General features: G+C 41.4%; 113 protein-coding genes and 1 other annotated feature (2 of these 114 cut by a window edge). Of the genes, 36 read left to right on the forward strand and 77 right to left on the reverse strand.

The annotated features are described in order from the left end of the window. From mutM to MHI58_RS13855, 8 genes are all read right to left on the reverse strand, one after another. Window positions 1–653: the 5' portion of a DNA-formamidopyrimidine glycosylase gene (gene mutM, locus MHI58_RS13820; protein WP_017358266.1), read on the reverse strand. The gene continues 181 nt to the left of window position 1, outside the view; only the first 653 of its 834 coding nucleotides appear in the window; its start codon is at window positions 651–653; the stop codon falls past the left edge of the window. Between the two features lie 25 nt (window positions 654–678). Beyond that, complete coding sequence (polA, locus tag MHI58_RS13825) at window positions 679–3318, reverse strand: DNA polymerase I (RefSeq protein WP_045034149.1); 2640 nt, start codon at window positions 3316–3318, stop codon at window positions 679–681. Between the two features lie 254 nt (window positions 3319–3572). Next, complete coding sequence (gene pnpS / locus MHI58_RS13830) at window positions 3573–5315, reverse strand: two-component system histidine kinase PnpS (protein WP_041506737.1); 1743 nt, start codon at window positions 5313–5315, stop codon at window positions 3573–3575. Then, window positions 5308–6036, reverse strand: a complete 729-nt coding sequence (locus MHI58_RS13835; RefSeq protein WP_007501691.1) for a response regulator transcription factor — start codon at window positions 6034–6036, stop codon at window positions 5308–5310. Before MHI58_RS13835 ends, pnpS begins: the two co-directional genes overlap by 8 nt. A gap of 187 nt (window positions 6037–6223) precedes the next feature. Continuing rightward, window positions 6224–7162, reverse strand: coding sequence for a malate dehydrogenase (gene mdh / locus MHI58_RS13840; protein ID WP_007501693.1), 939 nt, complete (start codon window positions 7160–7162; stop codon window positions 6224–6226). Between the two features lie 34 nt (window positions 7163–7196). Continuing rightward, the gene (gene icd, locus MHI58_RS13845; RefSeq protein WP_024424789.1) at window positions 7197–8468 is read right to left on the reverse strand and encodes an NADP-dependent isocitrate dehydrogenase; all 1272 of its coding nucleotides are present in this window, start codon (window positions 8466–8468) and stop codon (window positions 7197–7199) included. 146 nt (window positions 8469–8614) lie between these two features. Continuing rightward, on the reverse strand, window positions 8615–9733 hold the full coding sequence (gene citZ / locus MHI58_RS13850) for a citrate synthase (RefSeq protein WP_008346063.1): 1119 nt from the start codon (window positions 9731–9733) through the stop codon (window positions 8615–8617). Window positions 9734–10108: 375 nt separating this feature from the next. After that, a complete protein-coding gene (locus tag MHI58_RS13855) occupies window positions 10109–10573 on the reverse strand; it encodes a DUF441 domain-containing protein (RefSeq protein ID WP_007501699.1) in 465 nt (154 codons plus the stop codon). 100 nt (window positions 10574–10673) lie between these two features. Here MHI58_RS13855 and ytvI point away from each other — a divergent pair, with 100 nt between their 5' ends. Continuing rightward, complete coding sequence (ytvI, locus tag MHI58_RS13860; RefSeq protein WP_045034150.1) at window positions 10674–11792, forward strand: sporulation integral membrane protein YtvI; 1119 nt, start codon at window positions 10674–10676, stop codon at window positions 11790–11792. 24 nt (window positions 11793–11816) lie between these two features. Here the strand turns inward: ytvI and MHI58_RS13865 are convergent, their stop codons facing one another. The 7 genes from MHI58_RS13865 to dnaE all read right to left on the reverse strand — a co-directional run bounded on the left by MHI58_RS13865 (window position 11817) and on the right by dnaE (window position 22245). Continuing rightward, window positions 11817–12206: an FxsA family protein gene (locus MHI58_RS13865; protein ID WP_041506734.1), complete on the reverse strand. Its 390-nt coding sequence runs from the start codon at window positions 12204–12206 to the stop codon at window positions 11817–11819. A 99-nt stretch (window positions 12207–12305) separates the two neighbouring features. Beyond that, window positions 12306–14066 (reverse strand): pyruvate kinase, encoded by a 1761-nt coding sequence (gene pyk, locus MHI58_RS13870; protein ID WP_024718661.1) that lies wholly within the window; start codon window positions 14064–14066, stop codon window positions 12306–12308. A 27-nt stretch (window positions 14067–14093) separates the two neighbouring features. Then, a complete protein-coding gene (pfkA, locus tag MHI58_RS13875; RefSeq protein ID WP_017358271.1) occupies window positions 14094–15053 on the reverse strand; it encodes a 6-phosphofructokinase in 960 nt (319 codons plus the stop codon). 339 nt (window positions 15054–15392) lie between these two features. Beyond that, a complete protein-coding gene (gene accA, locus MHI58_RS13880; protein ID WP_008346075.1) occupies window positions 15393–16370 on the reverse strand; it encodes an acetyl-CoA carboxylase carboxyl transferase subunit alpha in 978 nt (325 codons plus the stop codon). Continuing rightward, window positions 16355–17230 carry an acetyl-CoA carboxylase, carboxyltransferase subunit beta gene (gene accD, locus MHI58_RS13885; RefSeq protein ID WP_008346077.1) on the reverse strand — a complete coding sequence of 292 codons (876 nt, stop codon included), beginning with the start codon at window positions 17228–17230 and terminating at the stop codon, window positions 16355–16357. The genes accA and accD overlap by 16 nt, the downstream gene beginning before the upstream one ends. Window positions 17231–17535: 305 nt before the next feature. Next, window positions 17536–18768 carry an NADP-dependent malic enzyme gene (locus MHI58_RS13890; RefSeq protein ID WP_007501712.1) on the reverse strand — a complete coding sequence of 411 codons (1233 nt, stop codon included), beginning with the start codon at window positions 18766–18768 and terminating at the stop codon, window positions 17536–17538. Between the two features lie 141 nt (window positions 18769–18909). After that, window positions 18910–22245 (reverse strand): DNA polymerase III subunit alpha, encoded by a 3336-nt coding sequence (gene dnaE / locus MHI58_RS13895; RefSeq protein ID WP_368004328.1) that lies wholly within the window; start codon window positions 22243–22245, stop codon window positions 18910–18912. A gap of 137 nt (window positions 22246–22382) precedes the next feature. Between dnaE and MHI58_RS13900 the strand changes: the two genes are divergently transcribed. From MHI58_RS13900 to MHI58_RS13910, 3 genes are all read left to right on the forward strand, one after another. Then, entirely contained in the window at window positions 22383–22724 is a 342-nt protein-coding gene (locus MHI58_RS13900) for a YtrH family sporulation protein (protein WP_007501717.1), read from the forward strand. Then, window positions 22721–23224, forward strand: a complete 504-nt coding sequence (gene ytrI / locus MHI58_RS13905; protein ID WP_007501718.1) for a sporulation membrane protein YtrI — start codon at window positions 22721–22723, stop codon at window positions 23222–23224. Before MHI58_RS13900 ends, ytrI begins: the two co-directional genes overlap by 4 nt. A gap of 109 nt (window positions 23225–23333) precedes the next feature. Then, window positions 23334–23519 carry a hypothetical protein gene (locus MHI58_RS13910; protein WP_008346082.1) on the forward strand — a complete coding sequence of 62 codons (186 nt, stop codon included), beginning with the start codon at window positions 23334–23336 and terminating at the stop codon, window positions 23517–23519. A 49-nt stretch (window positions 23520–23568) separates the two neighbouring features. Here the strand turns inward: MHI58_RS13910 and MHI58_RS13915 are convergent, their stop codons facing one another. Next, window positions 23569–24510 carry a bifunctional oligoribonuclease/PAP phosphatase NrnA gene (locus MHI58_RS13915; RefSeq protein WP_025207776.1) on the reverse strand — a complete coding sequence of 314 codons (942 nt, stop codon included), beginning with the start codon at window positions 24508–24510 and terminating at the stop codon, window positions 23569–23571. Between the two features lie 147 nt (window positions 24511–24657). On the opposite strand from MHI58_RS13915, the gene MHI58_RS13920 reads away from it, so the two are divergent. Then, window positions 24658–24960, forward strand: coding sequence for a YtpI family protein (locus MHI58_RS13920; RefSeq protein WP_003216665.1), 303 nt, complete (start codon window positions 24658–24660; stop codon window positions 24958–24960). A 201-nt stretch (window positions 24961–25161) separates the two neighbouring features. Here the strand turns inward: MHI58_RS13920 and MHI58_RS13925 are convergent, their stop codons facing one another. The 14 genes from MHI58_RS13925 to sppA all read right to left on the reverse strand — a co-directional run bounded on the left by MHI58_RS13925 (window position 25162) and on the right by sppA (window position 38530). Next, window positions 25162–26484 (reverse strand): CBS domain-containing protein, encoded by a 1323-nt coding sequence (locus MHI58_RS13925; protein WP_017358275.1) that lies wholly within the window; start codon window positions 26482–26484, stop codon window positions 25162–25164. Window positions 26485–26628: 144 nt separating this feature from the next. Beyond that, window positions 26629–27312 (reverse strand): metal-dependent hydrolase, encoded by a 684-nt coding sequence (locus tag MHI58_RS13930; RefSeq protein WP_045034152.1) that lies wholly within the window; start codon window positions 27310–27312, stop codon window positions 26629–26631. 66 nt (window positions 27313–27378) lie between these two features. Then, window positions 27379–28134: an SDR family oxidoreductase gene (locus tag MHI58_RS13935; protein ID WP_008343153.1), complete on the reverse strand. Its 756-nt coding sequence runs from the start codon at window positions 28132–28134 to the stop codon at window positions 27379–27381. Window positions 28135–28229: 95 nt separating this feature from the next. Further along, the gene (locus MHI58_RS13940; protein ID WP_045034153.1) at window positions 28230–29135 is read right to left on the reverse strand and encodes a phosphotransferase; all 906 of its coding nucleotides are present in this window, start codon (window positions 29133–29135) and stop codon (window positions 28230–28232) included. A gap of 118 nt (window positions 29136–29253) precedes the next feature. Next, a complete protein-coding gene (gene argH, locus MHI58_RS13945) occupies window positions 29254–30627 on the reverse strand; it encodes an argininosuccinate lyase (RefSeq protein WP_008343150.1) in 1374 nt (457 codons plus the stop codon). Further along, the gene (locus tag MHI58_RS13950) at window positions 30624–31835 is read right to left on the reverse strand and encodes an argininosuccinate synthase (RefSeq protein ID WP_017358278.1); all 1212 of its coding nucleotides are present in this window, start codon (window positions 31833–31835) and stop codon (window positions 30624–30626) included. Before MHI58_RS13950 ends, argH begins: the two co-directional genes overlap by 4 nt. Window positions 31836–32008: 173 nt before the next feature. Continuing rightward, window positions 32009–32524: a molybdenum cofactor biosynthesis protein B gene (locus tag MHI58_RS13955; RefSeq protein WP_024718668.1), complete on the reverse strand. Its 516-nt coding sequence runs from the start codon at window positions 32522–32524 to the stop codon at window positions 32009–32011. Between the two features lie 99 nt (window positions 32525–32623). Continuing rightward, complete coding sequence (locus MHI58_RS13960) at window positions 32624–33808, reverse strand: acetate kinase (protein ID WP_024718669.1); 1185 nt, start codon at window positions 33806–33808, stop codon at window positions 32624–32626. Between the two features lie 229 nt (window positions 33809–34037). Beyond that, window positions 34038–35012, reverse strand: coding sequence for a class I SAM-dependent methyltransferase (locus MHI58_RS13965; RefSeq protein WP_045034154.1), 975 nt, complete (start codon window positions 35010–35012; stop codon window positions 34038–34040). An 88-nt stretch (window positions 35013–35100) separates the two neighbouring features. After that, complete coding sequence (gene tpx / locus MHI58_RS13970; protein WP_007501731.1) at window positions 35101–35601, reverse strand: thiol peroxidase; 501 nt, start codon at window positions 35599–35601, stop codon at window positions 35101–35103. Between the two features lie 112 nt (window positions 35602–35713). Then, a complete protein-coding gene (ytfJ, locus tag MHI58_RS13975; RefSeq protein WP_007501733.1) occupies window positions 35714–36166 on the reverse strand; it encodes a GerW family sporulation protein in 453 nt (150 codons plus the stop codon). A gap of 14 nt (window positions 36167–36180) precedes the next feature. Beyond that, window positions 36181–36888 (reverse strand): DUF2953 domain-containing protein, encoded by a 708-nt coding sequence (locus MHI58_RS13980; RefSeq protein WP_041506808.1) that lies wholly within the window; start codon window positions 36886–36888, stop codon window positions 36181–36183. A 101-nt stretch (window positions 36889–36989) separates the two neighbouring features. After that, a complete protein-coding gene (locus MHI58_RS13985; protein WP_008343136.1) occupies window positions 36990–37514 on the reverse strand; it encodes an RDD family protein in 525 nt (174 codons plus the stop codon). Window positions 37515–37528: 14 nt separating this feature from the next. After that, on the reverse strand, window positions 37529–38530 hold the full coding sequence (gene sppA / locus MHI58_RS13990) for a signal peptide peptidase SppA (RefSeq protein WP_024718673.1): 1002 nt from the start codon (window positions 38528–38530) through the stop codon (window positions 37529–37531). A 448-nt stretch (window positions 38531–38978) separates the two neighbouring features. On the opposite strand from sppA, the gene MHI58_RS13995 reads away from it, so the two are divergent. The 8 genes from MHI58_RS13995 (at window position 38979) to MHI58_RS14030 (ending at window position 47501) form a co-directional block, all read left to right on the forward strand. Next, the gene (locus MHI58_RS13995; RefSeq protein ID WP_008343132.1) at window positions 38979–39782 is read left to right on the forward strand and encodes an NAD kinase; all 804 of its coding nucleotides are present in this window, start codon (window positions 38979–38981) and stop codon (window positions 39780–39782) included. Between the two features lie 265 nt (window positions 39783–40047). After that, window positions 40048–41490 carry a DEAD/DEAH box helicase gene (locus MHI58_RS14000; RefSeq protein WP_045034155.1) on the forward strand — a complete coding sequence of 481 codons (1443 nt, stop codon included), beginning with the start codon at window positions 40048–40050 and terminating at the stop codon, window positions 41488–41490. A gap of 189 nt (window positions 41491–41679) precedes the next feature. Continuing rightward, window positions 41680–42735 (forward strand): fatty acid desaturase, encoded by a 1056-nt coding sequence (locus MHI58_RS14005; protein ID WP_007501745.1) that lies wholly within the window; start codon window positions 41680–41682, stop codon window positions 42733–42735. 116 nt (window positions 42736–42851) lie between these two features. Beyond that, complete coding sequence (locus MHI58_RS14010; RefSeq protein ID WP_041506724.1) at window positions 42852–43988, forward strand: sensor histidine kinase; 1137 nt, start codon at window positions 42852–42854, stop codon at window positions 43986–43988. After that, a complete protein-coding gene (locus MHI58_RS14015; RefSeq protein ID WP_007501749.1) occupies window positions 43985–44584 on the forward strand; it encodes a response regulator transcription factor in 600 nt (199 codons plus the stop codon). The genes MHI58_RS14010 and MHI58_RS14015 overlap by 4 nt, the downstream gene beginning before the upstream one ends. Before the next feature lie 190 nt (window positions 44585–44774). After that, complete coding sequence (locus MHI58_RS14020; protein WP_045034156.1) at window positions 44775–45698, forward strand: iron-hydroxamate ABC transporter substrate-binding protein; 924 nt, start codon at window positions 44775–44777, stop codon at window positions 45696–45698. Between the two features lie 109 nt (window positions 45699–45807). Next, on the forward strand, window positions 45808–46497 hold the full coding sequence (locus MHI58_RS14025; RefSeq protein WP_025207787.1) for a response regulator transcription factor: 690 nt from the start codon (window positions 45808–45810) through the stop codon (window positions 46495–46497). After that, window positions 46497–47501: a sensor histidine kinase gene (locus MHI58_RS14030; RefSeq protein WP_045034157.1), complete on the forward strand. Its 1005-nt coding sequence runs from the start codon at window positions 46497–46499 to the stop codon at window positions 47499–47501. Before MHI58_RS14025 ends, MHI58_RS14030 begins: the two co-directional genes overlap by 1 nt. Before the next feature lie 74 nt (window positions 47502–47575). On the opposite strand, the gene MHI58_RS14035 is transcribed toward MHI58_RS14030, so the two are convergent. Together MHI58_RS14035 and MHI58_RS14040 are read right to left on the reverse strand one after the other, a co-directional pair. Continuing rightward, complete coding sequence (locus MHI58_RS14035; RefSeq protein WP_045034158.1) at window positions 47576–48820, reverse strand: FtsW/RodA/SpoVE family cell cycle protein; 1245 nt, start codon at window positions 48818–48820, stop codon at window positions 47576–47578. Then, window positions 48811–49155: a PadR family transcriptional regulator gene (locus MHI58_RS14040; protein ID WP_045034159.1), complete on the reverse strand. Its 345-nt coding sequence runs from the start codon at window positions 49153–49155 to the stop codon at window positions 48811–48813. Before MHI58_RS14040 ends, MHI58_RS14035 begins: the two co-directional genes overlap by 10 nt. 298 nt (window positions 49156–49453) lie before the next feature. Between MHI58_RS14040 and MHI58_RS14045 the strand changes: the two genes are divergently transcribed. Continuing rightward, a complete protein-coding gene (locus MHI58_RS14045) occupies window positions 49454–50215 on the forward strand; it encodes an ABC transporter ATP-binding protein (protein ID WP_007501759.1) in 762 nt (253 codons plus the stop codon). After that, complete coding sequence (locus MHI58_RS14050) at window positions 50205–52142, forward strand: ABC transporter permease (protein ID WP_045034160.1); 1938 nt, start codon at window positions 50205–50207, stop codon at window positions 52140–52142. The genes MHI58_RS14045 and MHI58_RS14050 overlap by 11 nt, the downstream gene beginning before the upstream one ends. Before the next feature lie 40 nt (window positions 52143–52182). Here the strand turns inward: MHI58_RS14050 and MHI58_RS14055 are convergent, their stop codons facing one another. Further along, window positions 52183–53532, reverse strand: coding sequence for an amidohydrolase family protein (locus MHI58_RS14055; protein ID WP_045034161.1), 1350 nt, complete (start codon window positions 53530–53532; stop codon window positions 52183–52185). A 105-nt stretch (window positions 53533–53637) separates the two neighbouring features. Then, window positions 53638–54225, reverse strand: a complete 588-nt coding sequence (locus MHI58_RS14060) for an NAD(P)H-dependent oxidoreductase (protein WP_017358293.1) — start codon at window positions 54223–54225, stop codon at window positions 53638–53640. 119 nt (window positions 54226–54344) lie between these two features. On the opposite strand from MHI58_RS14060, the gene MHI58_RS14065 reads away from it, so the two are divergent. Further along, window positions 54345–54776 (forward strand): MarR family winged helix-turn-helix transcriptional regulator, encoded by a 432-nt coding sequence (locus tag MHI58_RS14065; RefSeq protein ID WP_045034203.1) that lies wholly within the window; start codon window positions 54345–54347, stop codon window positions 54774–54776. Window positions 54777–54828: 52 nt separating this feature from the next. Here MHI58_RS14065 and MHI58_RS14070 read toward each other — a convergent pair whose 3' ends face one another. From MHI58_RS14070 to MHI58_RS14100, 7 genes are all read right to left on the reverse strand, one after another. Further along, on the reverse strand, window positions 54829–55005 hold the full coding sequence (locus tag MHI58_RS14070; RefSeq protein WP_008356320.1) for a hypothetical protein: 177 nt from the start codon (window positions 55003–55005) through the stop codon (window positions 54829–54831). 15 nt (window positions 55006–55020) lie between these two features. Next, a complete protein-coding gene (locus MHI58_RS14075) occupies window positions 55021–55773 on the reverse strand; it encodes a hypothetical protein (protein WP_045034162.1) in 753 nt (250 codons plus the stop codon). 286 nt (window positions 55774–56059) lie between these two features. Then, window positions 56060–56674, reverse strand: a complete 615-nt coding sequence (locus MHI58_RS14080) for a LysE/ArgO family amino acid transporter (protein ID WP_025207793.1) — start codon at window positions 56672–56674, stop codon at window positions 56060–56062. Window positions 56675–56810: 136 nt separating this feature from the next. Beyond that, window positions 56811–58391: an acyl--CoA ligase gene (locus MHI58_RS14085; protein ID WP_025207794.1), complete on the reverse strand. Its 1581-nt coding sequence runs from the start codon at window positions 58389–58391 to the stop codon at window positions 56811–56813. A 221-nt stretch (window positions 58392–58612) separates the two neighbouring features. After that, window positions 58613–58825, reverse strand: a complete 213-nt coding sequence (locus MHI58_RS14090; RefSeq protein ID WP_003216385.1) for an alpha/beta-type small acid-soluble spore protein — start codon at window positions 58823–58825, stop codon at window positions 58613–58615. Between the two features lie 89 nt (window positions 58826–58914). After that, window positions 58915–60120, reverse strand: a complete 1206-nt coding sequence (gene thiI / locus MHI58_RS14095; protein ID WP_045034164.1) for a tRNA uracil 4-sulfurtransferase ThiI — start codon at window positions 60118–60120, stop codon at window positions 58915–58917. A 4-nt stretch (window positions 60121–60124) separates the two neighbouring features. Beyond that, window positions 60125–61267 (reverse strand): cysteine desulfurase family protein, encoded by a 1143-nt coding sequence (locus MHI58_RS14100; protein WP_045034165.1) that lies wholly within the window; start codon window positions 61265–61267, stop codon window positions 60125–60127. A gap of 202 nt (window positions 61268–61469) precedes the next feature. Between MHI58_RS14100 and brnQ (MHI58_RS14105) the strand changes: the two genes are divergently transcribed. After that, window positions 61470–62813, forward strand: coding sequence for a branched-chain amino acid transport system II carrier protein (gene brnQ / locus MHI58_RS14105; protein ID WP_045034166.1), 1344 nt, complete (start codon window positions 61470–61472; stop codon window positions 62811–62813). Between the two features lie 214 nt (window positions 62814–63027). Next, window positions 63028–64371: a branched-chain amino acid transport system II carrier protein gene (brnQ, locus tag MHI58_RS14110; protein WP_017367859.1), complete on the forward strand. Its 1344-nt coding sequence runs from the start codon at window positions 63028–63030 to the stop codon at window positions 64369–64371. Window positions 64372–64411: 40 nt separating this feature from the next. On the opposite strand, the gene ezrA is transcribed toward brnQ (MHI58_RS14110), so the two are convergent. Continuing rightward, a complete protein-coding gene (gene ezrA, locus MHI58_RS14115) occupies window positions 64412–66115 on the reverse strand; it encodes a septation ring formation regulator EzrA (RefSeq protein WP_045034167.1) in 1704 nt (567 codons plus the stop codon). A gap of 336 nt (window positions 66116–66451) precedes the next feature. Between ezrA and hisJ the strand changes: the two genes are divergently transcribed. Then, a complete protein-coding gene (hisJ, locus tag MHI58_RS14120) occupies window positions 66452–67267 on the forward strand; it encodes a histidinol-phosphatase HisJ (RefSeq protein ID WP_045034168.1) in 816 nt (271 codons plus the stop codon). Here the strand turns inward: hisJ and refZ are convergent. Then, window positions 67237–67902, reverse strand: coding sequence for a forespore capture DNA-binding protein RefZ (gene refZ, locus MHI58_RS14125; protein ID WP_008343081.1), 666 nt, complete (start codon window positions 67900–67902; stop codon window positions 67237–67239). The genes hisJ and refZ overlap by 31 nt on opposite strands. 126 nt (window positions 67903–68028) lie before the next feature. Between refZ and MHI58_RS14130 the strand changes: the two genes are divergently transcribed. The 3 genes from MHI58_RS14130 (at window position 68029) to MHI58_RS14140 (ending at window position 70246) form a co-directional block, all read left to right on the forward strand. Beyond that, a complete protein-coding gene (locus MHI58_RS14130; RefSeq protein WP_045034169.1) occupies window positions 68029–68529 on the forward strand; it encodes a GAF domain-containing protein in 501 nt (166 codons plus the stop codon). A 310-nt stretch (window positions 68530–68839) separates the two neighbouring features. Continuing rightward, on the forward strand, window positions 68840–69442 hold the full coding sequence (gene rpsD, locus MHI58_RS14135; protein WP_007501777.1) for a 30S ribosomal protein S4: 603 nt from the start codon (window positions 68840–68842) through the stop codon (window positions 69440–69442). Window positions 69443–69685: 243 nt separating this feature from the next. Then, window positions 69686–70246, forward strand: coding sequence for a hypothetical protein (locus tag MHI58_RS14140; protein WP_024718693.1), 561 nt, complete (start codon window positions 69686–69688; stop codon window positions 70244–70246). Window positions 70247–70255: 9 nt separating this feature from the next. Here the strand turns inward: MHI58_RS14140 and MHI58_RS14145 are convergent, their stop codons facing one another. From MHI58_RS14145 to MHI58_RS14155, 3 genes are all read right to left on the reverse strand, one after another. Continuing rightward, window positions 70256–70855 carry a cysteine hydrolase family protein gene (locus MHI58_RS14145; RefSeq protein ID WP_110487343.1) on the reverse strand — a complete coding sequence of 200 codons (600 nt, stop codon included), beginning with the start codon at window positions 70853–70855 and terminating at the stop codon, window positions 70256–70258. A 49-nt stretch (window positions 70856–70904) separates the two neighbouring features. Further along, window positions 70905–71117 (reverse strand): hypothetical protein, encoded by a 213-nt coding sequence (locus tag MHI58_RS14150; RefSeq protein WP_039170275.1) that lies wholly within the window; start codon window positions 71115–71117, stop codon window positions 70905–70907. A 95-nt stretch (window positions 71118–71212) separates the two neighbouring features. Further along, window positions 71213–71860 (reverse strand): triacylglycerol lipase, encoded by a 648-nt coding sequence (locus MHI58_RS14155; RefSeq protein ID WP_041506709.1) that lies wholly within the window; start codon window positions 71858–71860, stop codon window positions 71213–71215. A gap of 202 nt (window positions 71861–72062) precedes the next feature. Here MHI58_RS14155 and MHI58_RS14160 point away from each other — a divergent pair, with 202 nt between their 5' ends. Next, complete coding sequence (locus MHI58_RS14160) at window positions 72063–72404, forward strand: antibiotic biosynthesis monooxygenase (protein ID WP_039170277.1); 342 nt, start codon at window positions 72063–72065, stop codon at window positions 72402–72404. Window positions 72405–72532: 128 nt separating this feature from the next. Here the strand turns inward: MHI58_RS14160 and tyrS are convergent, their stop codons facing one another. Together tyrS and acsA are read right to left on the reverse strand one after the other, a co-directional pair. Further along, the gene (tyrS, locus tag MHI58_RS14165; RefSeq protein WP_008343066.1) at window positions 72533–73801 is read right to left on the reverse strand and encodes a tyrosine--tRNA ligase; all 1269 of its coding nucleotides are present in this window, start codon (window positions 73799–73801) and stop codon (window positions 72533–72535) included. A gap of 53 nt (window positions 73802–73854) precedes the next feature. Beyond that, window positions 73855–74092: a binding site (T-box leader), on the reverse strand. Window positions 74093–74151: 59 nt separating this feature from the next. Continuing rightward, the gene (gene acsA, locus MHI58_RS14170; RefSeq protein ID WP_024718703.1) at window positions 74152–75876 is read right to left on the reverse strand and encodes an acetate--CoA ligase; all 1725 of its coding nucleotides are present in this window, start codon (window positions 75874–75876) and stop codon (window positions 74152–74154) included. Between the two features lie 155 nt (window positions 75877–76031). Here acsA and MHI58_RS14175 point away from each other — a divergent pair, with 155 nt between their 5' ends. Genes MHI58_RS14175 through MHI58_RS14185 form a run of 3 tightly spaced genes read left to right on the forward strand, consistent with a single transcriptional unit; the run spans window position 76032 to window position 78501 of the window. Further along, complete coding sequence (locus tag MHI58_RS14175) at window positions 76032–76664, forward strand: GNAT family N-acetyltransferase (protein WP_008343062.1); 633 nt, start codon at window positions 76032–76034, stop codon at window positions 76662–76664. Between the two features lie 38 nt (window positions 76665–76702). Further along, on the forward strand, window positions 76703–77344 hold the full coding sequence (locus MHI58_RS14180) for a CBS and ACT domain-containing protein (RefSeq protein ID WP_041092583.1): 642 nt from the start codon (window positions 76703–76705) through the stop codon (window positions 77342–77344). Next, the gene (locus MHI58_RS14185) at window positions 77341–78501 is read left to right on the forward strand and encodes an acetoin utilization protein AcuC (protein WP_045034170.1); all 1161 of its coding nucleotides are present in this window, start codon (window positions 77341–77343) and stop codon (window positions 78499–78501) included. The genes MHI58_RS14180 and MHI58_RS14185 overlap by 4 nt, the downstream gene beginning before the upstream one ends. A 43-nt stretch (window positions 78502–78544) precedes the next feature. Here MHI58_RS14185 and ccpA read toward each other — a convergent pair whose 3' ends face one another. The 11 genes from ccpA to MHI58_RS14240 all read right to left on the reverse strand — a co-directional run bounded on the left by ccpA (window position 78545) and on the right by MHI58_RS14240 (window position 90121). Further along, window positions 78545–79546, reverse strand: coding sequence for a catabolite control protein A (gene ccpA, locus MHI58_RS14190; protein ID WP_039168428.1), 1002 nt, complete (start codon window positions 79544–79546; stop codon window positions 78545–78547). 450 nt (window positions 79547–79996) lie between these two features. Further along, window positions 79997–81073 carry a bifunctional 3-deoxy-7-phosphoheptulonate synthase/chorismate mutase gene (locus tag MHI58_RS14195; protein WP_017358315.1) on the reverse strand — a complete coding sequence of 359 codons (1077 nt, stop codon included), beginning with the start codon at window positions 81071–81073 and terminating at the stop codon, window positions 79997–79999. A gap of 214 nt (window positions 81074–81287) precedes the next feature. Continuing rightward, window positions 81288–81611 (reverse strand): bacillithiol system redox-active protein YtxJ, encoded by a 324-nt coding sequence (ytxJ, locus tag MHI58_RS14200; RefSeq protein ID WP_007501805.1) that lies wholly within the window; start codon window positions 81609–81611, stop codon window positions 81288–81290. A gap of 30 nt (window positions 81612–81641) precedes the next feature. Next, the gene (locus MHI58_RS14205) at window positions 81642–82112 is read right to left on the reverse strand and encodes a YtxH domain-containing protein (RefSeq protein WP_007501807.1); all 471 of its coding nucleotides are present in this window, start codon (window positions 82110–82112) and stop codon (window positions 81642–81644) included. A 29-nt stretch (window positions 82113–82141) separates the two neighbouring features. Further along, entirely contained in the window at window positions 82142–82558 is a 417-nt protein-coding gene (locus MHI58_RS14210) for a DUF948 domain-containing protein (protein ID WP_017367864.1), read from the reverse strand. Window positions 82559–82781: 223 nt separating this feature from the next. Further along, window positions 82782–84080: a UDP-N-acetylmuramate--L-alanine ligase gene (gene murC / locus MHI58_RS14215; RefSeq protein WP_008343047.1), complete on the reverse strand. Its 1299-nt coding sequence runs from the start codon at window positions 84078–84080 to the stop codon at window positions 82782–82784. A gap of 302 nt (window positions 84081–84382) precedes the next feature. After that, complete coding sequence (locus MHI58_RS14220; protein WP_052659622.1) at window positions 84383–87136, reverse strand: DNA translocase FtsK; 2754 nt, start codon at window positions 87134–87136, stop codon at window positions 84383–84385. A 196-nt stretch (window positions 87137–87332) separates the two neighbouring features. After that, window positions 87333–87938 carry a YtpR family tRNA-binding protein gene (gene ytpR, locus MHI58_RS14225; protein WP_007501813.1) on the reverse strand — a complete coding sequence of 202 codons (606 nt, stop codon included), beginning with the start codon at window positions 87936–87938 and terminating at the stop codon, window positions 87333–87335. Window positions 87939–87954: 16 nt separating this feature from the next. Continuing rightward, window positions 87955–88767 carry a DUF1444 domain-containing protein gene (locus MHI58_RS14230; protein WP_008343044.1) on the reverse strand — a complete coding sequence of 271 codons (813 nt, stop codon included), beginning with the start codon at window positions 88765–88767 and terminating at the stop codon, window positions 87955–87957. Between the two features lie 18 nt (window positions 88768–88785). Then, window positions 88786–89106 (reverse strand): thioredoxin family protein, encoded by a 321-nt coding sequence (locus MHI58_RS14235; RefSeq protein ID WP_003217665.1) that lies wholly within the window; start codon window positions 89104–89106, stop codon window positions 88786–88788. Next, window positions 89093–90121, reverse strand: coding sequence for a PTS transporter subunit IIC (locus MHI58_RS14240; protein WP_019743715.1), 1029 nt, complete (start codon window positions 90119–90121; stop codon window positions 89093–89095). Before MHI58_RS14240 ends, MHI58_RS14235 begins: the two co-directional genes overlap by 14 nt. A gap of 200 nt (window positions 90122–90321) precedes the next feature. On the opposite strand from MHI58_RS14240, the gene MHI58_RS14245 reads away from it, so the two are divergent. Then, window positions 90322–90768 (forward strand): YtoQ family protein, encoded by a 447-nt coding sequence (locus MHI58_RS14245; RefSeq protein ID WP_007501817.1) that lies wholly within the window; start codon window positions 90322–90324, stop codon window positions 90766–90768. A gap of 207 nt (window positions 90769–90975) precedes the next feature. Here the strand turns inward: MHI58_RS14245 and MHI58_RS14250 are convergent, their stop codons facing one another. Continuing rightward, on the reverse strand, window positions 90976–92049 hold the full coding sequence (locus MHI58_RS14250; RefSeq protein WP_017358321.1) for a M42 family metallopeptidase: 1074 nt from the start codon (window positions 92047–92049) through the stop codon (window positions 90976–90978). A 199-nt stretch (window positions 92050–92248) separates the two neighbouring features. Between MHI58_RS14250 and MHI58_RS14255 the strand changes: the two genes are divergently transcribed. After that, the gene (locus MHI58_RS14255; protein WP_003217759.1) at window positions 92249–92563 is read left to right on the forward strand and encodes a PepSY domain-containing protein; all 315 of its coding nucleotides are present in this window, start codon (window positions 92249–92251) and stop codon (window positions 92561–92563) included. Window positions 92564–92603: 40 nt separating this feature from the next. Here MHI58_RS14255 and MHI58_RS14260 read toward each other — a convergent pair whose 3' ends face one another. The 3 genes from MHI58_RS14260 to trmB all read right to left on the reverse strand — a co-directional run bounded on the left by MHI58_RS14260 (window position 92604) and on the right by trmB (window position 95980). Further along, the gene (locus MHI58_RS14260) at window positions 92604–94301 is read right to left on the reverse strand and encodes an NAD-dependent malic enzyme (protein WP_082055557.1); all 1698 of its coding nucleotides are present in this window, start codon (window positions 94299–94301) and stop codon (window positions 92604–92606) included. A 73-nt stretch (window positions 94302–94374) separates the two neighbouring features. Then, window positions 94375–95223, reverse strand: a complete 849-nt coding sequence (locus MHI58_RS14265; protein WP_045034171.1) for an MBL fold metallo-hydrolase — start codon at window positions 95221–95223, stop codon at window positions 94375–94377. Window positions 95224–95338: 115 nt separating this feature from the next. Further along, on the reverse strand, window positions 95339–95980 hold the full coding sequence (gene trmB, locus MHI58_RS14270; protein WP_029575447.1) for a tRNA (guanosine(46)-N7)-methyltransferase TrmB: 642 nt from the start codon (window positions 95978–95980) through the stop codon (window positions 95339–95341). A 189-nt stretch (window positions 95981–96169) separates the two neighbouring features. On the opposite strand from trmB, the gene MHI58_RS14275 reads away from it, so the two are divergent. Beyond that, window positions 96170–96445, forward strand: a complete 276-nt coding sequence (locus tag MHI58_RS14275; protein ID WP_024719286.1) for a YtzH-like family protein — start codon at window positions 96170–96172, stop codon at window positions 96443–96445. On the opposite strand, the gene MHI58_RS14280 is transcribed toward MHI58_RS14275, so the two are convergent. From MHI58_RS14280 to thpR, 4 genes are all read right to left on the reverse strand, one after another. Continuing rightward, the gene (locus MHI58_RS14280; RefSeq protein ID WP_025207816.1) at window positions 96442–97242 is read right to left on the reverse strand and encodes a phosphotransferase family protein; all 801 of its coding nucleotides are present in this window, start codon (window positions 97240–97242) and stop codon (window positions 96442–96444) included. The two genes, MHI58_RS14275 and MHI58_RS14280, sit on opposite strands and share 4 nt — an antisense overlap. A 284-nt stretch (window positions 97243–97526) precedes the next feature. Next, window positions 97527–98456, reverse strand: a complete 930-nt coding sequence (locus MHI58_RS14285) for a YegS/Rv2252/BmrU family lipid kinase (RefSeq protein ID WP_007501831.1) — start codon at window positions 98454–98456, stop codon at window positions 97527–97529. A gap of 47 nt (window positions 98457–98503) precedes the next feature. Then, a complete protein-coding gene (locus tag MHI58_RS14290; RefSeq protein WP_024719289.1) occupies window positions 98504–99439 on the reverse strand; it encodes a hypothetical protein in 936 nt (311 codons plus the stop codon). Window positions 99440–99464: 25 nt separating this feature from the next. After that, complete coding sequence (gene thpR, locus MHI58_RS14295; RefSeq protein ID WP_045034206.1) at window positions 99465–100016, reverse strand: RNA 2',3'-cyclic phosphodiesterase; 552 nt, start codon at window positions 100014–100016, stop codon at window positions 99465–99467. A gap of 90 nt (window positions 100017–100106) precedes the next feature. Between thpR and cysK the strand changes: the two genes are divergently transcribed. Continuing rightward, window positions 100107–101039, forward strand: a complete 933-nt coding sequence (cysK, locus tag MHI58_RS14300; RefSeq protein WP_178930467.1) for a cysteine synthase A — start codon at window positions 100107–100109, stop codon at window positions 101037–101039. A 219-nt stretch (window positions 101040–101258) separates the two neighbouring features. Here cysK and MHI58_RS14305 read toward each other — a convergent pair whose 3' ends face one another. After that, window positions 101259–101876 (reverse strand): Type 1 glutamine amidotransferase-like domain-containing protein, encoded by a 618-nt coding sequence (locus MHI58_RS14305; RefSeq protein ID WP_340937396.1) that lies wholly within the window; start codon window positions 101874–101876, stop codon window positions 101259–101261. Window positions 101877–101903: 27 nt separating this feature from the next. After that, complete coding sequence (gene pepV / locus MHI58_RS14310; RefSeq protein WP_217967901.1) at window positions 101904–103304, reverse strand: dipeptidase PepV; 1401 nt, start codon at window positions 103302–103304, stop codon at window positions 101904–101906. A 94-nt stretch (window positions 103305–103398) separates the two neighbouring features. Between pepV and MHI58_RS14315 the strand changes: the two genes are divergently transcribed. Together MHI58_RS14315 and MHI58_RS14320 are read left to right on the forward strand one after the other, a co-directional pair. Beyond that, a complete protein-coding gene (locus MHI58_RS14315; protein ID WP_178896944.1) occupies window positions 103399–104697 on the forward strand; it encodes an NCS2 family permease in 1299 nt (432 codons plus the stop codon). A gap of 369 nt (window positions 104698–105066) precedes the next feature. Then, the gene (locus tag MHI58_RS14320; RefSeq protein WP_008356419.1) at window positions 105067–105288 is read left to right on the forward strand and encodes a DeoR family transcriptional regulator; all 222 of its coding nucleotides are present in this window, start codon (window positions 105067–105069) and stop codon (window positions 105286–105288) included. 67 nt (window positions 105289–105355) lie between these two features. Here MHI58_RS14320 and MHI58_RS14325 read toward each other — a convergent pair whose 3' ends face one another. Together MHI58_RS14325 and MHI58_RS14330 are read right to left on the reverse strand one after the other, a co-directional pair. Continuing rightward, window positions 105356–106072, reverse strand: coding sequence for a pseudouridine synthase (locus MHI58_RS14325; protein ID WP_017367874.1), 717 nt, complete (start codon window positions 106070–106072; stop codon window positions 105356–105358). A gap of 16 nt (window positions 106073–106088) precedes the next feature. Continuing rightward, a complete protein-coding gene (locus MHI58_RS14330) occupies window positions 106089–107711 on the reverse strand; it encodes a polysaccharide biosynthesis protein (protein ID WP_017358331.1) in 1623 nt (540 codons plus the stop codon). Window positions 107712–107886: 175 nt separating this feature from the next. On the opposite strand from MHI58_RS14330, the gene MHI58_RS14335 reads away from it, so the two are divergent. From MHI58_RS14335 to MHI58_RS14350, 4 genes are all read left to right on the forward strand, one after another. After that, window positions 107887–109158: an NAD(P)/FAD-dependent oxidoreductase gene (locus tag MHI58_RS14335; protein ID WP_203143548.1), complete on the forward strand. Its 1272-nt coding sequence runs from the start codon at window positions 107887–107889 to the stop codon at window positions 109156–109158. Next, window positions 109155–109352, forward strand: coding sequence for a hypothetical protein (locus tag MHI58_RS14340; RefSeq protein ID WP_008343027.1), 198 nt, complete (start codon window positions 109155–109157; stop codon window positions 109350–109352). The genes MHI58_RS14335 and MHI58_RS14340 overlap by 4 nt, the downstream gene beginning before the upstream one ends. A 140-nt stretch (window positions 109353–109492) precedes the next feature. Beyond that, complete coding sequence (locus tag MHI58_RS14345; protein ID WP_368004329.1) at window positions 109493–111025, forward strand: BCCT family transporter; 1533 nt, start codon at window positions 109493–109495, stop codon at window positions 111023–111025. Between the two features lie 132 nt (window positions 111026–111157). Then, window positions 111158–111682 carry a CbrC family protein gene (locus MHI58_RS14350; RefSeq protein WP_138278895.1) on the forward strand — a complete coding sequence of 175 codons (525 nt, stop codon included), beginning with the start codon at window positions 111158–111160 and terminating at the stop codon, window positions 111680–111682. A gap of 186 nt (window positions 111683–111868) precedes the next feature. Here the strand turns inward: MHI58_RS14350 and MHI58_RS14355 are convergent, their stop codons facing one another. From MHI58_RS14355 to MHI58_RS14380, 6 genes are all read right to left on the reverse strand, one after another. After that, window positions 111869–112051: a sporulation protein Cse60 gene (locus MHI58_RS14355; RefSeq protein ID WP_003217582.1), complete on the reverse strand. Its 183-nt coding sequence runs from the start codon at window positions 112049–112051 to the stop codon at window positions 111869–111871. A 102-nt stretch (window positions 112052–112153) separates the two neighbouring features. Continuing rightward, window positions 112154–112465 (reverse strand): rhodanese-like domain-containing protein, encoded by a 312-nt coding sequence (locus MHI58_RS14360; protein ID WP_017358336.1) that lies wholly within the window; start codon window positions 112463–112465, stop codon window positions 112154–112156. Window positions 112466–112519: 54 nt separating this feature from the next. Next, complete coding sequence (locus MHI58_RS14365) at window positions 112520–113203, reverse strand: YesL family protein (RefSeq protein WP_035391076.1); 684 nt, start codon at window positions 113201–113203, stop codon at window positions 112520–112522. Between the two features lie 24 nt (window positions 113204–113227). Then, window positions 113228–114517 (reverse strand): Gfo/Idh/MocA family oxidoreductase, encoded by a 1290-nt coding sequence (locus MHI58_RS14370; protein ID WP_342499157.1) that lies wholly within the window; start codon window positions 114515–114517, stop codon window positions 113228–113230. A gap of 18 nt (window positions 114518–114535) precedes the next feature. After that, window positions 114536–115060 (reverse strand): lipoprotein YteS, encoded by a 525-nt coding sequence (locus MHI58_RS14375; RefSeq protein ID WP_249855645.1) that lies wholly within the window; start codon window positions 115058–115060, stop codon window positions 114536–114538. Then, window positions 115057–115343, reverse strand: partial view of a glycoside hydrolase family 88 protein gene (locus tag MHI58_RS14380; protein ID WP_039168377.1) — the end only. The gene runs 826 nt beyond the window's last position; the window shows 287 of its 1113 coding nt (coding positions 827–1113); its start codon lies off the right edge, out of view; its stop codon occupies window positions 115057–115059. Before MHI58_RS14380 ends, MHI58_RS14375 begins: the two co-directional genes overlap by 4 nt.

Genomic DNA, 115343 nt, shown 5'->3' on the forward strand with positions numbered 1-115343 from the left:
CCTGCATCAACAGCCACTTGAAGCGTGTCAATAATATGTTTGTGGAGCACCTTGCAAGATGCAAGACTTAGCTGATTCGCTTTTGTTTCTGGATGAATGCCTGATTTAAACAGCACTTCATCTACATAAATATTACCAAGGCCAACCACGATTTTTTGATCAAGTAAAGCCGTTTTGACCACGCGGGAGGTTTTCTTTAATTGCTCCCATAAATATTCTGGTGTAAATGAGTCTGAAAAAGGTTCATATCCCAGCTGTGATAGCGGAAGTTCTTTTTCTTCTTCGCCTGGCTGAAATAGATGCATCGTCCCAAATTTACGGACATCATGGTACCGAAGTTCGGTACCGTCTGTGAACGTAAAGACGACGTGTACATGTTTATCATAAGGCTCACCAGTTTCATGTACACGGTATTTCCCTTCCATTCTTAAATGGGAGACCATCACATAGTGGTCTAAATGAAAGAGTAGAAACTTCCCTCTTCTTTCAATGGTTTGAATGGTTTCTCCTACCATCCTTCTAGCGAACTCTTCCGGTTCCCCAGGACGTTTGATGATATTTGGCCATTTGATATCGACCGTTTCAATCGTTTTTCCTTTGACTAACCGCTGAAGAGTGCGCCGGACGGTCTCAACCTCTGGTAATTCCGGCATGCTCCTCGCTCCTTTTTCTCTCTCTTTATTTTGCGTCGTACCAAGATGGACCTGAAGCGAAATCGACTTTTAGTGGCACATCGAGCTGAAGTGCGTTTTCCATGACTTCAGGGACGATTTTTTCTAATATGGCGATTTCTTCTTTTGGCGCTTCAAAGATCAGTTCATCGTGCACTTGCAATAACAGATTTGCCTGCAGATTCTCTTCTTTTAACTTTCGTGCCATATCAATCATCGCTTTTTTGATGATATCGGCAGCACTGCCTTGGATCGGTGTGTTCATTGCCGTTCTTTCCGCAAAGCTTTTCACATTAAAATTACGGCTTGTGATATCTGGGATATATCGTCTGCGTTTAAGAAGCGTGGTCACATACCCTTTTTGTTTTGCTTCCTGCACGATGTCCTCCATATAGGTTTTCACGCCTTTAAAGCTTGTTAAATAACGTTCAATGAAGGCCGCTGCTTCTTTTCTTGTAATCCCAAGGTTTTGAGACAGTCCATAATCACTAATTCCATATACGATTCCGAAGTTGACAGCTTTGGCCTGTCTTCTCATAGAGGAAGTCACTTCTTCTTCTGAGACATGGAACACATCCATGGCTGTTTTCGTGTGAATATCCATATCTTGCGTAAAGGCTTCAATCAAGTTCTCATCTTGAGAAATGTGCGCGAGTACACGCAGCTCAATTTGAGAATAGTCAGCTGCAAACATGAGCCAGCCTTCTTTTGACGGAACGAACGCTTGACGAATTTTTCGGCCTTCTTCTAAACGAATCGGGATGTTTTGAAGGTTTGGGTCTGTTGAGCTTAATCTTCCTGTTTGTGTAAGTGCCTGATTAAATCTTGTGTGCACTTTATGCGTATCTTTGCGCGTCACTTTCATTAAGCCTTCCACATAAGTAGATTGCAGCTTTCCTATTTGACGGTAATGCAGAATGGACCGAATAATTTCGTGCTTGTCTTCAAGCTTTTCAAGGACATCCGCAGACGTAGAGTAGCCTGTTTTGGTCTTTTTGATAACCGGCAGTCCTAATTTTTCAAATAAAATCACACCAAGTTGCTTCGGTGAATTGATGTTAAATGTTTCTCCTGCTAACCGATGAATGGTTTCTTCATATTCCTTCAGCTTCTTCGTGAGTTCTTCACCCATTTTCTGAAGACGTTCAACATCCACTTTTACCCCAAGAGATTCCATTTCACCTAAGATGAGGGCAAGAGGCAGCTCTAAATCTTCATACAGCTCATGCTGATCATTTTTTTCTAACGCTTCAAGGGTCAAATCATGCAGCGCAGAGATCGCTGCTGCTTTTCTTCCAAGATGGTCTTTTAGCTCTTCTTCAGGTGGAATCGCCTGTTTCGCTCCTTTTCCGTAAACTTTTTCATCGGAAAGGGCTATGTTCAGGCCATATTCCTTCGCCACACTTGCAACGTCCTCATAGGATTTCTGCGGATTGACCACATAGGAAGCGAGCAGGACATCGTTATCGACACCTTTAAGATCAACATCATGCCATCTGAGCGCAACAACCGCTCTTTTGGAATCAAAGACCCATTTCTTCTTCGTTTCATCCTGTACCCATTGTTTAAACGCTTCAGATTGAAGAGCATCTTCTTTTGTCATAAAAAATGCACCGTTCTCATTATGGATCGCAAACCCTATCAAATCGGCTTCGTGATAATTGTCTCCTAGCTGTTCTACCACAAGTGCAGCGTGATCTGTCAGCATGTCCTCCGTGACATCTGTCATTTTCTTTACGTCTAGTTCGTCTATTTCTACTGGTTCATCTGATTCTGGCGCTTCTCCTAAACGCTCTAGCAGCGTTTGAAAGCCCAGTTCTTTATAAAGCGAGATGACCTGCTCCATGTGAGGACCTTCATAGGCGAGCTCTTTGCTTGACACATCTATTGGTGCTTCTACGAGAATCGTCGCCAGCTTTTTACTCATCACCGCTTGTTCTTTATATTCTTCAAGCTTTTCTTTTAGCTTTTTCCCGCTGACTTCGTCAATATGATCAAGCAGATTTTCAAGGCTTTCAAACTGCTTTAGTAATTTGATCGCTGTTTTTTCACCGACACCAGGCACGCCAGGGATATTGTCTGATGAGTCTCCCATCAGCCCTTTCATGTCGATGATTTGATCTGGTCTGAGGCCGTATTTCTCTTCAATATGGGCCGGTGTGTAATATTCTACTTCTGTGATGCCTTTTTTCGTAATGGCTACTGTTGTATGGTCTGTTGAAAGCTGCGTTAAGTCTTTATCTCCTGAGAAGATTTTGACCTCAAAGCCGTCCTTTTCTGCCTCTACAGCCAGTGTGCCGATAATGTCATCCGCCTCGTATTGCGGAAGCTCGTACCTTTTCACTTGATAAGCATCTAATAGCTCACGGATGAACGGCATTTGTTCTGATAGTTCTGGCGGAGTTTTTTGTCTTCCGCCTTTATATTCCTTAAAGGTCTCGTGACGGAAGGTGGTTTTACCCGCATCAAATGCTACGAGCATATGAGTCGGCTTCTCGTCTTCAAGCATCTTCATTAAGATCATCGCAAAGCCATAAATGGCATTTGTATGTACGCCTTTATCATTGGATAATAGCGGCAAAGCAAAAAAGGCTCGATAAGCGAGACTGTTTCCATCCACAAGTACTAATTTCTTTTGATCTGTCATCTTTTAATCCTCCATCGACTGAGCCGGCTCAGCCGTCTCTTTCGCACATTGTATGTTCATTTTATCAAAGTTTATTTTGAAAAGAAAATAGACGAGCCTGCATAAAAAAGGGACGAAAACAACAAGTGTTTTCGTCCTTCCAAAATTGGCTCCTTGGATGAAGGGGTTCCTATTCATCCTACCAATGATTGATTAACAAAACATGAATTCATTGTAAAGATCATGTAAATTTTAACGCCACTTTCCATTCTTCTCTATTTTGACTTTAAACTCACGGTAAACGTCGTCCCTTTGCCTTGTTTGCTATGAACAGAAATCGTTCCTTCATGTGCTTCGACAAGGTGTTTGACAATGGCAAGACCAAGCCCTGTACCGCCTGAGTTTCTACTTCTATCTTTATCAATTCGATAAAATCTCTCGAATATTCTTGGAATCTCACTCTTTTTCATACCGATCCCTGTATCTGCTACATCAAATTCATAGCTGTCTTTCCTCTGTCTTGCTGTGATCGTGACACTTCCTCCCTCTGGTGTATAGGTGAGGGCATTATTGATCAGGTTGAGGAAAATTTGTTTTAATCTCAGCGGATCTGCCATGACATAGACCGGCTCTTTCGGGACACGCACTTGTAGGTCAATGCCTTTTTCAGCAGCCTTTTGTTTTAGCAGCACTTCAATCTCTTGAATGATTTCTGTCGCATTGGCTTCTTGAATATTCAGCTTAAAATGCTGCTGTTCAATTTTCGAGAGATCAAGTAAGTCTTGGATGAGCGTTTCTAAACGAATACTCTCTTTTAGGATGATGGACAAAAATTGTGTCAGCGCTTCTTTATCGTCAATGGCACCATCCAGAAGTGTTTCAGAAAAGCCTTTAATTGACGTGATCGGTGTCTTTAATTCATGTGACACGTTAGCGACAAAGTCTTTTCGCATCTGTTCTAGCTGCTTTGTTTCTGTCACATCATGAAAGACAAGAACAATCCCTTTCCATTCATCGTCTGTACTTAAGATCGGGACACCATCGACTTGGAAATAACGGCGCTCGATGTCAACAGCGAGACGTAAAAACTTTCGGACCTTGGTTTCTGTCATGAAAATTTCGTCTATTAACTCAATAATCTCTTCATGGGTAAAGGCTTCATGATACAGCTTGTGCATATAAATGTGTTTTTGCACTTTGAATTGCTTGCGGAATGTTCGATTGACTAAGTGAATATAGCCCATTTTATCAATCAAAATAATCCCTGCTCCAATGTTTTCAATGACTGTTTGCAGACGATCTCGCTGCATTTCGCCAGCGCTTGTCATGTCTTGAAGACTTTCTGCCAGACGCTTCATTGATGTATTGAGTTCACTTGTTTCAATGATCAGCTCTTCATAGTTATTTGTATCATAGTTCCCTCGTTCAAGCTGTTTGGCCACCTTTGTGGCATAATCAATCGGCTTTACATACTTCATCGACATGCGATAGCCAAAAAAGACGATGATAATGATGGCCGAACCAAGACAAAAGGCTAATGCAAGCCAGAGCTGGCCGTCAATCTCATTCAAAGGCTGGAATGAAGCATGAAGAAATAAATATCCCGCCGGTTCGTTTTGTTTCATCATTGGAACTGCATAATGAAACAGCGCATCCTTCTCATCCTCAATGAACGTTCCTGTTTTTTGGAGCTGCTCACTTTTCAGTGTGTTTAAAATGACAGCCCTTTGTTCTGCTTGACCCGTTGTATGTATGATATTCCCCTTCACGTCCACAATCGACGCATTCATATCGAGATGCTGCTTTGCTTGATTGAGAATCTTCTTGTTTTGCTCCGCATTCAAATCTTCAACATTCATAGAAGAAAGAAGAAAACTCGATTCCTTTTCCATTCGTTCGGTTAATTTTGTTTCATAGAAAATATGAAACATATGATCCAAGAAAAGACCAAGCGCAACAAACACAATAAACAGGAGAAAAATGAGCCCAGAAAAAAGGCGGGTTCTCACTTTACTCATTTGGCTTTGGCTCCTCCAATTTGTAGCCTAAGCCTCGAATGGTTTTAATATATGTTGGTTTTTTCGTGTTCTTTTCAATTTTGTCCCGCAAGTGGCTGATATGCACATCCACAATACGAGTATCACCTGCAAAGTCATAATTCCAAACCGCACTTAACAATAGATCACGCGTAAGGACACGGCCTTTATGCTTAGCCAAATAAAGAAGCAGTTCAAATTCCTTTGGCGTGAGCTCTAGACGTTCTTCTTGGAAATAGACTTCGTAATGTTCAGGTAAAATGCGCAGGTCTCCAATTTTGATTTGGTCTGCAATGATCTCTTCCTTCTCTTCTTGCACGGGAGCCGGCTGAGATTGCTGTGCTCTTCTCAAAATGGCTTTTACCCGAGCACCCACTTCTCTAGGACTGAAAGGTTTTGTCATGTAATCATCGGCTCCAAGTTCAAGACCGAGCACCTTATCAAATTCATCGTCCTTTGCTGTCAGCATTAAAATAGGGAACATCATTTTTTGAATTCTCAGTTGTTTGCACACTTCAATGCCGTCCATTTTCGGAAGCATTAAATCAAGCACAATCAGATCAGGCTGTTCACTTGCTGCTTTTTCAAGCGCTTCTTCTCCGTCTCTTGCTGTGACGACATCGTAGCCCGCCCTTTCAAGGTTATAGCTTAGAAGTGTTACAATTGATTCTTCATCATCCACAACTAATATTTTTTTATTCATGTTGTGCCTCCAATTAGTGATTTCCCCTGCATCCGGTTTTTTGTATCTTATGTGAAAAGCGAGAAGTCATGCTTTCTCTTTCATTTTAACGAAAGCTTAACAAGAGAACAATTTAAAATTTCGACAAGATTGACTTTGTAAACAAAAAGAAGACTCCTCATACGAGAAGCCTTCTTTTTTATTCATATTAAGACAATACTTTCATGACGTTCTTTACAGATTCAACAGAACGGTCAAGCTGACTTCTTTCTTCTTCTGTCAGCTCAAGCTCGATGATCTGCTCAAGGCCGTTTCCACCTACGATTGTTGGAACTCCAAGGTAAATGCCTTCGTAGCCATATTCACCTTCAAGGTATGCAATCGTCGGCATGACGCGGCGTTGATCTTTTAAGATCGCCTCAACCATTTCTACGAGTGAAGCAGCAGGTGCATAATACGCACTACCGTTACCTAATAGGTTGACGATTTCACCGCCGCCTTTTCTTGTTCTTTCAACAATTGCATCAATTCGCTCTTTAGGAATTAATGTTTCCAGCGGGATACCGCCTGCATAAGAGTAACGTACAAGAGGCACCATGTCGTCCCCATGTCCGCCAAGAACAAAGCCCGTCACATCTTTCACAGATAGGTTTAATTCTTGAGCAACGAACGTACGGAAACGTGCTGTATCAAGAATTCCTGATTGTCCGATGACTTTTTCTTTTGGTAATCCTGATTCTTTATAAACTGCATATGTCATTGCATCAACAGGGTTTGTTAACACAACAATGATCGCTTCTGGAGAATATTTAACGATTTCACGTGTCACACTGCGCATGATTTTTTCATTTGTTGACACGAGGTCGTCACGGCTCATTCCCGGCTTTCTTGCAATTCCTGCCGTAATGACCACGACATCAGAACCGGCTGTATCTTCGTAGTTAGAAGTTCCTGTAATATTCGCATCGAAGCCTTGAACAGGGCTTGCTTCCAGCATGTCAAGTGCTTTCCCTTTTGTCGGGTTCTCAAGCTGAGGGATATCCACTAATACGACATCCGCTAATTCTTTTTGAGCTGTTAGAAATGCTGTAGTTGCTCCAGTAAAGCCTGCTCCGATGACAGATACTTTTTTACGCTTGTTTGCCATTTCCTTTTTCCCCTTTAACTTTAAAGTTTAAGAATCAAGACAAGTTTTTGATGAGCTCGTCAGCAAACTCAGAACATTTCACTTCTGTTGCACCATCCATTAATCTAGCAAAATCGTACGTGACGACTTTAGATGCAATTGTTTTTTCAACAGATTGAATCACTAGATCAGCAGCTTCTTGCCATCCAAGGTGCTCAAGTAAAAGCACGCCTGATAGAAGAACAGAAGATGGATTCACTTTATCAAGACCAGCATATTTCGGTGCTGTTCCGTGAGTCGCTTCAAAAATAGCGTGTCCTGTTTCGTAGTTGATATTTGCACCAGGTGCGATACCAATTCCACCAACTTGTGCTGCAAGTGCATCAGAGATGTAGTCTCCGTTTAAGTTCATTGTTGCGACAACATCGAACTCAGCTGGACGAGTTAAAATTTGTTGAAGGAAAATATCTGCAATGCTGTCTTTGACAATGATTTTGCCAGCAGCTTCTGCTTCACTTTGCGCTTTGTTTGCCGCATCTTTTCCATCTTGTTCTACAATACGATCATATTGTGCCCATGTAAAGACTTTGTCGCCAAACTCTTTTTCAGCCACTTCGTAGCCCCAGTTTTTGAAGGCTCCTTCTGTAAATTTCATGATGTTTCCTTTGTGAACAAGCGTCACAGATTTACGGCCTTGGTCAATCGCATATTGGATCGCTGCTCTGACAAGACGAGATGTTCCTTCTTCAGAAACTGGTTTGATTCCGATACCTGATGTTTCTGGGAAACGGATTTTATTCACACCTAATTCGTTTTTCAAGAAGTCGATTAACTTCTTCACTTCGTCTGATCCTTTTGCATACTCGATTCCTGCATAGATATCTTCAGTGTTTTCACGGAAGATGACCATGTCTGTGTCTTCTGGACGTTTCACAGGAGATGGTACACCTTTGAACCAGCGAACTGGACGTAAGCATGTGAATAAATCAAGCTCTTGTCTTAGTGCCACGTTCAATGAACGGATTCCTCCGCCAATTGGTGTTGTCAGTGGTCCTTTGATCGCGATTAAATATTCACGAATGTCTTCAAGTGTTTGCTCTGGAAGCCACTCGCCAGTTTTATTGTAAGCTTTTTCACCTGCATATACTTCTTTCCAAGTGATTTGCTTTTCACCTTTATATGCTTTTTCTACAGCTGCTTCAAGAACTCTTGATGCTGCTTTCCAAATGTCAGGACCGATTCCGTCCCCTTCGATAAACGGGATAATTGGATTATTTGGTACATTCAATACGCCGCCAGTAACTGTAATTTTTTCGCCTTGTGACAATGATATTACCTCCCAGGTTATGTAGTGAATATTTGAAACTTCCAAGCTTGATGTCTGCAAGCCAAGAAGTTTTTCACGTGATTCGTTTTTTGTTGATATGGAGGCTGATTGGTTTAGATGGATCAGCCTCCGCTATTCTATAAACATTAGTCTCTTTCACTGATCGGAACAAACGTTTGAAGATCAGGTCCAATATAGTCAGCTCTTGGACGGATCAGACGGTTGTTGTCATATTGCTCTAAAATGTGAGCAATCCATCCAGAGAATCGGCTGATCACGAAAATTGGTGTAAACAAGTCATGATCAATCCCAAGACTGTGATAGACAGAAGCAGAATAAAAATCAACATTTGGTGGAAGATTTTTCTCTGATGTCACGATTTCCTCTGCACGTACAGACATTTCATACCATTTTGGCTCGCCTGTGAGATTTGTTAAGCGCTGGCTCATTTCTTTTAAATGTTTTGCACGCGGGTCACCCTGGCGGTAAACGCGGTGGCCAAAGCCCATAATTTTCTCTTTCTTCTCTAGCTTACCATGAATATAGGAATCTACGTTTTCAACTTCGCCAATTTCTGACAACATCTTCATTACGCCTTCATTTGCGCCGCCATGAAGTGGTCCTTTCAATGCGCCGATAGCCGCTGTTACACCAGAGTAGATATCTGATAGTGTAGCAACACATACACGTGCTGTAAATGTCGATGCGTTTAATTCGTGATCCGCATGTAGAATGAGCGCTTTATCAATCGCTTCAATTTCTACTGGTGAAGGCTCTTCGCCGTTTAGCATATATAAGAAGTTTGCAGCATAGCTGTATTCTTCTTTTGGCTGTACAGGCTCAAGTCCCTTTCGAATACGTGAGAATGCAGCGACAAGTCCAGAAATTTTCGCTTGTAAGCGAATGGCTTTTCTGTAATTCGCTTCTTTGTCCATAATCTCTGATTCGTCATCAAGTAAACCTAATAAGGATACCGCTGTACGAATCGCAGACATTGGATGAACCCCATCCAGCGAATAAGATTTAAAGTGCTCAATGATCTCTTGCGGAATATGAGCATTTTCATTGAGCTGCTGCTTTAACTCGCTTAGCTCCTGCTCATTCGGCAGCTTTAAGTGCCATAACAGGTAGACAATTTCTTCGAAAGTCGCTTTTTCAGTTAAATCATCGATATTGTACCCTACATAAGTAAGAGTATCATCAATAATTGAGCTTACGGATGAAGTTGTTGCCACGATACCTTCAAGACCTCTTGTTGCTGTCATGTTCAATCTCCCCTTTTTAAAAAGATTCCCCTTCGTTGCAAAATTCTCGCTTTTTGAAAGCGCTATCCAACCAAAATAGGCTGGCAGGTTTAGAAAAGAAAATGCTTACATTTACCTATACGGTTAGAGCGCTTTTAGCCTCATATCTCGTGTTTGATCAATGAGTTCAAAATTAAGCCTATTCCCATTATAAACAATAATCAGACATTTGTTAAATGTTTAACTATAATTTTTTTTGATATTTTTTTTTCCAGCCTTCCGGTTCGGGCATGGAATAAAGGGATTTTGCTTCTTTTAATATATTTAATTATGTTTTTTTGCAAAAGCTCACGCCAGAAAAAAAATCAAAAGAAAGTGGCATGAGCCACTCTCTTTTTAACCGCTGAAAAATTTCACTGCTTGCATCGCTAAATAGGCAATTCCAGCACCAATCAGCGGGCCAACAGCCACACCTTTGAATAAGCTGACTGCCAAAATCGTACCGAATACAAGTGCCGCTGTGATATGCGGATCGTTTTCGAGTAGCACAATGCCGTTTTTTGCAATTAATGCTACTAATATACCCGCTCCAAGAGCTATCCAAGCATAGGAAGATTTCATCGCTTCTCCAAGTTGTTTAAATCCAATGTCCCCTGTTGCGATCGGTACAAGCACAGCGATCGTGATGACCGTAACACCCCAATTGATACCTTTTGATTGCAGAACCGGGAATATTTTTTGATCCAGGCCAATCAGCTTAATGGCAATCAGCACAGAGACCGCTAAAATTAACGAATTGTTTTTTGCAATAAGTGCAATAACGAGTAAAAGAACCAAAAACAAATTTGCTTGAGTAAACATACGCCGCTCCTTTCTTTCTTTTTATTGCGACCTTTTCATATTACTAATCTTTTTGAATAAAATGAAGTATCGGACATGCTTGTTTTTTGGAGGGGATTGTGTGAATCACACTTATGTGGCCATTTTTTTGCGAAGTTTGATGATTTTCAGCATCGCCGTTTGTGCGGTTGTTTTTTTATATCAGTCTTTTCCGTTTTTATATCCATTTTGGATTGCATTTGCCGTGTCGTGTTTGATTCATCCAGCCGTATGCAAAATTGAAAACATGACCGGGATGCCAAGAGGTTTTGTTGTCATCATTGTGTTATTACTCTTTTTAGTGGCAGCAGCTGGATTCATGACACTTTTGGTGGCGGAAATCATTTCAGGAAGTGCTTATTTAGCAAAGGTCCTGCCAGGTCATCTTGATCAACTGATTGGGATCGTGGAACGTTTTTTCACAGATCAGATTTTGCCTTTATATCATGATTTGACTGCTCAATTTAATACACTTCAAGCAGGTCAAAAGGAATCGATTTTAGGACAAATCCAAGCACTTGGTGACGAAGCAGCGGCAAAAATCGGGACTTTCCTTTCAAAAACTCTTGAATTCATTCCAGCTTTTTTAGGTCTTTTGCCTGATGCAGCAGCGACGCTTTTATTTTCCGCACTAGCGACTTTTTTTATCACAAAAGATTGGTTTACGTTAAAAAAATATGGTTCTCGTATCTTTCCCGCCAAATGGATGCTTCATACACGTGCCATTTTATCTGAAATCAAAAAAGCCATTTCTGGCTTTATGAAAGCCCAGCTTCTCCTTGTTGCCATGACCATTGGGATCGTGCTGATTGGACTTTTCATCTTAAAGGTCGAGCATGCGATTGTGATCGCTCTATGTATTGGTCTAGTTGATTTACTTCCTTACATCGGGAGTGGCACCGTTTTTCTTCCGTGGATCATTTACTCCGCGATGACAGGAAATCTTTCACTCGCCATTGGACTGGGCATTTTGTATATTGTGGTGCTCATTCAAAGACAAATATCAGAGCCAAAAGTCTTAAGTAAATCAATCGGTCTTAATCCTTTAGCAACACTTGTGGCGCTGTTTGTCGGGTTAAAATGCTTTGGTTTTCTTGGACTTGCACTCGGTCCCGCTTCTCTTGTCGTTTGGCAGGCGTTTCGTAATGCAGGGGTTTTCAGAGACCTTTATCAGTACATTCGGTATGGTGCGCAAAAGTAAAAGAGACCTGATGCGAAGGTCTCTTTAGCGTATAATCGTATAGCGTTTGCGATTGGACATATTTCTAAGCCAGCGCTCAAAGAGCGGTTTGATCCGTTTTCTTGTCATGGGAATGAGCAGCACAGTCCCAATCAGATCAGAAAGGAATCCAGGTATGAGCAGCAGCAACCCGCCAATCAGAATGCAGAAGCCATCGACAATGGTGGCCCCTGGCATTTTGCCATACTGTAAATCTCGCTGCACTTTCTGAAATGCTTCTATTCCTTGTTTCCTTGCAAAGTAAGCACCTAATGCGCTTGTTAGCACAATGAATAGCATCGTTGGTAAAATACCAATGATGTTACTTGAGATTAAAAATAAACTAATTTCCACTGCCGGGAACAGAATCAATAATAGTAGAAAATATTTTTTCAACCATATCACCTCATGGGGTCTCTTTCATCGAAAGCTGTTTACTTTTTTTAGTGTAACATAAAAAAAGAGAGGAGTCAGATAACTCCCCTCGTGTGTGATTTAAAGGACGCTTGCACGGCCTTTGTAGATCGCTCCGCGTGCTGGATCTACTGTAATCTCTTCGCCTTCTTTTAGAAGTGTTGTGGCACTGTCAAGACCGACAATGACTGGAATTCCAAGACTAAGCCCAACGACTGCTGCATGGCTTGTTAGACCGCCTTCTTCCGTGATAAGGGCAGACGCTTTTTCTAAAGCACCCATCATATCACGATCTGTGCAGTTTGCGACAAGAATCGCACCATCGTACATTTTTTCCTCTGCTTCTTTTCCGCTTTGTGCAATAACAACCGGTCCAAATGCAGATTTGCGGCCAATTCCTTGACCCTTCGCAATGATGTCACCGACAACATACACTTTCATTAAGTTCGTTGTACCAGCTTCTCCAACCGGCACACCAGCTGTAATGACAATCAAGTCGCCATGTCTTACATAGCCAGATTCAATAGATTTTTCTACTGCATTCTCTAGCATTTCATCAGTAGATGACGTATTTGATCCACTCTTCGCAAATACACCGAATACGAGAGATAGCTTTCTTGCTACTGATTCGTTTGCTGTGACTGCAACGATTGGTGCTTTAGGTCTATATTTTGAAATCATTCTTGCTGTATGACCACTCTCAGTAGGTGTCACAATCGCTGCCACATCAAGCTTCATAGCTGTGTGCGCAACAGATTGACCGATTGCATCTGTAATGCTGACCTCTACTTCTTCGCTTCTGCGAGAAAGGATTGCTTTATAGTTAAGTGCTTCCTCTGAACGTGAGGCAATGTTGTGCATCGTTTGCACAGCTTCAACTGGATATGTTCCTGCTGCTGTTTCACCAGATAGCATGATCGCATCTGTACCATCAAAAATAGCATTTGCCACGTCACTTGCTTCCGCACGAGTTGGACGCGGGTTTCGCTGCATGCTGTCCAGCATTTGAGTTGCTGTGATGACAGGCTTGCCTAAACGGTTGCATTTTTTGATTAGCATTTTTTGAACAAGTGGTACTTCTTCTGCCGGAATCTCTACACCAAGATCTCCACGAGCGACCATTAGTCCATCTGATACCTCAAGGATTTCATCGATGTTATCAACGCCCTCTTGGTTTTCAATCTTCGGAATGATTTGAATGTCAGCTGCGTTGTTCTTTTCAAGTAGCTCACGAATTTCAAGAACATCAGAAGCTCGTCTTACAAAAGAAGCTGCGATGAAATCGACACCTTGTTCAATTCCAAACAGAATATCATTGGCATCCTTTTCTGTAATACCCGGCAAGTTCACACTCACACCCGGTACGTTGACACCTTTTTTATTTTTCAGTGTGCCTGTATTCATTACTTTTGTGACGATTTCTTTTCGGTCCTTATTTAATTCTTTTACTTCTAGACCAATCAGACCATCATCTAATAAGATGGTTGAGCCCACTTCTACATCATGAATTAAATCTTCGTACGTCACACTGATTTTTTCAGTGTTTCCCACAATGTCTTCCATACTCACGATAAGATCAGCACCAGCAACTAACTCAATTGAGCCGTTTTCAACTGTGCGTGTACGGATCTCTGGACCTTTTGTATCAAGAAGGATCGCAATGTCCTTGCCTAAAGTTTTACCTGCTTTGCGAATGTTTTCAATACGTGCACCATGCTCTTCAAAATCTCCATGAGAGAAGTTTAGTCTGGCTACATTCATTCCTGCTTCAATCAATTCAGTCAGCTTTTCAATGCTTTCACTTGCTGGACCGATTGTACAAACGATTTTTGTCTTTCTCATTACTGTTCCTCCTAAGGTCTTCTCGTTTTATATAGAGAGCTCTTGTGAAAGTCGGTACATATTTTGATCGACTGTATGCTTTTTATCTAAGATGTCTAAAATATCGTGATGAACGAGTTCGTTGCTTTGAATGCCTACACAGCGTCCGCCTCTTCCTTCAAGAAGAAGTTCTACTGCATACGCTCCTAGGCGACTTGCGAGCACTCGGTCAAACGCACTTGGAGAACCTCCACGTTGAATATGTCCTAAGACAGATACACGCGTTTCAAGGCTTGTCTCCTCTTCAATTCTCTTACCAAATTCGACACCGCTACCTACGCCTTCTGCGACGATGATGATACTGTGCTTCTTGCCGCGCTCATGTCCTCTTCTCAATCTGGCAATAATTTCGTCCATGTCATAGTCTGCTTCAGGAATCAAAATCGATTCAGCTCCGCCTGCAAGACCTGACCAAAGGGCAATATCCCCAGCATGTCTTCCCATTACTTCCACTACGTATGTACGTTCATGAGATGTGGCTGTATCACGAATTTTATCAATGGCATCAATGACTGTATTTAGTGCTGTATCAAAGCCAATAGTGAAATCAGTACCAGGAATGTCATTGTCAATCGTGCCAGGGACACCTACACATGGAAAACCGAGCTCTGTTAATTTCTTCGCTCCCATGAATGAGCCATCTCCACCGATGACAACAAGTCCTTCAATACCGAATTTTTTTAAGTTCTCAATCCCTTTTTCACGACCTTCAACTGTCTTGAATTCAGGACATCTTGCCGTGTAAAGTTTTGTTCCTCCACGATGAATGATATCGCCTACTGAACCTATTTCGAGTTTCTCAATTTTACCGTTAATTAGACCTGAATATCCATTATAAATACCGTAAACTTCTACATTATGGTAAATTGCTTTCCTTACAACTGCGCGCACAGCTGCATTCATTCCTGGGGAATCCCCACCGCTCGTTAAAACTCCTATACGCTTCATCTTTTTCACCTCAGAGACCATATATGAATTAAACATACCATTTCCACTGCTTGAAAACAATCATGAGCAAAACCGGATGTTTTCAATACGAATTTCTAAAACCGTACTTATTATACAATTAAATAAAATGTTTTTAAACAAAAGTTAAGAAAGTCATGAAAGCACTTTGTTCAAAAAATAGTTGATTCAAGTGCTATAAACCTTGTCAAATCAACGTTTTCAGACGTTTCAAATTTTATGAAAACAAAAGAAAATTATTTTCAAATAGCGCTTACATCAGATCGTTTTGATGAAAAAAGACGAAAAAAATAAACGCCAGCCAAAAGGCTGTACGTTTATTTAGTTTACCCCAATATATTGATTTTCAATCGATACTTTGCCGATTGCTTTGTATTTTTGATATCTTTGTTCGACTAATTCTTCAGGCGATTGTTTGAGCAAAGATGTAAGTGACTGTTTTAATGTTTTTTCAATGTAGGCTGCTTGTTGTTTCACGTCTCGGTGTGCTCCACCTTGCACTTCTTTAATAACATCATCTATAATATCTAATTCTTTTAGGTCTGGAGCGGTAATTTTCATTGATTCTGCAGCTTTTTTCGCAAGTGATGAGTCCTTCCAGAGCAGTGCTGCTGCACCTTCAGGTGAAATCACTGAATATGTTGAGTTCTCTAGCATAAATAGGTGGTTTCCTACGCCTAAGCCTAGTGCTCCGCCACTTCCGCCTTCTCCAATGACAATACAGACAACCGGTACACGAAGTCCTGCCATTTCGAAAAGGTTTTTCGCAATTGCTTCACTTTGCCCGCGTTCTTCAGCTGCTTTACCAGGATAAGCTCCTTTTGTATCAATAAAGCAAATGATTGGACGATTAAATTTATCTGCTTGTTTCATCAAGCGCAATGCTTTACGGTAACCTTCTGGATGCGGCATCCCGAAATTACGGCGCAAGTTTTCTTTTGTGTCTTTTCCGCGCTGATGACCAATGACTGTGACAGGAAGTCCTTTAAACGTAGCAATTCCTCCAACGATGGCTTCATCGTCGCCATAAAAACGGTCACCGTGACATTCGAAAAAGTTATCAAACAGCTCTTGAATGTAATCGAGAGTTGTTGGGCGCATCGCATGACGAGCAATTTGTACTCTGTCCCAAGGCTTTAAATTTGTATAAATGTCTGTTTCAAGCTTACTCAGACGCGTTTCAAGGCGCTCAATTTCCGCACTTAAATCCATCTCTGAGTTTTGTGTGAACTTTTTCAATTCATCAATTTTCGCTCGAAGTTCAATGACAGGTTTTTCAAATTCTAGTTCTCCAGCCACTCTCGTTCACCTCCTGTGCTGTGTAATGCTAAGATTTGGCCTAATGTTTCTTTCATTTCTGCACGGTGAATCACAGCATCTAACTGACCATGCTTCATTAAAAATTCAGCCGTTTGGAAGTCCTCTGGTAGGTCTTCACGAATGGTTTGTTCAATGATTCTGCGACCAGCAAAACCAATTAATGCACCAGGCTCTGCAAAGTTGTAATCACCGAGAGACGCGAAACTAGCTGATACACCGCCAGTTGTCGGATTGGTCATCACAGAGATAATCAGACCTTGATCCTCGCTGAACAGCTTTAATGCTGAACTTGTTTTTGCCATCTGCATCAGACTAAGAATCCCCTCTTGCATTCTTGCTCCTCCAGATGCAGTGAAGATGATAAATGGCACCTTGTCCGCTTTTGCTTTCTCAATAGCTAATGTAATCTTTTCACCAACGACTGAGCCCATGCTGCCCATACGGAACGTGGCATCCATGACAGCAATGACAGCACTTTGACCTTTAATTTCACCTTTTCCTGTTACGATGGCTTCATTCAAAGATGTTTTTTCTCTGTCTTTCTGAAGCTTTTCTTCGTAGCCTGGGAAACCGAGCGGATTCTCAGAAATGAGGTGACCGTTAAATTCTTCAAATGTGCCTTCGTCTACAAGGCTTTCAATACGTTGTTTTGCATTCATTTGCAAATGTCTGCCGCAATTCATGCAAACACGTAAATTTTTATCTAGTTCTTTGGTGAGCATTATTTTTTTACATTGCGGACATTTGGTCATGATGCCTTCAGGCACATCTTGACTTGCCTGTTCAGAGGGTACAGATGCATATTTTTTCTTTTTACTGAAAATATTCTTGATTGACAAATGACTACCTCCCTTTTTGAAGGGTTTTTTCTTTACACGCACATCCACTATTATAGGACATGTCATAACTGTACCGAAACTATTGTACTTTTTTTGTCAAACGCTGTCATCCTTCATTCAATTTTTTCAGTGGGGAATTGATGAGAAATGAGTATAGGTTTGGGGCGCTGAGTAGTTGGTATATGTGAATTGTGAACGTCTACAAAAAAATCTCATTTAGGATGAAAAAAATTTCGTGTAAGAGAGGAAATGGTGCACGTTTTTCCTCCAAATTCAGAAAGAACGTGCACACTTTTCCAATTCGATTACTCGCCGATAATCGTTAATTTTCTTGTTTTTTCTGCAACAGCTTCTGGGTCTACTTTGATTCTTGAAACGCCCGTTTCCATTGCTGCTTTCGCCACTGCTTTGGCTACCGCTGGCGCTACTCGTGCATCAAATGGTGCAGGGATAACGTATTCCGCTGACAATTCTTCATCTGATACAAGGGAAGCAATCGCTTCAACAGCTGCAATTTTCATTTCTTCGTTAATGTGTGTCGCACGTACATCAAGCGCCCCGCGGAAAATACCAGGGAATGCAAGGACGTTGTTCACTTGGTTCGGGAAGTCAGAACGGCCAGTTCCTACAACACTTGCACCTGCTGCATGTGCATCTTCTGGCATGATCTCTGGGTTTGGATTCGCCATTGCGAAGATGACAGGATCTTTTGCCATTTTTCCAACCATTTCTTTAGTTAAAGCACCTGCTACTGAAACGCCGATAAAGACATCTGCGCCTTCAATCACTTCTTCTAAAGAACCTTCTTTACGATCTTGGTTCGTGAATTTAGCTACTTCATTTTTCACTGCATTCATACCATTCGGACGGCCTTCATAAATAGCGCCTTTTGTATCACACATGATGATATCACGTACACCGAAATGATAAAGAAGTTTGATAATCGCAATTCCTGCTGCTCCAGCGCCGTTTGCAACCACTTTAATTGAAGACATTGATTTTCCAGACAGCTTCAGTGCATTCACAAGTCCTGCTACTGTTACAATCGCTGTCCCGTGCTGATCATCGTGGAAAACAGGAATGTTTGTCTCTTTTTTCAAACGCTCTTCAATGATAAAGCAGTTTGGTGCTGCAATATCTTCAAGGTTCACGCCGCCAAACGTCGGCTCAAGAAGCTTCACTGTTTCAACGATTTTGTCTACATCGTTTGTTGCAAGCGCGATTGGGAATGCATCAACACCTGCAAAGCTTTTGAATAAGACAGCTTTTCCTTCCATTACTGGAAGAGATGCTTCTGCCCCAATGTTTCCAAGCCCTAATACAGCACTTCCGTCTGTGACAACAGCGACCATATTGCCTTTCATTGTATAATCATACACTTTGCTTGTGTCGTCATAAATATCTTTACATGGCTCTGCCACACCTGGTGAGTAAGCCAAGCTCAAGTCTTTCGCATTTTTCACTTGTACCTTTGATTTTGATTCGAGTTTGCCTTGATTCTCTTTGTGCATATGTAATGCTTCTTCTCTTAATGACATGTGATGAACACTCCTTCAAGTGGAAAATGATTTAATGAATTGCTAAGTTGATAAGCACATACTTGGCAGTTTAAATACACAGAATCTTTAAAATGATAACACAATAGGTGAAATTGTAAAACATATTCAGACGATTTGTCATCATTTAATCACAACGTTTTGTTCACCTAGAAGCTCTTTTAACTGGAAAATGACCGCATGATCTGCATGAACTTTGTATGCATCTGGAAGTCTCATCGTCTTTTTTTGCTTTTCATAATACAAATAGACATCTGCTTCTCCGCTGTGCATGGAGATCACTCGCTTCACTTGTTCTAGCAGCTCCTGCGTATGGTTCTCTTCTTTGACTCGAATGTAGACAGATTCTTTTCTTTTAGAGCCCATCTCTTCCAGTAGAACAGCTTCTTGCACGATGATTTGACTGCTCTCATTTCTGACATCTATTCTGCCTTCAACATAAAGCATTGCGCCCTCCTCAAGTAAGGGGGACAGCTTTCTAAATTGCTCTGGAAAGACGACACCTTCCATTTCTCCCGTTTCATCCCCGAATGTGACAAATGCCATCGATTGTCCATTTTTTGTCCGAATCGATTTCACCTTTGTCAAAAGACCACCCATTGAGATCTTTCGCTTTATATAGGAAGAAAGTCTGATGATTTCCACCGCACCATTCTCTCTTAAGCGATCTCGATACGCTTGTACAGGGTGATTTGATAAATATAACCCGAGTGCCTCTTTTTCAAATTGCAGGAGATCAACAAGCGGCAGTTCGTCTATCTCCGCATATTTTGGCTTAATGGAGAACGTTGTATCCCCAAGAAAGTCCAGTTGATCCTCAGGTGTTAAAAATGACACATGGTCTAACGCAATATCTATCGATGCTAATAACGAAGCACGATTTGGATGAAGCTCATCCATTGCCCCTGAGAAAATGAGGGCTTCAATCGTTTTTCGGTTGACACTCTTTGTTGATACCCTTGCGCAAAAATCAAATAAATCTTCAAATGGCCTTTCCTGTCTTGCTCTGTATATATCCTTTACAGCTGACACTCCGACATTTTTAATCGCTCTTAAGCTGTAGCGGATCTCCCCTTTTTCAACCGTGAATGGAAATTCGCTCTTATTAATAGAAGGCTTCAACACCGATATCCCTTTTTCCTTTGCCTCATAGAAATATTGAGCCACTTTGTCTTCATTTCCAATCACACTCGTTAAAAGACCGCACATAAAATATAACGGATAATGCGCTTTTAAATAAGCAAGCTGAAAGCCGATCATGCTATATGCAACAGCATGGCTTCTATTAAAACCATAGTTTGCAAATTTGACGATTAGGTCATAAACGTCATTTGCAATGTTAACAGGATACTCCTTTTTTAGGCATCCTTCAACAAAATGGCTTCGCTCTTCATCAAGCACCTTTTTATCCTTCTTTGAAACGGCTCTTCTTAGTAGATCGGCCTCGCCCAGCTTAAAGCCTGCCATCTTTGCTGCAATCAGCATGATTTGCTCCTGATAGACGATGACCCCATATGTATCCTTTAAGATGTCATACAAATCTGGATGCGGGTAGGAGACTTTCACTCTGCCATGCTTTCGGTCGATAAAGAGCGGGATATTCTCCATCGGCCCCGGGCGGTATAAGGCATTGACAGCCACGATATCTTCTAGACTAGAAGGTTTCAGTCGTCTCAGCACCTGACGCATACCTTGTGACTCCAGCTGGAAAATCCCCGTTGTATCTCCCGCTGATAACAAATCAAACGTTTTTTGATCTTCATATGAAATGTCACTAAAGTTAATGTGGACGTTTTCCTGTCTTTCAATCTGGTTTTTAATGGATTCAATTAATGTTAAGTTTCTCAAACCTAAAAAATCCATTTTTAAAAGACCGAGATCTTCTAAATAATTCATCGCATATTGCGTCAAATACACTCCATCATGCCCTTCTTGAATAGGCACGACTTGTGTGAGCGGCTCCTCACTTAGGACAACGCCGGCTGCATGTGTTGACGTATGTCTTGGTAATCCTTCTACCTTTAAAGCGGTTTGAAACACTCTTTGCAGCTCTTCAGATTGCTGGAGCAGTGTTTTTAATTCTGAGGAGACTGTCACCGCTTCTTTCAGTGTCGTCCCTGGCTTTGATGGGATGAGCTTTGCAAGGCGGTCTGCTGCTTTTGAATCAATTCCCATCACACGTCCGACATCTCTTAAAGCTGCCTTTGCGGCAAGTGTTCCAAACGTGACAATTTGCGCCACATGCATATCCCCATATTTGTCTTTTACATATGAAATGATTTCATCTCTTCTCGTGTCAAGAAAATCGATATCTATATCTGGCATGCTGATTCGTTCAGGATTTAAAAAACGCTCAAATAAAAGCCCGTGACGGATCGGATCGACATCTGTAATAAACAGAACATACGCAACTAAAGAGCCTGCTGCTGATCCCCGGCCAGGACCTGTGACAATGCCATGATCATGAGCATACTTCATAAAATCCCACACAATGAGGAAATAATCACTGAAATTCATTTTTTGAATGATGCTCAGCTCATACTCAAGCCTTTTGATATATGTGTCATTTGAAGCAATCTGTCTTCGTTTCATGCCTTCTTGGCACACTCTTCGTAAAAATTGATCAGCTGTTGATTGATCAGGCGTCGGATAGGTTGGCAGTTTCGTCTGGCCAAGATTTAAATCGACCTCGCAGCGGTTTGCAATCTCAACCGTTCTTGCCAGCAATTCTGGATCATCACCATACCACTTCATCATTTCTTCGATCGATCTGAAATGCTTGTTTGCTTGGTCTTCCTCAATTTCTGATAACTGCTGGCCTGCTTTAATGGCTTTTAAACATGTATATGCGGTTTTGTCCTCTTGATGGATATAGTGGACGTCACCTGTTGCCACAAGCGGGATGTTCGCCCTTTTTGAGAGTTCCCTGAGCTTATGAGACAGCTCTTCGTCCTGCTGAAACGGCTGAACGGCTAAATACACATGTTCCTCACCAAAAAGATCTTTTAAATGGCTGGCTGCATCCCTTGCTTCATCTAGCTGATCATGTTGCAGCAGCGTTTCAATATAGCCGGATACGCCTGGTGTGATGGCAATAAGGCCATGATGATAGGCTTTCAGCCATTTCTCTTTCAGGCCGGTTTTTGACTTTGATTTCAAGACACTGCTAATTTTGATCAAGTTTTGATAGCCTTCATTGTTTTTGGCAAGGAGGATCAAAGGATAAGCCTCTGTCTCTTGTTCATCTATGAAGACAGAAGCTGTTAAACCGATAATCGGTTTGATGCCATGTGTTTTACATTCCTTATAAAATTCAACCGTTCCATACATCACATGGTCATCGGTAAGAGCGAGCGCTTGATAGCCAAGTTCTTTCGCCTTTAATACGAGCTCCTTGACCTTCGCTGCACTGCTCAACAAGCTGTATCCACTGTGCACCTGAAGATGAACATAGGACATGCTTAATCCACTCCTTTCGTCTAAATTCATTCTTTCATTATAAATCGCGATGCGGTGAGAAACAAATGTTCTTTCTTTTCCGCTCGTTCATACTTGTCCAGCATTCGCCATATATTGAATAGAGTGAGGTGGGAAAAATGGATGTGAAGGAAGCCTTTATTCCAAACTTTATTAGCTGTTATTTTATCGCACTAGGGGTTATTTTGGGCGGTGCCATTATAGGCGGGGTAGGTGCATATTTATCTGGTCAGCCCCCGCTATCAATTATTTCAAGTCTTGCCAACCGCTTAAAAATTTGGGCACTTGTTGCGGCAATCGGTGGAACTTTTGATGCGGTCTATAGTTTTGAAAGAGGGATTTTCGAAGGGAACACACGTGATATTTTCAAGCAGATCTTGCTCATTATCTCTGCTATGGGCGGTGCGCAAACGGGGTATCTCCTGATTACGTGGCTCACTCAGGAGCATGTATCATCATGAGGGTGCCTGAGCTGTATAAACGTCCAGGCTGGCAGCGTTTTTTTGCTGGGATGATGTTCGGCGCAATTATCAGCTGGCTGATTTTTCTCTTTACGTATGGCACCTTTCAGGAGAAGCAGGTGACACTGCTCAGAAGCCAGCAGCACCATATGGACAGTCTGAAAGAACAAATCACACTCTATCGGGAAGATTTGCATAAATTAAATGAAGACAATAAGCAGCGTCTGCTTATTCAGAGCGTAGACGTTCACCTCGTCAACCGTGAGCAGTACAAAATCCCGGAACCAGATACCTTGAAATTCGAAGATCAGGTGAAAGAGGATATCTCAGAGGTGATCACAAAGGATATTGAAAGTGTGTATAAAACAAAAGAGCTCTTAAAACGGACCGTGGAAAATAAAGAATATACGATTAGAGAAAAGGCATACCGCGCCAAAGTCACCGAACTGACCATCTATACAAAGCTTTCGCTTGAAGTACGTATTTCCTTTGCTGAATAATAGATGATGTGGAATTTTTATGAATTTCTGCACTCAATGATCGCTTTTCACTTGTTATTTTTATACACTAAAAGAAGAACGAGATGATTATAAGAAAGAGGTGAGAACAATGGAGGTTTACAGCTATCGTCAAATGGCACGAGACAAAGCAAGCCGGATTAAAGACGGCATGTGTGCTTATGCTGAGACAGAAATGATGGCCCATTTAATTAAAAAAGAATTAAAGCATCAAAATCTCCAAGCCTATGAAGATTCAACTGACATCGGCTGCTGGTTTATCCCTGTATCCAAGTAACCCTTTTCTCAAAGCTCAAAAAAAGAGAGGGGGACTTGAAGCCCCTCTCTCACGATGATGATTTACATACTTCTTCTAAATCACGCAAAATCTCATCTGCAACTGCCCAATCATATATGGACGCACCGGCTGCAAGCGGGTGACCTCCGCCATGATATTTTTTAGCAATGGTGTTAATGACGACGCCTTTTGAGCGGAATCTCACACGAATCTGATCGTTCTCTTCCACAAAAAAGACCCATGCCTTAATCCCTGCAATATTTCCAAGTGTCCCAACAAGCTGTGAGGCTTGCTGCGCTGTTGTTTGGAACGACTCCAAAATGTCACGTTTAATAAAAACAGAAGCTACGCCATTCTCTGATAAAGAGATATGTTGAAAAATATAGCCATTTAATTTCACGACATTCAAATCTGTCTCATACAATTGATTGAAAAGGTCTGATGATGAAAACGGATATTCGATGAGTTCACCCGCATATTTGAGTGTCTTTTTCGTTGTGTTTGGGAAAAGGAAACGGCCTGTGTCTCCTACAATGCCGGCATAAATGAGTTCTGCCGCCTTTGTATTCAGCTGATATCCTTCTTCTTTCCCCTCTAAATACAGCTCATAAATCATTTCACTGACAGAGCTTGCTTCTGTATCAACCCAAAGCAAATCACCATACGGATCTTCATTCGGATGATGATCAATTTTCATCAGTTTATCGCCCATTGAATAGCGCTGATCATCAATTCTTGCTTGATTCGCAGTGTCACAGACAATGACAAGGGCACCTTTGTACACTTCATCCGGCACGTCATCTAATTCATATAAAAATGAAAGAGATGGCTCAGGGGTTCCTGTTGCATAAATATTTTTTTCTGGATAGGTGGCACGCAAGATTTCCGTAAGGCCGCACTGCGATCCATATGCGTCTGGATCGGGTCTTACATGTCTATGAATGATGATGGTGTCATATAATGATATGGTTCTAATCAGTTCTTTTTTCATAAATACTCCTTCTTATGCGATACTCTTTTTATTATTAAATCATAATCTACCCAGACAGAAAAGTGAGGAATAGACAATTTATTCTAGTAAGCAAGCCTATTTACGTTTAAAATAGGGTTGTAACCACTTACAATGGAGGCTTGGCACATGCTTGTTTTGATTGTGTTTATTATTTGTTCTGCCATGTTTTATTTATACTACAAAGCAAAGAATGTCCGTACGAACCGGCCGGTCGAAAAGAAATTCTGGTCTGCCAAATCAAGTATGGCACTTGGCTGCTTTGTCCTGCTCTTCGGTGTGAATCAATTATTTTTAAACCGCTCGTCACTCGCATTTGTCATTGGGTTTATTTTTGTTGCAGTTGGTATCGGCAGTACATGGGCCGGATATAAAGCCTATAAGCACTATCTTCCGCTCTTTTTAAAGGAAGGCGAAAAAGACCACGCATAATAGAGAAAGGGCTAAAATGAACTTGATTTTAGCCCTTTCTCTTCTTTTCAGCGTGTTAGAAAACCTTTGCAGTCTAGGAAGGACAGCTACTTTTACGGAGCGAATTTGTCATTCGTGAGCACCAGCACGCAGGACTGACAAAGAATTCGAGGGTTTGTTTACACGCTGAAAGGGCGCATTCATGCCGCCCTTTTCTGCCTTTTATCCTCTCTCCATCAGCTGCACCATCAACATCGCTTTGCCTACAATATTTGACTGATGGTAAACTTCCACTTCCAGCTTTCCAAACTTGCGCCCAACTTCTAAAATATTCGGTTTGATCTGTATCGTGGATTCCATTTGAACTGGTTTTAAGAAATAGACAGAAAGACTTTCTACAATTAGTTCACCTTTTTTATGAGACTTTAAGAAGCGGTTGGCTGATTCGATTAAAATTTGTGTAAACACACCATACGAAATATTACCGAGTTGATTTGTCATTTGTGGTGAGACTTCATATTGGTACACCGCATCTGTTTTTGGTTTTTCTGTCTCAGTCTCCTTAAACCCTCGTGACACGACATCATCCAACTTTTCACCGACCTGCGGCTGCTTTTGAATCATTTGCAGCGCCTTCAGCACGTCCTGACGACTAATCATCCCAATCAGCTTCGCATGATCATTTACAACTGGCAGTACCTCAATACCTTCCCACACCATCATTTGTGCAGCTGAAGCGACAGATGTTTTGCCAATAACGGTCAGTGGATTTTTTGTCATCACCTTTTCAATCGGTGTAGAACGGTCATGGCCTGCAATATCCTTTGAGGTCAAAATGCCGTGAATTTTCATTTGATCGTCTGCTACCGGGAACCGGCCGTGTCCAGTTTCATAATTCTTTTCATACCATTTCTCAAGTTTGTCTTCTGGCGATAAATAGACGGTCCGTTCTATCGGCGTTAAAATATCCTCCACAAGCACAATTTCTTTTTTAATCAACTGGTCATAAATGGCCCGGTTAATGAGAGCCGCTACGGTAAATGTATCGTAGCTTGTTGATAAAATGGGCAGCTCAAGCTCATCTGCGAGCTGAATAATTTCATCATCTGTTGAGAATCCGCCCGTGACCAGCACAGCCGCTCCCGCCTCTAATGCTTGCCGGTGAGCATTGATTCGGTTTCCGACGATTAACAGGTTGCCTGCTGCTGTGTATCGCATCATCGCATCCAGTTCCATTGCACCGATGACAAATTTATTTAACGTTTTATGTAAGCCGGCTCGTCCGCCAAGCACCTGACCATCAATGACATTGACGACTTCCGCATATGTCAGCTTTTCAATATTTTCTTTTTTCTTCTGTTCAATTCGAATGGTACCGACTCGTTCAATAGTGCTCACGAACCCTTTATTTTCAGCATCCTTAATAGCCCGGTAAGCCGTGCCTTCACTGACTTTCATTTCTTTCGCTATACGCCGGACAGAAATTTTCTCTCCGACATCCAATGAATCAATATACGATAAAATTTGCTCATGCTTTGTCGCCAATCCCGTTCACCCTTTTTGTTTTCAGCGTTTTCATCTATATTTCATTATAAAGGCAGGAGGCTTTTAATAGCAATTTGTCTTTTACACGAGCACGATACAGGCAAATAAAAAAGCCGGTAGAGTGCCGGCTTTTCTTTCTATTGATTATATCTCGATGGATTCTCCACTGTTTAATACGTGACCCACGCCGCCATGCAAGCTGTCTGCAAACGCATGAGGATCTTGCTCAATCGGCGGGAATGTACTGTAATGAATCGGTACGACTTGTTTCGCACGAAGCCATTCTGCTGCGATTCTCGCATCGTCTGGTCCCATTGTGAAGTTATCACCTATTGGCAGGAAGGCGAGCTCAATATGATTCAGCTCCCCAATGAGTTTCATATCCGAGAAGAGAGCCGTGTCTCCAGCATGATAAATTGTTTTGCCTTCAGCAGTAAATAAAATACCGGATGGCATCCCTGTATACGTAATCGTTTTGGATTCTTCATCAATGACCGCTGAGCCATGGAACGCTTGCGTCAGCTTGACTTTACCAAATTCAAATTCACGTCCGCCGCCAATAGAAAGCGGGTGTGTTTTCACCCCTTGCCAGCCTAAATAAGTGGCAAGTTCGAATGGCGCAATCACGAGTGCGTCATTGTTTTTAGCGATTTCAATCGTGTCTCCGACGTGATCTCCATGCCCGTGCGTGAGCAAAATCACATCTACTTTCACATCTTGCGGTTTGATATCGGTGTGCTTATTTCCATTTAAAAATGGATCAATCCAAATATGGTATCCGTTTGTTTCAATGTGTACGACTGAATGTCCATGATATGTAGCTTTCATGTAAATATATCCACCTTTCGAATTTGATCTCATTTTGTCTATTCCCTCTATAAAAAGCTGAAAAACTTAGTGCCTGTGAATTACATTAAGACCACCTGTTGCTTCAATGACGGTTCCTGTAATGAGGTCTGAACGGTCATCACATAGAAATGAAATGATACGACCGATATCCTCACCTGTCCCAGACCGACCAATCGGTGTTTCATCGTCTTTTATCTGACGTGCTTCCTCTATCGTTGATTCTTTCATGTCTCCAACGATTTTGCCTGGACACACCATATTAGCGGTGATGCCGTTTTCGGCTTCTTCAATCGCAATGGTTTTCGTCAATGACGCAAGGCCCACTTTTGCCGCTCCGAAAGCTGATCTGTGCATCCAGCCTGGCGCATGGTCTGCTCCTTGGAAGCCATATGTGATAATGCGGCCAAAGCCTTGTTTTCTCATCATAGGGATCACCATTCGGAACAAATGGAACACTGCGGATAGGTTGCCTTCCATCATTTGATACCATTCGTCTTCAGAGTAATCCGCGAGTTTTTTTCGTTCAAAAATATAAGGTCCAGCATTATTGATCAAGGCGTCAATCCGCCCAAATCGCTCTGCTGCCAGCTCGACCATGTTTTTTAAATCTTCTTTGTTTGTCACATCGCCTTGGACAAATTGAAGCTTTTCTTCGTATTCTTGCAGTTCTTCTTTCATCTGCCGGACAGCTTCATCATCACTTCGATAATTCACTGTCACAGAATACCCCATATTCAGTAAAGACTCGGTGACTTTCCTGCCAAGTCCTTTAGAACCCGCTGTTATTAATGCGTGTCGCACACAATCTCCTCCTAAAGCAAAGGTTGCAAGTTCATGTGTTTCTTTTGTTATCTTTACTTTACTATAAACCGGCTTCCTTCGCACTTTTGAACCCTTTAACAGTGAGGGGAAAAACGTATAGGGTGATTCATCCACTTTTTCATATCCCATGAACCATGGATATCGAGAAGCAGTGAAACAAACCGATAGCATTCTCTCACCTCATGAAGCTGACGAGGAAGCGGGCAAATCTCTTCATACCCTAATTGAACCGCTTGTGCAGCTTCTTTCGTCAAAAGGTATTCGAGTGCAATCAAATCAAACGCAGCTGGTCCAAATACGACATATTCCGTATCAACTAGACTCGTCACTTGATCATCGTCTTCAATATATTGCGATGGGTCTAAATCAATTAAAATGAGACTGGTTGCATCAGGAGGACTTAGCTTTTCAAGCTTTTGCTGCACCTTTTCTGCATAATTCTGATATTCAGGCTGATCAGCGTAATAGTGGCTGATGAGTTTGGAAACTGCCTTTTTTAACAGCGCATGGAATTCTCTCAAATGTCTCTTTTCTCCCCCATATACTGCACCGAAAAAGTTTGTTTGATATGAATGAAGATGCGCTAGTTTCCTCCCGTAATCCCTATAGAATTGTGCTGAACGGCCCTCAAAAGATGTTAAAGGGATTCCTTCTACTTTTTCCATGACATAAAAGTGTTTCCCCGCCTTCTTCACTTTACGAACAACTTTCGGAATATGAAAGGAATTCGTATGAGCCAGCTTTTCATTGATTTCATCAAGATGCTCCTGTACAGTACGGGCATCTACTCCATAAATCATGTTGATCCCATACACAAATTCACTTTCTTCTCTTGCAGTTTTAGGAGATTTCACTACATATTCCGTCTGATCTTGCAAGGAAATCAGCCACACATCATTAGCCCGGCCGTCATATGGTTCTCCTAACGTTTTCACTAATACGATAGGCTGGTCAAACAAAGCCTGAAGCGTTTTCTTCATGAACTGTTGTCACTCCTTATTCAGCTTGACACTGGTATGCTTTCATTTTCTCCAGTGAAGATCAATCTCCTTTTTCCCATGAAAAAAACCATCCGTATAAACGAATGGTTTTGGCGAATTATGCTAGGCAGGCTTTTGCTTTTTCTAAAGCGAGCTGAATTTGTTTAAATCCAGTTCCACCTGCACTTGTTCTTTTTTCAACAGCAACATACGGATCGAGAACAGTGTAAATATCTTGTTCAAAGAGGCCGCTTGCTTCTGTAAATGTTTCAAATGGAAGGTCACTTAAATAGATGCCTTTTTGAATGCATGTATACACAAGCTTCCCAACGATTTCGTGTGCTTCACGGAATGGCATACCTTTTTTCGCAAGGTAGTCTGCCACTTCGGTCGCATTTGAGAAATCTTCTTTTGTTGCTTTTTTCATGACATCTTCGTTCACTGTCATTGTTTGAATCATGCCTGTGAAGATTTGCAGGCTACCAGCGATCGTTTTCACCGTATCAAACATGCCTTCTTTATCTTCTTGCAAGTCTTTGTTATACGTAAGCGGCAAGCCTTTCATAATCGTGAGCAGCCCCATCAGGTTGCCATATACCCTGCCTGTTTTTCCGCGGATCAATTCAGCCATATCCGGGTTTTTCTTTTGCGGCATCATGCTGCTGCCTGTTGCGTACGTGTCATCAAGCTCAATGAATTTGAATTCTTGAGAGCACCATAAAATGATTTCTTCACAAAGACGTGACAGGTGCATCATCACAAGGCTGCTATTAGACAAGAACTCTAAAATGAAATCCCGATCACTCACGCCATCAAGGCTGTTCTCGTAAATATGGTCAAAGCCAAGAAGCTCTGCTGTATATTCACGATCAATTGGGAATGTCGTTCCTGCTAACGCCCCGCATCCAAGTGGTGACACATTAATCCGCTTCAATGAATCTTGAAAACGCGCTTTGTCCCGCTCAAGCATCCAAAAGTAGGCGAGCATATGATGAGCAAAGGAGATAGGCTGTGCACGCTGTAAGTGCGTATATCCTGGAAAAATCGTTTCAACGTGCTGTTCAGCTTTTTCTACAAGCACTGTTTGAAAAGAAGAGATCAGCTCAATGATATGCTCTACTTGGTTATTCAAATATAAATGCATATCGGTTGCGACCTGATCATTCCGGCTTCTCGCTGTGTGCAATTTGCCGCCAAGCGGACCAATCTCATCAATGAGCATTTTTTCAAGGTTTAAATGAATGTCCTCATAATCTACTGAGAAATCGAGTTCATCCGCCTCTGCCTTTTTCATGAGCGTATTCAGTCCGTCTTTGATTGCAGCGGCCTCCTCATCGCCGATGATACCGCATTTATTCAGCATACTTGCATGGGCAAGGGAGCCGGTCAGATCTTCTTTGACTAATTGTTTGTCGAAATGAATGGATGCACCAAACTCATCGACCCATTTTTCTGGTGTTTTTTGAAATCGGCCTCCCCAAAGCTTTTTCATGCTTTAACCTGCTCCTTTTTGTTCACGATGCTGTTTACTTTTGTTGGTAAACCCCAAAGGTTGATAAATCCTACAGCTGCATCATGATCGAATTCATCTGCTTTTGTATAAGTTGCTAGATTTTCATCATAAAGTGAATATGGTGATTTACGTCCTTCTACAATGGCATGGCCTTTAAATAGTTTCACACGTACAACACCTGTTACGTTCTTTTGCGTTTCTTGTAAGAATGCATCTAGTGCTCCTTTAAGTGGTGAGAACCATAAGCCGTTGTATATTAATTCAGCCATTTTTTGTTCCACGATTGGCTTAAAGTGTGCTACTTCTTTGACAAGCGTTAAGTCTTCAAGTTCTTTGTGTGCTTTTAACAATGTAACTGCACCTGGGCACTCATACACTTCACGAGATTTGATTCCAACAAGACGGTTTTCAACATGATCGATTCTGCCTACACCATGCTGGCCAGCAACTTCATTTAAATGAAGGATGAGATCAGATAATGAATACTGGATTCCGTCAATGGCTGTTGGTTTTCCTTTTTCAAACGTGATTTCAATGATTTCAGGTGTGTCAGGTGTTTTTTCAAGTGGATTTGTCAGATCATAAGCACCTTCTGGCGGCGCTGCCCAAGGATCTTCTAAAATACCACATTCGTTACTTCTGCCCCAAAGGTTTTGGTCAATTGAATATGGGCTGTCTAAGTTAATCGGAATTGGAATCCCGTGCTTTTGTGCATAGTCGATTTCTTCATCACGAGACCATTTCCATTCACGCACTGGTGCAAGAACTTCTAAGTCTGGATTCAATGCTTTGATTGATACTTCAAAACGAACTTGGTCGTTTCCTTTACCTGTACATCCGTGTGCAACGGCTACGGCATTTTCTTTCTCTGCGACTTCCACTAACTTTTTGGCAATGAGCGGACGAGATAGTGCAGACACGAGTGGGTATTTCCCTTCATACATCGTGTGGGCTTGCAGTGCAGCAAGTGCAAATTCTTCAGCAAACTCTTCTTTTGCGTCGATCATGTAAGATTGAACAGCTCCGACTTGAAGTGCTTTTTGTTGAACGAATGCTAAATCTTTTCCTTCACCTACGTCCAGGCAGCAAGCAACAACTTCATAACCTTGCTCCTGTAACCATTTAACTGCAACAGAGGTATCAAGACCTCCGGAATATGCTAATACGACTTTTTTATTTTGTGACATGTTTGAAAAGCTCCTCTCGCTTGTTTTGATTCTGTGAATGTTTTTTGCATAAAAATAAGTTTTAATTTATAAACATGCATTTAGTATGTATACACTGTAACAAGGAAAAATTGTTTTTTCAACCCCTTTATGAAAAAAACTCTGCCAAATTTTCTTGGCAGAGTCATTTTGGGCTATTTTTGATCTTTTTCAAGCTCTCGCAAGACATGAGGAAGCTCTGGAATAATGAGTTTGGTCATGGCTAACCGAACTGCTCCGGTAGAGCCTGGTGTGGCAAAAACGGCTTTTTGGTTAATCACCCCTGCCGTCGCTCTAGATAAGATAGCGGCTGATCCAATATCTTCTGTATAGCTCAGCATGCGAAAAATTTCTCCAAAGCCCGGCAGCTCTTTTGAGAAAAGAGGTGTAATGGATTCAATCGTAACGTCCCTTGCTGCAATACCAGTTCCCCCGTTTAACAAGACGGCATCAATCTTCGCTTCACTTGTTCCTTCTAAAACGGCATCTTGAATCGCTCCAATGTGATCTTTCACAATATCGTATGCAAGAATTAGGTGCCCTTGTTCTTTGAGCAAATCAATCATCAGACGGCCGCTTTTATCTGTTTCTTTTGTCCTTGTATCACTGACGGTAATGACTTTTACATGAAGCCTCGTTTTCGCTTCGCGTTTATGTTCTTCGACGCTCATATCTTCACACCGCTCCTTTCATATTGCCTCACATTATAGCATGCTGATTTCAATAGAAAAAAGCCCTTTTCCGCTGAGGAAAAGAGCTTCAAAAGGATGTTACGCTAAACGCATAACGTCTCTTGCAATCATGACTTCTTCGTTCGTTGGAATCACGATGACTTTTACAGGAGAGTGAGGGTAGCTGATGAATGCTTCTTCGCCTCTCATGTTGTTAAGAGATGGATCCCAATATACGCCCATGAATTCTAGACCACGAAGTACACGTGCTCTCACTTCTGAGCTGTTTTCACCGATTCCAGCTGTGAAGATGATGGCATCTACACCATTCATTCTCGCTGCATAAGAACCGATGTATTTATGAATACGGCTTGCAAAAATATCTAGTGCTACTTCAGCACGGTCGTTTCCTTCTTCTGTCGCTTCTTCGATATCACGAAGGTCACTTGAAAGACCAGACACACCTAAAAGACCACTCTTCTTATTCAAAGTAGAAAGTACTTCTTCCGCTGTATGTCCTGTTTTCTCCATAATAAATGGAATAAGGGCAGGGTCAATGTTACCTGAACGTGTTCCCATTGCAACACCCGCAAGTGGTGTGAAGCCCATTGACGTATCGATTGATTTTCCGCCTTCAACTGCTGCGATACTTGCACCATTTCCAAGGTGGCAAGAAATCAAACGAAGCTCTTCAAGAGGACGGCCTAATAGCTCTGCTGCACGCTCTGTTACGAACTTATGGCTTGTCCCGTGGAATCCGTATTTACGAATACCAAAGTTTTTGTAGTAGTCGTACGGAAGGCTGTATAGGTAAGACTGCTCTGGCATTGTTTGGTGGAACGCTGTATCGAACACAGCAATCGCTGGTACGTCAGGCAGAATTTGTTTGAATGCTTTGATTCCTACAACGTTTGCAGGGTTGTGAAGTGGTGCAAGCTCTGAAAGCTGATCAATGTCTTTGATGACTTCATCTGTTAAAACAACAGAATCGCTGAATTTTTCTCCGCCGTGAACGACGCGGTGTCCTACGCCATCAATTTCATTAAAGTCTTTGATGATGTTAAATTCAATTAGTTTTTCAAGCAGCATTTTAACCGCTACTGCATGATCTGGAATATCTGTGACTTCTGTTTTCTTTTCTCCATCTACAGAAATCGTGAAGATACTGTTGTCCATTCCGATTCTTTCAACAAGACCTTTTGTTAAAACGGTTTCTTCTGGCATGTCGAACAATTGGAATTTAAGAGATGAGCTTCCTGCGTTGATTGCAATAATTTTGGACATTACTGTCGCTCCTTTTACTCAGTTGTTATATAAGGTTTCACGTTTTTTCGGTGCTATATTCAACCTGTTTGAACGGGTCTTTTATAGTTTAACGATAAGTCCGAAAAATATCTGACTTTTTCATTTAAACATTGAAAACTTTGCATTTCAAGTACACCTTCGAACTGTTACCGCTTACATCAATAAGTCGTTATTTTCTGAATAATAAAATAGCCAGACATCACTCTGGCTATTTTTTCGTTTCTTTTTCTTCTATAAACCATTGGTCTAATTTTCTCATGACGCCAACCATTGCTTCTTTCTGTGAGAAAGATGGCAGATTGGCAAATAGCATACGTTTCGGTGCTTCGAGCCCCTCTTTTTTCTTTTGCATCACAAATAAGCTTTTGGCATGCTTTTTGTCTTTGAACATAGAGACTGGCAGCTGAATTAACGCATTCATATATGCATGTTCTTTGATGAAATCCTTTAATTGTACGCTTTCTTTTCCTTCAAACAAATCATTTGGAATGATGAAGAATAAGAAGCCGCCTTCTTTCGTATAACGAAGACTTTGCTCAATGAATAAATAATGCGCAAAGGAATGACCTTCTTTTGCCTTTAATTCATAGTCTTTAGCGCGCTCATCGTTTGGATAAAACCCGACAGGAAGACTACATACAGCAACATCTGCTGGTGAGATAAGAAGCGGCTCAAGGCTGTCCTGGTGGAAAAGCTCTAATTCTTTTTCTTCTAAGTTCGCTTGTGCCCACGCAATTTTAATGAGCACGTCATCAATTTCAGAGGCAAAACCGCGTGTTGTTTCTGCTGTTACATTGTTGAGGACCGCAAGCAGTAAATTCCCTGTTCCCGCTGCTGGATCAAAGACAACCAGCTCTTTTTGTCCTTCTAAAAATTTATTGACCAAATAGCTGACAAACAGACCAATTGTATCAGGTGTCATCTGCCGGTTTGGATGTGAAATATCCTTTTGTCCTTTTAATACGGCGAGCTGAAACGCTTTACGAATCTGCTCATGATCATAAGAGGCGAAATCTGCTTTCTCTATTAAATCTTTTAGTAAACCGTTTCGATCATTTGCCTGGAAAAAGGCTTCTCCTGCTTCTGCCAATGCTTCAATATAGGAAATGTTCTGTTCCTTTTTTAAACGAATTGAAGCTGTATCGAGCAGCTCAAAAATCGTACTCACTTGATCTTTCTGCAATGCTTTTCTCTCCTCGCTTTGTTAAAAGCTATATGTTCTCATTGAAAAGAGCCCCAGTATGAAGCCGGAGCTCTTGTCGATGCTGCTTTTATAACAGTGATTTCGCAGCCTCAATGGCTTTTTCATAATTTGGATGATTGGTTGCTTCGCTTACGTACTCAGTGTAAACCACTTTTCCGCTTGGGTCTAATACGAAGACCGCACGCGCCAATAAACGCAATTCTTTCATATATAAACCAAACGCTTCACCAAATGACATATCTCTATGATCAGATAATGTTTCGACATTTTCAATTCCGTTTGCTCCGCACCAGCGTGCTTGTGCAAATGGTAGGTCTGCACTAATGGTATAGATATTGACCGGACCTAAACCGGCTGCCTCTTCATTGAAACGTCTTGTTTGTGCGTCACACACACCTGTATCAATAGAAGGAATCACTGAGATAATCGTCACTTTTCCTGTTAAATCAGAAAGTGAAACTTCCCCTAGTGAGTTCGTTAATACCGTGAAATCTGGAGCCTGCTCGCCTACTTTCACTTCATTTCCTACAAGCGTTACTGGGCTCCCTTTAAATGTGATCGATGCCAAAACAATTCCTCCCTTATCAAATGTATGGTTCTATCATAGTAGAGAAAGCAAAAAACTGCAAAGCCTAATCGTCCATTTTGAAAAAAAAGTTAACTGCAGGGCAGCTAACTTTTTAAAGGTCTATGTCGTCTAGTTTTCGTTCTTTGTGACGATGCTCCCGTTCATCCTTCTTAAACATGTGCTGAAGACGTTCAATTGCTTGAGGAGCAGAATCCAATATTTTATCGAGCAGATGTGTGTGTTCATCCAAATGAAGCATTCGTACGCCATTTGTTCCCACAATTAAAAAGGCGATTGGTGTAATCGATACTCCCCCGCCGCTTCCGCCTCCAAATGGGAGTCTCGGTTCTTTTCGTTCTTGTTCATCAGACCGTTTTTCTTTCTTTTGGTTACCGTTGAATTCACTGCCGCCGGCTGCAAATCCAAAACCAACCTTTGACACAGTGAGAATGACACTGCCGTCAGGGGTTTCGACTGGATCGCCGATGATCGTGTTCACATCAATCATTTCTTTTAAGTTTTCCATCGCTGTCTTCATCAGACCTTGGATTGGATGATCTGCCATTTTCGGGTTCCTCCTTAAACAGATGATTCATTCTTCGTTGCTTGAAGAGAGGCATTTTTTCTCGCCTTTCTCCCTTTTAACCAATGGACAAGTAATCGAATGGCTGCAAGCATAGCATGTCCAATCCGAAAATAAGCTATACATGCAAAGTGTGTCTGTGACACATTGTGCTGAAAAGCGGGAATCACTTCATAGACGGGTTTGTGCTTAAAGGTGAGATGCTCCTGCATAAAGGCAAGAAGTGCTCCTTTGACTGACCACACACCACCGGCTGCTACACCTGTTAAAGCTGCGTCATGAAAACCAATCCATGTGGACCAGTGAAATGAGACGATTTTTATATGAATGAAAAACGTTCGCATGATCCGGTTTAGATCGACAATTTCTTTTGTAATACGCTCCATTTGATGAAGGATTTCCTTTACATCACGTTTTCCCACTTTTTTATGCATGGTTTCTTTTTCTTGATTAGGCGTTTTGGTGCTGGCCATTTTCTTTTCACGAATATCAATCGTTTGATCTTCCGTATTCACTTTCACCATCGGAATGTCTTTCTTCAGTCTGACGATTCCATATAACGTGATGATCTTCACCGCAATATGGTCATTGTCATTTGCATGTGAATAGTCCAGTGAAATGGTCACTTTCATAAAGATCAATAAGATCACAAGGAACAAAAAAGCTGCGATCCAAACGTACAGCACTGTGCTCACTTCCTCCATAACAAATGATGCTTCCACTACGATTATGGCTCTCCTTCTGGATTTTATACCCAATCACCAAAAAAAAGAGTTTGACCGGTACTCGGCCAAACTCTCTTTGATTATGCGTTTGATTCTGTTTTTTCATATAAATGTTCATGAACAACCACCGTATCTGCAAAGTAGTCATGAACCCCTTGCTTTTTCGGCGTGAACCCAACCACAGCATAGAGAACAAAAAGCGTATTAATATATCGCCCCACAATTTCTCTAAAGAAAATGACATCCCATGGCAGCTTCTTCTCCGGCTGAAGTGAGACGACTTTGATTCCAAACACCATCTTTCCAAGTGTTTGTTGGAAAATCTTCGTCATGATCGCAAAATAAAGCAGAAAAACAATTGTCGTTGTGACGGAAAATGGGGAAAACCAGCCTCCACCTTTTGACCAGCCAAAGAGACTAAAGATTGGAGAAACCGTCAAATGGTTAACACCCCATACGACGAGCCAATCTAGGATAAATGCCCAAAATCTAATCCAGAAACCTGCAAAAGCCTGCGCTTCAATTGAAGTGCGCTTCGCAAGAGTCGGCCTTGATTCTCCCTCTTGGCTGCGACTTTCCGTTACTTCATCGAATGTAGAATCCATCTATGATCCCTCCTTTATTTTGAATAGAGATACATCGGTTTAGACCCATTTGAGCCAGCCAGTGTTTCTTTTAAGTTCAGAAAATCAATTTCGCTTTTAAAGAGCTTACTTGCACTCATATTGAAAAGAGAGTTCCAGCCAAAGCTTTGTGAATAGCTGATCACTGTCGCTCCTTTTAGGCCTTTTTCATTTTTCTTCATTGCTTTTAGAGCATCTTCATAGTACCCAAGCTCATCCACTAATCCGTTCGATTTCGCCTGTGTTCCGTCATAGATTCGGCCGTCAGCAATTTTCTTGACGTCCTGCTTAGACATGCCACGTCCTTCTGAGATGACTTTCACAAAGCCTTCATAGGAGTTGTCAACCATGCTTTGCATGATGTCTCGCTCATCTTTTGTCATATCACGATTTGGGGACATGATGTCTTTGAATTTTCCACTTTTAATGGTTTCATATTTGATGCCTAAATTATCTGCCAGCTTTGCATAATTCAAACTTTGCATGATGACCCCGAGAGAGCCTGTTAACGTTTCAGGTGAAGCAAAGATTTTTTTCGCTGGAGTGGATACATAATAGCCGCCAGAAGCCGCCATTGAACCCATAGAAACATAAATTGGCTTCTTCGCTTTCTTTACTTCTTCTAATTTTTTATGTATTTCAGCACTTTCATAGACACCGCCGCCAGGAGAGTTGACGCGCAGCAAGACACCTTTCACAGACGCATCGTCTTTTGCTTTATCTAATTCTTTTAAGAACGCACGATGATCATATGCTTCCCCGCCTAGAAGGCTGGATGCACCGCCGTTATCTTGAATCGTACCATTAATCTCAAGTACAGCAATTTTACTCGCACCGCTGCCATCTTCTAGTACCTTTTCTTCGATTTCGTCCCCGAATTGATAGCTCATCTTATTATCATTGAAGCTTTCATACAAGGCCGTCGTGATACTAATCACAATCGAAAAGCCGAAAACACCAAGTGCAATGATTAAGGCTACCCATCTTTTCGCATTCATTTCTTTCTCCTCCTTTTTGTCTCACTTCGTTCATACGAATACACACATGAAATGTTTCACAGGAACTGTGGTTTTTTTACATTTCATTTCAACATATGATAGCATCGATGTGAAATGACGATCAACTTTACATCTTCTATCATTTGCTCATCATGACGAAAAATTGGTTATTTTATCCTCTTCCTACATCTAATAGATCAGATCATCTCCACAACGAAACGCCCAGACCTCTCTAGCCTCCAAAATGAGCTATTAAATTATGCTCAAAGTCAGCGTTGTCTAATCACTTACAATGACTCATTTCTCAAATGGAAGCCTCTATCATGATGAAGCCTCTTTCTAATATTTTTACTTTCATATGAAAAAAGTGTAAAATGTGAGCAAGGGTTTTCTATGTAAGCCCTTTATTACTCGAAATCTATTTTTGACAACAAAGGGGAGAACGTCAATGACAGACAATCGTCGCAATGTATTTTTCTTTTACAAAAAAGATCATGAATTGGATGGACACATTTCTTCTCTGGAGAAGCTCGCTACCGATCAAGGCTTTCACGTCGTAAAGCGTGCAGAAGATGCCCATATCATTGCTTCAATTGGTGGAGATGGTACATTTCTTCAAGCGGTTCGCAAAACGAACTTCCGGGATGACTGCTTGTATGTAGGGGTATCAAAAACAGAGAATTCGCACCTATACTGCGATTTTTCGTTAGAACATTTTGATAAAATGATTGATGCCATGAACACTGAACAGATTGAAGTGAGAAAATATCCGATCATCGATGTAAGCGTTGACAGTACAAACCAGTTCCATTGCTTAAACGAACTGTCGATCCGCTCAAGCATCATTAAAACATTTGTCATCGATGTGTATATAGATGATTTCCATTTTGAAACCTTTAGAGGCGACGGGATGATTATTTCCACTCCAACCGGTTCAACGGCCTACAATAAATCGGTCAACGGCGCCGTGGTGGATCCGATGCTTCCGTGTATGCAAGTAACCGAGCTGGCATCGCTGAATAACAACTCATACCGTACACTTGGAGCTCCTTTCATTTTAAGCAGTGACCGCAAGCTGACACTAAAGGTTGTTCAGGACGGTAACGACCATCCGATTATCGGTCTTGATAACGAAGCGCTAGGTACAAAACATGTCAAACAAATTGATATTGGCCTTTCTGGTAAAGTGATCAAAACGGTCAAATTAAAAGATAACTCCTATTGGGAAAAAGTAAAACGCAGATTCCTTTAATCAAAAAGCTCCTTTAAGGGGCTTTTATTTTCTTTTCAGCGTGATAGAAAACCTTTGAAGTCTAGGAAGAGTGAGCACCGGAACGGAGCGAATTTGACATTCGTGAGTACCGGAGCGCAAATCTGACACCGAATGCGAGGGTTTGTCTACACGCTGAAAGCTCCTTTACGGGGCTTTTTTTCATGCCTTTTCATTCAAGGTCATGGTGTCTTTGAAAAGATATGGTATGATGTCACAAGTATACATGTACGAAAAGGAGAACACGATGCCATTACAACATTTTGATCAATATCCATTAAGCGATGAATTGAAACAAGCGCTAGAAGCGCTTCATTTCCATACACCTACACCCGTCCAGCACGAGACATTATCCGTTGCTTTTTCAAAGCAGGACCTCATTGTCAAATCTCAGACAGGCAGTGGCAAAACAGCAGCCTACGGTCTGCCAATTTGTGAAATGGTAGATTGGGCTGAGAATAAACCTCAAGCCCTCATCCTCGTCCCAACAAGAGAACTTGCCATGCAGGTCAAACAGGATCTGACCAGCCTCGGACGATTTAAACGAATCAAAGCGGCCGCCATTTATGGAAAAGCTCCATTTCAAGCACAAAAAATAGAGCTTTCACAAAAGAACCACATTGTGTGCGGAACGCCAGGACGAATATTGGATCACCTTGAAAAAGGGACACTTTCTTTAGACAATCTGTCATTTTTCGTGTTAGATGAAGCAGACGAAATGCTGAACATGGGATTTATTGATCAAGTCTCTTCTATTATTCAGCATCTGCCGCCAAAGCGGATGTCGATGTTATTTTCAGCGACGATGTCTGATGAAATGAAGGATTTGAGTGAGCAGTTTTTACAATCGCCAAAAGTGATAGAGATTGCTCGGGAGGAAACGACGAAGCAGCATATCACCCACACCTTGATTGAAACCGAGGAAGAAGGCAAGTTTTCATTACTTCAACGAACAATTGTCATTGAAAATCCAGATAGCTGTATTATTTTTTGCAATACGCAGGAGCGAGTGAATGAGCTGACGATGAAGCTGGATGAGTGGGATGTTCCTTGCGATAAGATTCATGGCGGGATGAGGCAGGAAGACCGCTTTGCTGTCATGGATGAATTCAAAAACGGGGAATTCCGTTATTTGATCGCAACAGATATTGCAGCCCGAGGAATTGATGTCAGTGATATGACACATGTCATTCATTACGACTTGCCATATGAAAAAGAACGCTATATTCATCGGACCGGAAGAACTGGCAGAGCGGGTAAAAGCGGAAAAACGATTGCGTTTATGACAAGGCACGGGCAAACGCTCATTGAAGAATTAAAAGAGGAAGCTGACATTCATTTTCAAATTCAGCCTTATCCTACAAAAGAAGAAGCAGAACAGCATGTGGCAAGCTTTGAAGAAAAAATTGAAACACCGATTCAAAAGGAAAATAAGCAGGCCGGCATAGAGAAAGATATTATGAAGCTTTATTTTAACGGCGGGAAGAAAAAGAAACTCCGGGCAGTTGATTTCGTTGGAACAATCGCCAAAATAGATGGCGTTGCGTTTGATGACATTGGGATTATTACCATTCAGGAAACGAAAACATATGTCGATATTTTAAATGGCAAAGGCCCTCTTGTGCTAAATGCCATGCGTCACACAACGATTAAAGGCAAGCAGTTAAAAGTACATGAAGCACGTGCATAAAAAGTGAAGGCTAAGCGCCTTTACTTTTTTTATTTAAAATAAAATAAGCTTACAACCCTTGAACCATCAGCCTTTCCCGCGTCCAACATGACAAATGTCATATTGAATACATGATGGGTGCTACTATGAGCATGACACCTTTCCTTCTATACTTTGAAGTAGAAAGAAACGGAAAGGACTTGAACGTTCATGACGACTTCAACAAACACACAGCAGCAAGCCACTTTAAGAAAACAAGTTGGCCAATTCTCTGGTGCTAATTCGAAAAAAAGTATCATTCAACTCTTTAATACATTCATTCCATTTTTGGGGCTTTGGTTTCTTGCCTATTATAGCCTGAACATCTCCTACCTTTTAACCCTCTTCTTTGCGGTGATTGCAGCTGGTTTTTTAGTACGTGTCTTTATTATTTTTCACGACTGCTGCCATCAATCCTTTTTTAAACAGAAGCCGCTGAATCACCTGTTCGGTTTTGTAACGGGCGTACTCACCCTTTTCCCTTATCTTCAATGGCAAAGAGATCATTCAATTCACCATGCCACAAGCAGTAATCTAGACAAACGAGGTACTGGCGACATTTGGCTCCTGACAGTCAAAGAATATCAAGAAGCATCAGCTTGGACGAAATTTCGCTACAGATTTTACCGTAATCCTTTTGTGATGTTTATTTTAGGACCGATCTTTGTTTTTCTCTTAAAAAACCGTTTCAACGTCAAAAATGCTCGTAAAAAAGAGCGCTGGAACACGTATTTCACAAACGTGAGCATCATTGCACTAGCAACTGCAACATGTCTTCTTTTTGGCTGGCAGGAGTTCCTGCTTGTCCAAGGTCCAATCTTCCTGATCTCAGGATCAATCGGCGTATGGCTGTTTTATGTGCAGCATACATTTGAAGATTCTTACTTTGAAGCAGATGAACATTGGAATTATGTGCAGGCGGCAGTAGAAGGCAGTTCTTTTTACAAATTACCAAAGCTTCTTCAATGGTTAACAGGCAATATCGGCTATCACCATGTTCATCATTTAAGTCCGAGGGTACCGAATTATCACTTGGAGCATGCACATGATCATAGTGAGCCGCTTCAAAATGTTCCAACCATCACTTTAAAAACAAGTATCGAATCAATGAAATTTAGACTTTGGGATGAAGAAACGAAAGCATTCGTTACCTTTAAAGAAGCACGGCAATCTAAGAAGATGCCCGCACCTGTCATTAAAGGAGACATTCTGAAGAAAAATGCATAATTGGTGCAAGCTCTTTCTTACTCTAGAAGGAGCTTGTTGCCATTTACAGGATGCAACCGTAAGTTGGATTTGATAAAGTAAGGAAAAGAACGAAAAACGGAAAAGGTGGCACACGGATGAAAAAACAGTTTAAAATTCAAAAATTGCATGGGATTTCCCCCTATATATGGGCCATTTTTTTCATCCTGCCCTTCTATTTTATCTTAAAGACGCCTACGACTTTAGGTATTGTCATTGGCATTATTTTGAACGTGGTTTTTTTCGGAGTGTATCGTTTTGCCTTTGTCGCAAAAGGCTGGTCTTTATATGTCTTCGGTCTTTTATTGATTGCGATTTCTACAGGCTATGTGATGCTCTACAGCTATATTTATTTCGCTTTTTGCATCGCCTATTTCAATGGGCACATTAAAAGAAAAGTCCCTTTTTATATCTTATACTATATTCATCTAGGGAGCGCCGCCGTAGCAGTGAACTTTAGCTTGATTTTAAAAAAGGGATGGTTTCTCACACAAATTCCTTTTGTTGTGATCACACTTATTAGTGCCATTCTGCTCCCTCTCAGCATTCGAAGCCGAAAAGAACGTGAACGCCTTGAAGAGAAATTAGAAAATGCCAATGAACGGATCGCCGATCTTGTCAAACTTGAAGAAAGACAGCGCATTGCTCGTGATCTACATGATACACTTGGACAAAAACTCTCTCTTATCGGTTTAAAGAGTGACCTTGCCCGTAAACTCGTGTATAAAGACCCTGAACAGGCACGCGCCGAACTAAAAAGCGTCCAACAGACAGCTAGAACGTCTCTAAATGAAGTGCGGAAAATTGTTTCTTCCATGAAAGGTATTCGGATCAAAGATGAGATATTGAACATCAAGCAAATCCTTGAAGCCGCCGATATTGACATGATTTATGATGAAAAGGAAGCGCCGAAACACATCTCTCTTCTGAACGAAAACATTTTGAGCATGTGCATCAAAGAGGCCGTAACGAATGTCGTCAAACATAGCGACGCCACTGTCTGTCAAATCACCATTCATCAAAAGTCAAAGGAAGCTGTCATTACAGTTGAGGATAACGGCACATTTAAAGGCGGTGATCCATCCTCTCAAACAAAGGGACATGGCCTTTTAGGGATTAGAGAAAGATTGGAATTTGCAAATGGACGCCTGCACATTGAAACAAAAGACGGGACGAAGCTGATCATGAGTATTCCAAATGATTCAGCAGCGAAAGATAAGGAGGAAATAAAATGATTAACATCTTTATCGCAGAGGATCAGCAAATGCTGCTCGGTGCTCTTGGATCGCTTCTTGATTTAGAAGACGATATGACCGTTGTTGGAAAAGGGACAAACGGCCAGGACGCCATTGATTTTGCTCAAAAACATCCGGTCGATATTTGTTTAATGGATATTGAAATGCCCGGGAAATCTGGGCTCGACGCCGCTGAAGAACTCAAAAAATCTGATGTGAAGATCATCATCTTAACAACCTTTGCCCGTTCCGGCTATTTTCAAAGAGCGCTGAAAGCTGGCGTTAGCGGCTACATGCTGAAAGACAGCCCAAGCGAGGATTTGGCAAGTGCCATCCGCAGTGTGATGAAAGGGAAAAAGGTGTACGCCCCTGAATTAATGGAAGACTTGTACAGCGACGAAAATCCTTTAACTGAACGAGAAAAGTCGGTTCTAGAACTCGTCGCAGACGGAAAAAACACAAAAGAAATCGCCAAGGAACTCAGCATTAAAAGCGGCACTGTCCGAAACTACATATCCGTTATTTTAGATAAACTAGAAGTCAAAAACCGAATTGAAGCCATCACTCGTTCCAAAGAAAAAGGCTGGTTTAAATAAGAAAAAAGATCAGGTCATACACTGCCTTGATCTTTTTTTCTTTTTATCAGAATTCCTCTATCCACTGCTAAAATATCATTGACAACAAACCTCACTTCTATGGTATGATATCTGAGTGATAATAATTATCATTATCACTCATACAACCAAATACACGGCTGATGTGCCGATTTCAAAGGAGTTTACATTCATGAAGAAAATATTGTTCCCTCTGATGCTCATCTTCGTACTTGCGTTGAGCGCATGTGGCAATAGCAGCAACTCTTCCTCAAATAAAGGAAAAAATCAATCAACGTCATCAGACACGATTACATATCAATCTGAAAATGGACCTGTGAAGCTGCCAGCAAATCCAAAACGTGTTGTTGTTCTCGCCTCTTATACAGGAAATGTCTTGTCACTTGGTGTGAACCTTGTGGGCGTTGACTCTTGGTCAAAAAAGAATCCACGTTTCAAAAAGAAATTAAAAAATGTGGAAGAAGTATCCGATGAAAATGTAGAAAAAATCATGAAGCTAAAGCCTGATGTCATCATCGGTTTAAGCGGTGCAAAAAATGTAGAAAAACTGAAAAAAATCGCCCCTACCGTTTTATTCACGTATAACAAAGTCGATTACCTTCGGCAGCATATTGAAATTGGAAAAGTCTTAAACAAAGAAAAAGAAGCAAAAGCATGGGTCAAGGATTTCAAACAGCGTGCAGCTGAAGCTGGCAAAGAAATCAAAGCAAAAATTGGTGAAGATGCAACCGTATCTGTCTTTGAAAGCGGCACAAAAGATCTTTACGTCTTTGGAGATGCGTGGGGTCGCGGAACAGAAATCCTCTACCAAGCAATGAAACTAAAAATGCCGGAAAAAGTAAAAGAAAAAGCATTAAAAGCTGGTTATTATGCGGTATCACAAGAGGTCATCCCTGAATTTGCCGGAGACTATATGATCATTAGCAAAAACAGCGAGATGGACAATTCCTATCAAAACAGTGAAATCTATAAGTCCATTCCTGCTGTGAAAAAACATCGTGTGTATGAAGCAAATGCGGAAGAGTTTTACTTTAATGATCCACTCACACTTGAATATCAATTATCATTCTTTAAAAAGCACTTTTTAGGTAAATAAACCGAAGCAAGGGATCTCTTCCCTTGCTTTTTTGCTGTCTGCTTCTAGCGGGAGTGCCTGTTTTCCGCTACAATGATGTACAAGTAATTCAAAAAGTGTGGTGCTCGTTTTGTTTAAAATTTTGCTGATTGAGGATGATACAACCCTCTTCCAAGAAATCAAAGAACGTTTAGTCAACTGGTCTTATGATGTGTATGGGATCAACAATTTTCAACAGGTCATGCAGGAGTTCACTTCCATCCAGCCTGATTTAGTCATTATTGATATTCAACTGCCAAAGTACGATGGCTTTCATTGGTGCCGGATGATTCGGCATCATTCTAATGTGCCCATCATCTTTCTTTCCTCTCGTGATCATCCTGCTGATATGGTCATGTCGATGCAGCTTGGAGCTGATGATTTTGTACAAAAGCCCTTTCACTTTGACGTTCTCATCGCCAAAGTAAGTGCTGTTCTTCGCCGAGTCCATGATTATAATGCGGAACCAGCCAACTTAAAAGTCTGGTGCGGCGCTACCCTTGACCTCGAAAATAATACAGTGACAAATGAAAACGGTGAGATTGAATTAACAAAAAATGAGTTTTTTATTCTAAAAGAATTAATTCAGCATAAAAACCATATCGTCAAAAGGGAATCTCTCATCCAAGCTTTATGGGACGATGAACGATTCGTGAGTGACAATACACTCACTGTAAACGTCAACCGCCTTAGAAAAAAACTAGACGAAATCTCCCTTGGCGCCTTCATTGAAACAAAAGTGGGTCAAGGTTATCTTGCAAAAGAAAAGGATGATCAATGATGCTGCAAGCATTTCTAAAAGAACGACGAAGCTGGATCTTGTTCTTTCTTAGTTTGCAGCTTCTCATTCTCTTTGTTGCATATTTGGATACAACAATTCCACTCGCTTCTCTTTTTTATATCGTGCTTTTGTCTACATTACTCTTCATTGTTTTTCTTTTTTTTCGTTATCGGAAAGAAACTGCTTATTACATGCAACTGAAAGAATGGGATGAAAACATAGACCATCAAATACGTCTCAAACCCTCTTCCCCCTTTGAACAAATTGTACAGGAGGCAGCGTCAGAGCAAATTGACCGATACCGCCAGATGACGGCTAAGCAAAAGACTGCGCTGGAAGAAGAAAAAGATGAACTGCTCTCATGGATACACGAGGTGAAAACGCCGCTCACGGCGATGCACTTAATGATTGACCGCATAACAGAACAGCCGCTCAAATCAAATATGACATATGAATGGCTTAGAATACATTTACTCCTTGATGCACAGCTGCATCAAAGCAGGATCCAACATATTGAAAATGATTTATTTATTGAAAAACTGGATCTCCAAAACATGCTAACGAAAGAAATCAAAGCGCTCCAATCGTGGTGTATGCAAAAAGGAATTGGCTTTGACCTTTTATTAGAAAAGCGAGACGTATTAAGTGATACAAAATGGTTATCCTTTATGATCAGACAAGTGCTGACAAACGCCGTCAAGTACAGCCAATCATCTGACATTATCATCGAAAGCAAACAAATGAACGAACAAGTGGTGCTCACCATCACAGATCAAGGCAGAGGAATTGACCCAAGAGACGTGTCCCGTATTTTTGAAAAAGGCTTTACCTCCACAAGACATCACAATGACACGGCCTCCACAGGCATGGGGCTCTATTTAACAAAAAAGGGAGCTGACGCTCTTCATATCACAATCGAGGTCAACTCCACATTAGATCAAGGGACAACTTTCACCTTTATCTTTCCGAAAAAGAATGATTTTGTGCATATTGCAAGCATGTGAACATGCAGTTCAAGAAACCCAATCTCTTCATCCAACGATGCATTGAAGAGATTGGGTTATTTTATACAGCCATATCACGCTACTTCACGGCATATTTCTCCTAGCTGTTTCCTTCTATAAATACTCATTAGCAGCCCGACTGACATCATTTCTAGAAGAATATGAGATCCCCCATAGCTCATAAAAGGCATGGAAACTCCTGATATAGGCAATAATCCAAAGTTTGTGAAAATACTTAAGATAAATTTTGCTGCAAATGTGGTTGCCAAACCAATCATTAACATCTTGCCATAAGCAGATTGAACTCGTTTCGCTGTATGAACTACTCTATAAATCAAAGTCACAAACAAAATAAAAACGGCCAATCCTGCAAACCATCCGAATGAATAAATGATATACGTCAACATCCAATCAGTGTGAACATCATACAATGCGTACGGATTTATCTGAAAACCATTTGAGCTAAATTCATGAAGTGAGTATTGGTAAAAGTGAGACATATCAGCTTGATAAAGAGAAAATAATTGAACAATGAGATAGACAACACCTGCTGCTGTAAACGGAATAAGCTGTCTCATTCTTGCATGAGATACATACATCATCGTTATGCATATGACCATAAAGGTGATGGTTGCAGAAAGAGATCCGACTATATGTAATAAAATAATAGGTAAAGTGACAATCGCTAATCCTAACCAAGACTTGAAACCATTCTTCCAGTTCCAAGATTGGTAAATGCCCGCTAACGAAATAATCATCAGAAATGGAAAAATTTCAGTCAGATTGATCGATCCATTATTTAAGCTTAAAAAAAGAATACCGTTCACTCTTGTCCCAATCATCATTGTAAGAATCAGCATTCCAATCGTTCCTATGTATAAATGCCATGAATAGGGTAAAAATCGCCGATAATCAAAAGCAAACAGTCCAAGCATCAACGCAAGACCAAATACATAGTAAATGAGACTTTTATAAAAGATATTCGTGTCTTGAAAATGCAGTAAATGAGAATGAAACTGAAAATAATACATCACAAACAGCCCAAATGAACAAGTAGCTAGTACAAGAAGTATCGTTTTAAAGTCCACTTGAGTTTTGTGTGTTTCATGGAGCTGCATTCCGAGTATGGCTGCATCTCCAATTTGATCGAGCGCTTGATTTACCGCCTCTTCTTCTGACATGCCCGCACTTACCGCTTCCTCTTTCAGCGTGTATAAATGATCACGAAGCTCAAGCTTTATACTTGCATGTACGTCTTTATTTTTGATTCGTTTACACACATTTTTGATATATTGTTCAAACTTTTTCTCTAGTCCCATACGACTTTCTCCCCATTCAAAACGCCATCTACTGCATCTTTGAAGACATTCCATTCTTCCTTCTTTTCCTTCATAAACGCTTTGCCCTGTTCATTAATCTTGTAATACTTCCTTTTTCGATTGCCATTCCCTTCGCCCCAGTAAGACACAATGAATCCTTTCCCCTCCAAAGTGTGCAAAATAGGATAAATGGTTCCCTCTTTGAAGCTAAAAATCCCTTCGGATTTCGACTCCAATTGCTTAATCATTTCATATCCATACATTGGTTTTTCACTTAACAAGCTTAAAATAAGGGTAGCAGTACTCCCCTTTAGAAGCTCTTTACTCACTTTCATCCATCGTCACCTCTAATACATAGATTTACTATGCATATATTTGATATGCATATCTTACATGAAATCACATACTCTGTAAAGGTTCATCAGAAAAAAACAAGAAATTTGTTACATCATAGCGAAAAACAGATAAAATAATTGAATAACAATCTGAATTCTACATAAGGCTTTGACATATAAAACAAGCATGTGACAACAATGTCACATGCTCGTCTGTTTTGTTCGCCAAATCGCAGGAAGTCTGATCGGCTTCTTTTTATACTAGAGATATCAATTAAATAAAAAAGGGGTTCGACAGATGAACATTTTAGAAGCTCGCAAGTTATATAAAAGCTATGGAAATAAATTTAATAAACAAGAGGTGCTGAAAGGCATTGATTTGACGATAGAAGCTGGAGAATTTGTCAGCATCATGGGGCCATCAGGCTCGGGGAAAACGACCCTTTTGAACGTATTGTCATCGATTGATCATGTGTCCAGCGGATCGATTCGGATCGCAGATGCAGAAATGACGCAAATGAAAGATCAGCAGCTTGCTGAATTTAGAAAAAAACAGCTTGGCTTTGTTTTTCAGGATTATAACTTACTTGATACACTCACAGTTAAAGAGAACATCCTCTTGCCATTATCCATCTCCAAAACGCCTAAAAAAGAAGCTTTTGAACGCTTTCAACAGCTTGCAGAGGATATGGGGATTTATGAACTAAGAGACAAATATCCAAATGAACTGTCTGGGGGACAAAAGCAACGGACATCTGCGGTACGTGCCTTTATTCATGAACCAAGCCTCATTTTTGCTGATGAACCAACCGGAGCACTTGATTCCAAATCAGCGTCTGACTTACTGAACAAGCTGCAAGAATTCAATCACAAGCGCAAAGCAACCATTGTCATGGTGACGCATGACCCTGTTGCAGCCAGTTATTCAAGACGAGTGATTTTTATCAAAGATGGACAGATCTATACACAATTGAATAAAGGCGCACTAGAGAGAAAGATGTTTTTCGAGGATATTATGAAAACGCAAGGTGTTTTAGGCGGTGTGAAGCATGAACATTAATCAGCTCGTCTTCCGCAATCTGAAGAAAAACTTAAAAAATTACTATTTATACGTGTTTGCACTTGTATTTAGTGTGGCGCTCTATTTTTCCTTTGTCACCTTGCAGTATTCACCAGCACTTGATGATGTGAAAGGGTCTATTAAAGGCGGTGCGTCCATTAAAGCCGCTTCTATTCTGCTGATCGCCATCGTCGGTATCTTCCTTTTATATGCAAATAGCATTTTCATCAAACGTAGAGGAAAAGAAATCGGTCTCTTGCAGCTCATTGGAATGACGAAACAAAAAATTGCCAAGCTGCTCCATGCAGAAAATTTTATCCTCTATATGATTTCGATGGCTATTGGAATATTGGCCGGATTTATCGGTTCAAAGCTGATGCTGATGGTTCTATTTAAAGTGACAGGTGTTCATGCAATTGCCAATCTTCATTTTTCTGGCACGGCTCTTTTGCAAACAATCATCGTGTTTCTCTTGATTTATGTTGTCATCATGCTAAGAAATAGACGTTTTATTCAGAAGCAAACGATCTTAGCTTTGTTTAGAACAACCTCTTCTACAGAGCAGCGTATTAAAAAAATCTCTGTCTTTGAAATCATCATCGGGGTTCTAGGCATTGCCTTTATCAGCTCAGGCTATTACATTTCTTCTCAGCTTTTTAATGGCTCATACACATCGATGTTTTCGTTATCTTTAGCCATGATCTATATTTTAGGTTCTGTCATTATTGGTACTTTCCTTTTCTATAAAGGCTCTGTTTCATTTATTGCCAATATCGTACGAAAAAGAAAAAATGGCTACCTTGCCATTCATGAAGTCTTGTCTTTATCGTCGATCATGTTCCGTTTAAAATCAAATGCATTGCTGTTAACGATTATTACTACCGTATCTGCACTTGCCATCGGTTTGTTATCACTCAGCTATATTTCCTACTACTCAGCAGAAAAAACAGCTGAACAGCAAATTCCACCACATTTTGTCATGGGATCAGAGAAAGATGCTGGCACATTCACTCGTGCACTTTCTGATCAGCATATTGCCTATGAGAAAAAGCAGTTCGAGGTCATTCAAGCCGATTTTGATGCAAATCAAATCATCGATACGAAGTTAAGCAGTGTGAATAAAGCTCCAGGAGTCTTAACACTACCTGTGATCAGCGAGAAAAACGTACCAAATATTCATGTGGAGAACAACGAAGTCATGTTAAGTGGCTACAATGATTTATTGAAAAAATTCATGCCGATTAAAAGCTCTGGTGATGTGAAACTTTTAATAAAAAAACCAATTGATTTAAAAGTAATTGATATGAAAAAGGATCATTTAATCTCTTACCAGTTTACTTCTGGCGGCCTGCCTGTTGCTGTCGTCAGTCAAAACGTCTTTGAGCAGCTGGATCAAAACAAAGATCCTAAACTGCAGCTTGAGAATAACCAATATATTGCGATCAATATAAAAGATGAGGGAAAAGTTGAACAAGCCAATGACGTCTTTATGTCTGCGAAATTGAGTGATGAAAGCATGTCTAGATTTGCTACCACTCAGCAGCAAAAACAAACCATCGGACTGATGATGTTTGTAGTTGGATTTTTAGGCCTCAGCTTCCTTGTGACATCAGGCTGTATTTTATACTTCAAACAGATGAATGAGAGCGAAGAGGAACAAAGCTCATACACGATTCTGCGTAAGCTTGGTTTTACGGAGACAGATCTCTTAAAAGGCATTCGGCTCAAACAGCTTTTCAACTTTGGCATTCCGCTTCTCGTCGGGCTCTTGCACAGCTACTTTGCTGTACAATCTGGCTGGTTTTTATTTGGCAGCGAACTGTGGACACCTATGCTGATTGTCATGACGATTTATACCGTTTTATACTCCGTCTTCGGATTCCTATCTGTCCAATATTATAAAAAAGTCATTAAAGAATCGTTGTAAAGTATTCCCCATAGGCACTGGCCTATGGGGATATTGCACGTCATGTTGTTGATTCAAACTGATGCGATAAAATATGATCTCTTGCCGCATAAGCTTTTTGTTTGATCTCTTCTACGTTCACTCCAACTAGCTTCCCATTTTGTTTCACTGCTTTTCCAGCCACATAGACAGAATCAACATTTGAAGGGTGTGCCGTTTGCACAACTGCTCCAGCTGGATCTGTCATCGGAAGAAGATTCATGCTTGTCCGATCGATCAAGAGAAAATCAGCTTCTTTTCCAGGTGTGAGTGAGCCAATTTTGTCATCAAGCTTCAAGGCACGAGCCCCATTTATTGTGGCTGCTTCAAGCATTTGCTGTGCAGACAATCCAAGTTCAGGCCCTGGCATCGTCCCTTCCATCAATAAAGATTGATTTTGAATCGCCCGCTCCGCCTGTAGTCCGAATTTCATTTGGGTAAATAAATCTCCGCCTGTCGCTGTCACCACATCTACACCAAGCGTTGGCAGAACGCCATTTTCAATGGCGAGCCCTGTGACAGGATATCCGTGTCCCATCATCATTTCAATCTCAGGTGTAATTGAGATAGAGCTTCCGCTGTCAGCTAACATCTTCATTTGATCTGCATCAATTGCATTGATATGCACCATATTCAAATCAGGCCCGAGCAGCCCTGCTTGATGAAGCCGCTCAATCGATCGATCCGCCGCTCCCCAATTTCCAAAGCCAATGTGCATACTGCATAATGCATCTAGTGATCTCGCTGTTTCAATTTCAAAGACGGTCGTCTCCCATGAAGAAAATTCAGGTCCACGAATGGCAAGTCCCATCGTCAACAGCTGATCCGATGATTGAAAATGTTTTTGTTTCACGCGGGCTGCGTCTTCCATATTCGTGAGCGTACTCTCTCTGTCCCAATACGCTGCATCTCCAGAGGTACCAAAACCAAAGACCGCTCGAATACCCGCATCTTTTAAACCTCCAATGAGTTCTTCTGTATGATCCATAGAATTGATCATCGTCCAGTCGAAAAATGTGGTTACTCCTGCATCTAATGCCTCTAATGCGCCTAAATAATTAGCAATTCGATCATCTGATGGACGTCTCATCGCCCCATAATTGCCATAATAAATTTTGCTCAAATACGTTTGCAAAGACCAATCTGTTCCGATTCCCCGTATGACAGACTGCCACACATGACGATGGGTATCCACAAGCCCTGGCATGATGACCATGTCAGACGCATCAACAACATCAGCACCGCTTACTTCAATCGAAGGTCCGACTTCTAAAATATGTGCCCCTTCAATTAATAGATCTCCCTTCTCCAGAAAACCTAAAGATGGATCAAGTGTGATAAGAGCCGCATCTTTAAACAATGTTTTCTTCATCCATATCCCCCTTTTCAAATAAAGAGAATGAGTCACTCACTCTCTCTGTCATTTTAAGACATAACAGGTTCAAATTAGAAGAAAAGTGACTCAAGGAATGTGGTTTTATGAGCTGATATTCCGAAAATAGTTGTATATCCGTTTTAATTTCACGTCATGCTTCCCTTTTGGACTTTCCATCATGCCAAATTCAAAGAACTTCACCGGTTTAATCCCGACATATTGCAAAAGAGCTCGTTTCATTAACACCTTGTGGGCATTCTGCAAAAAGAAGAAAGGGTAGTGGGTCGGTCCTTGCATTGTCGATACACATACAGCCCTCTTTCCTTTTAACAAGCCTTCTGGAAGCAGCCCGCCTGTTTGACGGTAAGCAAAATTCGCTGCAAACATGCGATCAATAAAACCAAGTAGCATGGCTGGCGGTCTCCCCCACCAAATCGGATAAACAAACACGATGTTGTCTGCCCATTTGATTTTCTCTTGATATTCTTGAATCTCAGGGTCCTTATGCATATCACGTCTTTTTTTCTCTTCATTAAAAATAAGTACAGGATCAAATTTGTCTTGGTATAAATCTATGATTCTCACTTCTTGAACGTTTGGATTTTCTTCACTGCCCTTTAGGATTTCTTTAAAAAAAGCACCATTTAAACTATTGTGATGGGGGTGAGTATAAATAATGAGTACATTCATGACTTGGCTCCTTTAGTTATCATTTGATAACCAAAAGCATACACCCCTCTCATTTAGTTGTCAAATGATAATTGTTTTTTGATAACAAATTTGATATAGTATGTAGGAGGTGAAAAATGATGAAAAACCCACATTTTTTCAAAGAGTTTGTCACATTTGCTTCTACTTTTTCTGAGCTGAAACATGCTATGATGAGCAAGATCAAACCATCTGATCTAACCACTCTACAATATTTGATTCTGGAGCAGTTAGCCGTCAGTGAGCCGCTAACACCTAGTGAAATCGCCGATTGTCAGCACATGTCTCTTCCGAATGTCAGCAGAGAATTGAAAAAACTTCACGAAAAACAATTCATTGATAGACAAGAAGATAAAGATGACAAGCGAAAACATGTCATTATGCTGTCTAAAAAAGGCCGTGCGTGCATGGACAAAGCATTTCAACAAATTGAATCCATGCTCATGGACAGCCTTTCTTCCTCTGACCAAAATCAAATGGATGATATCGTACAAGCTCTCCGTCTATTAAATCAAACCATCTTCAAAAAATGATCGAATGAAAAAAGCATGAGCGTATCGCTCATGCAAATGATTTTTGAACACATTAGTAAAGAGATGCCAAAAGATACGTGATGAAACCTACTATTGGAATAATCGGGATCATCAGCTTCAATGTTTTATTCGTATTCTTATATAAATTCCACAACAAGACTGGTACACCAAACGTCAATGTATCAAAGACAGCAAGCACTGCCCCTTTACGCTGTTCTTTATGAGCCATTTGAAAACCTCCAATTCACCAAACTTTTTTCACACAATAACCTGCTATCCCAGCCGATATTCCTGCATTAATGACTGTACATGCTATACAACCAACAGGTCCTGTTAAACAAACATAATAACAAGCCCCAAGAACCATTGAACGAAGCGGAAGAGATTCATTCGGGCCACTTTTCTTTTTTAAACAACTCCAAAATTTGTTCCAATTAAAGCTCGTTTGAATTTCCGAATCTTCAGCATTCATAATTTTTCTATTTAATTCCATCATATCTTTTTTCGCACCGTTTTCACCATAGGTAAAAGATCCTTTTAAAAACTCCCCATTTGGATTGATATGAAACTCATTCTTCAACTTTCCATTTTGAATGAAATATGAGTGTAAATTACCTTGCTCATCGTATTCCGCAAGTTGAATATAATGGGACTTTATCTGACTTAGTGAAATTGAAATAAATGATGCTGTGCTTACTAGCTGATTATCTGCTTTCTTCTTTGTTAGATAAAAATAAACAACATTCGCTTTAGCATCATTCAAATGAACTGCTACACTTTCTCCATTTAATTGATACCCTTTTTTGTAGGCTATTTCTTTTGCCTGTAAAAATTGAAAGCTCTTTTTTGTTTTTTTTATGAGCCTTTCAGCCACTTTATTGTTTTGTATCTTTTCAAAAGGCATATCCTCTTCTATGCTAACAGCTTTCCCCACAGGATATTGTCCGCATAGAAGTGAAATGAATAATAAAACAACAAGCATCTTCCTTACTTTCATTATGTAGCCTCCTTTAATAAATCCCATAAAAATTATACCTTTTTATGGAAAATGGCATAAGAGGCTTATTTACCAAAAAAAACCACTATAAATAATGTAGCATATCTCCTACTTGATATCATTTCCTTCAGGTAATTGAATCGTCAGCATGTCTGATAAAAATGAACAGGATGTAACTGAAGCTTCTCCCGAGATAGTAGTCAACAAAAAAGCGCCAGATGTTTTCCATCCAACGCTTCTTCAAATGACATGTTCAACATCACGTCTCTTTTGCTCTATGTATCCTTTATCCAATAAGCTGATAGGCGATATATAATGCAACTAGCCAGATCATGACCGCAGAGGCTTTATTGATCCGGTTCATCCACTTGCCGTTTGTATCTAGCTTTCCTAACATTTTCCCGAGAAGGGCAAGACCCATAAACCATAACCACGAGACAATGATACAGGCTGCGGTAAATGCCACCTTTTCCGCCCCATGATATTGAAGAGAGTTCGTTCCTATCACTCCTATTGTATCGAGAATCGCGTGAGGATTTAAAAGTGAAACGGAACAGGCAAATATGATTTGTTTTCTCACAGGCATCAGGTCTATCGTTTCTTGATTACCTGTTGCGGAGCTCGTGTTCCAAACCGACCAACCCATATAAAGTAAAAAGAAAAATCCAATGATAAAAAGACCCATTTGCAAGATAGGAATGGTGAGTACAACAACCGAAACCCCAATGACAGCTAAAGTAATTAAAAGTGTGTCGCAGAGAGCAGCTGTAATGACCACAGGCAGTACGCGATATAATCGAGGCTGAAGGGCTCCTTGCTGAAATACAAATACATTTTGTGCGCCCAAAGGTAAAATAAGACCAAAGGCAAGCACAATCCCATGAATTATCGCAATCGACATTTTCAGAACATTCTCCTTTTCAAGTCATCCTTACACATTTTAACATAAAACATCATGAACGAATTTTACATATTTGATTTGTCCAATAAAAAAAGCGCTGGATGATTTTCCATCCAGACGCTTATTGTTTCTACTGTTATGATGATTTTCGTGCAAGCTCTCTTTCTCTCAGCTCAACACGTCGAATTTTCGCTGACGGAGTTTTTGGTAGCTCGTCAATGAATTCGATTTCTCTTGGATATTTGTACGGTGCTGTTGTATTTTTCACGTGTGTTTGCAGTTCTTTAATCAGCTCATCGCTTTGTGCAGATGCATCACGCAGGACGACGTATGCTTTCACGATTGATCCTCTGATTTCATCTGGACTTGCCACAACCGCACATTCTTTCACTGCTGGGTGTTTAATCAGTGCATCTTCGACTTCAAATGGACCAATTGTATAACCTGAGCTGACAATGATGTCATCCCTGCGGCTTTCAAACCAAAAATACCCGTCTTCATCTTTTTTCGCACGGTCACCGGTAATAAAGTAATCCCCGCGGCGCTGCGCCTTTGTACGCTCTGCATCTTTGTAGTATTCCTTGAATAAAGCCGGCGTTTCAAGATGAACGGCAATGTCACCTATTTCTCCTGGAGCACAGATCTGGCCATTCTCATCAATGATCTCTACTTCATTGCCTGGTGTTGGTTTGCCCATGCTGCCTGGCTTGATGTCCATTCCTTTCAGCACCCCGACTAGCAGCGTGCTTTCTGTTTGCCCGTAACCATCTCGCACTTCGATATCGAAATGTTTTTTGAACGTATCGATGACTTCACGGTTGAGCGGCTCTCCCGCAGAAACAGCACTATGCAATTTTGGTAGCTCGTACTGACTGAGGTCATCCACTTTTGCCATAAATCGATATTCTGTTGGTGTACAGCATAGAACATTGATTTCATTTTTTTGAAGCAGCTCTAAGTACGTATTCGGATTAAATTTCCCTCCATAAACAAAACCTTCTGCTCCGCTTCCTAAAACAGATAAGAGAGGACTCCACACCCATTTTTGCCAGCCTGGTCCTGCTGTTGCCCATACTTTATCCCCTTCATTAATGGAGAGCCATGCTTTGGCCGCAGTACGTAAATGTGCATACGCCCAGCCGTGTGTATGAACAACCCCTTTTGGGTTACCTGTTGTGCCTGATGTATAAGAGAGAAACGCCATGTCCGTACGTGTTGTGTCTGCCAATTTCAACTCGCTTGACTGCTCTTCCTTTTGCGCAACAATGTTTGTCCAGCCATGATCATTCTCACCAATCGAGAATGTTTTGAAATCTTTTGGCTGGTTGGTTCCTTCAAACGATTGAATGAATGATGCGTAAACAATCGCTCCTTTTGCTTCTGCATGTTCAATTCGGTAATCTATATCTTTAGCGCGAAGCATTTCTGAACAAGGAATTACAACCATTCCTGTTTTTAAAATGGCTAAATAAATGCTGTATGCCTCTAGCATACGAGGTACCATCACAATGATTTTATCGCCTTTTTTAAAGCCTGCATTTAATAGAACATGACCAATTTTATTCGCCTCTTCCACTAATGCTGCATATGTCACATGCGCTTCATGGCCATTTCCGTCCTGCCAGTGCAGGGCGATTTTCTCCTGGTCATGACTGAACGCTTCAATCTCACTGACTAAGTTATATTGTTCTGGTGCAATTAAGTCTTCTCTTTTCATGGTACAGCTCCTTTTAGCCTCTTTCTATGAAACGAATCATGTTTCAATTTACCTATTCTAACACTCATAACTGAAAAATGCTTGAATTAGGACCTACTCCTAGTATTATGCCATGATTTTTTCATTTCGTCTTCTTTTTTAAAAATATTCTAACAATTTATGTACAAAAAAAAGAGCGGGGATGAACCCGCTCATAAGCCATAGCTTTTTAATTGTGTGTCTTAGAAAGATCCGCCACCCATATGTTGTTGAGCGTAAGATACAAGACGCTTAGTGATTTCTCCACCAACTGATCCGTTAGCGCGAGCTGTTGTTTCTGGTCCAAGGTTTACGCCAAATTCTGAAGCGATTTCGTACTTCATTTGGTCGATCGCTTGTGCAGCGCCTGGAACGACTAATTGATTAGAACTGCTTTGTCTGTTTTGTTGAGCCATGTGTTCTCACCTCCTTGTGAATATAGAATGTGTAGAAACACATGACTTCATGCGATTGATTTTATGGTAATTATTATGAAATTTTTTATTTAGAATAAATCAGCGAATTTGTCAGCTGCTTTCTTTTCATTTGTGACAACGATTGTTTCGATCTGCTCCACTGCCTCATCAAGCATTGGCTCGAATTCAGCAAAGCTTTCGTAGCGTTCTACTTTTTCAAGCTTTGGTTTTGTTTTTGGAGATGGCGGCGTAAAGATCGTGCAGCAATCCTCAAATGGCTGAATGCTTGTCTCATATGTGCCAATTCGTCTCGCTTCTTCGATAATGTCATTCTTATCCACGGCAATTAGCGGGCGAATGATCGGTGTGTTTGTGACATGATTAATGGCATACATGCTTTCAAGTGTCTGACTTGCCACTTGACCAAGGCTTTCCCCTGTAATAATGGCAAGCGCATCACGCTTGTCTCTTATTTTATCTGCAATTTTGAGCATCATTCTTCTCGTTGAAGTCATCGTATAGTTTTCTGGTACTTGTTTGTGAATGAGCTCTTGGATTTTCGTAAAAGGAACGATGTGAAGCTTGACTTCGCCTCCATAGGCAGCTAAGCATTCCGCTAGATCAATGACCTTTTGCTTGGCACGTTCACTTGTATAAGGCGGGCTAAAGAAATGAACAGCTTCAATTTGAATGCCTCTTTTCATTGCCTGATAGCCTGCCACTGGGCTGTCAAAGCCGCCAGAGAGCATCAGCATCGCTCTTCCGCTTGAACCAACTGGCAGTCCGCCTGCACCTTTTACATCTTTAAATGTAATGTACGTCGCAGGTTCTCTTATTTCAATTCGCAAGTGAACATCTGGCTGTTTCACATTAACGGTTAAGTTGTCTGTATTCCTTAAAACATGTCCACCAATTTCTCGGTTCATTTCATTTGAATCAAGCTCAAATTGTTTATAAGAGCGTTTCGTTGAGACCTTAAATGTATTTCCTTGTTCATACACTTCCTGAACCGCTGAGAGTGCCGCTTCTTTGATGGCATCAAGATTTGTCTCACATTTTACAGCCAGGCTAAAGCTTTGAATGCCAAATACACCTTTAAGCTGTTCTGAAATCGGTTCAGGGTCTTCTCCGTTTAGCATGATCGTAATGCGGTCTCTGTCAGATGCATACTTTAATGCTTCAAAATCTTTCAATACAAAGCGGATATGCTGCCTTAGTTTTTCGATAAATTTCTTTCTATTTTTCCCTTTTGTTGAAATCTCACCAAAACGGACTAAAATATGGTCATACTTCATGTTGTTATCTCATTCCTTTTAATTTTTTCACACTTTGTGCGATCGATGTGATGATTTGCGGCGCTAGCTCTGGTCCTTGTCCATATGTCAAACTGATTCTCATGCTGCTTTTGGCTGCTTCTTCTGATTTTCCCATCGCCAGCAGGACACGGCTTGGTTCCTTTTTCTTAGCAGAACAAGCAGACGTTGTCGAAACGTAAATGCCTTCTTTTTCGAGCATATGCAGAAGGACTTCGATCTGAATACCTGGCACTGAAAAATTCACAATGTGCGGTGCGCTATGCGTCAGCGGTGTGTTTATGACGACGCCTTCTATCTTTCCAAGCTGCTGCTCTAGCTCTGTTTTTAAAGCGATCATCTCATCATGATGCTTGTTTAAATGTTCAAATGATTGCTTTATGGCTTTTGCTAAACTGACAGCTCCAGCAGGGTTCTCAGTCCCTGAGCGAAGGCCTAGTTCCTGCTCTCCTCCTGTGATAAATGGGGCAAGCACTACACCTTTCTTTAAAAAGAGCGCTCCTGTGCCTTTTAAGCCATGAATTTTGTGACCAGACATCGTTAAAAGATCAATATCCATCTCTTTAGGCAGCGGAACCTTGCCAATTCCTTGTACGCCGTCGACATGAAAAATCGCCTCTTTGGCATACTTCCGAATGATGCTGGCCGCTTCCTCTATCGGCTGAATCGCGCCTGTTTCATTGTTTACATGCATGAGACTGACAAGCACTGTATCAGAGCGAAGCACTTCTTTTAAATGCGTCATATCTGCACGGCCATGCTCATTTACTGGAATATAGGAAATATCAAAGCCAAATAATGTTTTCAGCTGTTCAAACGATTCGATGACAGATGGATGCTCAATCGCTGTTGTGACAATATGTCTGCCTCGGTTCATCTTGGCAAGAGCAGCCCCTTTGATGGCTATGTTATTTGCTTCTGTTGCACCTGAAGTAAAAATAATCTCATATTGTGTAAAACCTGTATAGTGAAGGATTTGTTTTCGCGTTTCACTTAATAGACGGCTCGCATCAATTCCAAGTTGATGCAGCGAAGACGGATTCCCAAAAAAACGTTCACTCACTTGCTGATGTACTTGTAAAACCTCTGGATAAGGCTTTGTTGTGGCACTATTATCAAGATAAATCATATCTTAAACTCCTTACAAAAAAACTTAAAAAATAAATGCATTTATATGTTACCATAATGAAGTCAGACAGAGAATTTTCTGAAAATGGCAGTTGACAACTTTTCATTTTCACTATATCATCCATAGTGCAATTGTCATATAAACACCTAAATTGTCAGAATATTTAAATTTGACACAATACACTGATTGAGGAGGGACTATTTTGAAAAATAGTTTAAGTATAAAAGAAACATTGGCTATTGGACTAATGCTTTTTGCATTATTCTTTGGCGCAGGAAATATGATTTTCCCGCCTGTTCTTGGACAATATGCTGGTGAAAACGTATGGCTTGCCATCGGTGGATTCCTACTTACAGGCGTAGGTCTTCCACTATTAGGGGTTATTGCTGTCGCCCTTACAGGTACCGGAGCCAAAGGTCTTGCCGATAAAGCACACCCTAAATTCGGGACTATCTTCACCGTTATTCTGTATTTATCCATTGGACCATTTTTCGCCATTCCGCGAACTGGTACGGTTTCGTATGAGATAGGATTAGCTCCATTTCTCTCAGGTGCCCAAGCCACTTCATGGGTACCACTATTCATCTTTACCGTAGTGTTTTTCACTATTTCATACTTGCTTGCGTTAAATCCTTCAAAGCTGGTTGATCGTATTGGTAAAATTTTGACACCGATCTTATTAACTGTTATTGCTATTATTGTCATTAAAGCCATTGCTACGCCAATGGGAATGATCGGTGCTCCAGATAAAACATATGAGGCAAATCCGCTTTTCACTGGATTTTTAGAAGGCTATAAAACAATGGATGCACTTGCTTCTATCGTATTTGGAATCGTCGTGGTGACAGCTGTTAAGGACAGAGGCATCACAGAGCGAAAATCTCTTGCAGCAGCTTGTATTAAGGCAGGACTCGTAGCAGCTGTTGGACTGGCACTCGTGTACATTTCACTTGCTTATGTGGGTGCTTCAAGCCCCGATGCCACGGGAATGGTTGGAGCAAATGATGGCGGCAAACTGCTTTCACTTTCTGCCAACTTTTTATTCGGTTCTGCTGGTAACATTGTTCTTGGCGCAGCCATTTTATTCGCTTGTTTAACGACTAGTGTTGGACTTATTTCATCATGTGGAGAATACTTTTCAAAGCTCTTCCCAGCACTTTCTTATCGTACCGTCGTTCTAATTGTTTCTCTATTTAGCACATTCGTTGCAAACCTTGGACTCGCACAGATCATCTCACTATCTGTTCCAGTTCTTGTGACCATCTATCCACTGGCCATTGTCATTATTTTATTATCGTTCCTTGACCGCTGGATTAACGGCAGAAGAATCATTTATATCACTTCTCTCATCTTTACTGGTTTCTTTGCCATCATTGATGGATTATTAGCTGCCGAAGTGAATCTAGGCGGATTGCCTGGCATCTTGAAATCAATTGTTCCGTTTTACGATTTAGGCATTGGCTGGATCATACCCGCTATTATCGGTGCTTTGATTGGTGTACTTATTTCCATGTTTACCAGCCCACCAAAGCAACTTGCCTCATAACATCACAAGCCAAAACATCCCCTTCCAAAGAAGAAGGGGATGTTTTTTTTATTGTTCTTCATATACTAAAATAGAAAAATTCATGACTTTTGTACGAAAACACATGTTGACATCAGGCGTACATCCTTTATAATTAGTGATTGTTAATGATGAACGGTTACCTAGCAACTAATTAACAGAATATTTCAACATAATAATGGAGGCTTTAAATGCAATGAAGGCAACTTTGTCGACGAAAGATACGGTTATCATAGGTTTTATGCTGTTTGCTCTATTCTTCGGCGCCGGTAATATGATTTATCCACCAGAGCTTGGGCAATATGCTGGGCAAAATGTGTGGAAAGCAATGGGCGGATTTTTATTAACAGGTGTCGGTTTACCTCTTCTAGGGATTATTGCAATCGCTTTGACAGGTCGAGATGCGAAAGGATTAGCTGATAAAGCTCACCCAGCTTTTGGAACAGCGTTTACCGTCATTTTATATTTATCTATCGGGCCACTTTTCGCTATTCCTCGTACAGGAACGGTTTCATATGAAATTGGTGCACTACCCTTTTTAGCTGGTGTACCAGCTTGGCTCTCACTTTTTTTATTTACACTGGCCTTTTTTGGTATTACGTACTATCTTGCGCTAAATCCAACGAAAATTGTGGATCGTGTAGGGAAAGTATTAACACCGATCAAATTTACGATCATTTTGATTATCATCGTCAAAGCCATTTTGACACCGATGGGCGTCATTGGCACACCTGATGTGTCCTATAGCAATGGATCATTTTTCAAAGGGTTTTTAGAAGGCTATAAAACCATGGACGCTCTTGCATCTATTGTGTTTGGAGTTGTTGTCATCAACGCTATTAAAGGACGCGGCGTGACAAGTAAAAAGGCCCTGACATCTGCTTGTATCAAAGCAGGCCTAATTGCAGCTTGCGGATTAACATTTGTTTATCTATCACTTGCTTATTTAGGTGCTTCAAGTACACACGCCATTGGTTTTGTTGGAGATGGCAGTAAGATCTTGGCTCAGTCTTCACAATTTCTTTTTGGCAGTTTAGGAAATATTGTGTTAGGTGCGGCGATTACGGTTGCCTGTTTAACTACAAGTATCGGTCTCGTGACATCGTGCGGAGAGTATTTCTCAAATTTATTACCTAAACTTTCTTATAAAATGGTCGTTACACTCGTCACATTATTCAGTTTTATCATTTCAAATTTTGGACTTGCTCATATTATCGCTTTTTCAGTACCTGTGTTAACTGCGATTTATCCGTTAGCGATTGTGATTATCGTCTTATCACTTGCTGACAAATGGCTTGGTCATAGAAGACCTGTGTATGTCCTTACTTTGATTTTAACTGGCTGCGTCAGTCTGTTTGACGGCTTAGCAGCGGCGAAACTGCCGATTGGTCCTGTGAAAGATCTCTTTCAAACGATCTTGCCGCTATATGACCTTGGCATTGGCTGGATTGTACCTGCCATACTCGGAATCGTAATTGGATTTGTTATCTCTCTATTCACTTCTTCTGCTTCAGAAGAACGCCAAAAGCAAGCTTCATAACATGGAAAAAGCTGAAGTCCTAAAATGGACTTCAGCTTTTTTATTGATGCTGATATTCTTTTTCTTGCTGAGTTAAAAGCTTCTGAACGGCTCCAGGTGATGCTTTTTCGACAGCAGCTGCTGCCACATCAAATGAATCGTTATAATCATAGGCATAAAATCTTCGTTCTGCCTCTTTTAATTGCTCTGAAAGAATGTGGTTTTGACTTCTAAACCGGTTGCCGTATTGTATAATCCGTTCAATTTGATCCACTTTACGAAGCATGTCATGTGTTTCATCAACCACTTGTCTGACTGTTTCAGAGGCTTCTTTTAATTGCTGGTTCACTGCTAGCATATTCAGCGGCAAATTTTCTAGCTGCTCCTGCACTTGCTGAATCATCTCCTGCGCTTTTTCAGCACGTTCTTTGATGTCAGCAGGCACACCTGGAATGTTGCTTTTGTGCAGCTGGCGCACTGTATCTGTCAGCATGGTTTTAAGTTCAGCCAATGTTTCTCTTGCCTGTAATTCTTCTTTTCGTAACGATTGAAGGTGATCTTTAAACGCTTCATGAAGCGTTTTGGCTTCCTCAATAAAGGTCTCAAGCTGATTGATTTCATCCATTAATAATGTGTATGCGACATGGTCACGATCAAGCTTCTCTCGTATTTGCTTCATGAGCTTTTCAATTTCTTCTAATCGTTTTTCGAAGGCTTTCTGCTGATCCAGCTCTCCCGCTGTCAGCTTGTAGCTTTCTTTCACAAGAGTCGTTTCTGCCTTAGTCTGCGTGTGGTCTTGTTCAAGTTTTTCAAATGCCTCGGTCAGCTCAGGCATTTTGCTCTTGATTTCCTGACCTGCTTCTACTTCTGCTTCTAGCTGATCATACAGCGTCTGAATCGCATCATCAATCATTTGCAGAATGCTTGATGCTTCATCTAAATTGAGTTCATCAATCAGCAGTTTCTCCGCCCGGGTCAGCTGTTTATTCAAGTTCTCCAGCTCTTTTGTGATCTGGATGTGCTCTAGCTTGTAGCCTTTGTCTGTCATTTCTTTATAACCGTCTTTCAGCTTCGTCAGCTGACCTGGCACAGTTTGTTTGCAGTCTGCGATGAGCTTCGGTACATCATTGATATATAATTGCAGCTGATCGAGTCTGCGGTCTTGCTCAAGCAAAATTTTCCTTGCTGTCATGTAGTTTCCGTTTTCTGTCTCTTCTTCATACTGCTTGATCCCTTCCCAGGCCTCATCTAAGTCCTGCTCCATTTTGTCATAAAGGGTGCCGTATAAATGGCTGTAAGCAAGTAGATTTTTTCGTACCGTTTGATATTGCTCTTTGACCTTCTCGATGTCTTTTCGGTTTTGCTCTTCACTTGTGACAAGGTCTGCAATCTCTTTTAAAATGTCTTCGATGTTTGAATCAGCAGCGGTGAGCAGATCTCCTATATGCGCAAGGACTTGCTTCGCTTTGGAGAATCGATATTTATCAGAATACTCCTCTGCATCATATAATAGCTCCTCTACCTTTGGAAGATGGGCTGTGACGATATCGTCCCACTCTGCACGCCATCTTTCAAAAAACTGCTCTGTTTCTCCGGTCATTTTTAAATGTTTGATTTTTGAAATTTCTTCTACAATTGATCTGTTTAAAATTTCAATTTTCCATGCTTCCAATCGGTCAATCTCTTTATATATATTTTTTCTGAGGAAATAACCGACTGAAAACAAAGCAAGCAAAATGACAATTAAACCGATGATAAACTCCATAATGAGCCCCCTTGTTGTGATCTAAGTGATGTCAGGGTAGTGTCCCGAGTAGACCTGAGAACCCTTTCGTGTCCGCTTTGCATTTGTTTTTTATAAGCAGGATTGTATTTTTCCCAATACGATCCATTCACGGTTTTATGTATGTTTTTTCAAGAAAGTCATTCAGGCTTTCTATCATTTGATCACATGTATTGATGTGACCTGTTTTTATGTATGCGGAAGCTGTCGTTTTCATTGTTATTATGATACCATGTAACCAGCATTTTTGGTCATGATTTTTCATTATTTTCGCTGATAAACATGACGTTTTTCAAAATATCGACAAGAGGTGACGACATGTTGAAACAAGATGCACATTTACATACGCCATTTTGCCCGCACGGTACGCTTGATCCTTTTCATTCTTATATTGAAAAAGCAATGAAAAAGGGATTTGATTCCATCACCTTTACCGAGCATGCCCCGCTGCCTCCTTCGTTTCGAGATCCAACGCCTGAACAGGATAGCGCCATGAAGCTTCGAGACCTTGAAGCCTATTTGACGAAGCTGGATCAGCTGAAACAGGAATACAAAGGACAGTTAATAGTAAAAACTGGGCTTGAGGTCGACTATATCAAAGAGTATGAAGAGGAAACAAGTGCCTTTTTAGACTGCTACGGCCCTGAACTAGACGATAGCATTTTATCTGTTCACTTTCTTCCTGCTGGCAATGATTATATTTGTCTTGATTTTGATGAGCACGCCTTCAAGCAGCTGATCAGTATCTATGGCAGCTCCGAACACGTCTATCAAAGCTACTATGACCAAATTCATTCTTCTATTCTATCATCTTTAGGTCCATATAAGCCAAAGAGAATCGGTCATATCACCCTTGTCCAGAAATTCAAACAACTTTTCCCATACGAAATGTCGCCAGAACTATGTCAAAGGGTCACCCTTTGTCTTGAAGAAACGGCAAAAAAAGGCATGTCCTTAGATTTTAATACATCAGGTCTTCGTAAAACATATGCCAGAAGTATCTATTTAGATCAATGGATGATTGATCTTGCAAAACAGAAAAAAATTCCGCTCATATTCGGGTCTGATGCCCATCAAGCGGAAGATCTCGGGTATGCGTATGATCAATTTGAAGACATCATGAGTTTCAGGTGAGGATCAAGTGCGGGTTCGTTTGGTTCTAACAGATGATGAAGCGACCGGCTCAGTTCCTTATAGTACGTTTGATAAAAGTAAGGCTCGTTTGGGTTGATATAAAGCACCTCTGTTAAATATTGCGGCTGTAAATATGGCATCATCAGAAGTGATTTTAGCTGGATCATAAATGATGAGAGTGACAGCTGCTTACAAATCACATGGGTGCTTTTTCCTTTTTCAATGATGAGCTGAAACAAGTATTTTTCCTTTGTTAAATAGGTGGACATGATTTCCCTGATCAGCGTTGAATCAATGGTCACCTCTCGATAAACGAAACGGGTTAATTGACGATTTTCATGCTGATAAGATAAAATATCAAAAACCACATGAAGTAAACATTCTTTTGCATGACGGGTTTCCATGTGCTGGATGTGCGATTCAATCATCTGAATATAGCCTTCATAAAAATCGGATACGAGTTGCTCGAGCAGCCCTCCTTTTCCTTGAAAGTAATAAGATATATGGGCAACGTTGACGTTTGCTTCCTTCGCAATCTCACGGACAGAGGTTCCAGAAAATCCTTTTTGGTTAAAAAGTCTGATGGCAGCTTCAATAATACGGTCTTTTGTTTGCACGGTTGTTGATGTTTTCATCCGCTCACCCCTCTTCATGTGTACATACTTCAAGGTGAAGGCGGAAGTTCCTTTAATCATTGCTCGACAAATCCCACATGCGAAGCGCAAGTTATGTATTTTTGAGATAGAAAGTAGGAGATTTTCATGTTTCATGTCGAAAAACAGTCTGGTGATCCATCGAAAGACTATCAATTACTCATCAAACAAGTAGAAGCGATTACGGATGGTGAACCTGATCTCATTGCCAACCTAGCCAATGCTGCGGCGCTGCTTTATCACTCGCTTCCTGAAGTCAATTGGGCAGGATTTTATTTAGCAAAAGGCGGAGAACTTGTGCTTGGTCCATTCAACGGACTGCCCGCATGTGTACGCATTCCTTCTGGAAAAGGGGTTTGCGGTACAGCATTTGCGACAGGTGATGTACAGCGTATCGCTGATGTCCATGCATTCCCTGGTCATATTGCATGTGATGCAGCATCGCAATCTGAAATTGTGATCCCACTTAAAGTAAATGGACAAATCATTGGGGTACTCGATATTGACAGTCCAGTGAAAGATCGTTTCAATGAAGTGGATGAAACGTACTTAGTTCATTTTACAGAGGTTCTCCAAAATGCGTTATCAGCCTCTACTGATGCGTCATAATGCTTGAAAAGCAGACAATGTGTCTGCTTTTTTGTTTTGCTTTCTTCCCGGATGAATGCCGACCACGTTTGACATTCTCCTCTTTAAATAGGTTGACTTCTCCTATCTGGCGTCATATAATAGAGTTTGTGTGAAATATGGCAGCCTTTTTGTTCGGCTTTTTTGTATCATTTTGTTCCTTCTATATGGAGGTGCATCTTGTAACTCCCTGCTGCTGGAGCGAGGATGCATGAAAACATAATGACGGAAAAGACAAAGAACAGACGGTTTTTATTTTTCACAAATAAAAACAATAAGGAGGAGTCACATTATGGCTCGCTATACAGGTCCAAGTTGGAAGATTTCCCGCCGTTTAGGCATTTCATTAAGCGGAACAGGTAAGGAACTTGAAAAACGCCCTTACGCTCCAGGCCCACATGGTCCAGGACAACGCAAAAAACTATCTGAATACGGTTTACAATTACAAGAGAAGCAAAAGCTTCGTCACATGTACGGTGTCAACGAACGTCAATTCCGTACACTATTTGACAGAGCTGCTAAACTTCCTGGTAAACAAGGTGAAAACTTCATGATCCTTCTTGAAACTCGCCTTGACAATCTAGTATACCGTCTTGGCCTTGCTCGTACGCGCCGCCAAGCTCGTCAGCTAGTAAACCATGGTCACATCCTTGTTGATGGAAGCCGTGTAGACATCCCATCTTTCTCTGTGAAACCAGGTCAAACGATTGCTCTTCGTGAGAAATCTCAAAACCTTGCAGTTGTGAAAGAATCAGTTGAAGTGAACAACTTCGTACCTGAATACCTTACTTTCGATGCTGAAAAGCTTGAAGGAACTTTCACTCGTCTTCCAGAGCGTTCTGAATTAGCGCCTGAAATCAGCGAACAACTAATCGTTGAGTTCTACTCTCGTTAATTTCATGACTCTCTCAGAGAGTGATCAAACAAACCCTAGAGACCTTGATTGTTCAAGGATTTCTAGGGTTTTTTGTTTGGTTTTTTGTACGATACTCTCTAGCTACAAATAACTTATTTGCACACAAGAAAATTAGAACACCGATTACTCTTTACTCTTTTTCGTTTTCCTCTTACAATTACATTTACTGGATAACTCACAACTTAAAACAATAATGTAAGGAACGTTAAGGAGGAAAACAATTTGTCGATCATTTCATTTATGTTAGCACTTATGCTCATTTCAATTGTTATCTATGCGGTTTTGAGAAAGACAAAAGTTGTCGATGAAGCGCCTGGAGCTATCGCTGAAATTCTCCTCATTTTACTCATCTTTTTTTCGATTAGTTTTGTCATCATCATTCCAAGTTCTGTACTTTATGTTGTTTCATTAGGAGTGAATTTTCTTTTTGGAGAATATATTACCTATGCATCATTTCTTTCATTATTGACCTTCTGTCTATTCGTCAGTGGGATTGTTCTTTTTTGGTCGATCTTTTTAGTATTCATTGGTAAAGGAATTTCCTCTTTGCTAAGATTTCCTCAATGGTTCACGTTTATCTTTGAATTTTTACTCTCATGGATCGTTGTGCATTTCTCAATTAAGTTTGTACTTAATATGAACATAGTCAATGTCTCAATTTGGGAGCACGGCACACTCATTTTATCTTTCTTTGTCAGCTTCTTATTTATTGGAATTGATCTTATCTACTCAAGTATTGAACAACGAAAACAGCCGCTGGATGAACAAGCAAAAAGCTCCTAGAGATGATTTCTAGGAGCTTTTGCTTGCCCAATTTGTGATCAGCTGCTCAGTTGTCAGGATAGTCGCAAATTCGTCATGCAGTGTTGCAAGTGAAAGGCGATGGATCGTTTCTGGTTCATAGTATGTACCGGTTTGATCTGCGAGTCCAAAGGCGGCTGTTGCATCCGAAATGAGGTATGTATTAAAGCCTAGGTTTCCACTCATTCTTGTTGTGGTAGATACGCAGTGCGGTGTTGTGAGTCCAGCAATCACAACAGTGTTGATCTCGTTTGATCTTAGTTGTTCCTCTAAGTTTGTACCTATAAAGCTGCTGTTGACTTTCTTTTGTATGACCATTTCTTCATCTAACGGTTTAGCGATCTCTTTGAAGGAGTGCCCTTCATTTGCTGGATGAAATAAGGAGTGCGGCTGATCCGATGTATGCTGAATATGAATGACTGTCCATCCTTTTTCTCTCCAAAACGTCAATAGACGACTGATGTTCTTCTCTGCATCTAGGTTATTCCGTTCTCCCCATTTTTCGTGCTCGAATGCTTTCTGTACATCGACCATAATCAAAGCCTTTTGATGATGTTGCACAAATACCCACCTCCGAAGATTCTCGTTCATTATATGTAGTGTAAGGAATGGCGATTGATTTGTACATGTTTTTATTTGGCTATGTACGATGTTTTGTCTGTTTTTGCAGTAAAAAGACAAACCACACACTGGCTATTAAGTAATAGATACCAATGATGGATGTACAATTAGATATGACTTCTGCCCATTGCACTGATTTGACGATTGCCATCCAGATCATATAGATGATCAGAAATGAACATGGGAAATAGAGAAAGTAGCCTAAGAAAGCATATTTGAGTTTTTGCGTCATCTTTTATCCTCCTAAAAACCTTCTGCAACACCTAGCAGATTCTATATAACCATGACATCAAAAAAGACAGCACAAATCGCTGTCTTTTTTATTTTTTAATTCGTATTCTGTCCTCCGCCATTCAATCCTTCTTTCACATAGCCTTTGACTTGGCTTGAGGTTAATAGACCGATATGTCCAACGCCGTGGATGAGGACATTTCTTGCGCCAATTAAACGCGAAAGGCTGTTGACGACGATGAGATCGGCTGAGCTATAGACGGATGTGTAAAGAATTTTTTGATTTGGATCGGTGCCTGGTAATGCTCTGAGTGAAACGAGTCCATTCGCTCCACCAAGTGTGACGACGTTTTCAATTTTATCTCCGCCGTCTAGGTTCTTAATATAGTATAACGTGTTCGCACCGCCCATACTATGAGCCACAATATCTACTTTTTTGGCGCCCGTTTTGGCTAGTACATCTTTGACGAATCTAGAGAGCCTCGGGCCATTGTTTAGGTTATTGCCTGTTTTGTCTATGAAATCGATTGCAAAAAGTTGGTTTTGATCCCATCCCTGTGATACTAAGTATCGTTTGATCGAAGCAAAGTTATAAGACGCACCACCCATGCCATGCACCATCACAACCGGATTATGCGTAGCCGCTTTGACTTCTTTCGGCTGGATGAAGGCCATTGAACCTAGCACTAAGGCAAGGGCAACAAGAATTTGCAAACTCTTTTTCTTAAATCGAATCACTTTCATTCCCCCTTATTCATCTTATTTGACTCTATTTTATACAAGAAAAATATGTCAGAAAAGTGAACAAGGTAATGTTTATGAGATGATTTTACAGAAATATAAATAATCATAAAGCACCTTGGACTTTTTTAAATTAAAACAAAAAGACTACGAGCCCCTCTATCTTTCATATATAATGTGAATAGACAAAAGGAGGTTCTGCTAGATGCTGTTTACTCAAACACCTGCACTACCCTATTATGCCGTGATTTTCACATCAAAACGAACAAATGTCGAGCAGAAAGAATACGCCGTGGCTGCTCAAAAAATGGAAGAATTAGCGAAAGAACTAGACGGGTTTCTTGGAATAGAAAGTGTACGAGATGAACATGGTGTTGGAATCACTGTCTCTTACTGGGATTCATTAGCAGCCATCAAAGAATGGAAAGCACATACAGCACATCAGCGTGTTCAAAAAAAAGGAAAAAAAGATTGGTATGAATCCTATACAACCCGAATTTGTAAGGTAGAACATGCTTATACAAACGAAGATTCACTCCTTGAGTAAGAAACAGACAAATGAGAGAAAACCGCTCTGTAAAAGCTGAATTCCTACTTCTGAATAAAAAAGAAAAGCACCTCAATGTATATGAACATTTGAGGTGCTTTTCATGATACTTACTGTTTCATAAGGATTTATTTATACGTCACAAGGAAATATTTCTTTTTCCCTCTTCTTAAGACCGTAAATTGGTTTTCAATTCGGTCATCTGCTGAAAGGACATAGTCTTTGTCGGTTTGCCTCTCTCCGTTGATGTAGACGGCACCGTTTGTGATATCTTCACGTGCTTGACGTTTTGATGGAGACAGTTTTGATTCGACAAGAACATCAACCAGTGTTAATTCTTCTGCACTGTCTTTCTCCATTGATGGCACATCTTTAAAGCCTACTTTCACTTCTTCTGCTGTAAGAGATTTGATCTCGCCTTTAAATAGCGCATTTGAGATGTTGACAGCCTGTTCTAGTGATTCACGGCCATGCACAAGTGTTGTGACTTCTTCTGCCAAACGGCGCTGTGCTTCACGTTTTTCAGGGGCTGTTTGCACTTTTTCTTCGTAAGATGCGATCTCTTCTTTCGATAAGAACGTAAAGTATTTTAAGTATTTCACAACGTCACGGTCATCTGTGTTGATCCAGAACTGGTAGAACTCATATGGAGATGTTTTTTCTTTATCTAACCAGATGGCGCCGCCTTCTGTTTTCCCAAACTTCGTGCCGTCTGCTTTTGTCACAAGCGGCATTGTGAGACCGAATGCTTTTGCGCCTTCTGCTTCAGACTTACGGATCAACTCAAGTCCAGATGTGATATTTCCCCATTGGTCACTTCCGCCAATTTGCAGCTTACAGTTTTCATTTCTGTAAAGGTTCAAGAAGTCTAACGATTGCAGAATCACGTAGCTGAATTCTGTGTACGAAATCCCTGTTTCAATACGGGAGCTGACGATATCTTTTGCGAGCATGAAGTTGACACCGAAGTTCTTTCCAATATCACGAAGGAACGTGATGACATTCATTTGACTGATCCAGTCATAGTTATTGACGATGACAGCTGGGTTGTCACCTGCTTCAAAATCAAGGAATTGAGAGAGCTGGCCTTTGATTTTCTCTGACCACTGTTCGACGATTTCTGCTGGGTTTAGTGAACGTTCTGCTTTTTTGAAACTTGGGTCACCAATCAGTCCAGTTGCGCCGCCAACAAGTGCAATCGGATGATGGCCTGCTTCTTGGAATCTGCGCAATGTTAATATTGGCAGTAAGTGACCAATGTGCAAGCTGTCAGCTGTTGGATCAAAGCCGGAGTATAGCTTGATTTTTTCTTCTGCTAATAATTTTGTTAAACCTTCTTCATCTGTTTGTTGCTGAATTAATCCTCTGAACGATAATTCTTCCATCAATTGACTCATATCCAAATCTCCTTTTTTTACAATTCAACATAAAAAACGCCCCTTCGAATGAACGAAGGGACGATATATATCGCGGTACCACCCTGCTTAAAAGACAAAACAACACGTCTTTTCACTTACACTGATAACGGACAGATCCGTTCTTTCACTAATCAGGCAACATGCATGCTCCTTTTCGTAAAAGCGGTTCGTGAGGGTAATTCGAATATCTCTTTGTACTGACTCGCACCAGCCGTCAGCTCTCTTGGACAGGGAAAGATGATTCTACTGAATCTCAGTCAAAACCTTTTCGTATTCAACTAAAGTCATTTTTAACATACTTTTGATATCAAGTCAACTGACGGAAGCGATTAATCTTCCATTGTCGAGAGATCGCCAGCAGGTAAATTCAGTTCCCACGCTTTTAGCACACGTCTCATAATTTTACCGCTGCGTGTTTTTGGCAGTTTGTCTTTAAACTCAATTTCTCTCGGTGCTGCATGTGCAGCGAGTCCTTTTTTCACAAACGTACGAATCTCTTCTTTCAGCTCATCTGTCGGTTCGTATCCGCTTCTAAGCGCTATAAATGCTTTAATAATTTCACCGCGCACAGGATCTGGTTTTCCGATGACACCAGCCTCTGCAATGGCCGGATGTTCCACCAGTTTACTTTCTACCTCAAATGGACCGACCCGCTCTCCTGACGTCATAATGACATCGTCGACACGTCCCTGGAACCAGAAGTATCCATCTTCATCCATATAAGCTGAATCTCCTGAAACATACCAATCTCCCGGCATAAAGTAAGATTCATATTTTTCAGGATTGTTCCAGATCGTATGCATCATAGACGGCCAGCCCTTTTTGATGGCAAGGTTCCCCATCCGGTATGGCGGAAGTTCATTTCCGGCATTATCTACAATCGCAGCTTCAACGCCTGGAATTGGTTTCCCCATCGAACCTGGTTTGATATCCATGCATGGATAGTTACAAATCAGTTGTGCACCTGTTTCTGTCATCCACCAAGTGTCATGAATTCGTTTACCAAATACAGCGTCTCCCCAGCGGATTACTTCTGGATTAAGTGGCTCTCCTACACTTAACACATGACGGAGTGAGCTGAGATCATATTTTTGAATGAGATCGTCTCCTGCTCCCATCAGCATTCTGAAGGCTGTCGGTGCACTGTACCAAACGGTCACACCAAGCGATTCAATGGTTTCGTACCACGTATCAGGATTGAACCTGCCGCCTAAAATGACATTCGTCGCTCCATTCAGCCACGGAGAAAAAATACCGTACACCGTCCCTGTTACCCAGCCTGGATCAGCTGTACACCAGTAGACATCTTCTTCTTTCAAATCAAGTACCCATTTACCCGTCTGGCCTTGCTGCACCATTGCGCCATGAACATGGAGCACACCTTTTGGCGTACCAGTGGACCCTGACGTGTAATGAAGCAGGTATCCATCTTTTTCATCCATCCACTCGATTTCAAGTTCCTTCGCTGCCTGTTCAAATGCTTCTTCAAAGTGAATCGTCCGCACATCACCTGCATCCTCTTTTTCACCGCCGACAATGATGACGGATTCAAGCTTTGGAAGTTCTGCAAACGGAATCCGCTCAAGCAGATCAGGCGTTGTCACAATCACTTTTGCCTCACTATTTTCTAAACGATCTTTGACGGCACCTTCCATAAATGCCTCAAATAAAGGACCGACGATCGCACCAATTTTGACAGCACCAAGCAGTAGAAAATAGAGCTCAGGTGATCTTGGCATAAAGATAAACACGCGATCCCCTTTTTGCACATGTGCCTGTTCTCTTAATAGATTTCCTGCTTTGTTTGTCTTGATTTTCATATCCCTGAACGTATACTTTTCATCCCGCTCTGAATCTTTGTAGTGAAGCGCCACCTTGTTTTTACGAAACGAGTCCGCATGTCTGTCAATCGCTTCATAAGCTGCATTTACTTTTCCTGTTTCATACCAAGAGAAATTTTTTCTCGCTTCCTCCCATGAAAATTCTTTGTATGCTTGCTCATAATCATTTAAATGATAGTCCCCTTTTACTGATGGTAGCGTTTCCACTTTCATCAAACAGTCCCCCTTTGCATACGTTTACAATGACCATTATAGTATAGATGACTTTTTTTCTCAATTTTTAAAAAACTTCTGATGAAACCGTTTTAATTATTGTCAGATTTAAGATAAAATAGAGACGACTCACTAGAATTTGAGGCGGTGGATACGTGGAGCATCCTAAAACTTATTATTCAAAAACAATTACGAGAGAAACAGGCACCATCCTGATTGAAGGCCCGGTACCTGCATCAGAGCTTGCGAACTATACGTTTCATGAAGGACTAACGGCATTTCGCACACCCGAGGAACAGAAACAAGCACTTGTTGAAATAGCAGATCTTCCTGAAGGACGTATTATCATTGCTAGGGTGGATGAGCTTGTCGTAGGCTATGTCACGTATTTGTACCCTGATCCGCTTGAACGCTGGTCAGAAGGCAACATGGACAATTTAATTGAGCTCGGTGCCATTGAAGTCGCTCCTCCATTCAGAGGCTGCTCACTTGGCAAGCATTTACTGGATGTGAGCATGATGGATGAGCAAATGGAGAATTACATTATCATTACAACTGAATATTACTGGCATTGGGATTTAAAGGGGACAAAGAAAAACGTGTGGGAGTACCGCAAAATGATGGAGAAAATGATGAACGCAGGCGGTCTTGTCTGGTTTGCAACAGACGAGCCAGAGATTAGCTCACATCCAGCCAATTGTTTAATGGCACGGATCGGAAAAAATGTGAGTCCTGATTCGATCGAGCGTTTCGATCGTCTTCGCTTCCATCAGCGCTTTATGTATTAACGTTCAATTCGTTTTTTTGGCAAAGGGGATTGGTAAACATGATGATTGAACAAATTATGGAGCGTGATGTGATCACGCTGCGCAAAACCGATACGATTGAAGAGGCCATTCAAAAAATGAGTGCACATCACATTCGGCATATTCCCATCGTATCTGAGCAGGGATCTGTCATTGGGATGGTGACAGATCGGGATATTAAAAATGCCAGTCCAAGTATTTTTGAAACAGAGAAAAGGCAGCTTTTTATTCAGCGGCCGGTTGAAGACATCATGGTGCTAGAGACGATTACCGCTCATCCGCTTGATTTCGTTGAGGAGATTTCAAGTGTCTTTTTTGAACACGGAATTGGCTGTCTTCCCGTTGTGAGACGCGGCAAGCTTGTAGGGATCATCACAAAAACAGATTTACTTCGTACGTTTGTAAGACTAACAGGTGCAGATCAGCCTGGATCACATTTAGAGGTTGAAGTAGCGCAAGTGACAGAGGGTCTTGCAGACATTACGGCCATTTTAAAAGAGCAGCATATTCAAATGCTGAGTGTACTCGTGTACCCACATGCCAATGAAGCCTCTAAAGTGCTCGTCTTCCGCCTTCAAACGATGCATGCAGATCATGTGATGAAGCTGATTCGTGCAAAAGGTTATAAAGTGCTCTGGCCTATGGAGCAGACGATCAAATGAAGGAAGCGACCTTTGTTTTTTCACCATCTTTTCAAACGTACCAGTTTCACCAAGATCATCCCTTCAATCAGCTTCGCGTCTACTTAACTTATGATCTTCTTCAAAAAATGAAGGCATTAACGGATGATGAGATTGTCGCACCTCGTATGGCGACGCTGGAGGAATTAAAGCTCGTCCATACAACAGACTACATTCAAGCAGTACAGCGGGCAAGTGAAGGAAAACTGTCCACCGCAGAGGGGGAACGTTATGGTCTTGGCACTGAGGATACCCCGATGTTTGCAGGGATGCATGAGGCAGCTTCTCTCCTAGTTGGCGGGACATTAACAGCGGTTGATCAAGTGATGCTTGGACATTCGCAGCATGCGCTCAATCTTGGCGGCGGGCTTCACCATGGATTTAAAGGGCGTGCTTCTGGCTTTTGTATTTATAATGACAGCTCTGTGGCCATTCAGTATATTCAAAAGACATATGGCGCTAGAATTTTATATATTGATACAGATGCTCATCATGGCGATGGTGTACAGTTTAGCTTCTATGATGATCCAGAGGTATGTACTGTTTCCATTCATGAAACAGGGCGCTATTTGTTCCCTGGAACTGGACAAGTACAGGAAAGGGGTCATGATAAAGGCTATGGCTATGCATATAATATCCCGCTTGACGCATTTACAGAAGACGAATCATTTTTAGAAGCCTATCGAACAGCAGTGACAGAGATTGCTGCTTTTTTTAAACCAGATGTCATTTTGACGCAAAATGGAGCAGATGCCCACTATTATGACCCTTTGACGCATTTATCTGCTACCATGAAAATATATGAGGAAATTCCTAGAATTGCCCATGAGCTGGCGCATCAATATTGTGATGGAAAATGGATCGCTGTGGGCGGAGGCGGCTATGATATTTGGCGTGTCGTCCCAAGAGCATGGAGCCGCATTTGGCTTGAGATGAAAGGCATTACACCACCAGATGCACTTCCTCAGGAATGGATTCGGGCATGGGAAAAACAATCGCCTGTTCCGCTTCCATCCACATGGCTAGATCCTGACGATTTATATCCACCGATTCCAAGAAGAGCAGAAATTACAGAAAAAAATGCACAAACGGTAGAAAAAGCACTCATGCCTGTGCGACGAGAAAAGAAAAAGGCATAAAAAAAAGCAGGCGTCCACTGATCAAGTGAGCCTGCTTTCTTTTTTATTTCGTCGATTGTCTTTCTTCGATTCTATGTGGCAATTCAACAATTTGATCTTCTACTTGTTCTTTGTTCATGAGCTTTGTCAAAAGTCTCATCGCAACAGCGCCAATATCGTAAGTCGGCTGAACAACTGTTGTCAATTGAGGGCGCACCATGAGGGATAGTCTTGTGTTATCAAAACCAATCACTTCTAAATCTTCAGGAATTGATACGCCTCTGTCCTGCGCTCCATGAATGACACCTAGCGCCATTTCGTCAGTAGCTGCAATCACAGCCGTCGGCTTGTCAGATTGATCAAGCAGATTAGCGAGCGCTTCAATACCAGAGTCATATGAGTAGTCTCCTTCAGCAACAAGCGCTTCGTCAAACGCGATACCAGCTTCTTCAAGCGCACGCTTATAACCAGCAAGCTTTCTCATAGAGTTAATTGGTTCTGACATTGGTCCAGATACAAACGCAATTCGTTTATGTCCTTTTTCAACTAATAGCTGAACTGAATCATAAATGGCTTGTTCATAGTTAATGTTGACTGATGGTGTTTGTGCCTGCTCTTCAACAGATGCAGCAAGTACAATGGGTACAGGAGAGCGCTTAAATTCTTCCACATGCACATCTGTAATGTTTCCGCCCATAAAAACGATTCCATCTACTTGTTTGCCAAGCATTGTGTTTAACAAATGCAGTTCTTTATCAGTATTTTGGTCTGAGTTGCTCAAAATAATGTTGTACTTGTACATCGTCGCAATATCTTCAATTCCTCGTGCAAGCTCTGAATAGAAGATACTTGAAATATCAGGGATGATGACCCCAACTGTTGTGGTCTTTTTACTTGCAAGGCCTCGTGCGACTGCGTTCGGACGGTAGCCGAGACGATCAATTGCTTCAAGCACCTTTTTTCTTGTTGTTGGTTTTACGTTTGGATTACCATTAACAACGCGTGATACCGTTGCCATACTTACGTTTGCTTCTCTTGCTACATCATATATTGTAACATTATTCACATAAATCACTCCTTCAAATACACTTCATATCTATAGCATTCACCAATTGGGTAGAGACATGTCAGATACGAGGAAAATAATATCCTATTTGTCATTAAAACGATGAAAAGAGACACATAATTTTTCAATCTACATCAAAATGACATTCTTTTATGAAATTATACACGTTTTTTCTTCATATGAAAACGTTCCCTTTCTTTTTATAACTAAATTAAACAAACTTTAATGAGCTTGTTACCTGTAAATTGAATCATATTTCACCAAAAATCGTCGTGAACGTCAGCTATGACAATGATCTTAGCAGATTCTATCGAATTTTAAAAATGAAAACATTGTGAACAAGCGTATTTTTAGCTTGCAATGTGCTCTTTTCCTTTAATTTCCAATCTTAATCGTATTTTTTCATGAAAAAACCGCCGGGCTGTCATCCGGCGGCTTTTCTATTTATGATTACGCATGAATGTTGACAAGTGGTCTTAACGCATCTAACCATTTTTCGAATTGTGGAATGTCCATTTGCTGCGCTGAATCAGATAGAGCAACAGATGGATCTGGATGCACTTCTGCCATCACACCGTCTGCTCCAATCGCAAGAGCTGCTTTAGCTGTTGGAAGAAGTAGATCTCTGCGTCCTGTTGAGTGTGTCACGTCAACAAAGACTGGTAAATGTGTCTCTTGTTTCAAGATTGGCACAGCCGAGATATCTAGTGTATTTCTTGTGGCTGTTTCGTATGTGCGGATGCCTCGCTCGCAAAGGATGATTTGGTCATTTCCTTGTGCGATGATGTATTCAGCTGCATTGATGAATTCTGAAATTGTTGCTGCTAAACCGCGTTTTAAAAGAACTGGTTTGTTCACTGATCCAGCTTCTTTTAAAAGCTCGAAGTTCTGCATGTTACGTGCTCCAATTTGGATGACATCGATATGCTCAATCGCTTCTTCAATATGAGCAGGATTCACGATTTCACTAATAACTGCAAGACCGTATTCATCTGCTACACGTTTTAGAATTTTTAAACCGTCTACGCCAAGTCCTTGGAAGTCGTATGGACTTGTGCGAGGCTTAAATGCGCCACCACGAAGAAGTTTTAGTCCCTGCTGTTTCGCTGCTGCCGCTACTTCTGCAACTTGCTCGTAGCTTTCAACGGCACATGGCCCAACGATGAAACGTTGTTTTCCGTCACCGATCGCTTCTCCATTGATATTTACAATTGTATTTTCAGGTTTTTTCTTACGAGAAACAAGAAGTGCTTTGCTGTGGTCATCTTCTTGAAGCTCTAAACCTGCTTTGAAAATTTCTTTGAAAATATGTTGAATCGTTGAATTTTCAAATGGGCCATCATTTTCTTCAAGAATTTGATTAAGCATTGTGCGCTCTCTGACAGGGTCATAACGGTTGACACCTTGCGCTTCTTTAGCCTTTCCAATTTCTTTTACAATGTTTCCTCTTTCATTGATCAGTTTTAAGATTTGAAGATTTAGTTCATCTGCTTGCTGTCTCAATTGTTCCAATTCATTGTTGCTCATTTTTGTCATCCTTTCCTCTGCCCGCTCTCGCTTTTTATTTTTGATCTCTTATAATAGGGTTTATTATAAACAAAGATTTGGGAATTGTCACGAAAAAATTCTTTATTACCCAAACGCTTTTAAGCGATAAAGTATTATGTGTAAGATTATAGCATACTTTTGATACAAGTAAACCTTTTTTATAAAAAAAACGTCAGCAATCGCTGACGTTTTTCTACATGTTATGTTCAAGCGCTTCTTTTGTAATGCTTGAGTGAGAAGCATGCCACTTTACTTTGCCACCGCTAAAGATGAGTGCCTGCGGGCTTTCGTGCTTGATCCCTGACTTTTCAGTCACATAGGATGAAAGCTCTCTTGTGTTTTGAATTTGCAAGAAATAAGCAGGGACATCCTCATGTTCTGACGCAAACGCTTCAAACTCTTGAAAAGCAGCTTGGCTGATTGGACATGTCAAACTGTGCTTAAAAAAGACAAAGGTTCCGTCTTGATTCGTTAGTTGATCAAACTGTTCTTCTGTTTCTATGAGTTGTTTAGACATGATGTGCTCCTTCCACACTTAAACAGTGAGTTAGCCTTTCGTAGATTGTTCTACTTTTTCTTTGACATCTTTGATGCCGTCTTCAATGTCTGCTTTTGCTTCTTGTGCTCTTACTTTTGCTTCATCTGCTACATCTGAAGCTTCATTTGCAATATTTGCTGCAGCATCTTCTGCTTCGCTTTTTACTTGTTTAGCTTTTCCAGCTGTACGATCTTTTATGTCTTTTACTTTGTCTAAAATCTGGTTTGACTGCTCTGCTACGAGCTGAGACAATTCAGATGTTTTGTCTTTCGCAATCGTCACATATTCAGTGCCTTTTTCCTTTGCATCTGTTGTGAGACGATCTGTTTTTTCTTTTAGGGCATTCGCTTGGGTGTTCAAATCATCGCGAAGCTCTTTCCCTGACTTTGGTGCTAAAAATAATGCCGTTGTTGCACCGATAATGCCACCGATAAGTGTTCCGATCAAAAAGTCTTTGCTATTGATTCCGTCTTTGCTCATGATTATTCCTCCTATGCGAAAATGGTTGTTTATTGTTGTTTACGCTGTTTCCATTTTTTATAGATTTCAAGTGCTGCGTTACTCCAGCTTACCACATCCGTGACTTTCTCTTGATTTCGTTCAACGGATGAAGAAACCGCACCAGCTGCCTGCTTTATGCTTGTATTAAATTGGTTGATCGAGCCACCAATTCCCTGCACCGCATCCACAACTGTGTTAAGTTTTGCCGATTTGTCTTGAATATCTTCAGCAAGCTGATTGGTCTTATGTAGCAACTGTGCTGTCTCTGTGGTGATGCCTTGCATCTGTCCTTCAAGACCTTCTAAAGTTGATGCGACATTCTTTAATGTCAGCTGTAAGGATTTCAATGTTTTGGACAAGTAGATGACAAGAATGAGGAAAGCGATTGCGATGAGTGCAACGCTTAAATAGAGAATAATAATCATCTGATACCTCCTTTGCTGCGGGCATATTCAATTCAATACCCTCTCGTTGTATCATTCAAACATCGCCTAGAATGACCGATTGAATAATAATTCTACACTTATTCGCCAATTCCTGTCCACAGCGAACGAAAAAAAGCGGCACATCTTGTCACATTTAGCCCCTTTGTCACATTTTATTCAAAATAAAAAAGCGCCGATTGAATCGGCACTTTTTGACAGGCAATTATACTGCGACTTTCTCATAAGCACGAAGATACTTTTGAATATCTCCTGCTCCCATAAAGACCAAGATCGCATTTTCATGTGCTTTCAGCACAGATGTCTCTTCTTCTTCAATCAATTGGGCTTGCGGAATTTTTTCCCGCAAATCTTCAATGCTTAGTTTCCCAATGTTTTCACGAGCTGAGCCGAAAATATCACAGAGGTATACATAGTCTGCTTTTTTCAGACTGTCCGCAAATTCACTTAAAAATTGCTGTGTACGAGTGAAAGTGTGCGGCTGGAAGACTGCTACAATATCACGGTCTGGATACTTCTGGCGGGCTGCTTCGATCGTGACTTCAATTTCAGTCGGATGGTGCGCATAGTCGTCAATTAAGACTTGTTCACCGACTACTTTTTCATTAAAGCGTCGTTTCACACCGCCAAATGTCGTTAAAGCACCTTTGATGAGCTCTACATCAATGGCCTCATAGTGGCATAATGCAATAACCGCTAATGAGTTAAGGACATTGTGGTTTCCGTAAGCAGGAATGTAGAAGGTATCATAAAACGTATTACGTACAAATACATCAAATGTGGTGCCTTCTGTGTTTTTCACAACATTTCGTGCTTGGAAATCATTTTCTTCATTGAATCCGTAGTACACAACAGGTACTTTTGCTTGGATCTTGAGCAGATGCTCGTCATCACCGCAAGCGATGATGGCTTTTTTCACTTGAAGTGCCATGTTTTGAAACGCATCAAACACGTCATCAATATCCGTGAAATAATCAGGGTGATCAAAATCAATATTGGTCATGATCGCATAGTCTGGATGGTAGCTGAGGAAATGTCTGCGGTATTCGCACGCTTCAAATACAAAATACTCGCTGTTTTCTTTCCCCATTCCAGATCCATCACCGATTAAGTAGGAAGTTGGTTTTGCCGCTTGCATCACATGTGCAAGCAGACCTGTTGTCGATGTTTTACCATGAGCACCCGTAATTGCAACGTTTGTGAATGAATCCATGTATTCTCCAAGAAATTTATGATAACGAATGACAGGAATCCCTTCAGAAAGAGCACGCTCAATCTCAGGGTGTGTATCTGGGAATGCATTTCCTGCAATCACCGTCATCCCTGGCTGAATATTATCTGGGTCAAATGGAAGAATTTTAATATTTCGTTCTTCTAATGCTTTCTGTGTAAAGATATGTTTTTCGATATCCGATCCTTGGACAGTATACCCAGTATCATGAAGAATTTGGGCCAGTGGACTCATACCTGTCCCTTTTATTCCAACAAAATGATAAACAGTCATAATTGTACCTCCAACAAACGTCTATCTGACTTACAGTATATGACGCTCATTTCAATTTGCAACTTGTGATTTTTGTCTCTAGCTGATCACAAATCGCAGCTCCAAATAAAGATTTTTTTCCGATCTTCCTATTCTAATCAATATTAACTATGATTAGTATCCGACAACTTTCCCATTTCTAACACCTGCTTTCGCTCATTTTCGTTAAAAAGCGTTCAGACAGGCATGCGAAAAGCGTCCAATTCAAAAATTGCACCTATGTGCTATCATACCATGTTTATCAAAAAAATGAAGTGGTTTGTTTAGATCAATTGTTCTAAATCACTCAGTGTCATGAGGACCTCTCTTGGCTTACTGCCTTTTGCCCCAGAGATCATCCCTTCACGTTCCATCATATCAATCAATCTCGCTGCTCGATTGTAGCCAATTCTAAATCTTCTTTGCAAACTGGATGTACTTGCACTATTTTGCTCGATGGCGAATCGGCATGCGTCCATAAACAATTCATCTTCGTCTGTAATGGCAGAGCCTTGGAGCATCAATTCTTCCTGTTCAAAAAGGAACACAGGTTTGCGCTGTTTTCTCACATGCGCTACCACTTCATCAATCTCTCGATCTGATACAAAGTTCCCTTGCAGCCTTGTCGGTTTGCCAGAGCCATTTTCTAAGAACAGCATGTCTCCTTTTCCGAGAAGCTTTTCAGCACCTGCCATATCAATAATGGTTCTTGAATCCACTTGGCTTGAAACAGAGAAAGCAATTCTTGTTGGGATGTTTGCTTTAATGAGGCCTGTAATGACATCAACAGAAGGTCTTTGCGTCGCAATGAGTAAGTGAATCCCGCATGCTCTTGCTTTTTGGGCAATTCGGCAAATGCTTTCTTCGACTTCATTTGGTGCGACCATCATTAAATCAGCCAACTCATCAATGACAACGACGAGATATGGTAGTTTTTCACCCATTTGTTTTTCTTTCACCAGTTCGTTAAATCGTTTGATTTCTCTCACACCAGAGTGTGCAAACAGTTCGTAGCGTCTTTCCATTTCATCTACTACCCATTTCAGGGCAGCTGTTGCTGTCTTGGCATCAGTAATAACTGGGCTCACAAGATGCGGAATGTGATTATACGGCGCCAGTTCGACCATTTTAGGGTCGATTAACAGCATTTTCACTTCATCAGGTGAAGCTTTAAACATCAGGCTTACGAGAATGGTATTAATACAGACACTTTTCCCTGAACCTGTTGCTCCGGCAATTAAGCCGTGCGGCATTTTTTGCAAATCAACCACAACGGGCTGACCGGAAATATCCAATCCGAGCGCTGCCGTTAATGGAGATGGGTTGTCTCTAAAGGCACTGCTTCTGATCATTTCTCTCAAGAAAACCATTTTACTGTGAAGGTTCGGCACTTCGATTCCAATCGTGTTCTTCCCAGGAATCGGCGCTTCGATGCGAATATCTTTTGCAGACAAACTGAGTTTGATATCATCTGACAGGTTTGTAATTTTGTTCACTTTCACGCCTGGTTCAGGATGCACTTCAAATCTTGTAACAGAAGGACCTTGTGTCACATGAACAACACTTGCTCTGACATTGAAATTTTTCAGTGTGGCATTGAGCAGTTCTGCCCGTTCTTTCACCCATGTTCCGTCCTCTTCTTTTTGTGCTGGCGGAACATCTAGAAGGGCTAAACTCGGAAATACATATCCTTGTGCATCTGCCGTTTTCTTCTGTCCTTGCACGCGCTGATCACTTTTTAACATCATGACGTTAAAAGGAACGGTGGAGGTTTGACCGCTTGAGCGCTTTGGCTGTGGAGAAGACGGTTTTGGTTCTTCACGTTTTATTTCAGGCGTTTCTTCAGGTGTTTCCTCAAGTTCTTCTGCCATATCCCCGGCGATCTCTGCTTGTCCAGAGTCAGCAAATTCATCTGATGCTTCTTCAACTGGCATGACTTCATCATCTGTTAATTTTTCTTCCGGCAGAGAATCATCATCTTGCGAATCTTGTATGATCACCGGTTCTTCTTGTTCAAATGCTGCCGCTGACACGTCTGTTTGACTTTCTTCTATCCATGCAGCCTCTGTTGTTTCCCCCATAGCCTCTACTTCATTCTCTTCCAGCACCGCAGTTTCTTCTACCGGGCTTTCTATCTCCATGTCGAGTGCTGGTGATGCGCTTAAAGCTGTTTCAAATGTAAAGCTCTCTTTTTTCTCAGTATCATCTTCAAGCGGAATCATCGGCTCTTCTTGTTCAACGGTGACTGCCTGTTCTTGCTCCATCTCTAGAGGCTCGTTAGATGCTTCAGCTTGCTCCATATGTAAGGATGCTTCTCGATCGTCTTTGGTCTGTGACAATGCTTGATCTTGATCCTCTGTCTCACTGAAAGGCTCGTCATATAAACGTTCCATCGTTGATTGAACGTGATCTTGATAAGCGAGTTCCTCTTGCAAAGTAAGCGGCGTCGTGACAGATTGCTTCTCTACTTGTTCTGCTCTTTGGGCTGACATCATGTCTTCCATACGTTGTTCTTTTCGTATAGACGGGATGTTCATTTGCTGTCTTACATTCCGTTCACGCTCTGCTTCTTCTGATAACAGTGTGACACGCTGTGACGTTTCTTCTGCCGATTTCATTTTGACAGAAGATGTGTCTTCTTTGGCTGCTGCATGTTTTGGACGCATATCCTGGTGGTAGCCATAGATAGGTGAAGGGATTTGCTCTGGTTTAAAAGGCTTTTTATTGAGATCAGGCTGCACTGTTTGTTTTGGCTGATAGGTCGTCTGCTTTGCCTTTGGCTGACTTGGCCGCGTGCGCCTTCTTTCTTGTTGCTTTGCTGCCTCACGTGCAGGTTCATCTGGAACGAGAGGAAAGCGGAAATTGCCTTTTGGATATTCATAATACACTTTCGTATCTTCAACTTTTTTATATTCTTTATGCTGTTCAACAGCTGGCTGCTTTGGTGCAATCGGACCTGTTTCAGGCCTCTCAGCTTTTTCTTCTTTTTTTTCTTCTCCTAAAAATACACTAAAAAATTTATCTAACCAACTCATCATTTATCACTCACTTTAACTCCCCTTACGTTTTCTTGGGCGATTTTTAGTATACCATTGCTTTTTCATGCAGAAAAGCTAGAAAAGTGCTACGCTTTGCTGTTCATGCTGTCTGTAGATGAAAAAAAGTCACTAAGTACGTACTTAGTGACTTTTGGTATAACACATTCTTCGCTCATTTGTACCCGTTTATGGGAGGTTACGCTTCAAATGGTTCGCCAGCTTGGCGGCTTCCTTCTAGAACAAGGATTCCTTTTTCAGCAGGCGCATTCGGAAGATCTAATTCTTTTGCAGAACAAATCATTCCGCTTGAAGGAACACCTCTTAGTTCAGCATCTTTGATCACCAAACCGCTCGGCATCACAGCACCGACCTTTGCAACCACAACATATTGACCTTGATCAACGTTTGGTGCACCGCACACGATTTGTAAGGTTTCATCGCCAACATCTACTTGGCAAATGTTCAGTTTATCTGCATTTGGATGTTTTTCTTTTTCCTTCACATAACCGACCACAAACTTAGGTGATAGATCAACTGTTAATGTTTCACTGACACCGTTGCGGTTTAAAATTTCATTGATATCTTGAACAAGCGTTTCAGAAAGCGGTACAGATCCGTTTTCTTCAATTTTCATGTAAGTAGATGCATTGAAAATATTAAAACCTGTTGTTTCTTTTGTGTCTTGATTGAAGATTCTTACGACATCTCCAAACGTTTCATGACCTACTTCTTCTCTTGTTACATCTTTCAATGAAATAAGGAGTGTGTCGCCGACACCTTCTGCATTATAAAAAACGTTCATTCTTCAAAATTCCCTTCTACTGCTGTTTTGGTCTGCTTTTTGCAAGAATAAAGATCGGTTCAAGCTTGCCTTCGTCATATAAAAATGACAAGGCCGTAATCGGAACCGTGCCGCTGGCGAAGAAGCTCATCGACATTTGCCCTAAAATATCATAGCCTGATTCATTGCGTACATCTGCAATGATGAACACATCTTGATGGGGAACGGAAATGGCCATTTGCCCCTCTACTTTTTGCGCGTATTCTTGTAAAATCGATTCATTTAAAATTCTGCTTGCATCGTACCCGTCATTTGCACGGAAGAAATAAAAACGGTTGCCCGCCACTTCATCCATTTTCACGACAGTCTTTAGTGAACGGACGTTAAAACTTGCAGTTTCTCTGATTCGTTCTTTTGTCCAGTTTTCCTTTTGCAGCATCTTCTCGTCAATTAATCTGTAGGTGCTTCCAAGGTCAAGTGCATAGTAGATTCTTGTCTCTGCTGTATGCTCATCAAAAACGAGCGGAATCTCATCACTTGATGTTTCTGGAAAGGACGTTGAACGAATGACCGGATAAATGTGCTTTTCTTTACCTGAGATGTGCTGCGCTTCACCTTTCATTGCGCTGAGCGCCTCTTTCACATAATAAACGATCTCATCTAGTGTTTCATCAGGCTTTACTTCCCACTTTGCAATAATCGGCGGGAGCTCAAGCGTGATGCCCTTTCCTGTATGTTTATCTTCCACACGAAGCGTATCTTTTTCCCTGTCAAACTGGTGGGTCCAGCTGTCGTTCGTCAGACGGCTTTTCAATTGATTGGCAAGCTGTCTTGATGTCATTTTCGCCATGATAAGACTCTCCTTTCGTTATTTAGAAAGAGAATCTGTTAAAAATGCTTCAATCTCTTCCTTTGTCTTACGATCTTTGCTGACAAAACGGTTGATCTCTTGTCCGTTTTTAAAGACTAAAAAGCTTGGAATTCCGTAAATTTCCCACTCTGCACAAGTGTCGATGAACTGATCTCTATCCACATAGAAGTATTCAAATTCTGGATAGTTTGCTTCAAGCTCTGGCAAAAACGGCTCAATAAATGTGCAGTCCGGGCACCAGTCAGCTGAAAATAGTAATACGGTTAAGTCTTCTTGAATCACTTTTTGTAATTCTTCGTTTGATTCAATTTTTTTCATGTTTGATTCCTCCAGTTTGTATACTTAAATCTCCGAATTGTATATAGCCTTTCTTTCTCATCCATTCTGATACTACCAAACTAATCACTGCCGGGCCAACGATATGCAAGAGAGCAATTGCAAGGAAAACGGAAGGATGAAATCCCATGACTGTGAGTGTCATGAGCTGGCCGACAAGACCACTCGTTCCCATACCCGCTCCTGCCGCATTATTGACCATCCCAAAGCCAATGATACCAATTGGCGCAAGAATCAGTCCTGCAATCGTCGGCGGAATGAGAATGAGCGGATTTTTCACAATGTTCGGCAGCTGTAGTTTTGATGTTCCAATGCCTACCGCAGCAAGACCGCCAAAACGATTTTCCCTAAATCCTGCAGCAGCAAAGCCGACCATCTGCGCACAGCAGCCAATTGTTGCCGCGCCAGCAGCAAGACCGCTTAAATCAAGCATCAGCGCAAGCGCAGCGCTTGAAATCGGTGAGCTAAGAGCAAGTCCAACAATGGTTGCAACCAGCATGCCCATGATGAGTGGACTTTGGTCAGTCCCCCATACGATCAGCCTGCCGAGCCCTGTCATCACCGCCTGAATCCCAGGGCCAATAAAAGCAGCGGTGAGAAAACCTGTGATAATGGTCACAAGCGGCGTTAAAATAATATCAATTCTTGTCTCACCACTGATCAGTTTGCCTAATTCCACACCAATGAGAGCAGCCACGAAGCTTCCAGCAGGTCCCCCAAGCTCTGCTCCAGCGGCACCTGAAACAACACTTGCGAAAATAATTAATGGAGATGCGTTTAAGCGATAAGCAACCGCTACGCCAATTGCTGGTCCCATCAGCCCCATTGCGAGCGTTCCCATTTCCACGATGAGAGGAAATGATAACAGGCCGCCTGCTGTTTTTAAAATCAGCCCTACCACTAATGTAGCAAATAGACCTAAAGCCATATAAGAGAGTGCATCAATAAAATACACCTTTGGCGAAAGGGAAATACCCTTTCTTTTTAAATAAGTCATCAACGTCGTCTTCCTGCTTTCTCATAGGAAAGACGAAGAGGCCTGTCCTTCCCATTATATGTAGTCTTCTTACGATGAAAAATAGTCTCTACCATGAATATCATAATCATATTTTTTTTGCTTTATCAAGCACTTCTTGTGTAACATGAAAAGAAACAGGGCAAACCTTTACTAAGTTTGTGCACAAGGAGGAGATTGTTATGCAATTAACGGTTTATTTAGCTGGAGAAATTCATAGCCAGTGGCGCGATGAAATTAAGGAAAAAAGCCAGTCTTTGAAACTACCAGTGACGTTTGTTGGTCCAATGGAGAATCATGACCGATCAGATAACATCGGAGAAGATATTTTAGGCGGGCAGCCAAATGCCATCTTAAAAGACGATGCGGCTTCTGATTTGAACAATTTCCGCACCGAACTATTATTAAATAAGGCAGACGTTGTCATCGCCCGCTTTGGTGAGAAATATAAACAGTGGAACACGGCAATGGATGCTTCTTCTGCCATCGCCAAAGGAAAACCCCTTATTTTGATTCGTCCTAAAGAATTACATCATCCACTAAAGGAACTATCAAACAAAGCAAATATCACTGTCGAAACAGTGAATCAAGCAATTAAGGCGTTGTCATACGTGTTTGAACAAGAATAAGAAAAAGGGCTAAAATGAACTTGATTTTAGCCCTTTTTCTTCTTTTCAGCGTGATAGAAAACCTTTGCAGCCCTAGGAAGGTCGAGTACCGGCGCGGAGCGAATTTGATATTCGTGAGCACCCGCACGCAGGACTGACAAAGAATGCGAGGATTTGTCTACACGCTGAAGGCTGTGCTCTTAAAAGAGGCAGCCTTTTTCTTATCGTTTACACTTGTTGATAAATCGAATCCACCGTGCTTTGATCACAATTTTTCACAAGACGAACAATTAATTCTTTTGCCGCTGCATAATCATCCACATGCAAGACAGAGTGACTTGTATGAATGTAACGCGCACATACACCAATAACAGCAGACGGTACACCTTGATTTGAGATATGGACACGTCCAGCATCCGTACCTCCTGGCGATACGAAATATTGATATGGAATATTGTTTGTTTCGGCTGTATCGAGGACAAATTCTCTCATGCCTCGGTGCGTAATCATCGTGCGATCATAAATACGAAGAAGTGCACCTTTTCCAAGCTGGCCAAATTGTGATTTGTCTCCCGTCACATCATTTGCAGGACTCGCATCTAGAGCAAAGAACAGATCCGGCTGAATCATATTCGCAGCTACCTCAGCCCCTCTGAGCCCTACTTCCTCTTGTACGGTTGCACCTGAATATAGCTGACATGAAAGAGCTTCGTCTTTTAATTCTTTCAATAATTCAATGGCAAGTCCGCACCCATAGCGGTTATCCCAAGCTTTGGCTAAAATCTTTTTCGGATTGGCCATTGGGGTAAAGACCGTTGCAGGAACGATTTGCTGCCCTGGGCGAACACCAAGCTCTTTCGCTTCTTCTTCACTGTCTGCACCAATATCAATCAGCATATCTGACGGTTTTACTGGTTTGCTTTTTTGTTCTGGTGTCAGAAGGTGAGGAGGTGTGCTCGATACAACTCCCGGAATTGGTCCGTGATCCGTATGAACATCCACGCGCTGCGCAAGCATCACTTGACTCCACCAGCCGCCAAGTGTTTGAAAACGAATCATTCCATTTTTCGTAATGGATGACACCATAAAGCCGACTTCATCCATATGACCAGCCACCATAATCTTCGGCGCGTTCTCTGGGCCTTTGCGGACACCAAACACTCCGCCAAGACGATCCTGTATGAGTTCATCGGAATATTTCTCAAGTTCCTTTTTCATAAAAGCACGCACATGGTGCTCATTACCCGGAGTTCCCTGTAATTCTGTTAAATTTCGGAAAAGCGACATTGTTTCTTCGTTCATTTGACAGTTACCCTCATTTCTATGTAATGACCATATAAATTCCTATAAAAATAACACTCACTTTATACTATAAGAATTCTTTCGGTTTTCCAAGTATCTCTCCAGAAATTTTGAATATGCTTTCAAGTATTCGGATTTCTTAACATCGCTGGACAAGTTTTGTATAATGGAAAAAACAGCAATACGGAGGTGCAGCACGTTGAAGTTAAAACATGTTCTGATTGGTGCGAGTATTGGCGTAGCCGCTGCAATTGTTGCAAAGAAAGTCTTTTTCCCGACGTATATCTCGTCTGAAAAAGCGTTAAAAATTGTGAAATCCGCTTTTAAACAGCGCGGCCCGATTGACGGCTCTTGGATTTATACTGTACCAGAACCGTATACCGTAAACGGTGAAACAATTGATGTGTACAAATCTGGCATTACACGCTCCGCCTTTGGCGAGCTGGAACAGTATGAAGTCATGATTGATGCAAAAACAGGCATGATCGTTGATGTCATTGATTCTGTTGCTTAATAAGAAAGCTTCGCAAAGACAAGTCCTTGCGAAGCTTTTTTTAGATGGCTTTGATTTTTTTGTATACAGGGTGCCACATGGCGTCTTGCACAGCCTGAATGAGATCATCAGGGGTTTCTTCTGCAATTCCTTCGTCAATCGCTGCTTGTGCCACACGGACAGCCACGGTCGCTGAAACCGTTCGGAGCTGATCAACACTTGGGAGCATCGCAGCACCCGGTTTTCCGACATTAACCATGCTCGCAATCGCTTCAGCACTCGCAACAAACATGCTGTTTGTCATGAGGCGTGCTTTACACACAATCGTTCCAAGACCAAGCCCTGGAAACACAAGAGCATTATTTGCCTGCCCAATTTCATATGTCACACCGCCATATTCAACAGGATCAAACGGGCTTCCCGTTGTGACAAGCGCACGTCCTTCTGTCCATTCAATGAGATCTTCCGGCTTCGCCTCTGAAAGAGGGGTCGGGTTTGACATCGGTAAAATCGCTGGCCGCTCTACATGTGACGCCATTTCTTTCACTATTTCCTCTGTAAATGCCCCACCTACAGTTGAGGTACCAATTAAGATCGTAGGTTTCGCCTGCTTCACGACCTCTAACAAATCAATTGAATGTTTTGGACCATTACGTGCATAATCCTTCACTTCATCAGAACGTCTTGCATACGGCTTTTGGAATGGCTGAATGTCGGGTGAATCATCTGTGAGCAATCCCGTTTTATCAATACACCAGAAATGATCATATGATTCCTCTTCTTTGACACCATCTCGCACGATGGCATCACGAATTTGCTCGGCTATACCAATCCCTGCTGTACCTGCTCCAAAGATCACGATTCGGTGATCTTTCAGCGGAACCTTCGATGCTTTTGCACAAGCCAGAACGGCAGCAAGTGAAACGGCTCCAGTTCCTTGAATATCATCATTAAATGTACAAATACGGTCCTTATATTTTTCCAAAATGGCGCGCGCATTTTTTGTACCGAAGTCTTCCCAGTGAAGAAGTGCATTTGGAAAAGTCGCACGGGCAAGCTCAACATATTGATCAATAAACTGATCATAGCGCTCTCCTCGAACGCGGGAGTGCTGATTTCCCACATAAAGCGGATCATTTAAAAGGCTTTCCTGGTTGGTTCCAGCATCAAGCACCACTGCCAGTACACGGCTAGGATCAATACCTGCTGCGGCTGTATAAACAGCCAGTTTTCCGACTGAAATGGCGATTCCACCAACACCCCAGTCACCGATGCCTAAAATTCCTTCTGCATCTGTTGCGACAATGAGATCAATTGATTCATCCACTCCGTAAGATGCAAAAATTTCTTCCATTCCTTCTAGATCATCAATGGATAAATAAATTCCTCTTGGCTTTCTATACTCGTGGCTGTAACGCTGAATCGCTGTTCCTACGGTCGGTGTGTAAACAATCGGCAGCATTTCTGCCAAATGCTCATTTAATAATTTATAAAAGAGCACTTCATTTCTGTCATGAAGCGCAGTTAAATAGACATTTTTCCCAAGTGCGTCTGGCTGTGCTTTGAACTGTTCATATGCACGCTTTGCTTGATCTTCTAGTGTTAACACCTTCGGCGGCAGAAATCCCTTTAACCCAAGCTCTTCCCGCTCTTCCTTTGTAAATGCGACCCCTTTGTTTAAATAAGGGACAGACATGACTTCCATCCCTCTTAACGGTGTCTCGATGACATCACCATGTACACGATAAAATTGATTCACCTGCACTCTTCCTTTCACAAGTTCATTTTGTCGTTATTTTGTGTGAAAGGCGAAAAAACATACAGATGATCTTTTATCTTCCGGTTTCTCTTTTGACCTCATGGGTCATTGCCCCGTCTTCATCCCACTTTACAGCACGGTAGATGGCATCATGATAAAACAAGTACCATGCATTGTTTTCTTCGGCAAATGCCTGCCATTTTTGTTTCGCTGGGATCGAGGTCATTGGATAATCATCGTATGCCAAGACCCATAGCGGGTTTTTATGAGCGTGTGTCGGCATGATATCCGCTAAATGAATAGCTGTTTCTCCCTGACTTGTGAGCGTTAAGATGCTATGTCCATCGCTATGTCCACCTGTATGATGCAGGCGAATGCCTTCTGTTACTTCGATGCTATCTTCAAATGTCATGACTTGATCGGCAACAGGCTCCCAGTTTTCTTTCCAATATGTATTTCTTGAGCGGATGTTCGGCGCTCTCATTTCGTCCCATTCAATTTTGGACGTGATGATTTTTGCCTGCTGAAAAACAGACACAAGCTTATCGCCTTCACGTTTTGTCAGCCCGCTTGCATGATCAAAATGCAAATGAGTCATTAAGACGTAATCTATATCAGATGGGCGCAAACCGAGAGCCGCAAGTGATTCCTCTATTTTCGTTTCCTCTGTGACGCCATAATTGCGTTTTTGTTTCTCTGTCAGCTTCCCTGACCCGATGCCGGAATCTACTAACAGATGAAGACCGTTCCACCGTATGAGCATTGGATCACACCGTAATTCAATTTGATTTCGATCATTCACAGGGTATTTTTTTGACCATAATGGCTTTGGCACCACGCCAAACATGGCACCGCCATCCATGTGTGTATCTCCCCCATTTAACCAGAACAGTTCCATTTCACCTATTTTCATTGTCTCCATTGCTGTCATCCCTCCTTTTTCTATCGTAGCAAATACAAAGGAAAATCGCATGTGCTAATCTTTTTATCAAAAAAGCTGACCGCAATCGTTCGTTGCAACCAGCTTTGTTCGCTTGTTATTCAGGGAATTTTACTTCTGATCGATAGATCGGTTGTCCCATGGAAGAGAATTTCTCTTCATATTCTGTCATGACATTTCCTTCGAGACCATCCTCATGTAAATCAAGGCTCACATATGTTAAAAGGAGTCCGTAAGACGAAAAGCTTTTCAAGGAATATTCAAATAGTCCGCGGTTATCGGTTTTGAAATGTAATTCACCGCCTGGACGGAGGATCTGTTCATATCGCTTTAAAAAGGCTTTAAACGTCAACCTACGTTTTTCATGCCTTGATTTTGGCCACGGATCAGAGAAGTTCAAATACACTCGGTCAATCTCATTTTCCGCAAAGACATCTGTCAGTGTCTCTGCGTTGATGTTTAGAAGCTTTACGTTTTCTACATCTGTTTCTTTGATTTTATCGACTGCCGTCACAATGACACTTTTAAATAATTCAATGCCGATATAGTTCATCTCAGGATGAAGCTTGCCCATTCCGGCAATAAAACTCCCTTTTCCTGTACCGACTTCGATATGGATTGGATGATCATTTCCAAACAGCTCATGCCATTTCCCTTTGTATTGTTCAGGGTTTGCTAAAGCAATATGAGCATTTTCAGCTAAGTAATCATCCGCCCATGGTTTATGTCGCATTCTCAATTTGATACACCTCTATTTTCTTTACATTTTATCAAGATACCATGAAACATAAAGAGCCGCAAGACAGCATCTTATCCGCACATATGAAAAAGACCAGCTGCTAATTAGGCTGGTCTGCTTCATGTATAAAATCAAAGCTGAATGCACAGTTTAACCACATAAATGACACGCCCTGAAAGGAGCATACGTATGGGATTAAACCGCCAACATCAGCTTCAATTAATCAAAGATATTTTAACTGATCACCAGCTGGATTGCTGCGGGACTGTTGCAGAATATGAACAGGTGGGACGCGTGATTCAATTAATGCTGGCAAAAGAAGATTTGGATGCTGACGTTCGTCAGCTACTAACAGATATTTATGATTACAGCCAAAAAGGTACCTCTGTCAGTTCAATTGATGCACATATCGAAGCGCATCAATCGCATCTATCTGACTGGGTCGAGAACATTCCACTGTCTTAATGGATGTTTAACCGTTTTAAGAGTGCATGTAGCTCGGCTTGCACTTCTTTTTGCGCCTTTTCATTTCCTTTTCTTTTATGCCAAACGACAAACGATACGGTTTCAGCCAGCACATACCATGCCATGCGTTTTCGCAAGTTGTCGGTCAGCGGAGCACCATACATAGAGAGCCAGCTTTCCCAGTTCTCTTCTTCAACATAATGGTATAAGAGCGGTCCAAGATCAATCGCTGGATCCGCAATCATTGCCCCGTCCCAATCAATTAAATAGAGCTGGTTTTCATCTGTCAGCAGCCAATTATTATGGTTGAGGTCACAATGGCATACGACCTTATCCTCGAAATGAACTGCCTCCACATGTTTCTCTAAATACTGGATGGCGCGCGTGATATCATGTGAGTCAATCTGCTCTTTTAAGATCGATGCCTTGAGATGCATCAAGATCGATGCCGGGTCAAGCGAGTGCTTTTCTAATCGTTTCAGCATATCGAGCAGCTCTTTTGATGTATGAATTTTTCTTAGCTGCTCCGCTACAGGACGGTCATTCATGTCCTTTGGCTTCAGCTCTCTGCCGCTCAGCCAGTGCTGCGCAGTAATGACATCCCCATTTTCCATTCGTTTTGTCCAGACAAGCTTCGGCACAATGCCTTCAGCTGACAAAACCGCAAGAAACGGTGACGTATTGCGTTTTAAAAATAGCTTTTGGTCATTGTGTGTTGCGAAGTACGCATCTCCCGTAGCGCCTCCAGCAGGAGAGATGTGCCATTCGCTACCTAATATTTGTCCCAACCAGTTCATATCAATTTTCAACCCATCATTTCTTAAAATATTTTAAATCATGCTTTTTTAGTCGACAAAATTCAGCCGATTGAGATCAATTGGCTGTTTATTTTTTATTTATATGATCATAAAAACAAAAAGGACAGCTATTGAGAATGAGATGCTAAACAATAGCCGTCCTATAGATTTTATCGCTACCTTCTTATACTCGTCAAGCAAAACTAGAAAAACAGGACAAGAACCTTATGAAAAAGGAAGTCTTTTTTCATGTTTCTTTTGCTCGTGCGCACACTGGCTGCTTCTTAGCCACGTAATTTTAACGATCGCTCACTAGCCTTAACAAACACTGGAGTGGCGCCAATCACTTCTCCATCAGCGTGAAATAGGATTTTTTCATCTGCCTCCAAGTAGGCTTCTTCATGCTGAAAAAGGGTGACTCCCTCCATTACAAGGTGCTTTTTAAAAACCATTGCACTTAAAAATAAGAGGACTTTCAATGGATTCAAATCCGTGACAACGATTGTTTGAAATCCTGATTGCCTCGCACTTGCTTCCGGCGCTGCTTCCAGCCCGCCTCCATAATATGGGTGATTACATACGATCACAAACCACACTTGGCGAAAAACTTTTCTCTCATTTTCAATAAAAAGAGCAAGGTCAAACGGTTTGAAAGACCATAACGAATGTAGAAAGGACAGCGGGTAGATGATAAACCCGAGTTTGAGTCGGTTGAGCCACTTTTTCCCTCTAAAATGGACCGTTCTCTTCAAGACATGCGCATCAAAACCAACACCAATATGATTGAGAAAAAGAACAGATTGCGGACTTTCTGCATGATCTTGAAAGGAACCGAGAGAAAATGTTTTCGTCAGCATCCTTTTTTGTTTTCTCACTTCTTTGATCACATCGTGACGCTGGATGCCCAGCCCCTTCGCAGCATCATTCCAATGACCTGCTGGGACAAAGCTTAGCTGCACATGATCAATTTCTTTCAAACCATTCAGTACTTCATGAAATGTGCCGTCACCGCCAATGACGATCAGCCGTTTCAATCTGTCGTCTTGCATAGCGCTAATCTGTCTCGCCAAAACTTCGGCATGTCCTTCATGCTGGGTAAGAAACGATCTGTATGAGATCTCTACCTTTTGTAATTCTTTCTCTATGCTTCTCCAAGTGCGGAGTCCTTTTCCTTGTCCTGCTGCTGGATTGACGATAAAGTACCATTCATTCATATATTAGCTCCACTCAGGTCTCATTTTTTGGTGACCTTGATATGCCTTTAATCGAGCCATTCCTGCCTTCTTTTGCTGTCTGATTCACCATAAGCGAGCAATGCCTTTGTCGCTTTGAATTGCTGGTGCTTTGTCGGCGCCGTGTTTTTCCGCTGCTTTTCAAACCAATCCTCCGCTTTCTTCTTATCGACAACCTCCATCCCGAATGGAACTTCGGGCAAATCAATATACGAGGTGCGGCTGATGAGGATTTTTTTCACAGGAAGCTCTACACCACTTTGCTGTAAAATTTTTGACACAACAGTTCCAGAGCGCAGAAGGCTTGCGCAAGGGTTTAAAACGGATTGAACAGCTTTCCCCGTCGCCCGTTTTTCCCAAAAACGTTCCTTCGATCCAATATATACACTGTCTGGCTCTGCCTCTAAGAATGATAAGCAGATGACTTCAAGCGGTGTAATGAGCACTGGACACAATTCCATCTCAGCTTTTTGAATGAGCAGCACCGGCTTGTACATCACAAAATAAGAATCTGGCAGCTGCCTTGCAAGCATCCGCAGCTTTTCATCATAGCGAATGTGATGGGAGACAGTTGAAATATGAGAGATCGTCGAGCTGGCCCATTTTAACTGAACATCGTAAAGATGATCTTTAAAAAAGTGAATCAGCTTCGTTTCATCGGTAGGAACGTTTGTAAAGACACCTTGTTCTATATCTGTTGGCTCGTTAAAAAGACTCAGGTCCCGTTCCTTTTTCATATCGGCTTCTTTTTGCTTTCTTTTTAAGGAGAATTTCTTTCTCTTTTCTTCCTCTTGTTCAGGTGCTTGCTCGATGGCTTGGTCAGCCTGCTTTTGCACCTGCTCTTTGGAAGCCTTTTTTAACTCGTCCCATCTTTGTTTTTTCAACCGAATAAACTGATTGATGTAATGATGCGGGTCTTGTTCATATCGTGATATATAATCTTGGATTTTAATAATTTGCGCCATCTGCTGCTCACTCCAACCTCTAGAATCATTTATGTAGTGTAAATTGTTTGATCGCGTGATAACGCGGGGTTTCTTTTAGACGGATTTCAAATAAAGCGATACTAGAAACCTCCATCGAATATGGTTCTTTCCGTAAGGGTGCTTGTTCTATATAGGACTGTTCCCTATTCCATTTGCGCGCAATCGTCATATGTGGATGAAAGGGTCTCTTTTCGACAGGATGACCTGCTGTCAAAACGGCTGCTTTCACTTTTTCTCTTAGATCCATCAAAGGCTTACTTTCACTAGGCTTTGCAAAAAAGACTCTCGGGCGCTCCTTTTGGCCAAATATCCCTACTTCATTCAGCTTCAGCGGGAAAGCAGACACCTCATGAGACAGCTGTGCAAGTAGCTCAGAAATCTTATTTAAACGGTCCTCTGGAATCGCACCTAAAAACACAAGGGTGACATGATAATCAATGGGTGCTGTCCATTTTTGAAAAGACAGTCCGCTCCTCTTGTCTATATCCGCTTTTATTTGATGCGCAAGTTGTTCAGGGATTGGAATCCCGATAAAATAATGACGGCTTTCGGCCATATTTTCACCTGTCCTTTTTAACAAACTTTACGAATCCCCATTGATGATAGTATAACTAAAGTAATGCGGAATGAGAAGAAAGGGTGTCACATGATGAAGGTTGCACAAAATATAGCTGAATTAATAGGTCATACACCACTTGTAAAATTACAGCGCCTTCAGCCAGAACATGGCGCTGCTATTTATTTAAAACTGGAATCATTTAATCCTAGCGGAAGTGTAAAAGATCGGGCTGCTTACAATATGATCCTTGAGGCAGAAAAACAAGGAAAGCTCACAAAAGGGGCAACGATTATTGAACCAACAAGCGGGAATACAGGAATTGGCTTAGCGATGAACGCTGCTGCAAGAGGCTACAAAGCCATTCTGATCATGCCTGATACGATGACCCAAGAAAGAATCAATATTTTAAAGGCATACGGCGCACAGGTCGTCTTAACCCCAGGGGAGGAAAAAATGCCAGGCTGTATTCGCAAGGCAGAAGAATTAGCTGCTCAAATTCCTAACAGCTTTATTCCCATGCAATTTGACAATGGTGCGAACCCCGATGCTCATAGAGGGACAACAGCTGTAGAAATTATTGATGCAGTGCAACAGATTGGACAGCCGCTTGCCGCTTTTGTCGCAACTGCTGGAACGGGCGGAACCATTACAGGCACTGGAGAGGAACTCAAAAAAGCATTCCCGGAATTGACGATACATGTGGCAGAGCCAAAGGGGTCTCCTGTTTTATCAGGCGGGAAACCTGGCAAACATAAGCTTGTTGGCACAAGTCCAGGATTTATCCCACAAATTTTAAACGAACAGGTGTATGATGAGATTGTGCAAGTGAGTGATGAAGATGCTTACGACATCACACGAAAGCTCGCCCGTCTTGAAGGTATTTTAGTCGGTCCATCATCTGGCGCGGCATGCTATGCAGCCATTGAAGCAGCCAAGCAAATGCCAAAGGATCACATTGTCATTTGTATGACAGCAGACACGGGTGAACGTTATTTATCAAGTGATGTGTTTCAAGATTAAAAAAGGAACAGGGCGTATGCTCCTGTTCCTTTTAGATTGTTGACAAAGGGCTAAAATGAACTTGATTTTAGCCCTTTGTCTTCTTTTCAGCGTGATAGAAAACCTTTGCAGCCCTAGGAAGGACGAGTACTAGCGCGGAGCGAATTTGACATTCGTGAGCACCAGAGCGCAGGACTGACAAAGAATGCGAGGGTTTGTCTACACGCTGAAAGGAACAACTCAGACCGTCTTGACCTCAGTCTGTTCGCCTGTCACAAGTAAAACTTGTTCATCAGTGAGCGGGCATAAAGAGAGCGTATTTTGATCTTTCTCTATGATATGCTGCGCGGCTTCACCTAAATAAGGATTGTTTATATGCGGTACCGGATAGCTGTTGATCTCATAGAATCCTTCAAAGGAAGATAATTCTAGCGCTTTCTCCTGATCATCCATCAGTGAGATGTATTCAATGCTTGGCGCCATGATAATACTCCCCGCGGATTCTCCGATATACAGCTTGCCTTTACCGATCTCTTCTTTCAATACACGATCGAGCCCGTGCTTTCTTAATTCTTGCAGCAAATAAAAGGTATTGCCGCCAGATACATACATGACATCATTCTTTCCAATGATCTGTGTGATCTCCTGAACCGTTTGCTCGGGCAGCTGAACAGTCTCTACACGCATTTCTAATTGATGAAAGGCTTCTTTTGCTGCATCGACATAGTGCGTGACTTCTTCCACTTCACTGGCTGCCGGAATGAATGTCACACTTTTTCCTTTTAAGGTGTCGCCTGCAAAGTCAGACAAGAGAGAATAGCTGTCTTTGAATGAAGAGCATAAGAACATTTTTTTCACGGTGAAACCCCTCTTCTCTTTCCTTTTTTATTTCGCCAATTCATACATGGCTTGTGCATATAGCGCAGTTGCTCGTAGTAAATCATCGATTTCGATATATTCATCCTTTTGATGTGCACAATCAGGTCTTCCTGGGAATAGAGGGCCAAAGGCAACGCCTGCTTCTAATGACCTTGCATACGTTCCTCCCCCAATCGCAATAAGATGGGCAGGATCTCCTGTTTGTTCTTCGTAGACACGCTGTAATGTTTTCACAAGTGGATGGTCTTTTGAGACGTGATGAGGAGGACTGTCATCAAATTTCTCAATCGCTGCCCCTTTTATTCGTTCAATCCCTTTTTTGACTTCCTCACCGTCCGCTGTTACAGGATAGCGGACATTCAGCCCAAGCTTCGCTTCTTCGTTTTGCGAATAGCGGATTGTGCCAACATTCAAGGTCAAGTCACCACTAATATCATCTTTACAAGCGATGCCGAGTTTTTGTCCTCTTGTGTCTTGATCAAATAAAGCATTTATTTGTGATGTAAAAGCGAGCCCTCTTTCATCTAATTCATGCGCACATAAGAAATTCGCCATATGAATGCCCGCATTTGTGCCATTCGCCGGCTCCATTGCATGAACTGATACACCTTTTAATGTGAATGTCAGTCCATCTGCTGTATGGTTTGTCTCACCGGTTAGCTGATTTTCTGCAAGATAGGCTGCAAAAGCCGTTTTTAAGGCTTCAGCATCATGATCATTTGCTGCTGCCACAATCGCGCGAGCCTCATCTGGGACCATATTAAGACGCATGCCTGATGTGAATTGCTTGAGGATGTAACGCTTGTTTTCTTCTGATTGTTCGTATGTAAAGGATACGATGGCATCTATGATCCCTTTTTCAGCATGAATAATTGGAAAATCAGCATCTGGCGCAAACCCAATTTGCGGCATCGCCTCATGCTTGAAATAGTGATCGACGCATCTCCAATCGCTTTCTTCATCTGTGCCAATGATGATTCGAATCTTTTTCGACAGCGGTAGACCGGCATCTTTTAACATTTTCAATGCGTAAAACGCCGCCATGGTCGGCCCTTTATCATCAATGGCTCCTCTTGCAAAGATTTTATTTTCTCTTATGTCCGCTGAAAATGGCGGGGTTGTCCAGTCGTCTCCCGCAGGCACGACATCCACATGGCATAGCACACCGACGATATCTTCGCCTTCTCCATATTCAATATGACCAGCATAACCATCAACATTTTTCACTTTGAAGCCCTCGTCCTGCCCTTTTTTGAGCATATACTGAAGAGCCTCATCCACTTTTTCACCGAACGGTTTTCCTGCTATGCCGCCTTCTTCATCCAAGACACTTTCAATTTGTAAAAAAGATTGTGTATCCTGAATCAAATTGTCTTTTTTTCGTATGACTTCTGCTTCCCAATTCATTTTTCCATTCCTCCTTGAAAAAAGGTTGCAATCCACCCTTAAAACGAATATTATATTAAGTGTTTTGTAATAATGTTCGTAAATGGAGGATTTTATGTTTCAGTTAAAAGAGAACCAAACCAATATAAAGAAAGAATTACTCGCTGGTATGACGACATTCTTTACGATGGTATATATTGTAGCCGTCAATCCAGGAATCCTTTCAGATGCAGGCATTCCTTTTGACCAAGTCTTTACTGCAACCATTATCGCTGCTGTTGTCGGTACACTCTGGATGGCACTCTTTGCAAACTATCCGATTGCCATTGCACCAGGTATGGGGCTGAATGTCTATTTCACCGTCACTGTTGTCGGTGGTGGGGGTCTCAGCTATCAAACAGCATTTAGTGCGGTATTTGTTGCTGGAATACTCTTTATCATTTTATCGTTAACATCCCTTAGAAAACAACTCATTGAGGCGATTCCAGATAATTTAAAGTACGGGATTACAGCAGGTATCGGACTATTTATTGCATTCATTGGGCTAAGACAGTCTGGAATCATCACTGCTGATCCACAAAATCTTGTGAAGCTTGGCAATTTAAGCTCACCTGTTGTCATTTTGACACTCGTCGGTTTAATGATTTCTGTCATATTAATGGTTCTTCAAGTGAATGGAGCGCTGTTTATCGGCATGTTAGCAACCACGTTAATTGCACTTGCAACAGGTCAGCTTCATTTTCCTAAAGTGCTAGTGGATACCCCAGCACTGCCTGAAGGAATGCTGATTACAAATCCATTCGCTGCGTTTGGCGATGTATTTTCCCATCACTTGTATGCTGTTGTCTTCTCCTTTTTACTTGTGACGATTTTTGATACAACAGGAACAATGATCGGGGTTGCGGAACAAGCAGGTTTAATGAAAAATGGTCAGCTCCCAAAAGTACGCAGAGCCTTACTTGCTGACTCTGCTGCAACGACAATTGGCTCAATGTTTGGAACAAGCCCAACCACAGCTTACATTGAATCTTCATCAGGAGTGGCTGCTGGCGGAAGAACTGGACTGACCTCTTTAACCGTTGCTGCATTGTTTATTGTGGCTTTGTTTTTTGGTCCGCTCGTTCAAACCATTTCGTCTTTGCCGTCCATCACTTCACCTGTCTTAATCATTGTCGGCTGTTTGATGATGAATTCAGTGTCACGTATTCGCTGGAATGAGCTTGACGAAGCATTTCCTGCTTTTCTTGTGATTCTTTCCATGCCGCTGACATCTAGCATCTCTACAGGAATTTCACTAGGATTTATTTCATATCCACTTGTGAAGCTGGCAAAAGGAAAATGGAAAGAAGTGCATATTCTTGTGCTCATTTTTGCCGTCTTATTTTTCGTGCAGCTCTTTTTCTTAGAAGGATAACCAAAATAAAAAGACACATTTCTCATTTGAATGTGTCTTTTTTGTATGAATGATTTTTTATTTTGTAAATTTTCTGTGTTTATTTTTTGCTCTTTCTTAAGTGGCAATTTTCTTTATACACCTTGTGTTTATTGGGTTGTAACCGGATTCAAATCATGATATATACCATAATTTCATTCATGAAGACAAGTTTAAAAACACGTAAAGTTGACTTTTTGGTGGAACTAGATGCATAATAACGTGTATAATAGAATAAAACATTAAGAAACACGAACATTTACCATTGTTGCATGTCCTTATGTCGCAGTTTTAGTGTAGTAAGTTGTGGTTAGTCAAGTCCATCCGATCTTATTGATAGGGAGTGGTTTTTTGAAACCTTCAACAAACCGTATGATGACTCGAATAAAATCAGTTTATATGTTCATTCAAGAGAAAGGTCTTGTGACGACACAAGAGCTGGTTGATGAATTCGGGATCACACCTAGAACCATCCAAAGAGACTTAAACGTGCTTGCCTATAACGATCTTGTTCATAGTCCAAGCAGAGGCAAATGGGAAACAACGAGAAAAAAAGTAAAAATATCATCATAAGCGAATAATGAACTTCCATATAACAAAAAGAACCGGCGATATGCCGGTTCTTTTCTTTTTCTCTATATTAATCACGATTGATTAAGCTGTCTAACTCTTCCTCCGTCAATTCACGGTATTCTCCTGGCGCCAAATCTTCGTCTAATGAAACAGCTCCCATCGAGAGTCGTTTTAAAAAGATCACTTCATTGCCCACTGCTTGTGCCATCAGCTTCACTTGATGGTACTTCCCTTCAGTAATCGTTAAACGGATTCGTGTATCTGCCTCTTGGTTGGCATCTACTTCAACCTTCGCTGGCTTCGTTCGGTAGTCGTCTAAAATCACAACTCCCTCTTCAAGACGAGTGATGTCTTGATCTCCAAGCGGGTATTTTAGATGAACTTCATACGTTTTCGGGACATGCTTTTTCGGAGATAACAATTGATGAGCAAGCTGGCCGTCATTTGTAAGGAGGAGGAGACCGACTGTATCCTTATCCAGTCTCCCCACAGGGAATGGCTCCCTTGCAATATCCTCTGGCTCTAGTAAATCAACAACCGTCTCATCTCGCAGATCCTCCGTTGCTGAAATGACACCGTCTGGCTTGTTCATCATGAGATAAATGAATTCTTTATACTCTACACGCTCTCCATGCACGAGCACTTCATCATTTGTTGGATCGACATGATCTTTCACCTGCTTCGCCACTTCTCCATTCACTGTGACAGCCCGGGCCTTGACCAGCTTCTTTACATCTTTCCTTGAACCAAAGCCGGTATTGGCCAGCAATTTATCAAGCCTCATGCTTCTCCACCTCTTCTTAACTCTTTTTTCTTAAAAATGATGGCATCCGGCTGCCAAGTACACGCTCTAACAATCCAACTTTATAAGATAAGAACATATACACACCGCCGCCAGTGATCATTGAAATCAAAATAACAATACCCGCTTGTATGATTCCGCCTTCATATGAAATGACTTGACTCACAAGCTGACATGTCACATAAGCCACTACAGCCATGATTGCCGTTAAAATACCAATTAAAATAAACCGTTTGAAAATCCTGCGGAACGAATAGCCTGCATGGCGCTTGATCATGATGAACATATACAAAATCGAGGCACTGTAGCCTAATGCCGTTGCAAGCACAGAACCGTTTCCTTGCAGCCAGCTAATCAGCGGGATATTGAGAACCGTTTTAATGATAATCCCTAACAAAAGACTGACGATCGCAAATTTTTGTTTGTTAATCCCTTGTAAAATCGCTGCGTTAATGGTGAATAAAGAAAACAGTAACGCAACAGGTGCATACCAAAACAAAATAGAAGTCCCAATCTCAGGATGCACAGACGGATAGAAAAACCAATAAACTGGTCCAGCCAATGCCGAAATACCAAATGAAGCAGGCAGAACGAAGAATAAAATGACCTGCATCGTTTGATCAATTTGTCGATTCAGCAGCTTGTAATTTCGCGCTGTAAAGGATTCCGTTATGGTAGGAATCAATGTTAAACCAAATGCAGTTGCAAGTGACACAGGAATCATGACAAGCTTCGGTAAATATAACGTCACAATAGACAGAACCGCTGTACTAATATCCTGATGTCCTGATGCAATCATCGCTCTGTTAATTGTATTTGTATCAATATAAGAATAAATCGGAATGGCAAGCCCAACAAACACATAGGGTGCTGCATAACTGAACAGCTCTGTAAACATTTGCTTATAAGATAATCCAGAATAGTCCCCTGTATTCGGCTGCATTGCCAAAAGCCGATCTTTCCGCTTCAGCCAATATAAATAAAGCGTAAATAGACCGCCAAACGCACCAATGAGTGCGGCAAATGTGGCATAACCAACCGCAATAACAAGACCGCCGTCAAGCACTTTTAAAATGATAAACGTCGCTGTTAATAGGAAGATGATTCTGACAAGTTGTTCGATGACTTGGGAAACAGCTGTCGGGCCCATCATCGAGTGTCCTTGGAAAAACCCTCGCACAAGACTCATAATGGGTACAACCAATAGACCCAAACTGACCATCCGAATCACATAAACCACTTGATCGACCGTCAAACCGCCCGTTTCATTCGATCCTCCAAGCTGAATCTTGGCAAAGATCGGTGCGGTCAAATATAAAATAGAAAAGGCGATAATACCGGTGACAAGCATGACCGACATACCCGCCCTGAACATTTTTCTTGTTGTCTCATAATCGCCGATTGCATTATATTTAGAGACGAATTTCGATACCGCTGTTGGAAAACCGAGCGTAGCAATACTTAAAAAGATCGTATACTGATTGTATCCATATTGGAATAGCGCACCACCAGTCGCTCCGACCATTGCGCTAAATGGAATTAAGTAAATCATACCAAGAATACGAGAGAGATAAGTCCCTATCGTTAAAACCAACGTACCACGAAGCAGTTTATTAGACATGCGCTTAACCACCATTTTTCTAATGAATATTCAACTTAACTATTTTAACACATCATTTCATCGCACAGGTAACAAATCCAATACAGAAGTCACAAAACCAATCAATTCATATTTCAGCCTTCCCCAATCTTCGTTATAATAGAGAAATGACTGAAAGTAGAAAGAGGAATGTAACATGAAACATTATGATGTCATTGTCATTGGCGGTGGACCTTCTGGACTGATGGCCGCGATTGCATCGGCAGAACACGGTGCATCGGTTCTGTTAATTGACAAAGGAAACAAACTTGGCAGAAAGCTCGCCATTTCTGGCGGTGGACGCTGCAATGTGACCAATCGCCTTCCAGTAGAAGAAATCATCAAGCATATTCCCGGAAACGGCCGTTTTCTATATAGTGCATTTTCTGAGTTCAATAACGAGGATATTATTTCGTTCTTTGAAAATCTAGGTATTGAACTAAAAGAAGAAGACCATGGACGTATGTTCCCTGTCTCAAACAAAGCACAATCTGTTGTGGATGCCCTATTAGATAGGCTCCGCATGCTCAATGTGACCATTCGAACGAATGAAAAGATTAAAACCGTTCTGTATCAAGACGGACAAGCAGCTGGAATTGTTACAAATAATGATGAAAAAATTTCAAGTCATGCCGTTGTCATTGCTGTTGGCGGGAAAAGTGTGCCGCATACAGGCTCTACTGGCGATGGCTATGCATGGGCAGAAGCCGCTGGTCATACCATTACAGAGCTCTTCCCAACCGAAGTACCCGTCACGTCAGACGAGCGTTTTATTAAGGACAAAGTGCTTCAAGGTCTTTCATTAAGAAGTGTTGCCGTGAGTGTTTTAAATAAAAAAGGAAAACCCGTCGTCACTCATGTCATGGATATGATCTTTACACACTTTGGCTTATCAGGTCCTGCCGTTCTGAGATGCAGCGGATTTGTTGTGAAAGAACTGAAAAAGCAGCCGGCCGTCCGTCTTCAAATTGACTTATACCCAAAGCTCAATGACGAGGAGCTATTCCAAAAGCTTCATCGCGATCTAAAAGATGAACCAAAAAAAGCCATTAAAAATGTCCTGAAATCTTGGATGCAAGAGCGCTATTTATTGTTCCTTTTAGAACGAAATGGCATTGATCCACAGGAGACATTTTCTGGTCTCGCTAAAGATAAACTGCGCGCTTTTGCTCATGATTGTAAACATTTCATCGTCCATGCAAATGGGACGCTTTCTTTAGATAAAGCCTTTGTTACAGGTGGCGGCGTTTCTGTCAAAGAAATTGAACCGAAGAAAATGGCATCCAAAAAAATGGCCGGTCTTTATTTCTGCGGAGAAATTTTAGATATTCACGGTTACACAGGTGGTTACAATATTACGTCAGCACTTGTGACAGGCAGGTTAGCTGGCATGAATGCCGCACTAGAAGTAAAGGAGAGATTTCAATGATTAGACGCGCACTTCCGATTGTCCTTGCAGTTGTCATTAGTTTGACAGCCGCTTTCTTTATGAAGCTGTCCATTACCCCGTTAAAAATCGCCATTATTTTAGCGTTTACGATTTTCGCAGTTTGTTTAAAAGAATATGTCTACCGTCTGCGCAAACGAATTGAAGAAAAGTCATCTTCACATATCGATGGTTGATAAATGGAAGCAAAACATGTTACGGTAAAATAGAGGTCGAGTGAGAAACTCGCCTCTTTTTGTTTGAAAATAGTTGAGACAGGGGATATTAAACAAAATCCTCTGCTTAAACGTGTAGAACAACAGGAGAGTGAGATGGTGTGAAAAACGTATCAAGTGTATTTTGGATTGTGATTGCAATCACATTTATTGCCGTTCAATGGGGAGCCTTTTCTCCAGAATCACTGCAAAATGTGACAGATCAAATTCAAACATACATTACAAATGACTTTGGCTGGTATTATTTATTAGTCGTATCGCTTCTAGTCGGCTTTTGTCTATTCTTTATCTTTAGCCCTATCGGAAAAATTACGTTAGGAAAGCCAGGTGAAGAGCCTGAATTTGGTCTTTTTTCTTGGTTTGCCATGCTATTTAGTGCTGGAATGGGTATTGGGCTTGTTTTTTACGGAGCAGCTGAACCGATCAGTCATTATGCGATTCAATCACCAACGGGTGACACTGAAACTGCACAAGCCTTCCGTGATTCCCTTCGTTATACTTTTTTCCACTGGGGACTTCATGCATGGGCGATCTATGCCATTGTTGCGCTTTGCATTGCATACTTTAAATTTAGAAAAGATGCGCCTGGCTTAATCAGTGCAACACTGCAGCCAGTTTTAGGAGATAAAACGCACGGATGGATCGGAAAAACCATCGATTGTATTGCTGTGTTTGCGACAGTTGTTGGTGTTGCAACGAGCTTAGGATTAGGCGCAGCACAAATCAATGGTGGATTGGATTATCTATTTAACATTCCAAATGCCTTTAGCACACAATTGATTATTATCATCATTGTGACGGTGCTGTTCCTTGCATCTGCTCTTAGCGGTATTGGTAAAGGGATTAAATATTTAAGTAATATCAACATGGTATTAGCAGCTGTTCTGATGTTTTTCTTACTTTTGGTAGGTCCAACAGTTTATATTTTAAATTCATTTACTGACTCTATTGGACAATACTTATCCAACATCGTTCAAATGAGCTTTCGCTTATCTCCAAATGACCCTGAAAAGAGAGAATGGATTAACGGATGGACGATCTTTTATTGGGCATGGTGGATCTCTTGGGCACCATTTGTCGGGATCTTTATTGCACGTGTATCACGTGGACGAACCATTCGAGAGTTTTTAGTTGGTGTGTTAGTTGCTCCATCTATCCTTGTATTTCTTTGGTTCTCTATTTTCGGTGTTTCTGCGATGGACTTACAGCAAAAGAATATTGTCGATGTTGCAGGCCTTTCTACGGAAACCATGCTTTTTGGTGTACTAAATGAATATCCGCTGGCAATGATCACATCGATTCTAGCTCTTATTTTAATTGCGGTATTCTTTATCACATCAGCAGACTCAGCTACATTCGTTCTCGGAATGCAGACAACCTATGGATCATTAAATCCATCCAATAGTGTAAAGATCAGCTGGGGTATTATCCAGTCAGCAGTTGCGGCAGTGCTCTTATTTTCAGGCGGTCTTGAAGCCTTGCAAAACACAGCCAAACTTGCTGCTTTACCGTTCTCTGTTGTCATCATTTTAATGATTGTATCTCTGTACAAATCATTAAATGAAGAACGAAGAGCGATTAAACAAGCAAATAAGTACAATAAACCAAGAAGTCCAAGAGTAAAAAAAGCATAATCATCACAAGAGAAAAGTCGTTCCTCATCCGAACGGCTTTTTTCTCGTTGAAATAATTGAAGATTGTCATGACATTGTGTATTCCGATAAAATAGTGTTGAATCATCACTTTTCTACATAATGGAGGTTTATATGACGTTACCTACGTTCAAGTACAACCCAGACCCAGTTTCATTACATGTGATTAAAAAAGAGCAGACGATATGCCCCGTTTGTGAGAAAGAACGAGATTATGTATATCATGGTCCTTTTTATTCTATTGAAGACGTTTCTGGCATTTGTCCTTGGTGCATTAAAGATGGATCAGCTGCTCAAACATATAATGGAATGTTTCAAGACGATGTGAGTTGTGATGACGTCGATCATGAAGAATATATAGATGAACTGATCTACAGAACGCCGGGTTACCGCGGATGGCAGCAGGAATATTGGTTAAGCCATTGCGGGGATTTTTGCGCGATTGTGCAGTATGTTGGATGGAAAGAAATTGAGCATTTAGAAGAAGAACTCTCAGAGGATATTGAAGAGATTTGCAGTGGTGGACATTTCACAAAAGAGAACCTGAAACAATGGCTCGTGAACGGAGGAGACTTGCAAGGCTACCTCTTTCAATGCGTTCACTGCAAAAAGCATCGTTTGCATATTGATGCTAGTTGATCATATCAAAAGGACCTTTATTTCAGCCCTTTTTCTTCTTTTCAGCGTGATAGAAAACCTTTGCAGCCCTAGGAAGGACGAGTACTGGCGCGGAGCGAATTTGACATTCGTGAGCACCAGCACGCAGGACTGACAAAGAATGCGAGGGTTTGTCTACACGCTGAAAGAACCCTTCAGCAGGTCCTTTTATTTTTTATATAAAATGAGCGCTGAAAAACAGTAGAGCTGCTCTCCTCCTTGCTCACAGATCACCGCCACATTGTATTTGATGTCAATAATTTGGTCGTCGTCCATTCCTTTTAAAAAAAGATTGATTTCGCTTTGCAAATCTTTCTCGTGTTCTTCATCAAATACAGCTACCTTCAGCACATATGCCACTCTCCCTTCTCTTGCTACTCTATTTTTATGCAAATAGAGACGGACATATGAACAAAAAAAAGCCTTCCATCTTGTCGATGAAAGGACTTCTTTTTACAGCTTCGGTTTTGTTTCTCCTGTCCATGCAAGCATGCCGCCAACGACATTGGTTGCTTGATAGCCTTGGTCTTCTAAGAAATAGCAGACATTCTCACTGCGTTTACCAGAACGGCAAATAATATAATACTCTTGCGTCTTATCAAACGCATCTAGCTTCTCAGGAATATCGCCCATTCGAATATGGACTGCCTCTGGAATCATGCCTTCTGCTACCTCTTCATCCTCACGCACATCGACGAGTTGAATGGCTTCTTCTTGCTCTAGTTTTTGCTTTAATTCTTCTATTGAAATTTCTTTTACTGACACGACTCTCATCTCTCCTTTTATTCACGGTGACACCATTATAGCAAATCATACACATCACTGCGTATTCACCCGCTTGGATTGAAGGAAAGACGGGAATCGTTTCTTCACATCAACTGCCGGCTGCTCGCTTTCAAACTCTATCTTTTTAAATACTTGATAGGCTAGCCACATGTGGCCATATGCGAGAATGCTGATGCTAAAAAACGGCACGATCCCTGGCAAATAAGCAAATAGGATAAAGAGAACAGCCGAGAAAACGAGCATAGAGAGCGTATATTGCAAATACGAGATGCCAAGCAGAAGGGAAAATTTCAAATAAAGACGCTTTTTCCACTCATAATGAGCCAGCAGCGGAAAGATATAAAACAAGCTGACAATAAACAGAAAACCAAAGATATAGATCGCAAAGCGAAGCACGTGTAAAAACCAACTCGTTGGATAAATATAAGCAAGGTCTACATAAATAATTGTCCCGATGATGACCAGCACCACTCCAATGACATTAGAGCGTACAAATTCTTCGCGGTATACTTTCCAAAAGGTTTGAAAGACGCTGACTTGCTCATGCCCTTGTATCCACTTTCTCATCACAGAAAATAACGCTGTTGTTGCAGGCATGAAGCCAAAGATTCCAAGCCCAAGTAAAGTGAACAAAAGCCATAACAAATTCGTATAGGCAAGTCTCATCACCCACTCACACATGCGCAACATTCTGCTCATTGATCCATCATGATCCATCTCTCTTCCCTCCTCTCTTTCTCGTTACACCGTCTCTTTTTGAAACAATTCTTCTATTTCAATCGGACGTTTTTCTGCAACTGAGCGCCACATGCCTTCGCCAAGTGCAATGGAATAAGCCCCCGCCTCTGCTCCTGCCGAAATGTCATAAGGAATGAGCGGATCTTTTCCTAAAAATAAATCTGCTAATAATAGCGGATCTCCGCCTCCATGACCACCTGATTGTTTCACAACTTCAATCGTTTCTTTTCCACCAAACATCGGGTAGTATGCAATTGTCTGTTCAGGGAATTGAAAAGGGATTCTCGATGGCACATGAAACTCATTTGTTTCAATCCGTCCCTTCGTCCCGTTAATCGCAAGCCGGTAGCCTTCATAGGGCGCTGAAAATTGAATCGAATAACTTAACAAAGCCCCCTGATCATAAGCCACTGACGCCACATATGTATCCTCAATATCAATTTCTCGATCAAAAATACAGGCATCCGGGCGATAATTTGAGTATTGCTTTGACTGCTGCTCACCTGATTCAATATGGTCATCCTCCACCTTTGTGCGCTCTACCCGCGGATTCCACCTTGCTTCATAATGACAGGTATCTCTTACATGACAGGTTCCACAATATCGATTCTCTTCACCCTGCAAAGGATTCCAAGGACTTTCATCCCCATAATAATTCAGTGCGCCATAGGCAAATACTTGCTTCGGCTTTTGATCAATCCACCAGTTGACCAAGTCAAAGTGATGGGTCGATTTATGAATAGACAGACCGCCTGAATATTGACGCGAGCGGTTCCACCTTTTAAAATAACTGGCTCCGTGATACGTATCAATGAGCCAGCTTAACTCAACAGACGTGACCCTTCCAATCTTTCCATCTAAAATGAGCTCTTTTATCTTTCGGTGGAACGGATTGTAGCGATAATTAAAGGTGACGGTGACCTTCCCTTTGCTTTCTGCCTCTTTTTCCATCACCTGTTTGGCGTCTTTTGCTGTTGTGACCATCGGCTTTTCCGTTATGACATCCAGATCATGATCCAGTGCCTGCAGGATATATGTGACATGTGTATCATCTCGCCCCGCCACAATGACGATGTCTGGCCTTGCTTCCTTCACCATCTGATCAAATGCATCCTCATGAAAAAATGAGACGCCCCTTAGTGATGGAAAACGTTCCTGACAAAGTGTATACCGCTTCTCATCTACATCTAAGAGCCCCGTAATCCTGTAATGCTCATTGAAATCCTCGGTGAGCGGTTTGATAAACATATTAAAAGCACGGTGACTGAGCCCGCAAACGGCGACCCTTTTCACATTCCCCCACCCCTTTTTCTAATGGTTTTCACGAAGCTGTTTCATGAGAGACAGTGCCTCTTTAGATTTCTCCGTATACACAGGAATAAAGGCGACCATATCTCGGTGTAATCGAAAGGTATAGCCATTTAGCTGCTTTGTTCCTTTCTTGATTTGGACCGCATAATCGACTGTATTTCCCGTCTTTGCATCTTCCACCGTATATGGTCCTGCCCCTTCGCCATCTACCCGCATCTCTTCAAGCAGCTGAAAGCTTTCAGGATCATCATATGTTCTAAACATTTCTTCCGGGACAAACATCACGTCCCCCTCTTTTGCAGTTATTTCAACAAGAAGTTTTTCAGGAATTGCAGGGAAGATGTGAACGTCGTATGTCTCTTGATTTGGTTGAAAAGCTTTCTCCACTAATTGGTCTTTCATTGCTTTTGACATGTCAGAAAAAATAAGGACATCAATCCCCTCTGTTTTCCCCTGACAGGCGGACAAATAAAAGGCAGCGATGAAGCTGAGGAGCCATGCCGCAGCCCTTTGATGCCGCCTCATACCTTTTGAAACACAGACAGCTTTTCTAGTTCAGTTAACGCCATAATAAAAGCGCCTGCTCCATGCAAATCATTCGTGCTCCGCTCTCTACCAACGTAATAATCATAAAATCCCGCAGATGTTCCAATACAAATATCGTTCACCGTAAAATCGCCGTTGTCTTTTTCCTCCGTTTTATACTGAATCAACCCTTGATACGCTTTGACCACGTGATCAACATATCGAAGACTGACATATCCTTCATTCATGGCTTTTGCCATCGCATATATGAATAGACATGACC

This window comes from Bacillus sp. FSL K6-2869 (assembly GCF_040869405.1).
In the GTDB taxonomy this organism is placed as follows: Bacteria; Bacillota; Bacilli; order Bacillales; family Bacillaceae; genus Bacillus; species Bacillus altitudinis.

What these genes read in the sequence shown, in the direction of transcription:
- polA (WP_045034149.1), bottom strand. Translation starts at nt 3,318, where the DNA reads ATGACAGATCAAAAGAAATTAGTACTTGTGGATGGAAACAGTCTCGCT.
- pnpS (WP_041506737.1), bottom strand. Translation starts at nt 5,315, where the DNA reads ATGAGTAAAGTGAGAACCCGCCTTTTTTCTGGGCTCATTTTTCTCCTG.
- MHI58_RS13835 (WP_007501691.1), bottom strand. Translation starts at nt 6,036, where the DNA reads ATGAATAAAAAAATATTAGTTGTGGATGATGAAGAATCAATTGTAACA.
- mdh (WP_007501693.1), bottom strand. Translation starts at nt 7,162, where the DNA reads ATGGCAAACAAGCGTAAAAAAGTATCTGTCATCGGAGCAGGCTTTACT.
- citZ (WP_008346063.1), bottom strand. Translation starts at nt 9,733, where the DNA reads ATGACAGCAACAAGAGGTCTTGAAGGTATCGTGGCAACAACTTCATCC.
- MHI58_RS13855 (WP_007501699.1), bottom strand. Translation starts at nt 10,573, where the DNA reads ATGTTTACTCAAGCAAATTTGTTTTTGGTTCTTTTACTCGTTATTGCA.
- pyk (WP_024718661.1), bottom strand. Translation starts at nt 14,066, where the DNA reads ATGAGAAAGACAAAAATCGTTTGTACAATCGGTCCAGCAAGTGAAAGC.
- pfkA (WP_017358271.1), bottom strand. Translation starts at nt 15,053, where the DNA reads ATGAAGCGTATAGGAGTTTTAACGAGCGGTGGGGATTCCCCAGGAATG.
- MHI58_RS13890 (WP_007501712.1), bottom strand. Translation starts at nt 18,768, where the DNA reads ATGTCATTAAGAGAAGAAGCATTACATATGCACAAAGAGAATCAAGGC.
- dnaE (WP_368004328.1), bottom strand. Translation starts at nt 22,245, where the DNA reads ATGTCCTATGTTCATCTTCAGGTGCACAGTGGATACAGCTTGTTGAGC.
- MHI58_RS13900 (WP_007501717.1), top strand. Translation starts at nt 22,383, where the DNA reads ATGGATGTGAAGGAAGCCTTTATTCCAAACTTTATTAGCTGTTATTTT.
- ytrI (WP_007501718.1), top strand. Translation starts at nt 22,721, where the DNA reads ATGAGGGTGCCTGAGCTGTATAAACGTCCAGGCTGGCAGCGTTTTTTT.
- MHI58_RS13910 (WP_008346082.1), top strand. Translation starts at nt 23,334, where the DNA reads ATGGAGGTTTACAGCTATCGTCAAATGGCACGAGACAAAGCAAGCCGG.
- MHI58_RS13915 (WP_025207776.1), bottom strand. Translation starts at nt 24,510, where the DNA reads ATGAAAAAAGAACTGATTAGAACCATATCATTATATGACACCATCATC.
- MHI58_RS13920 (WP_003216665.1), top strand. Translation starts at nt 24,658, where the DNA reads ATGCTTGTTTTGATTGTGTTTATTATTTGTTCTGCCATGTTTTATTTA.
- MHI58_RS13930 (WP_045034152.1), bottom strand. Translation starts at nt 27,312, where the DNA reads ATGAAAGCTACATATCATGGACATTCAGTCGTACACATTGAAACAAAC.
- MHI58_RS13940 (WP_045034153.1), bottom strand. Translation starts at nt 29,135, where the DNA reads ATGAAGAAAACGCTTCAGGCTTTGTTTGACCAGCCTATCGTATTAGTG.
- argH (WP_008343150.1), bottom strand. Translation starts at nt 30,627, where the DNA reads ATGAAAAAGCTTTGGGGAGGCCGATTTCAAAAAACACCAGAAAAATGG.
- MHI58_RS13950 (WP_017358278.1), bottom strand. Translation starts at nt 31,835, where the DNA reads ATGTCACAAAATAAAAAAGTCGTATTAGCATATTCCGGAGGTCTTGAT.
- MHI58_RS13955 (WP_024718668.1), bottom strand. Translation starts at nt 32,524, where the DNA reads ATGAGCGTCGAAGAACATAAACGCGAAGCGAAAACGAGGCTTCATGTA.
- MHI58_RS13960 (WP_024718669.1), bottom strand. Translation starts at nt 33,808, where the DNA reads ATGTCCAAAATTATTGCAATCAACGCAGGAAGCTCATCTCTTAAATTC.
- ytfJ (WP_007501733.1), bottom strand. Translation starts at nt 36,166, where the DNA reads ATGGCAGATCATCCAATCCAAGGTCTGATGAAGACAGCGATGGAAAAC.
- MHI58_RS13980 (WP_041506808.1), bottom strand. Translation starts at nt 36,888, where the DNA reads ATGGAGGAAGTGAGCACAGTGCTGTACGTTTGGATCGCAGCTTTTTTG.
- MHI58_RS13985 (WP_008343136.1), bottom strand. Translation starts at nt 37,514, where the DNA reads ATGGATTCTACATTCGATGAAGTAACGGAAAGTCGCAGCCAAGAGGGA.
- sppA (WP_024718673.1), bottom strand. Translation starts at nt 38,530, where the DNA reads ATGAATGCGAAAAGATGGGTAGCCTTAATCATTGCACTTGGTGTTTTC.
- MHI58_RS13995 (WP_008343132.1), top strand. Translation starts at nt 38,979, where the DNA reads ATGACAGACAATCGTCGCAATGTATTTTTCTTTTACAAAAAAGATCAT.
- MHI58_RS14000 (WP_045034155.1), top strand. Translation starts at nt 40,048, where the DNA reads ATGCCATTACAACATTTTGATCAATATCCATTAAGCGATGAATTGAAA.
- MHI58_RS14005 (WP_007501745.1), top strand. Translation starts at nt 41,680, where the DNA reads ATGACGACTTCAACAAACACACAGCAGCAAGCCACTTTAAGAAAACAA.
- MHI58_RS14010 (WP_041506724.1), top strand. Translation starts at nt 42,852, where the DNA reads ATGAAAAAACAGTTTAAAATTCAAAAATTGCATGGGATTTCCCCCTAT.
- MHI58_RS14015 (WP_007501749.1), top strand. Translation starts at nt 43,985, where the DNA reads ATGATTAACATCTTTATCGCAGAGGATCAGCAAATGCTGCTCGGTGCT.
- MHI58_RS14020 (WP_045034156.1), top strand. Translation starts at nt 44,775, where the DNA reads ATGAAGAAAATATTGTTCCCTCTGATGCTCATCTTCGTACTTGCGTTG.
- MHI58_RS14030 (WP_045034157.1), top strand. Translation starts at nt 46,497, where the DNA reads ATGCTGCAAGCATTTCTAAAAGAACGACGAAGCTGGATCTTGTTCTTT.
- MHI58_RS14035 (WP_045034158.1), bottom strand. Translation starts at nt 48,820, where the DNA reads ATGGGACTAGAGAAAAAGTTTGAACAATATATCAAAAATGTGTGTAAA.
- MHI58_RS14040 (WP_045034159.1), bottom strand. Translation starts at nt 49,155, where the DNA reads ATGAAAGTGAGTAAAGAGCTTCTAAAGGGGAGTACTGCTACCCTTATT.
- MHI58_RS14045 (WP_007501759.1), top strand. Translation starts at nt 49,454, where the DNA reads ATGAACATTTTAGAAGCTCGCAAGTTATATAAAAGCTATGGAAATAAA.
- MHI58_RS14050 (WP_045034160.1), top strand. Translation starts at nt 50,205, where the DNA reads ATGAACATTAATCAGCTCGTCTTCCGCAATCTGAAGAAAAACTTAAAA.
- MHI58_RS14055 (WP_045034161.1), bottom strand. Translation starts at nt 53,532, where the DNA reads ATGAAGAAAACATTGTTTAAAGATGCGGCTCTTATCACACTTGATCCA.
- MHI58_RS14060 (WP_017358293.1), bottom strand. Translation starts at nt 54,225, where the DNA reads ATGAATGTACTCATTATTTATACTCACCCCCATCACAATAGTTTAAAT.
- MHI58_RS14065 (WP_045034203.1), top strand. Translation starts at nt 54,345, where the DNA reads ATGAAAAACCCACATTTTTTCAAAGAGTTTGTCACATTTGCTTCTACT.
- MHI58_RS14070 (WP_008356320.1), bottom strand. Translation starts at nt 55,005, where the DNA reads ATGGCTCATAAAGAACAGCGTAAAGGGGCAGTGCTTGCTGTCTTTGAT.
- MHI58_RS14075 (WP_045034162.1), bottom strand. Translation starts at nt 55,773, where the DNA reads ATGAAAGTAAGGAAGATGCTTGTTGTTTTATTATTCATTTCACTTCTA.
- MHI58_RS14080 (WP_025207793.1), bottom strand. Translation starts at nt 56,674, where the DNA reads ATGTCGATTGCGATAATTCATGGGATTGTGCTTGCCTTTGGTCTTATT.
- MHI58_RS14085 (WP_025207794.1), bottom strand. Translation starts at nt 58,391, where the DNA reads ATGAAAAGAGAAGACTTAATTGCACCAGAACAATATAACTTAGTCAGT.
- MHI58_RS14090 (WP_003216385.1), bottom strand. Translation starts at nt 58,825, where the DNA reads ATGGCTCAACAAAACAGACAAAGCAGTTCTAATCAATTAGTCGTTCCA.
- thiI (WP_045034164.1), bottom strand. Translation starts at nt 60,120, where the DNA reads ATGAAGTATGACCATATTTTAGTCCGTTTTGGTGAGATTTCAACAAAA.
- MHI58_RS14100 (WP_045034165.1), bottom strand. Translation starts at nt 61,267, where the DNA reads ATGATTTATCTTGATAATAGTGCCACAACAAAGCCTTATCCAGAGGTT.
- brnQ (WP_017367859.1), top strand. Translation starts at nt 63,028, where the DNA reads ATGAAGGCAACTTTGTCGACGAAAGATACGGTTATCATAGGTTTTATG.
- ezrA (WP_045034167.1), bottom strand. Translation starts at nt 66,115, where the DNA reads ATGGAGTTTATCATCGGTTTAATTGTCATTTTGCTTGCTTTGTTTTCA.
- hisJ (WP_045034168.1), top strand. Translation starts at nt 66,452, where the DNA reads ATGTTGAAACAAGATGCACATTTACATACGCCATTTTGCCCGCACGGT.
- refZ (WP_008343081.1), bottom strand. Translation starts at nt 67,902, where the DNA reads ATGAAAACATCAACAACCGTGCAAACAAAAGACCGTATTATTGAAGCT.
- MHI58_RS14130 (WP_045034169.1), top strand. Translation starts at nt 68,029, where the DNA reads ATGTTTCATGTCGAAAAACAGTCTGGTGATCCATCGAAAGACTATCAA.
- rpsD (WP_007501777.1), top strand. Translation starts at nt 68,840, where the DNA reads ATGGCTCGCTATACAGGTCCAAGTTGGAAGATTTCCCGCCGTTTAGGC.
- MHI58_RS14145 (WP_110487343.1), bottom strand. Translation starts at nt 70,855, where the DNA reads ATGAACGAGAATCTTCGGAGGTGGGTATTTGTGCAACATCATCAAAAG.
- MHI58_RS14150 (WP_039170275.1), bottom strand. Translation starts at nt 71,117, where the DNA reads ATGACGCAAAAACTCAAATATGCTTTCTTAGGCTACTTTCTCTATTTC.
- MHI58_RS14155 (WP_041506709.1), bottom strand. Translation starts at nt 71,860, where the DNA reads ATGAAAGTGATTCGATTTAAGAAAAAGAGTTTGCAAATTCTTGTTGCC.
- MHI58_RS14160 (WP_039170277.1), top strand. Translation starts at nt 72,063, where the DNA reads ATGCTGTTTACTCAAACACCTGCACTACCCTATTATGCCGTGATTTTC.
- tyrS (WP_008343066.1), bottom strand. Translation starts at nt 73,801, where the DNA reads ATGAGTCAATTGATGGAAGAATTATCGTTCAGAGGATTAATTCAGCAA.
- acsA (WP_024718703.1), bottom strand. Translation starts at nt 75,876, where the DNA reads ATGAAAGTGGAAACGCTACCATCAGTAAAAGGGGACTATCATTTAAAT.
- MHI58_RS14180 (WP_041092583.1), top strand. Translation starts at nt 76,703, where the DNA reads ATGATGATTGAACAAATTATGGAGCGTGATGTGATCACGCTGCGCAAA.
- MHI58_RS14185 (WP_045034170.1), top strand. Translation starts at nt 77,341, where the DNA reads ATGAAGGAAGCGACCTTTGTTTTTTCACCATCTTTTCAAACGTACCAG.
- MHI58_RS14195 (WP_017358315.1), bottom strand. Translation starts at nt 81,073, where the DNA reads ATGAGCAACAATGAATTGGAACAATTGAGACAGCAAGCAGATGAACTA.
- ytxJ (WP_007501805.1), bottom strand. Translation starts at nt 81,611, where the DNA reads ATGTCTAAACAACTCATAGAAACAGAAGAACAGTTTGATCAACTAACG.
- MHI58_RS14205 (WP_007501807.1), bottom strand. Translation starts at nt 82,112, where the DNA reads ATGAGCAAAGACGGAATCAATAGCAAAGACTTTTTGATCGGAACACTT.
- MHI58_RS14210 (WP_017367864.1), bottom strand. Translation starts at nt 82,558, where the DNA reads ATGATTATTATTCTCTATTTAAGCGTTGCACTCATCGCAATCGCTTTC.
- murC (WP_008343047.1), bottom strand. Translation starts at nt 84,080, where the DNA reads ATGACTGTTTATCATTTTGTTGGAATAAAAGGGACAGGTATGAGTCCA.
- MHI58_RS14220 (WP_052659622.1), bottom strand. Translation starts at nt 87,136, where the DNA reads ATGATGAGTTGGTTAGATAAATTTTTTAGTGTATTTTTAGGAGAAGAA.
- ytpR (WP_007501813.1), bottom strand. Translation starts at nt 87,938, where the DNA reads ATGAACGTTTTTTATAATGCAGAAGGTGTCGGCGACACACTCCTTATT.
- MHI58_RS14230 (WP_008343044.1), bottom strand. Translation starts at nt 88,767, where the DNA reads ATGGCGAAAATGACATCAAGACAGCTTGCCAATCAATTGAAAAGCCGT.
- MHI58_RS14235 (WP_003217665.1), bottom strand. Translation starts at nt 89,106, where the DNA reads ATGAAAAAAATTGAATCAAACGAAGAATTACAAAAAGTGATTCAAGAA.
- MHI58_RS14240 (WP_019743715.1), bottom strand. Translation starts at nt 90,121, where the DNA reads ATGACTTATTTAAAAAGAAAGGGTATTTCCCTTTCGCCAAAGGTGTAT.
- MHI58_RS14245 (WP_007501817.1), top strand. Translation starts at nt 90,322, where the DNA reads ATGCAATTAACGGTTTATTTAGCTGGAGAAATTCATAGCCAGTGGCGC.
- MHI58_RS14250 (WP_017358321.1), bottom strand. Translation starts at nt 92,049, where the DNA reads ATGAACGAAGAAACAATGTCGCTTTTCCGAAATTTAACAGAATTACAG.
- MHI58_RS14265 (WP_045034171.1), bottom strand. Translation starts at nt 95,223, where the DNA reads ATGGAGACAATGAAAATAGGTGAAATGGAACTGTTCTGGTTAAATGGG.
- MHI58_RS14275 (WP_024719286.1), top strand. Translation starts at nt 96,170, where the DNA reads ATGGGATTAAACCGCCAACATCAGCTTCAATTAATCAAAGATATTTTA.
- MHI58_RS14280 (WP_025207816.1), bottom strand. Translation starts at nt 97,242, where the DNA reads ATGAACTGGTTGGGACAAATATTAGGTAGCGAATGGCACATCTCTCCT.
- MHI58_RS14285 (WP_007501831.1), bottom strand. Translation starts at nt 98,456, where the DNA reads ATGAATGAATGGTACTTTATCGTCAATCCAGCAGCAGGACAAGGAAAA.
- MHI58_RS14290 (WP_024719289.1), bottom strand. Translation starts at nt 99,439, where the DNA reads ATGGCGCAAATTATTAAAATCCAAGATTATATATCACGATATGAACAA.
- thpR (WP_045034206.1), bottom strand. Translation starts at nt 100,016, where the DNA reads ATGGCCGAAAGCCGTCATTATTTTATCGGGATTCCAATCCCTGAACAA.
- cysK (WP_178930467.1), top strand. Translation starts at nt 100,107, where the DNA reads ATGATGAAGGTTGCACAAAATATAGCTGAATTAATAGGTCATACACCA.
- pepV (WP_217967901.1), bottom strand. Translation starts at nt 103,304, where the DNA reads ATGAATTGGGAAGCAGAAGTCATACGAAAAAAAGACAATTTGATTCAG.
- MHI58_RS14315 (WP_178896944.1), top strand. Translation starts at nt 103,399, where the DNA reads ATGTTTCAGTTAAAAGAGAACCAAACCAATATAAAGAAAGAATTACTC.
- MHI58_RS14325 (WP_017367874.1), bottom strand. Translation starts at nt 106,072, where the DNA reads ATGAGGCTTGATAAATTGCTGGCCAATACCGGCTTTGGTTCAAGGAAA.
- MHI58_RS14330 (WP_017358331.1), bottom strand. Translation starts at nt 107,711, where the DNA reads ATGTCTAATAAACTGCTTCGTGGTACGTTGGTTTTAACGATAGGGACT.
- MHI58_RS14335 (WP_203143548.1), top strand. Translation starts at nt 107,887, where the DNA reads ATGAAACATTATGATGTCATTGTCATTGGCGGTGGACCTTCTGGACTG.
- MHI58_RS14340 (WP_008343027.1), top strand. Translation starts at nt 109,155, where the DNA reads ATGATTAGACGCGCACTTCCGATTGTCCTTGCAGTTGTCATTAGTTTG.
- MHI58_RS14350 (WP_138278895.1), top strand. Translation starts at nt 111,158, where the DNA reads ATGACGTTACCTACGTTCAAGTACAACCCAGACCCAGTTTCATTACAT.
- MHI58_RS14365 (WP_035391076.1), bottom strand. Translation starts at nt 113,203, where the DNA reads ATGGATCATGATGGATCAATGAGCAGAATGTTGCGCATGTGTGAGTGG.
- MHI58_RS14375 (WP_249855645.1), bottom strand. Translation starts at nt 115,060, where the DNA reads ATGAGGCGGCATCAAAGGGCTGCGGCATGGCTCCTCAGCTTCATCGCT.